Annotated in this window: 109 protein-coding genes, 3 tRNA genes, 1 pseudogene and 1 other annotated feature (1 of these 114 running past the window's edge); of the genes and pseudogenes, 29 read left to right on the plus strand and 84 right to left on the minus strand. The window is 50.5% G+C overall.

Annotated elements, in window-relative coordinates; genetic code table 11:
• Nucleotides 1-73 (minus strand) — tRNA-Asn (locus tag BEB42_RS13375).
• A 160-nt stretch (nt 74-233) separates the two neighbouring features.
• On the opposite strand from BEB42_RS13375, the gene yeeO reads away from it, so the two are divergent.
• Nucleotides 234-1,721: a toxic metabolite efflux MATE transporter YeeO gene (gene yeeO, locus BEB42_RS13380; protein WP_077627094.1), complete on the plus strand. Its 1,488-nt coding sequence runs from the start codon at nt 234-236 to the stop codon at nt 1,719-1,721.
• Nucleotides 1,722-1,821: 100 nt separating this feature from the next.
• Nucleotides 1,822-1,897, plus strand: a tRNA-Asn gene (locus BEB42_RS13385).
• 37 nt (nt 1,898-1,934) lie between these two features.
• Here BEB42_RS13385 and cbl read toward each other — a convergent pair.
• The gene (cbl, locus tag BEB42_RS13390; protein WP_001011014.1) at nt 1,935-2,885 is read right to left on the minus strand and encodes an HTH-type transcriptional regulator Cbl; all 951 of its coding nucleotides are present in this window, start codon (nt 2,883-2,885) and stop codon (nt 1,935-1,937) included.
• A 101-nt stretch (nt 2,886-2,986) separates the two neighbouring features.
• On the minus strand, nt 2,987-3,904 hold the full coding sequence (nac, locus tag BEB42_RS13395) for a nitrogen assimilation transcriptional regulator NAC (RefSeq protein ID WP_001011467.1): 918 nt from the start codon (nt 3,902-3,904) through the stop codon (nt 2,987-2,989).
• A gap of 326 nt (nt 3,905-4,230) precedes the next feature.
• Between nac and BEB42_RS13400 the strand changes: the two genes are divergently transcribed.
• Nucleotides 4,231-4,306 (plus strand) — tRNA-Asn (locus BEB42_RS13400).
• 55 nt (nt 4,307-4,361) lie between these two features.
• On the opposite strand, the gene ldtA is transcribed toward BEB42_RS13400, so the two are convergent.
• From ldtA to BEB42_RS13425, 5 genes are all read right to left on the minus strand, one after another.
• Nucleotides 4,362-5,297, minus strand: coding sequence for a L,D-transpeptidase (ldtA, locus tag BEB42_RS13405; RefSeq protein ID WP_123058309.1), 936 nt, complete (start codon nt 5,295-5,297; stop codon nt 4,362-4,364).
• A gap of 61 nt (nt 5,298-5,358) precedes the next feature.
• Nucleotides 5,359-6,438 (minus strand): nicotinate-nucleotide--dimethylbenzimidazole phosphoribosyltransferase, encoded by a 1,080-nt coding sequence (cobT, locus tag BEB42_RS13410; protein ID WP_001193832.1) that lies wholly within the window; start codon nt 6,436-6,438, stop codon nt 5,359-5,361.
• Between the two features lie 11 nt (nt 6,439-6,449).
• Nucleotides 6,450-7,193, minus strand: a complete 744-nt coding sequence (cobS, locus tag BEB42_RS13415) for an adenosylcobinamide-GDP ribazoletransferase (protein WP_001297350.1) — start codon at nt 7,191-7,193, stop codon at nt 6,450-6,452.
• Nucleotides 7,190-7,735 (minus strand): bifunctional adenosylcobinamide kinase/adenosylcobinamide-phosphate guanylyltransferase, encoded by a 546-nt coding sequence (gene cobU / locus BEB42_RS13420; protein ID WP_000973165.1) that lies wholly within the window; start codon nt 7,733-7,735, stop codon nt 7,190-7,192. Before cobU ends, cobS begins: the two co-directional genes overlap by 4 nt.
• Nucleotides 7,736-7,868: 133 nt before the next feature.
• A complete protein-coding gene (locus tag BEB42_RS13425; RefSeq protein WP_000543512.1) occupies nt 7,869-8,228 on the minus strand; it encodes a hypothetical protein in 360 nt (119 codons plus the stop codon).
• On the opposite strand from BEB42_RS13425, the pseudogene BEB42_RS13430 reads away from it, so the two are divergent.
• A pseudogene (locus BEB42_RS13430) lies at nt 8,207-8,503 on the plus strand (EutP/PduV family microcompartment system protein); the annotation flags it as partial. The gene BEB42_RS13425 and the pseudogene BEB42_RS13430 overlap by 22 nt on opposite strands.
• Nucleotides 8,504-8,603: 100 nt before the next feature.
• On the opposite strand, the gene BEB42_RS13435 reads toward BEB42_RS13430, so the two are convergent.
• The 4 genes from BEB42_RS13435 to dacD all read right to left on the minus strand — a co-directional run bounded on the left by BEB42_RS13435 (nt 8,604) and on the right by dacD (nt 12,119).
• Nucleotides 8,604-8,933, minus strand: coding sequence for a DUF496 family protein (locus tag BEB42_RS13435; RefSeq protein ID WP_000450409.1), 330 nt, complete (start codon nt 8,931-8,933; stop codon nt 8,604-8,606).
• Between the two features lie 171 nt (nt 8,934-9,104).
• Nucleotides 9,105-10,163, minus strand: coding sequence for an FUSC family protein (locus tag BEB42_RS13440; RefSeq protein WP_001200890.1), 1,059 nt, complete (start codon nt 10,161-10,163; stop codon nt 9,105-9,107).
• 197 nt (nt 10,164-10,360) lie between these two features.
• Nucleotides 10,361-10,834 (minus strand): DNA gyrase inhibitor SbmC, encoded by a 474-nt coding sequence (gene sbmC / locus BEB42_RS13445; protein WP_001105394.1) that lies wholly within the window; start codon nt 10,832-10,834, stop codon nt 10,361-10,363.
• A gap of 118 nt (nt 10,835-10,952) precedes the next feature.
• Entirely contained in the window at nt 10,953-12,119 is a 1,167-nt protein-coding gene (gene dacD, locus BEB42_RS13450; RefSeq protein ID WP_001353122.1) for a serine-type D-Ala-D-Ala carboxypeptidase DacD, read from the minus strand.
• A 208-nt stretch (nt 12,120-12,327) separates the two neighbouring features.
• Between dacD and sbcB the strand changes: the two genes are divergently transcribed.
• A complete protein-coding gene (sbcB, locus tag BEB42_RS13455; RefSeq protein ID WP_000980548.1) occupies nt 12,328-13,755 on the plus strand; it encodes an exodeoxyribonuclease I in 1,428 nt (475 codons plus the stop codon).
• 73 nt (nt 13,756-13,828) lie between these two features.
• On the opposite strand, the gene plaP is transcribed toward sbcB, so the two are convergent.
• The 4 genes from plaP to BEB42_RS13475 all read right to left on the minus strand — a co-directional run bounded on the left by plaP (nt 13,829) and on the right by BEB42_RS13475 (nt 17,253).
• A complete protein-coding gene (gene plaP / locus BEB42_RS13460; protein ID WP_000019197.1) occupies nt 13,829-15,187 on the minus strand; it encodes a putrescine/proton symporter PlaP in 1,359 nt (452 codons plus the stop codon).
• Entirely contained in the window at nt 15,177-15,239 is a 63-nt protein-coding gene (gene yoeI / locus BEB42_RS13465) for a membrane protein YoeI (protein ID WP_010723108.1), read from the minus strand. Before yoeI ends, plaP begins: the two co-directional genes overlap by 11 nt.
• A 214-nt stretch (nt 15,240-15,453) precedes the next feature.
• Nucleotides 15,454-16,383, minus strand: a complete 930-nt coding sequence (locus BEB42_RS13470; protein WP_000803365.1) for a LysR substrate-binding domain-containing protein — start codon at nt 16,381-16,383, stop codon at nt 15,454-15,456.
• Nucleotides 16,384-16,428: 45 nt separating this feature from the next.
• Nucleotides 16,429-17,253 carry an SDR family oxidoreductase gene (locus BEB42_RS13475; protein WP_000754726.1) on the minus strand — a complete coding sequence of 275 codons (825 nt, stop codon included), beginning with the start codon at nt 17,251-17,253 and terminating at the stop codon, nt 16,429-16,431.
• Between the two features lie 426 nt (nt 17,254-17,679).
• Here BEB42_RS13475 and hisL point away from each other — a divergent pair, with 426 nt between their 5' ends.
• The 9 genes from hisL to hisIE all read left to right on the plus strand — a co-directional run bounded on the left by hisL (nt 17,680) and on the right by hisIE (nt 24,909).
• Entirely contained in the window at nt 17,680-17,730 is a 51-nt protein-coding gene (gene hisL / locus BEB42_RS13480; protein WP_001364200.1) for a his operon leader peptide, read from the plus strand.
• Nucleotides 17,706-17,829, plus strand: a sequence feature (His leader region). Its footprint overlaps the gene before it by 25 nt.
• A 46-nt stretch (nt 17,830-17,875) precedes the next feature.
• Nucleotides 17,876-18,775, plus strand: coding sequence for an ATP phosphoribosyltransferase (gene hisG / locus BEB42_RS13490; protein ID WP_000131779.1), 900 nt, complete (start codon nt 17,876-17,878; stop codon nt 18,773-18,775).
• A 5-nt stretch (nt 18,776-18,780) separates the two neighbouring features.
• The gene (gene hisD, locus BEB42_RS13495; RefSeq protein WP_001353120.1) at nt 18,781-20,085 is read left to right on the plus strand and encodes a histidinol dehydrogenase; all 1,305 of its coding nucleotides are present in this window, start codon (nt 18,781-18,783) and stop codon (nt 20,083-20,085) included.
• Entirely contained in the window at nt 20,082-21,152 is a 1,071-nt protein-coding gene (gene hisC / locus BEB42_RS13500) for a histidinol-phosphate transaminase (RefSeq protein WP_105267415.1), read from the plus strand. The genes hisD and hisC overlap by 4 nt, the downstream gene beginning before the upstream one ends.
• Nucleotides 21,152-22,219, plus strand: coding sequence for a bifunctional histidinol-phosphatase/imidazoleglycerol-phosphate dehydratase HisB (gene hisB / locus BEB42_RS13505; protein WP_000080062.1), 1,068 nt, complete (start codon nt 21,152-21,154; stop codon nt 22,217-22,219). Before hisC ends, hisB begins: the two co-directional genes overlap by 1 nt.
• A complete protein-coding gene (hisH, locus tag BEB42_RS13510) occupies nt 22,219-22,809 on the plus strand; it encodes an imidazole glycerol phosphate synthase subunit HisH (RefSeq protein ID WP_001103560.1) in 591 nt (196 codons plus the stop codon). Before hisB ends, hisH begins: the two co-directional genes overlap by 1 nt.
• The gene (gene hisA, locus BEB42_RS13515; protein ID WP_000586491.1) at nt 22,809-23,546 is read left to right on the plus strand and encodes a 1-(5-phosphoribosyl)-5-[(5-phosphoribosylamino)methylideneamino]imidazole-4-carboxamide isomerase; all 738 of its coding nucleotides are present in this window, start codon (nt 22,809-22,811) and stop codon (nt 23,544-23,546) included. Before hisH ends, hisA begins: the two co-directional genes overlap by 1 nt.
• On the plus strand, nt 23,528-24,304 hold the full coding sequence (hisF, locus tag BEB42_RS13520) for an imidazole glycerol phosphate synthase subunit HisF (RefSeq protein ID WP_000880156.1): 777 nt from the start codon (nt 23,528-23,530) through the stop codon (nt 24,302-24,304). The genes hisA and hisF overlap by 19 nt, the downstream gene beginning before the upstream one ends.
• The gene (gene hisIE, locus BEB42_RS13525; protein WP_000954838.1) at nt 24,298-24,909 is read left to right on the plus strand and encodes a bifunctional phosphoribosyl-AMP cyclohydrolase/phosphoribosyl-ATP diphosphatase HisIE; all 612 of its coding nucleotides are present in this window, start codon (nt 24,298-24,300) and stop codon (nt 24,907-24,909) included. The genes hisF and hisIE overlap by 7 nt, the downstream gene beginning before the upstream one ends.
• Nucleotides 24,910-25,005: 96 nt before the next feature.
• On the opposite strand, the gene wzzB is transcribed toward hisIE, so the two are convergent.
• The 30 genes from wzzB to wza all read right to left on the minus strand — a co-directional run bounded on the left by wzzB (nt 25,006) and on the right by wza (nt 61,090).
• Nucleotides 25,006-25,983, minus strand: coding sequence for an LPS O-antigen chain length determinant protein WzzB (wzzB, locus tag BEB42_RS13535; protein WP_001300963.1), 978 nt, complete (start codon nt 25,981-25,983; stop codon nt 25,006-25,008).
• 145 nt (nt 25,984-26,128) lie between these two features.
• On the minus strand, nt 26,129-27,295 hold the full coding sequence (gene ugd / locus BEB42_RS13540; protein ID WP_000704857.1) for a UDP-glucose 6-dehydrogenase: 1,167 nt from the start codon (nt 27,293-27,295) through the stop codon (nt 26,129-26,131).
• A gap of 249 nt (nt 27,296-27,544) precedes the next feature.
• Complete coding sequence (gene gndA / locus BEB42_RS13545) at nt 27,545-28,951, minus strand: NADP-dependent phosphogluconate dehydrogenase (RefSeq protein ID WP_000043547.1); 1,407 nt, start codon at nt 28,949-28,951, stop codon at nt 27,545-27,547.
• Between the two features lie 152 nt (nt 28,952-29,103).
• A complete protein-coding gene (gene wzx / locus BEB42_RS13550; RefSeq protein ID WP_000588765.1) occupies nt 29,104-30,339 on the minus strand; it encodes an O17/O44/O73/O77/O106 family O-antigen flippase in 1,236 nt (411 codons plus the stop codon).
• 41 nt (nt 30,340-30,380) lie between these two features.
• A complete protein-coding gene (gene wzy / locus BEB42_RS13555; protein WP_000549529.1) occupies nt 30,381-31,712 on the minus strand; it encodes an O17/O44/O73/O77/O106 family O-antigen polymerase in 1,332 nt (443 codons plus the stop codon).
• Nucleotides 31,713-31,895: 183 nt separating this feature from the next.
• Complete coding sequence (locus tag BEB42_RS13560; RefSeq protein ID WP_001027883.1) at nt 31,896-33,317, minus strand: phosphomannomutase; 1,422 nt, start codon at nt 33,315-33,317, stop codon at nt 31,896-31,898.
• 4 nt (nt 33,318-33,321) lie between these two features.
• Nucleotides 33,322-34,737, minus strand: a complete 1,416-nt coding sequence (locus BEB42_RS13565; protein WP_000586530.1) for a mannose-1-phosphate guanylyltransferase/mannose-6-phosphate isomerase — start codon at nt 34,735-34,737, stop codon at nt 33,322-33,324.
• A gap of 1 nt (nt 34,738) precedes the next feature.
• The gene (locus tag BEB42_RS13570; RefSeq protein ID WP_000065082.1) at nt 34,739-35,941 is read right to left on the minus strand and encodes a glycosyltransferase family 4 protein; all 1,203 of its coding nucleotides are present in this window, start codon (nt 35,939-35,941) and stop codon (nt 34,739-34,741) included.
• Nucleotides 35,934-36,938, minus strand: a complete 1,005-nt coding sequence (locus BEB42_RS13575; RefSeq protein ID WP_000864847.1) for a glycosyltransferase — start codon at nt 36,936-36,938, stop codon at nt 35,934-35,936. The genes BEB42_RS13570 and BEB42_RS13575 overlap by 8 nt, the downstream gene beginning before the upstream one ends.
• A gap of 392 nt (nt 36,939-37,330) precedes the next feature.
• Nucleotides 37,331-38,224, minus strand: a complete 894-nt coding sequence (gene galF, locus BEB42_RS13580; RefSeq protein ID WP_000183065.1) for a UTP--glucose-1-phosphate uridylyltransferase GalF — start codon at nt 38,222-38,224, stop codon at nt 37,331-37,333.
• 174 nt (nt 38,225-38,398) lie between these two features.
• A complete protein-coding gene (wcaM, locus tag BEB42_RS13585; protein WP_001116064.1) occupies nt 38,399-39,793 on the minus strand; it encodes a colanic acid biosynthesis protein WcaM in 1,395 nt (464 codons plus the stop codon).
• Nucleotides 39,794-39,803: 10 nt separating this feature from the next.
• On the minus strand, nt 39,804-41,024 hold the full coding sequence (gene wcaL / locus BEB42_RS13590) for a colanic acid biosynthesis glycosyltransferase WcaL (RefSeq protein WP_000862699.1): 1,221 nt from the start codon (nt 41,022-41,024) through the stop codon (nt 39,804-39,806).
• On the minus strand, nt 41,021-42,301 hold the full coding sequence (gene wcaK / locus BEB42_RS13595) for a colanic acid biosynthesis pyruvyl transferase WcaK (protein WP_000770818.1): 1,281 nt from the start codon (nt 42,299-42,301) through the stop codon (nt 41,021-41,023). Before wcaK ends, wcaL begins: the two co-directional genes overlap by 4 nt.
• 72 nt (nt 42,302-42,373) lie before the next feature.
• On the minus strand, nt 42,374-43,852 hold the full coding sequence (gene wzxC / locus BEB42_RS13600; RefSeq protein ID WP_000058455.1) for a colanic acid undecaprenyl disphosphate flippase WzxC: 1,479 nt from the start codon (nt 43,850-43,852) through the stop codon (nt 42,374-42,376).
• Between the two features lies 1 nt (nt 43,853).
• The gene (gene wcaJ / locus BEB42_RS13605; RefSeq protein ID WP_000183148.1) at nt 43,854-45,248 is read right to left on the minus strand and encodes an undecaprenyl-phosphate glucose phosphotransferase; all 1,395 of its coding nucleotides are present in this window, start codon (nt 45,246-45,248) and stop codon (nt 43,854-43,856) included.
• Nucleotides 45,249-45,302: 54 nt separating this feature from the next.
• The gene (cpsG, locus tag BEB42_RS13610; RefSeq protein ID WP_074496868.1) at nt 45,303-46,673 is read right to left on the minus strand and encodes a colanic acid biosynthesis phosphomannomutase CpsG; all 1,371 of its coding nucleotides are present in this window, start codon (nt 46,671-46,673) and stop codon (nt 45,303-45,305) included.
• Between the two features lie 101 nt (nt 46,674-46,774).
• A complete protein-coding gene (gene cpsB / locus BEB42_RS13615; RefSeq protein WP_000083412.1) occupies nt 46,775-48,211 on the minus strand; it encodes a mannose-1-phosphate guanyltransferase in 1,437 nt (478 codons plus the stop codon).
• 2 nt (nt 48,212-48,213) lie between these two features.
• Nucleotides 48,214-49,437 carry a colanic acid biosynthesis fucosyltransferase WcaI gene (gene wcaI / locus BEB42_RS13620; RefSeq protein WP_000699667.1) on the minus strand — a complete coding sequence of 408 codons (1,224 nt, stop codon included), beginning with the start codon at nt 49,435-49,437 and terminating at the stop codon, nt 48,214-48,216.
• Nucleotides 49,434-49,913, minus strand: a complete 480-nt coding sequence (gene gmm, locus BEB42_RS13625) for a GDP-mannose mannosyl hydrolase (RefSeq protein ID WP_000479832.1) — start codon at nt 49,911-49,913, stop codon at nt 49,434-49,436. Before gmm ends, wcaI begins: the two co-directional genes overlap by 4 nt.
• A 2-nt stretch (nt 49,914-49,915) precedes the next feature.
• Nucleotides 49,916-50,881: a GDP-L-fucose synthase gene (gene fcl / locus BEB42_RS13630; RefSeq protein ID WP_000043585.1), complete on the minus strand. Its 966-nt coding sequence runs from the start codon at nt 50,879-50,881 to the stop codon at nt 49,916-49,918.
• 2 nt (nt 50,882-50,883) lie between these two features.
• Complete coding sequence (gene gmd, locus BEB42_RS13635; RefSeq protein ID WP_000048190.1) at nt 50,884-52,005, minus strand: GDP-mannose 4,6-dehydratase; 1,122 nt, start codon at nt 52,003-52,005, stop codon at nt 50,884-50,886.
• 26 nt (nt 52,006-52,031) lie between these two features.
• Nucleotides 52,032-52,580 carry a colanic acid biosynthesis acetyltransferase WcaF gene (wcaF, locus tag BEB42_RS13640; protein WP_001153564.1) on the minus strand — a complete coding sequence of 183 codons (549 nt, stop codon included), beginning with the start codon at nt 52,578-52,580 and terminating at the stop codon, nt 52,032-52,034.
• 15 nt (nt 52,581-52,595) lie between these two features.
• The gene (wcaE, locus tag BEB42_RS13645) at nt 52,596-53,342 is read right to left on the minus strand and encodes a colanic acid biosynthesis glycosyltransferase WcaE (protein ID WP_000927033.1); all 747 of its coding nucleotides are present in this window, start codon (nt 53,340-53,342) and stop codon (nt 52,596-52,598) included.
• Between the two features lie 126 nt (nt 53,343-53,468).
• The gene (gene wcaD, locus BEB42_RS13650; protein ID WP_000107805.1) at nt 53,469-54,689 is read right to left on the minus strand and encodes a colanic acid polymerase WcaD; all 1,221 of its coding nucleotides are present in this window, start codon (nt 54,687-54,689) and stop codon (nt 53,469-53,471) included.
• Nucleotides 54,664-55,881, minus strand: a complete 1,218-nt coding sequence (gene wcaC / locus BEB42_RS13655; protein WP_001023889.1) for a colanic acid biosynthesis glycosyltransferase WcaC — start codon at nt 55,879-55,881, stop codon at nt 54,664-54,666. Before wcaC ends, wcaD begins: the two co-directional genes overlap by 26 nt.
• The gene (gene wcaB, locus BEB42_RS13660) at nt 55,878-56,366 is read right to left on the minus strand and encodes a colanic acid biosynthesis acetyltransferase WcaB (RefSeq protein WP_000888735.1); all 489 of its coding nucleotides are present in this window, start codon (nt 56,364-56,366) and stop codon (nt 55,878-55,880) included. The genes wcaC and wcaB overlap by 4 nt, the downstream gene beginning before the upstream one ends.
• A gap of 2 nt (nt 56,367-56,368) precedes the next feature.
• Complete coding sequence (wcaA, locus tag BEB42_RS13665) at nt 56,369-57,208, minus strand: colanic acid biosynthesis glycosyltransferase WcaA (RefSeq protein ID WP_000654512.1); 840 nt, start codon at nt 57,206-57,208, stop codon at nt 56,369-56,371.
• A 128-nt stretch (nt 57,209-57,336) separates the two neighbouring features.
• Nucleotides 57,337-59,499 carry a tyrosine-protein kinase Wzc gene (wzc, locus tag BEB42_RS13670; RefSeq protein ID WP_000137096.1) on the minus strand — a complete coding sequence of 721 codons (2,163 nt, stop codon included), beginning with the start codon at nt 59,497-59,499 and terminating at the stop codon, nt 57,337-57,339.
• 2 nt (nt 59,500-59,501) lie between these two features.
• A complete protein-coding gene (wzb, locus tag BEB42_RS13675; protein WP_000482918.1) occupies nt 59,502-59,945 on the minus strand; it encodes a low molecular weight protein-tyrosine-phosphatase Wzb in 444 nt (147 codons plus the stop codon).
• Between the two features lie 5 nt (nt 59,946-59,950).
• Nucleotides 59,951-61,090 (minus strand): polysaccharide export protein Wza, encoded by a 1,140-nt coding sequence (wza, locus tag BEB42_RS13680; RefSeq protein ID WP_000978094.1) that lies wholly within the window; start codon nt 61,088-61,090, stop codon nt 59,951-59,953.
• A gap of 658 nt (nt 61,091-61,748) precedes the next feature.
• On the opposite strand from wza, the gene BEB42_RS13685 reads away from it, so the two are divergent.
• On the plus strand, nt 61,749-63,332 hold the full coding sequence (locus BEB42_RS13685) for a TerC family protein (protein ID WP_000454701.1): 1,584 nt from the start codon (nt 61,749-61,751) through the stop codon (nt 63,330-63,332).
• Nucleotides 63,333-63,790: 458 nt separating this feature from the next.
• Here BEB42_RS13685 and asmA read toward each other — a convergent pair whose 3' ends face one another.
• The 3 genes from asmA to udk form a co-directional block, all read right to left on the minus strand.
• Complete coding sequence (asmA, locus tag BEB42_RS13690; protein ID WP_001252315.1) at nt 63,791-65,644, minus strand: outer membrane assembly protein AsmA; 1,854 nt, start codon at nt 65,642-65,644, stop codon at nt 63,791-63,793.
• 21 nt (nt 65,645-65,665) lie between these two features.
• Entirely contained in the window at nt 65,666-66,247 is a 582-nt protein-coding gene (dcd, locus tag BEB42_RS13695; protein ID WP_001234767.1) for a dCTP deaminase, read from the minus strand.
• 91 nt (nt 66,248-66,338) lie between these two features.
• Entirely contained in the window at nt 66,339-66,980 is a 642-nt protein-coding gene (gene udk, locus BEB42_RS13700) for a uridine kinase (protein WP_001295424.1), read from the minus strand.
• Nucleotides 66,981-67,296: 316 nt separating this feature from the next.
• On the opposite strand from udk, the gene BEB42_RS13705 reads away from it, so the two are divergent.
• The gene (locus BEB42_RS13705) at nt 67,297-70,614 is read left to right on the plus strand and encodes a diguanylate cyclase (protein ID WP_000043668.1); all 3,318 of its coding nucleotides are present in this window, start codon (nt 67,297-67,299) and stop codon (nt 70,612-70,614) included.
• 109 nt (nt 70,615-70,723) lie between these two features.
• Here the strand turns inward: BEB42_RS13705 and alkA are convergent, their stop codons facing one another.
• Entirely contained in the window at nt 70,724-71,572 is an 849-nt protein-coding gene (gene alkA / locus BEB42_RS13710; RefSeq protein WP_000288368.1) for a DNA-3-methyladenine glycosylase 2, read from the minus strand.
• 133 nt (nt 71,573-71,705) lie between these two features.
• On the opposite strand from alkA, the gene yegD reads away from it, so the two are divergent.
• Entirely contained in the window at nt 71,706-73,058 is a 1,353-nt protein-coding gene (gene yegD, locus BEB42_RS13720; RefSeq protein ID WP_000469726.1) for a molecular chaperone, read from the plus strand.
• 12 nt (nt 73,059-73,070) lie between these two features.
• On the opposite strand, the gene yegI is transcribed toward yegD, so the two are convergent.
• Nucleotides 73,071-75,017 carry a protein kinase YegI gene (gene yegI / locus BEB42_RS13725; RefSeq protein ID WP_000856093.1) on the minus strand — a complete coding sequence of 649 codons (1,947 nt, stop codon included), beginning with the start codon at nt 75,015-75,017 and terminating at the stop codon, nt 73,071-73,073.
• A 200-nt stretch (nt 75,018-75,217) separates the two neighbouring features.
• Here yegI and BEB42_RS13730 point away from each other — a divergent pair, with 200 nt between their 5' ends.
• Nucleotides 75,218-75,679, plus strand: a complete 462-nt coding sequence (locus BEB42_RS13730) for a YegJ family protein (protein WP_000722341.1) — start codon at nt 75,218-75,220, stop codon at nt 75,677-75,679.
• A 64-nt stretch (nt 75,680-75,743) separates the two neighbouring features.
• On the opposite strand, the gene BEB42_RS13735 is transcribed toward BEB42_RS13730, so the two are convergent.
• From BEB42_RS13735 to BEB42_RS13750, 5 genes are all read right to left on the minus strand, one after another.
• On the minus strand, nt 75,744-76,505 hold the full coding sequence (locus BEB42_RS13735) for a PP2C family serine/threonine-protein phosphatase (protein WP_000119083.1): 762 nt from the start codon (nt 76,503-76,505) through the stop codon (nt 75,744-75,746).
• A complete protein-coding gene (locus tag BEB42_RS13740) occupies nt 76,502-77,161 on the minus strand; it encodes a vWA domain-containing protein (RefSeq protein ID WP_000003195.1) in 660 nt (219 codons plus the stop codon). The genes BEB42_RS13735 and BEB42_RS13740 overlap by 4 nt, the downstream gene beginning before the upstream one ends.
• 217 nt (nt 77,162-77,378) lie before the next feature.
• Nucleotides 77,379-77,435: a type I toxin-antitoxin system Ibs family toxin gene (locus BEB42_RS13745; RefSeq protein WP_100249772.1), complete on the minus strand. Its 57-nt coding sequence runs from the start codon at nt 77,433-77,435 to the stop codon at nt 77,379-77,381.
• Between the two features lie 271 nt (nt 77,436-77,706).
• Complete coding sequence (locus BEB42_RS26255) at nt 77,707-77,763, minus strand: type I toxin-antitoxin system Ibs family toxin (RefSeq protein ID WP_106907789.1); 57 nt, start codon at nt 77,761-77,763, stop codon at nt 77,707-77,709.
• Between the two features lie 271 nt (nt 77,764-78,034).
• Nucleotides 78,035-78,091: a type I toxin-antitoxin system Ibs family toxin gene (locus BEB42_RS13750; protein ID WP_100249771.1), complete on the minus strand. Its 57-nt coding sequence runs from the start codon at nt 78,089-78,091 to the stop codon at nt 78,035-78,037.
• Nucleotides 78,092-78,369: 278 nt separating this feature from the next.
• Here BEB42_RS13750 and mdtA point away from each other — a divergent pair, with 278 nt between their 5' ends.
• The 9 genes from mdtA to trhP all read left to right on the plus strand — a co-directional run bounded on the left by mdtA (nt 78,370) and on the right by trhP (nt 92,952).
• The gene (mdtA, locus tag BEB42_RS13755; protein ID WP_000679022.1) at nt 78,370-79,617 is read left to right on the plus strand and encodes a multidrug efflux RND transporter subunit MdtA; all 1,248 of its coding nucleotides are present in this window, start codon (nt 78,370-78,372) and stop codon (nt 79,615-79,617) included.
• Entirely contained in the window at nt 79,617-82,739 is a 3,123-nt protein-coding gene (gene mdtB / locus BEB42_RS13760; RefSeq protein ID WP_001197843.1) for a multidrug efflux RND transporter permease subunit MdtB, read from the plus strand. Before mdtA ends, mdtB begins: the two co-directional genes overlap by 1 nt.
• Complete coding sequence (gene mdtC, locus BEB42_RS13765; RefSeq protein WP_105267416.1) at nt 82,740-85,817, plus strand: multidrug efflux RND transporter permease subunit MdtC; 3,078 nt, start codon at nt 82,740-82,742, stop codon at nt 85,815-85,817.
• A complete protein-coding gene (locus BEB42_RS13770) occupies nt 85,818-87,233 on the plus strand; it encodes an MFS transporter (RefSeq protein WP_105267417.1) in 1,416 nt (471 codons plus the stop codon).
• A complete protein-coding gene (gene baeS, locus BEB42_RS13775; protein WP_000675171.1) occupies nt 87,230-88,633 on the plus strand; it encodes a two-component system sensor histidine kinase BaeS in 1,404 nt (467 codons plus the stop codon). Before BEB42_RS13770 ends, baeS begins: the two co-directional genes overlap by 4 nt.
• Nucleotides 88,630-89,352, plus strand: a complete 723-nt coding sequence (gene baeR, locus BEB42_RS13780) for a two-component system response regulator BaeR (RefSeq protein ID WP_039021729.1) — start codon at nt 88,630-88,632, stop codon at nt 89,350-89,352. Before baeS ends, baeR begins: the two co-directional genes overlap by 4 nt.
• Nucleotides 89,353-89,531: 179 nt before the next feature.
• The gene (locus BEB42_RS13785) at nt 89,532-89,864 is read left to right on the plus strand and encodes a YegP family protein (RefSeq protein ID WP_001364219.1); all 333 of its coding nucleotides are present in this window, start codon (nt 89,532-89,534) and stop codon (nt 89,862-89,864) included.
• Between the two features lie 122 nt (nt 89,865-89,986).
• The gene (locus BEB42_RS13790; protein ID WP_105267418.1) at nt 89,987-91,387 is read left to right on the plus strand and encodes a HEAT repeat domain-containing protein; all 1,401 of its coding nucleotides are present in this window, start codon (nt 89,987-89,989) and stop codon (nt 91,385-91,387) included.
• Between the two features lie 203 nt (nt 91,388-91,590).
• Complete coding sequence (trhP, locus tag BEB42_RS13795; RefSeq protein ID WP_000476037.1) at nt 91,591-92,952, plus strand: prephenate-dependent tRNA uridine(34) hydroxylase TrhP; 1,362 nt, start codon at nt 91,591-91,593, stop codon at nt 92,950-92,952.
• Nucleotides 92,953-93,224: 272 nt separating this feature from the next.
• Here the strand turns inward: trhP and ogrK are convergent, their stop codons facing one another.
• From ogrK to BEB42_RS13835, 8 genes are all read right to left on the minus strand, one after another.
• The gene (gene ogrK, locus BEB42_RS13800; RefSeq protein ID WP_000468308.1) at nt 93,225-93,443 is read right to left on the minus strand and encodes a prophage transcriptional regulator OgrK; all 219 of its coding nucleotides are present in this window, start codon (nt 93,441-93,443) and stop codon (nt 93,225-93,227) included.
• A gap of 81 nt (nt 93,444-93,524) precedes the next feature.
• Nucleotides 93,525-94,688: a phage late control D family protein gene (locus BEB42_RS13805; RefSeq protein ID WP_000882921.1), complete on the minus strand. Its 1,164-nt coding sequence runs from the start codon at nt 94,686-94,688 to the stop codon at nt 93,525-93,527.
• Entirely contained in the window at nt 94,688-95,167 is a 480-nt protein-coding gene (locus tag BEB42_RS13810; RefSeq protein WP_000978873.1) for a phage tail protein, read from the minus strand. The genes BEB42_RS13805 and BEB42_RS13810 overlap by 1 nt, the downstream gene beginning before the upstream one ends.
• A 14-nt stretch (nt 95,168-95,181) precedes the next feature.
• Nucleotides 95,182-97,629 (minus strand): phage tail tape measure protein, encoded by a 2,448-nt coding sequence (locus BEB42_RS13815; protein WP_000069909.1) that lies wholly within the window; start codon nt 97,627-97,629, stop codon nt 95,182-95,184.
• Nucleotides 97,622-97,777, minus strand: a complete 156-nt coding sequence (locus BEB42_RS13820) for a GpE family phage tail protein (RefSeq protein WP_000174594.1) — start codon at nt 97,775-97,777, stop codon at nt 97,622-97,624. Before BEB42_RS13820 ends, BEB42_RS13815 begins: the two co-directional genes overlap by 8 nt.
• Nucleotides 97,774-98,049 (minus strand): phage tail assembly protein, encoded by a 276-nt coding sequence (locus BEB42_RS13825; RefSeq protein ID WP_001031303.1) that lies wholly within the window; start codon nt 98,047-98,049, stop codon nt 97,774-97,776. Before BEB42_RS13825 ends, BEB42_RS13820 begins: the two co-directional genes overlap by 4 nt.
• A gap of 56 nt (nt 98,050-98,105) precedes the next feature.
• The gene (locus BEB42_RS13830; RefSeq protein ID WP_001251412.1) at nt 98,106-98,624 is read right to left on the minus strand and encodes a phage major tail tube protein; all 519 of its coding nucleotides are present in this window, start codon (nt 98,622-98,624) and stop codon (nt 98,106-98,108) included.
• A 12-nt stretch (nt 98,625-98,636) separates the two neighbouring features.
• A complete protein-coding gene (locus tag BEB42_RS13835; protein WP_001286716.1) occupies nt 98,637-99,827 on the minus strand; it encodes a phage tail sheath protein in 1,191 nt (396 codons plus the stop codon).
• Nucleotides 99,828-100,157: 330 nt separating this feature from the next.
• Here BEB42_RS13835 and BEB42_RS13840 point away from each other — a divergent pair, with 330 nt between their 5' ends.
• Nucleotides 100,158-100,535, plus strand: coding sequence for a hypothetical protein (locus BEB42_RS13840; RefSeq protein WP_000836023.1), 378 nt, complete (start codon nt 100,158-100,160; stop codon nt 100,533-100,535).
• A 22-nt stretch (nt 100,536-100,557) separates the two neighbouring features.
• Here BEB42_RS13840 and BEB42_RS13845 read toward each other — a convergent pair whose 3' ends face one another.
• From BEB42_RS13845 to BEB42_RS13940, 20 genes are all read right to left on the minus strand, one after another.
• On the minus strand, nt 100,558-101,142 hold the full coding sequence (locus BEB42_RS13845) for a tyrosine-type recombinase/integrase (RefSeq protein ID WP_001447266.1): 585 nt from the start codon (nt 101,140-101,142) through the stop codon (nt 100,558-100,560).
• Nucleotides 101,143-101,248: 106 nt separating this feature from the next.
• Nucleotides 101,249-102,091 (minus strand): DUF5677 domain-containing protein, encoded by an 843-nt coding sequence (locus tag BEB42_RS13850; protein ID WP_000711880.1) that lies wholly within the window; start codon nt 102,089-102,091, stop codon nt 101,249-101,251.
• 421 nt (nt 102,092-102,512) lie between these two features.
• Nucleotides 102,513-103,040, minus strand: a complete 528-nt coding sequence (locus tag BEB42_RS13855; protein WP_001164151.1) for a tail fiber assembly protein — start codon at nt 103,038-103,040, stop codon at nt 102,513-102,515.
• Nucleotides 103,041-103,043: 3 nt separating this feature from the next.
• Complete coding sequence (locus BEB42_RS13860) at nt 103,044-105,773, minus strand: phage tail-collar fiber domain-containing protein (protein ID WP_105267419.1); 2,730 nt, start codon at nt 105,771-105,773, stop codon at nt 103,044-103,046.
• A 10-nt stretch (nt 105,774-105,783) separates the two neighbouring features.
• A complete protein-coding gene (locus tag BEB42_RS13865; RefSeq protein WP_001285322.1) occupies nt 105,784-106,314 on the minus strand; it encodes a phage tail protein I in 531 nt (176 codons plus the stop codon).
• Nucleotides 106,307-107,215 (minus strand): baseplate assembly protein, encoded by a 909-nt coding sequence (locus tag BEB42_RS13870; RefSeq protein ID WP_001121478.1) that lies wholly within the window; start codon nt 107,213-107,215, stop codon nt 106,307-106,309. Before BEB42_RS13870 ends, BEB42_RS13865 begins: the two co-directional genes overlap by 8 nt.
• Before the next feature lie 4 nt (nt 107,216-107,219).
• Nucleotides 107,220-107,567, minus strand: a complete 348-nt coding sequence (locus tag BEB42_RS13875; RefSeq protein WP_033552407.1) for a GPW/gp25 family protein — start codon at nt 107,565-107,567, stop codon at nt 107,220-107,222.
• A complete protein-coding gene (locus BEB42_RS13880; protein ID WP_001093748.1) occupies nt 107,564-108,199 on the minus strand; it encodes a phage baseplate assembly protein V in 636 nt (211 codons plus the stop codon). The genes BEB42_RS13875 and BEB42_RS13880 overlap by 4 nt, the downstream gene beginning before the upstream one ends.
• Nucleotides 108,200-108,265: 66 nt before the next feature.
• Nucleotides 108,266-108,718 carry a phage virion morphogenesis protein gene (locus BEB42_RS13885; protein ID WP_001001807.1) on the minus strand — a complete coding sequence of 151 codons (453 nt, stop codon included), beginning with the start codon at nt 108,716-108,718 and terminating at the stop codon, nt 108,266-108,268.
• Nucleotides 108,711-109,178 carry a phage tail protein gene (locus BEB42_RS13890; protein ID WP_021540615.1) on the minus strand — a complete coding sequence of 156 codons (468 nt, stop codon included), beginning with the start codon at nt 109,176-109,178 and terminating at the stop codon, nt 108,711-108,713. Before BEB42_RS13890 ends, BEB42_RS13885 begins: the two co-directional genes overlap by 8 nt.
• A complete protein-coding gene (gene lysC / locus BEB42_RS26695; protein ID WP_232379196.1) occupies nt 109,141-109,386 on the minus strand; it encodes an Rz1-like lysis system protein LysC in 246 nt (81 codons plus the stop codon). Before lysC ends, BEB42_RS13890 begins: the two co-directional genes overlap by 38 nt.
• Nucleotides 109,286-109,711 (minus strand): Rz-like lysis system protein LysB, encoded by a 426-nt coding sequence (gene lysB, locus BEB42_RS13900; protein WP_105267420.1) that lies wholly within the window; start codon nt 109,709-109,711, stop codon nt 109,286-109,288. The genes lysC and lysB overlap by 101 nt, the downstream gene beginning before the upstream one ends.
• A complete protein-coding gene (locus BEB42_RS13905) occupies nt 109,699-110,124 on the minus strand; it encodes a DNZ54_00345 family protein (RefSeq protein ID WP_097725538.1) in 426 nt (141 codons plus the stop codon). The genes lysB and BEB42_RS13905 overlap by 13 nt, the downstream gene beginning before the upstream one ends.
• Nucleotides 110,125-110,138: 14 nt before the next feature.
• Nucleotides 110,139-110,636 carry a glycoside hydrolase family 24 protein gene (locus BEB42_RS13910; protein ID WP_001144101.1) on the minus strand — a complete coding sequence of 166 codons (498 nt, stop codon included), beginning with the start codon at nt 110,634-110,636 and terminating at the stop codon, nt 110,139-110,141.
• Nucleotides 110,636-110,917 (minus strand): phage holin family protein, encoded by a 282-nt coding sequence (locus tag BEB42_RS13915; protein WP_000123123.1) that lies wholly within the window; start codon nt 110,915-110,917, stop codon nt 110,636-110,638. The genes BEB42_RS13910 and BEB42_RS13915 overlap by 1 nt, the downstream gene beginning before the upstream one ends.
• Before the next feature lie 3 nt (nt 110,918-110,920).
• The gene (locus BEB42_RS13920) at nt 110,921-111,124 is read right to left on the minus strand and encodes a tail protein X (protein WP_000846399.1); all 204 of its coding nucleotides are present in this window, start codon (nt 111,122-111,124) and stop codon (nt 110,921-110,923) included.
• Complete coding sequence (locus BEB42_RS13925) at nt 111,124-111,633, minus strand: head completion/stabilization protein (protein ID WP_000988633.1); 510 nt, start codon at nt 111,631-111,633, stop codon at nt 111,124-111,126. The genes BEB42_RS13920 and BEB42_RS13925 overlap by 1 nt, the downstream gene beginning before the upstream one ends.
• A 99-nt stretch (nt 111,634-111,732) precedes the next feature.
• Nucleotides 111,733-112,476, minus strand: coding sequence for a phage terminase small subunit (locus tag BEB42_RS13930; protein ID WP_000203454.1), 744 nt, complete (start codon nt 112,474-112,476; stop codon nt 111,733-111,735).
• Between the two features lie 3 nt (nt 112,477-112,479).
• Nucleotides 112,480-113,553, minus strand: coding sequence for a phage major capsid protein, P2 family (locus tag BEB42_RS13935; RefSeq protein ID WP_001248549.1), 1,074 nt, complete (start codon nt 113,551-113,553; stop codon nt 112,480-112,482).
• A gap of 58 nt (nt 113,554-113,611) precedes the next feature.
• Entirely contained in the window at nt 113,612-114,466 is an 855-nt protein-coding gene (locus BEB42_RS13940) for a GPO family capsid scaffolding protein (RefSeq protein WP_001085959.1), read from the minus strand.
• Between the two features lie 173 nt (nt 114,467-114,639).
• On the opposite strand from BEB42_RS13940, the gene BEB42_RS13945 reads away from it, so the two are divergent.
• On the plus strand, nt 114,640-115,343 hold the start of the coding sequence (locus BEB42_RS13945) for a terminase ATPase subunit family protein (RefSeq protein ID WP_105267421.1). The gene runs 1,069 nt beyond the window's last position; 704 of the gene's 1,773 nt are visible here — the first part of the coding sequence; it begins with the start codon at nt 114,640-114,642; the stop codon falls past the right edge of the window.

Here is a 115,343-nt window from a genome sequence, read left to right on the forward strand (position 1 = left end):
CTCCTCTGACTGGACTCGAACCAGTGACATACGGATTAACAGTCCGCCGTTCTACCGACTGAACTACAGAGGAATCGCTGTTGAGGCACATCTTAACGGCGAAAAATTTTTTGTCAAACCCGATTTTTAAATTCCTCAACTGTTTGCCGTTTCTATCAACAGTTTGTTGCATTTGCAGACAATTTGTCGGCAAAAATCTTTGCAGCTTTGCTGATTCTCCCTCATCATTTGAAATGTGGTTTCACTTTTTGCAATTAAGGTCGGCTTTGAATATCTCCTCTGCTTTACGCCAGGTTGTTCACGGCACTCGCTGGCACGCCAAACGCAAGAGTTACAAAGTGTTGTTCTGGCGCGAGATAACCCCGCTTGCTGTTCCTATCTTCATGGAGAACGCCTGTGTCCTGTTGATGGGTGTCCTGAGCACTTTTCTGGTCAGCTGGCTGGGAAAAGATGCGATGGCCGGCGTGGGATTGGCGGACAGCTTCAATATGGTCATTATGGCTTTTTTTGCAGCTATCGATCTTGGTACTACTGTCGTTGTGGCATTTAGTCTCGGTAAGCGGGATCGACGACGAGCGAGGGTGGCGACGCGACAGTCATTGGTGATCATGACGTTGTTTGCCGTACTGTTGGCAACGCTTATTCATCATTTTGGCGAACAAATTATTGATTTCGTCGCGGGTGATGCCACGACAGAAGTTAAAGCACTGGCGTTGACTTATCTGGAGCTGACGGTACTCAGTTATCCAGCAGCTGCCATCACTTTGATTGGTAGCGGGGCACTTCGTGGTGCAGGGAATACGAAAATACCGCTACTGATTAACGGTAGCCTGAATATTCTTAATATTATTATTAGCGGCATATTGATTTACGGCCTTTTCTCCTGGCCGGGACTGGGATTTGTCGGGGCTGGGTTGGGGTTAACCATTTCTCGTTATATTGGCGCAGTGGCAATTTTGTGGGTGCTGGCGATTGGTTTTAATCCTGCGCTAAGGATTTCGTTAAAGAGCTATTTTAAACCGCTGAATTTTAGCATTATCTGGGAAGTCATGGGGATTGGTATTCCAGCGAGTGTCGAATCAGTGTTATTTACCAGTGGTCGGTTATTAACCCAAATGTTCGTTGCCGGGATGGGGACCAGTGTTATTGCCGGGAATTTTATCGCGTTTTCAATTGCGGCTCTTATCAACTTACCCGGAAGTGCGCTCGGCTCTGCTTCTACGATCATTACAGGCCGAAGGTTGGGGGTAGGGCAGATAGCGCAAGCAGAGATTCAGTTGCGGCATGTGTTCTGGCTGTCCACTCTTGGATTAACGGCCATCGCCTGGCTAACGGCTCCCTTTGCTGGGGTTATGGCATCGTTTTACACCCAGGATCCACAGGTTAAACATGTCGTTGTGATTCTGATTTGGCTAAATGCTTTATTTATGCCTATTTGGTCTGCCTCATGGGTGCTACCCGCTGGATTTAAGGGTGCTCGCGATGCCCGTTACGCCATGTGGGTTTCTATGTTGAGCATGTGGGGTTGCCGGGTTGTAGTCGGTTATGTGCTGGGAATCATGCTTGGCTGGGGTGTGGTTGGTGTCTGGATGGGAATGTTTGCCGACTGGGCTGTGCGGGCCGTGCTGTTTTACTGGCGCATGGTTACTGGACGTTGGCTGTGGAAATACCCTAGATCTGAGCCGCAAAAGTGTGAAAAAAAGCCAGTTGTGTTGAAATAAACGACAAAGTGCAGATTATTTCAGCAAACGATTTCAAATTTAAAAAACAGGCTTTGACATTGTGGATGGGCGTCGCTAATATTCGCCTCGTTCTCACGATTCCTCTGTAGTTCAGTCGGTAGAACGGCGGACTGTTAATCCGTATGTCACTGGTTCGAGTCCAGTCAGAGGAGCCAAATTTCTGAAAAGCCCGCTTTTATAGCGGGCTTTTTGCTATATCTGATAATCAATTTCCTCTTCACTGTTCTCCATCACCTGGCGCTTGATATCCTCAACTGACAGTCCTGCATTACAAAGTTCCAGAAAGCGCCAGACATAGTTACGCTGAAGTTGTCCTCGCTTGAGTCCCAACCAGACAGTATTAGCATCGAAAAGATGCCGCGTATCCAGACGGATTAAATTCTTTTCCTCTTGTTCACCGCTGGATTGTTCGGCAACTAATCCAATCCCCAGCCCGAGTGCAACATAGGTTTTAATGACATCAGAATCCTGCGCACTTAATACAATATCTGCCAGCAAACCTTTGCGGACAAATGCGTCATCAATACGTGAGCGCCCCGTAATCCCCTGTCGGTAAGTGATTAACGGCCACTTCGCTATTGATTCCAGCGTCAACGGTATAATTTGCGTCAAGGGATGATCGAGTGGAACAAGCAAACTATGGTGCCAACGAAACCACGGGAAGGCGACGAGCTGCGGGTCATTACTTAAACGCTCGCTGGCGATACCAATATCAGCTTCGCCATTTTGCAACAAAGTTGCAATTTCCTGTGGCGTCCCCTGGATTAGCTCCAGCCGAACCTCCGGGAAAAGTTCGCGAAAAGCTTTAATGACCTCAGGCAAGCTATAACGTGCCTGAGTATGCGTCGTTGCAATAGTGAGAACGCCAGACGTATCGTTGGTAAACAGGTCTGCAAGCCGACGAACATTACTGGCTTCATTCAGAATACGTTCTGCAATGACCAGTAATGCTTTGCCCGGTTCAGTCATGCCCAGCAGTCGCTTACCTCGTCGAACAAATATTTCGATGCCAAGTTCATCCTCCAGTTCCCGAATGTGACGGCTGACGCCTGACTGTGAGGTAAAAAGCATATTCGCAACCTCTGTCAGGTTGTAATCCTGACGTGCAGCCTCGCGGATTATCTTTAGTTGTTGGAAATTCACGGTAAACTCCGGGCAGTTCAGATATCACGTTATTGTTAAAGTTTAATGCCCGGCATAACAAATAATAAAAACCCGCATCTTATTCCATCCCGATATAACGCTTAGCTCACCAATTGCCACTGCCTTTTTTCCATCACTGGAGAACTCATCACTGACATTAACAACTCTTTCACTGCTTGCGCCTGTGGTGATAAGTTCGCTCTGGCGGGTAAATTTAATGACAAAGAGAGACTCATTGAAGGTGTGGTAATGCGTGACATCCATCCGTTTACTGCGCCACATAACGAACGCGCGGCCGATTCGGGTAAGACTGCAACGCCCATGCCGCTGGCAATTGCTGCGGTAAGCGTGGCAATAGACTCAATTTCCCCAATAACTTTTGCTGTAAGCCGCCGTAGGGAAAAAGCCTCATCAACACGAAGTCTAACGGCACTGTAATCGCTGGGGAGAAAGAGGTTCATTTGTGCTATAGCATTAACATCAACGCTTTGCCCCGGACAATCTTGCGTTCCTACCAGGAAAAGATCTTCTTTCAGCAAAGCCTGACTGGAAACACCAGCCACAGGAGAATGCTCATAAATCACTGCCATATCGAGTTGGTGGCTTATCAGTTTTTCGTTGAGCACAGCACCGCTATTTTCATGGAGATAAATAACAATTTCCGGGAATTCAGCGCGAACCGCCTGCAATAAAGGCATGGTGATGGATGACGCAGCGGTTCCTGGCGCAAAGCCAATCGAGACTTGCCCCGATAATGCCTGACCAACGTTATGCACCGCCAGTTGGGCCTGCTCACACTGACGTAAAATGGCCCGCGCATGGGTATAGAGAATTTTTCCGGCGTCAGTTGGCGTAACGCCCCGTTTTGTGCGAATCAAAAGTTGTTGATTTAACTCACCTTCCAGTGTGGCAACCTGCTGACTGAGCGCTGGTTGTGCGATATGCAATACTTCAGCAGCCTGGGTCAGGCTACCAATATCTACAATTTTTACGAAGTATTTCAAGCGTCTGAAGTTCATGTTGCCTCCGGTGTTTAAGAATCGGCCCAAGTGCCGCCATTACTTACAACCAGAGTGCAAGATGCTTGCCAGTTTTATTTTGGCGTTGATGTACAAGCTAAGCAACTGTCAAATAAGAGATTATGATAGATTCGTCATTGGCTCCTTTAATCAGCTGTCGCGTTCCCCTGCCCTATAAAAGGAGGGTATGCACCACGATGGTTCATTACCCAATAAGATTGAAAGCTCACCACTTTGTTGAAATTGACAGCAAACAAACAAAAAAATGCATTTCACCCTTTGACATCACCATGCACTGCCATTAATATGCGCCCCGTTCACACGATTCCTCTGTAGTTCAGTCGGTAGAACGGCGGACTGTTAATCCGTATGTCACTGGTTCGAGTCCAGTCAGAGGAGCCAAATTCAAAAAAGCCTGCTTTCGAGCAGGCTTTTTGCTTTCTAATTAACAACGCTCTTAAAACATCTGTCTTGAACCAGAACTAATTTGCACAGGCATTCCTGATCGGCGCTGCAATGCAGCATTTGCGCGATTCACATCAACTTCTTGCCCGTTGATAAACGCCCGCAAAGATGGCGTTACTGGCAAAGGCACTTTTCGGTCTGACTCATATTCCGCACGGTTGCGCGACAGCGGCTCATGAACTTCCAGCCACTTTGATCCATCCGGTTCCGTTGTGTATTTCACTGGCTGATCAATAATTTGTACACGAGTACCTACAGGAACATTATCAAACAGATATTTGATATCGTCATTGCGCAGACGAATACAGCCCTGACTTACCCGGAGCCCAATACCAAAATTGGCATTGGTACCGTGGATGGCATATAGCCTGCCAATATAAATCGCGTACAGCCCCATGGGATTATCAGGCCCCGCAGGAACAAATGCGGGCAAACTCTCCCCTCGTTTCGCATATTCGCGCCGGGTGTTCGGCGTTGGCGTCCAGGTTGGTGCTTCTTGTTTACGTTTAACGGTAGTCACCCAGTTACGCGGGGTTTCTCGCCCAGCCTGGCCGATACCAATAGGAAAGACTTCCACAGTATTACTGTCTGGAGGGTAGTAATAAAGACGCATCTCAGCGACGTTAATCACAATCCCTTTACGAGCAGTGGCGGGCAAAATTAGTTGCTGCGGAATGGTGAGTTGCGAGCCTGACCTCGGCAAGAAAACATCAGCGCCCGGATTCGCTTCCAGCATGTTACTTAACCCTTGCCCGTATTGTGCGGCAAAAGTCTCCAGCGGGTGGGTATTGTGATCAGGAACAGTTACAGTAAGCGACTGTCCCACTAAACGGCTACCCTCTGGAGGTAATGGATAAGTTACCGCCAGGCTATTATGGCTGGCAAAAAGTAGAGCAAATGAGCAAAAAATATTTACACGACGCATCATGTCCCTTTCCTAAGTCGCGAATACTATCCGATAAGTATAGCTTTTATCAGACTTTTCGTTTTTAACTGTTCAAATCAGAAGTCGTATTCCCCGGTAGAACAATATTACTGGCAGCAAGTTCGCCCATGCTGTTGTATATCGCACAGGCAGCTTCGATGATGGGCATCGCCAGAGCTGCGCCACTTCCCTCACCTAAACGCATATCCATATTGAGATAAGGCTCCAGCCCCAAATGCGACAACGCTATACGCGCCCCTTTTTCTGCCGACAGGTGAGAAGGAATGAGATACGGTTTGATTGCAGGAGACATCTGGCAGGCTGCGAGCGCGGCAGCATAAGAAAGAAATCCATCCAGCAACACCGGTAAACCGCAGGACGCAGCGCCTAACATCACGGCAGCCATTCCGACCAAATCAAATCCACCCACTTTTGCCAGGACATCAACGCCATCCTGCGGATTTGGTTGATTCAACGTAATCGCCCGTCGCACAACATCAATTTTATTAGCCAGTTTATCTGTCGGCAGGTTTGCGCCAATCCCAACCACTTCTTCAGGATCCCGGCCAGTGATTGTGCTCACTATCGCCGCTGCCGGTGTCGTGTTTGCCATCCCCAGTTCACCTACACCAAACAGCGTGACACCGTTTTTTGCCAGCTCCCGCGTATAGCATATGACGTCCAAAAGCAACGTTTCAGCCTGACGGCGACTCATTGCCGGAGCTGAAGCAATATTGCCGCTACCTCGTGCGACACGCATGTTGATAAGCCCGGGGATAGGCTCAGCAGTATCAATACCAACATCAATTACGTGGACGTAAGCGCCCGCTTGTGCTGCCAGCACACACACGCCGGTTGTTCCGCGGGTCATATTTTCAGCCTGAATGGCTGTCACTTCTTTTGGGGAAATAGCGACCCCTTCCTCCCAGACGCCGTGATCGGCACACATAACCAGTACCGCTTTTTTGCCCACATGCGGTATGCCATTCAACCCCGGCATTCCCGCCAGTTGTACGCCAAGCGCCTCCAGCCTTCCCAGGCTACCAACAGGTTTGAGTAACCCGTCAATATGCCGTTGTGCACGCGACATAGCGGCAGGATCGATGGCAGGGATCGTATTCAGTAAATTGGCAAGTGTTTGCATGTCACGTCTCTTTATAGCAGTGCCAGCAGGAAGACCAGTTCACCAAGCTCTATGGCTGCTCCCAGCGTATCGCCGGTTTGCCCGCCCAGCGTACGTTTGAGAAGCTGACCGAGGATGAAAATCGCCACCATCGTCACCACCATAGCAGCCACACCATGCATACCTGGCAATAATACGGCAGCAAAAATAGCGGCTAAACCGAGTGTGACGCAGGTTTGTCGCCCATCAATTTTGCCAATGAACACATTGCCAAGCCCTTCTTCTCGGGCATAACGATGACGATACATCAATAATGCGGCAGTCCCACGGCTGACCGCACATGCTGCCGCCAGCGATGCAAGGATCGGTTCGCCACGCAAAGCCAGCTCGCTTAACACCAGAATCTTTGCCAGTACAACAAAAATCAATGCCAGACCGCCGTGGGTGCCTAAACGGCTATCACGCATGATTTCCAACATGCGATCGCGGCTACGTGCAGAAAATACGCCATCACAGGTATCAGCGAGGCCGTCCAGGTGGAATCCCCCGGTCATCAGCGCCAGCACAAGTACGCTAAACAATGCCGCCAGTGGTACGCCACACCATGCCTGCAGCACCATGAAGACCAGCCCGCTAATCGCGCCAAGCAATAATCCAATTAAAGGAAAAGTAATAATACCGCGAGAATAATGCTCGAAATCCAGTCCCTGGGACCAGCGACGCGGTACAGGCAGACGCGTAATAAATGAGAGCATCGCCCAAAATAATTTACTCATTTGATTTTTACTCCAATACCCGAAACCACCAGCCATACTTCATTTGCCGCAGCGGCCAGCTGCTGATTTACCCGCCCGGCAATATCACGAAAATGTCGTGCCAGACGACTCTCCGGCACAATCCCCATTCCCACTTCATTAGTCACTAATACAACCTTTGCGGGGCAACGTTGGCAGGCAGCAATCAACGACTGAATCTCAGCATTAATCGCCTGTTCCATCGCCTGATAATCCCATTCATCAGGGTCTTTATCGCCGCCATAATCAAACAACAGATTAGTCACCATTGTGGTAACGCATTCCAGCAACACAGCCTCATTCGGGTTAATGTCTGCATGAATTAATTCATCAAGATGTTGCCAGCGCTCCACTGTGCGCCAGTGAGCCGGGCGGCCTTGCCGATGATGTTCTATCCGTGCAGCCATCTCATCATCAAGGATTTGCGAGGTGGCGATATACAGAACCTGTGAAGAGTCCCCAATAAGCGCCTCTGCGTGGCGACTCTTCCCGCTCCGTGCGCCCCCCGTCACCAAAATCATCATACCGACTCCTGATTCAATTGTATGATGGTATTCATTGAACAGAACAATGGATCCCCCACCGTTGCTGACCGCAAAACATTTACGCGATTAATACTGCGCGTAATATAATTAAAAATCCAGCATTCTCAATCCATTACGAAAGAAGATGGCATTGCGGAATAGCCAGACTTCCTCGTGTTAACGTCCGACAAAATGCGTCATTGACAGCGGTTTCTCTGGCATGACAGATTTCATTCAAATAATGGATTAATGCTACAGCCCCACCAGCCGGACCATTCAGCAAACGGGCATTGTGTTCTGCAATCAAAATTACCGTCGTTCCCTCAGAATGAGGGAACCATTCTGGAACGGATATCTCGCTTTCAGCTGCTATCAATAGCAGCACTGAATAATCGCTATACGCATCTGATAACGATTGCACAGGCCCACCGTTAAGAGGCTGGAAATCTTGCTGCCAGTCCTCACCAATAAAATCGCCGCCTTTACAGTGCATTGTTGGTCAGTGCCTGCGAAGCAGACATTATCGCGCTGGTACTTAATGCGGACGCACCGTGGTCACCTTTTTCGCCAGGCTTTACCTCGTCAATGAATCGCCCGGTCATCGGAGTAGTAACCAAAGCAGATTTAGCCAGTATGGAACAAATATCTTTGGTGAAATGTTGGTTACGGGAAGCTGGAGCGCACAACGTGTTAGTAACCAGTGCGGTTAATAACAATGGAGTTACAGAACTTTTTGCCTTGCTGCATACAGAAGAAGGCTGTCGCTAATTTCAATAGGTTATCAGATGGGAGTGATGACGGTGATACACAGAAAAGAAACAATGAGCAATGAGGGTTACCGGGCAACCCTCATTGAATAAAACAGGAATTACTTCGCTTCGCCGTTTTTCATTTCGCCCATAGCTTTCAGCTTTTTGGAGATATCGCGGCGTTCTTTGGAGAGCTCGGCATTTTTGATGATGTAATCGTCAACGCGATCTTCATAGTCACCTTTCATGCTGGCGATGATGCCCTGGATTGCTTCAACGCTCATCCCCGGCTTGATGTAATCACTCAGGTTGTCCAGCAGCAGGACGCGCTTCTGGTTGTCACGGATCTTTTTCTCAACGTCCTGAATTTCACGTTGCAGTTTGTTCTTACGACGGAACAGACGAACAAATTCCAGTACATCCTGGAATGAAGGCTTGGTAGTTTCCATTTTTATACCCCTGATAATGTGAGAGTCGGATTCGTTTAAGCAACCGCTATTCGTTAGGGCCAACATTACTCATAGCTGCCGCAGATGACAATGCTTTTATCCCTTTTCACTATCATACCCTTTATCCTTGCTGAATCGAAGCAGCAGCAAGATGATTCTGAAGTTCAGGAATTATTTGCGCAAGGCCCGGCAAATCAGATTCGATAGCAATTCAAGCTGATGCGCTGTTTCCATGTTCAGCCACACATAACCATAGATTGGTGTTTCCACGACTTTCAGGTCATGGTGGTTATCGAGCAACTGACGCAGCTCTTCCACAGCATCGTTCAATTTTTCCGTATTGGCAAAAACCGGCTGCGGATTACCTTCGTACAGCGCATGAACAAGGCTCAGCAGTATTTGCTGCATCATGTGCTGGGTATCACGAAGTTTTTGCGCGTTCAATAACACGAAATGGCTGGGGCGCGTGGCCCAGTATGCATTGATTTGCAACTCCAGCATACAAACCAGATTGCGATTAATGGTCTGGATACCTTCATATATCGATTTGGGAATACGGGTTTCTTTGCTGGCGGGCGCAATCAGCCCACGCATTTTCACGGCATCGGTCAGGAGTTTTTGTAGATGGCTTTCCAGACGTGGGCGTTCGAGTAAGTTCGGTGAGAATGCAGATTGATAGACCCGATTATACTCGGTCAGACTTTTCGCCAGTTGAATGCGCCAGTGGATGAACGCCCTTTGTGGCCAGATACCGGTAAACAACATTGCCAGTAAAGAGCCGAGGATCACATCGCCGCTTCGCCATAACGCCGTATCAATTTCACCTGTCGGGGAACCAACAACAATTGCCAGCGTCACCCCAATCAATAAACCTTGATACGGTTTCTTGCCCAGCGCCAGCCAACCACAAAGGAACATGGCCGCCGCGCACCAGACCAACATCAGAGGTAACGAGATTAACTCCAGTTGCAGAGCGATAAGACCTAAAATCGACCCCAACACCGTACCGCCAATACGTTCAAAGGCGCGAGGGACAACGTTACCCCAGAACGAGATTGGCCCCATAATCACCACCATGGTGACCAGCGGCCAGGTGCTTTCCGGGATAGTAAACAGGCGGATAATGAGAAAAGTGAGCAGGAATGCCAGCGCGACCCGAGTACCATGCACAATGCGGTAATGGCGGTATACCCGGATTTCAAACGGGCTTAATGACTTATCGGCACGCACGCAGAAACTCCGTTAATGAAGATTAAAAGCGCTCATAACACATCTGTCGGCCAGAAGGCGCGCCTCTGAATTATCCGACGGACATACCGGGAACAGTGTAATTTCCCGGCAGGAGCGAAAAATTTGAAAGGCGCATCTTACTCTTTTCGCTTTCAAAAAAAGAGTGGTCATCGCGTTACACACCGCCCTGAGATGAATTAGTGATGTTTTGGCTGCACCGCAACATACATTTCGATATCCCAGTACCCCTCTTCCGCGCCATTGTTCAAATAAACCTCAAAGCAGGGCTTTGGTAACATTTCATAAGCACTGTCCTGCAAGAGGCTATTAATGAACTGATACCAGGGTTTAGCAAAATCATCACCGACTACACGCGCCACCGCCACCGCATACTGACCACCTGAAATTTCTGTCAGAATGACGCCCTCACTGTTTTCGGGGAGCGTAAAGTTATTCGGTACCGTCACGACGGTGTCGCAGCGTAATTTTTCGGCGGGTGTTTCATCTGGATTGTCGTAATAGACAGCAACCCACTCCTTCGGCACGATATTTTTGCTATCTACCCACATCATCAACTGCTCAAAACCTTTCTTTACCGTCTGCTCCCACGGGCCAACAAGATGGAAACCTGCAACGGTACGTTTATCTTCCTGCTTAATCTCGTAGTTCATGACACCTCCACCAATACTGTTTTTATATACAGTATAGTTGCAATATTAAAACCACAAGGAATGAGTGTTGATTATGCGAGCAGACTCGCACTCCTGCCAGTCTGCTGCAAAAGAAAGGTCAGGCCTTATGGTGGAAATAATCACTCAGGCGGGAAAACATGCTGCCTTCCCCGACAGATTCCAGGGTAACCAGCGGCCAGTGCGCCACCTGTTTATCACGGTCGTAAAGTTCAATTTCCCCTACCCGCTGATGGGCGCTAATTGGCGCGGTGAGTTCTTTACCATCAAGGGTATATTTGGCTTTGATATGTGGAATTTCGGCTTTAGGTAGCACCATCCAGAACTCTTGTTCCGTTCCCAGGGCGATATTTTCTTTATCGCCATACCAGATACGTTCCGTCCCGACCTTTTTCCCACGGTGCAAAATTTGCACCGTAGTAAAGTTTTGTTGCCCCCAACGCAGTAATTTTCTTGCCTCGTCCTCACGACCTTTTGCGCTGTCAGCACCCATTACCACTGCAATGAGGCGACGCTGCCCGTCTACAGCCGAAGCAATGAGATTAAACCCGGCACCAGAAGTATGACCCGTTTTCAGGCCGTCAACATTCATGGTTTTATCCCACAATAACCCGTTACGGTTTTGCTGGGTGATACCGTTCCAGGTGAGGCTTTTCTCACTGTACATATGATAAAACTCGGGCTCGCCGTGGATGATAGCGCGAGAAAGCACAGCTAAATCATAAGCCGAGCTATGCTGGCCAGGTGCATCCAGACCATGCACTGTTTCAAAATGCGTATCCTTGAGATGCAGCTTCTCGGCATAGTTGTTCATCATTTCAACAAACTGCCGTTGCCCACCGGCAATATAGTCAGCCAGTGCAACACAAGCGTCATTTCCGGAATCCACAATTAAACCACGGCTTAAATCACGTACCGATACGCGATCGCCCTCTTTCAAAAACATCAGTGAAGAACCGACAAACACCGGATTATCTTTCGCCCACGCATCACGCCCCACGGTGACAATATCGTCTGGCGTAATGCGATGACTATCGATAGCGCGATCCACAACATAGCCCGTCATCAGCTTTGTCAGGCTGGCGGGATTGCGCTGTTGATGCTCATTACCCGCGGTGAGAATCTGACCGGTGGTGTAATCCATCAATACCCAGGACCCGGCATGAATCTCTGGAGGCTGAGGTGAAAAAGGAATGTTTTCCGCCGCAAAACCAGACGATAAATTAAAAACGAACAAAGAAGCAGCAATAATAAGACGGCGTTTCAACAGCAAACCCTCAGGTGTTTCAAATAGCTGTTCTTTTTACGGAAATACTTATGAACTGGCTGGAATAAAGTGCAAGAAAATGTGACTACTATCTCATTTTTATCTGACATGATCTGTTGCCACTCGCTGCCAAATTGTCGCGCTAAAGCTGATTAGCACGGTGATATTTGATACTCTGGCAGACAGCAGAAATAACGGATTTAACCTAATGATGAATGACGGTAAGCAACAATCTACCTTTTTGTTTCACGATTACGAAACCTTTGGAACGCACCCCGCGTTAGATCGCCCTGCACAGTTCGCAGCCATTCGCACTGATAACGAATTCAATGTCATCGGCGAACCCGAAGTCTTTTACTGCAAGCCCGCGGATGACTATTTACCCCAGCCTGAAGCAGTATTAATTACCGGTATTACCCCGCAGGAGGCACGGGCGAAAGGAGAAAACGAAGCCGCGTTTGCCGCCCGTATTCACTCGCTTTTTACCGTACCGAAGACCTGTATTCTGGGCTACAACAATGTGCGTTTCGACGACGAAGTCACACGCAACGTTTTTTATCGTAATTTCTACGATCCTTACGCCTGGAGCTGGCAGCATGATAACTCGCGCTGGGATTTACTGGATGTTATGCGTGCCTGTTATGCCCTGCGCCCGGAAGGAATAAACTGGCCTGAAAATGATGACGGTCTACCGAGCTTTCGCCTTGAGCATTTAACCAAAGCGAATGGTATTGAACATAGCAACGCCCACGATGCGATGGCTGATGTGTACGCCACTATTGCGATGGCGAAACTGGTAAAAACGCGTCAGCCACGCCTGTTTGATTATCTCTTTACCCATCGTAATAAACACAAACTGATGGCGTTGATTGATGTTCCGCAGATGAAACCCCTGGTTCACGTTTCCGGAATGTTTGGGGCATGGCGTGGCAATACCAGCTGGGTGGCACCGCTGGCGTGGCATCCTGAAAATCGCAATGCCGTAATTATGGTGGATTTGGCAGGAGACATTTCGCCATTACTGGAGCTGGATAGCGACACATTGCGCGAGCGTTTATATACCGCAAAAGCCGATCTTGGCGATAACGCCGCCGTTCCGGTTAAACTGGTGCATATCAATAAATGTCCGGTGCTGGCCCAGGCGAATACGCTACGCCCGGAAGATGCCGACCGACTGGGAATTAATCGTCAGCATTGCCTCGATAACCTGAAAATTCTGCGTGAAAATCCGCAAGTGCGTGAAAAAGTGGTGGCGATATTCGCCGAAGCCGAACCGTTTACGCCTTCAGATAACGTGGATGCACAGCTTTATAATGGTTTTTTCAGTGACGCCGATCGTGCAGCAATGAAAATTGTGCTGGAAACCGAGCCGCGTAATTTACCGGCACTGGATATCACTTTTGTTGATAAACGGATTGAAAAGCTGTTGTTCAATTATCGGGCGCGCAACTTCCCGGGGACGCTGGATTATGCCGAGCAGCAACGCTGGCTGGAGCACCGCCGCCAGGTTTTCACGCCAGAGTTTTTGCAGGGCTATGCTGATGAATTGCAGATGCTGGCACAACAATATGCCGATGACAAAGAGAAAGTGGCGCTGTTAAAAGCGCTTTGGCAGTACGCGGAAGAGATCGTCTGAAACAAAAAAGCCGGAGCGACAAACTCCGGCTTTTTGAGATTTACCGGATGATTATGTCATCCGGCTTGTAAGATTATGCAACGTCTTCGTACTGCGGAACCGGGTTACGGAAGCTCTTGGTGACACAAGCCAAGTAAATCAGACCGATTGCCGCCCAGATCAAACCCAGAACCATTGAGCTTTCTTCCAGGTTAACCCACAGCGCACCAACGGTCAGCGCACCACACATCGGCAGGAACAGATACTGGAAGTGATCTTTCAACGTCTTGTTACGCTTCTCACGGATCCAGAACTGCGAGATAACCGACAGGTTAACGAAGGTGAACGCCACCAGCGCACCAAAGTTAATCAGCGCCGTAGCCATTACCAGGTCAAAGTTGATTGCCAGCAGGGCAATCGCGCCAACCAGGATGATGTTCATTGCCGGAGTACGCCATTTCGGGTGCACATAACCGAAGAAGCTTTTCGGGAACACGCCGTCACGACCCATTACGTACATCAGACGCGCTACGCCTGCGTGCGCCGCCATACCGGACGCCAGTACGGTAATGGTGGAGAAGATCAGCGCGCCGACCTGGAACGCTTTACCCGCAACATACAGCATGATTTCAGGCTGTGACGCATCCGGATCTTTAAAGCGAGAGATATCCGGGAAGTACAGTTGCAGGAAGTAAGTTGCAAAGATGAAGATCATGCCACCGATAAGCGCGGTCAGGAAAATTGCACGCGGGATCACGCGCTCTGCATCTTTGGTTTCTTCCGACAAGTTGCTGATGCCGTCAAAGCCGGTAAAGGAGAAGCACAGAATCGTCGCACCAGTGATCATCGGAATGACATGTGCATCACCAGACCAGAACGGACGAGTGCTCGCCAGCGTACCAGCGCCTTCACCTTCAAATACGCCGTAAACTACCATGCCCAGAATTACCGCGATCAGCACTACCTGCAACACCACGATGACGGTGTTGAAGTTCGCTACGGATTTCAGACTACGCAGGTTAAAGGCGGTCATAAAGGCCACCAGCGCCACCACAAACATCCACGATGGAATGGAAGGCACCAGAGCTTCAAAATAGATTTTCGCCAGCAGAATGTTGATCATCGGCGCGAACAGATAGTCGAGCAGAGAAGACCAACCCACCATAAAGCCGACGGTCGGGCTAATGGATTTCTGGGCGTAAGTGTATGCAGAGCCAGCAGAAGGATAGCGGCGAACCAGCTTCCCGTAGCTCAGAGCCGTAAACAGGATCGCAATCAATGCGAACGCATAGGCTGTCGGCACATGACCATCCGTGAGGCCTGAAACGATACCAAATGTATCAAACAGCGTCATCGGCTGCATATAGGCAAGACCCATCATTACAACCGGAACTAACGTAAGCGTTTTACGCAATTCCACGCGAGAGGTGTTTGGAGTAACGTTATGCGACATGGTCATTCTCCTTTACGGTAATAACCGTCGCGTAAGCAAAAAATTGCCCCATTTTTTTGGATTCCTCAGCGACAACAACTGTCGATTTTTAGTAAATATCTATCCGGTACGAAGCCCGGCCTCTTGGTATGAATGATTGGTTTGAAGCAAAAAATAACCGACGCTAATTAAACGTCGGTTTTTAGTCATTTTTTGACAGCGGCGCATTGTGCCTAAATGGGGGGGAAATGACAAGAGAATGAGAGGCTTGTCATAATAATTTTTCTTTAAATGGCTGATTTTCCGTCATCAGATTTTGTATAAACACCGGCGATCGCACTATTTGCTAAAATCTCGTCTCGCCACCAGGCGCTGGCAAGTCCTGCGGTCTGTTCGTTCCAGCCAATCCAGACAGGTTCAAAGAGAGTTTGGGCGACCACTTTCTTCTCGATTAACGCGCCACTATCGAGAAAACGTTGCGCCAGATAACGGGGTAAATAGCCGCAGCCAAGGCCGCTAATTTGCAGCTCCAGCTTGGTTTTAAAATCGAAAACGGTAATGGCTTCTTGTTCGTCGAGAAGTTGCGAGGCCGTAGAAGCGCCTGCCTGCGCAGTATCCCCTACCACAATCGCCCGATATCGCTTAATGATACGACGGTTTAACGGTTCTTCTTCCTGGGCTAACGGATGATGGGGCGCGACCGCAAAGACTTGTTCAAGATCGCCCAACCGTGAAAAACCAAACTCACTGGAAGATGGTGGCTCATGCATCGCACCAACAATAATATCCGCTCGTCCCTGAGTCAGGGCATCCCAGGAACCACCGAGCACGCCATTGATAAACTTCAGGCGCGTCACGCTATGATGTTGATAAAAAGCTTCAATGAGTGGCGCGAGAAGAGAAAAAGGGAAGGTGTCGTCCACGCCAATCACCAGCTCGTTTTCCCAGCCTTCATGCAGTTTTATCGCCTGCTTTTCCAGTTCTCGCACGGTATGCAGAACTTCCCGCCCCTTCTCTAATAACATTTTTCCGGTGCGGGTGAATTTTGCGCGGTGACCGCTACGATCAAGCAATTGAATGTTAAGGTCGCTTTCCAGCTTGTGAACGGTGTAACTCAGTGCGGACGGCGTCTTATAGAGTTTGGCCGACGCCGCCGCAAAACTGCCTTCTTTTTCTAAGGCATCGAGGATCATCAATACATCCAGCAGTGGTTTCATACACGCCCCCTTGCAGTGCATGCGGCGTCCTGCTGGCGTGATCGTTTACTCCAGCGGCATTACCAGCGGATCGGGATACTGGTATTCAAATCCCAGTTCATTACAAATCCGGCTGCCATCAATAATCTTACCTTTGCCGCTGTCCAGACTATTTCTGAACTGCGGAGGTTCAAGCCCCAGTAAACGGGCCATTTGCGGATAGAAAACATTACGCGCAGGGTGAGCTGGCGCACATATATTATAGATGTGTCCGCCTTTAGGTGCCTGTAACAACAGGGTGATAGCGCCAATAACATCTTCTAAATGGACTAAATTGACACCATGTTCACCATCAGGTGCGGTTTTTCCGGCAAAAAAGCGACCAGGATGACGTTCCGGCCCGACCAGGCCCGCAAGACGCAGAATATCGACTGAAGTACCGGGTAAATTGTGCAGCCAGTCTTCAAGTTCTTTTAATACTCGTCCACTGTTGGTCACCGGATTACGCGGGGTGGTTTCTTTAACGGTGCCTTGTGCGTCGCCATAGACAGACGTTGAGCTGGTAAAAATAATGCGGGGAATATGATGAGCCAGCGCACTATCCACTAACTCTTGTACCGCTTGTAAATAGAACTCATCGCCGGGGCCGCTACGACGTGCCGGAAGCGTGATGACCAGCGCATCAGCATCCATCAGGGCATCCAGATCGTCAGAATCGCAAACTAACTCAGGTTCCATACGAAGCAGATAACTATCAATGCCACTCATTCGGGCCGCTTCGACGCCATCTTGTGTGGTTTTACTCCCGGTGACTTGCCAGCCTCGCGCTGAAAGTGACATCGCCAGCGGCATGCCTAACCACCCTAACCCGACAATTGCGACCTTTTTCATCCGTTATCTCCTGATACACCTTAGATCTATAAGGCTACGCTAGCGTATCAAAACTGACAATTCATTCTATGAATGAAATCGAAACTGTTAGCAAATATACAATTGCCTGATGCGCTCCGCTTATCAGTCCTACAAAAACATCAATATATTGAATTTAGGCAACATTTGTAGACCAGATAAGGCATTCACGCCGCATCCGGCAGGAACCAAGCCCACTTTAGTTACAGAACACAATGTTCTTGAGGGTTTTAAAGACATATTTTCACGATTACTTTTTTAACGTAGCCACTCCTGGCCCTCTCCTTTCCCCGCTCATTCATTAAACAAATCCATCGCCATAAAATATATAAAAAAGCCCTTGCTTTCTAACGTGAAAGTGGTTTAGGTTAAAAGACATCAGTTGAATAAACATTCACAGAGACTTTTATGACACGCGTTCAATTTAAACACCACCATCATCACCATCATCCTGACTAGTCTTTCAGGCGATGTGTGCTGGAAGACATTCAGATCTTCCAGTGGTGCATGAACGCATGAGAAAGCCCCCGGAAGATCACCTTCCGGGGGCTTTTTTATTGCGCGGTTGTTAACGGTTCAGACAGGTTTAAAGAGGAATAAGAAAATGACAGACAACACTCGTTTACGCATAGCTATGCAGAAATCCGGCCGTTTAAGTGATGACTCACGCGAATTACTGGCGCGCTGCGGCATTAAAATTAATCTTCACACCCAGCGCCTGATCGCGATGGCAGAAAACATGCCGATTGATATTCTGCGCGTACGTGACGACGACATTCCCGGTCTGGTAATGGACGGCGTGGTTGACCTTGGGATTATCGGCGAAAACGTGCTGGAAGAAGAGCTGCTTAACCGCCGCGCCCAGGGTGAAGATCCGCGCTACTTTACCCTGCGTCGTCTGGATTTCGGAGGCTGCCGCCTTTCGCTGGCAACGCCGGTTGATGAAGCCTGGGACGGCCCGCTCTCCTTAAACGGTAAACGTATCGCCACCTCTTATCCTCACCTGCTCAAGCGTTATCTCGATCAGAAAGGCATCTCTTTTAAATCCTGCTTACTGAACGGTTCTGTCGAAGTTGCGCCGCGCGCCGGCCTGGCGGATGCGATTTGCGATCTGGTTTCCACCGGTGCCACGCTGGAAGCTAACGGCCTGCGCGAAGTCGAAGTTATCTACCGCTCGAAAGCCTGCCTGATCCAACGCGATGGCGAAATGGAAGAATCCAAACAGCAACTGATCGACAAACTGCTGACGCGTATTCAGGGCGTGATCCAGGCGCGCGAATCAAAATACATCATGATGCACGCACCAACCGACCGACTGGATGAAGTCATCGCTCTGCTGCCAGGTGCCGAACGCCCAACCATTCTACCGCTGGCGGGTGATCAACAGCGCGTAGCGATGCACATGGTCAGTAGCGAAACCCTGTTCTGGGAAACGATGGAAAAACTGAAAGCGCTGGGTGCCAGTTCGATTCTGGTCCTGCCGATTGAGAAGATGATGGAGTGATCGCCATGAGCTTTAACACAATCATTGACTGGAATAGCTGTACTGCGGAGCAACAACGTCAGCTGTTAATGCGCCCGGCGATCTCCGCCTCTGAAAGTATTACCCGCACTGTTAACGATATTCTCGATAACGTGAAAACGCGTGGCGATGAGGCCTTGCGGGAATACAGCGCGAAGTTTGATAAAACCACGGTTACCGCGCTGAAGGTATCTGCGGATGAGATCGCCGCCGCCAGCGAACGCCTGAGCGACGAGCTAAAACAGGCGATAGCGGTGGCAGTAAAGAATATTGAAACCTTCCACACTGCGCAAAAACTGCCGCCGGTAGATGTCGAAACGCAGCCAGGCGTGCGTTGCCAGCAGGTCACGCGCCCGGTCGCTTCAGTGGGTTTGTATATTCCTGGCGGCTCCGCCCCGCTCTTCTCAACAGTATTAATGCTGGCAACTCCGGCGCGTATAGCAGGCTGTAAAAAAGTAGTGTTGTGCTCACCGCCGCCGATTGCCGATGAAATTCTTTACGCGGCGCAGCTGTGCGGCGTGCGGGACGTGTTTAACGTCGGTGGCGCACAGGCCATTGCCGCGCTGGCGTTTGGTACAGAATCCGTGCCGAAAGTGGACAAAATCTTCGGGCCTGGCAACGCCTTTGTCACCGAGGCAAAACGTCAGGTGAGCCAGCGTCTGGACGGTGCGGCGATCGATATGCCCGCAGGCCCATCGGAAGTGCTGGTGATTGCTGACAGCGGCGCTACGCCGGATTTCGTGGCTTCTGATTTGCTTTCTCAGGCTGAACACGGCCCGGATTCACAGGTGATTTTGCTGACTCCTGATGCTGATATGGCGCGTCGCGTTGCCGAAGCTGTCGAACGCCAGCTGGCAGAACTGCCGCGAGCCGAAACCGCCCGTCAGGCACTGAGCGCCAGCCGCCTGATCGTAACCAACGATTTAGCGCAGTGCGTGGAGATCTCCAACCAGTACGGCCCGGAGCATCTGATCATTCAGACCCGCAACGCCCGCGATCTGGTCGATGGCATCACCAGCGCCGGTTCGGTATTTCTCGGTGACTGGTCACCGGAATCGGCAGGTGATTACGCCTCCGGCACCAACCACGTGCTGCCGACTTACGGTTATACCGCCACCTGTTCCAGCCTCGGGCTGGCAGATTTCCAGAAACGCATGACCGTACAGGAACTGTCGAAAGAAGGCTTTTCCACGCTGGCTTCGACCATTGAAACACTGGCCGCCGCCGAGCGCCTGACTGCCCACAAAAATGCCGTTACTTTGCGTGTTAACGCCCTTAAGGAGCAAGCATGAGCACCGTGACTATTACCGATTTAGCGCGTGAAAACGTCCGCAACCTGACGCCGTATCAGTCGGCGCGTCGTCTGGGCGGTAACGGCGACGTCTGGCTGAACGCCAACGAATATCCCACAGCCGTGAAGTTTCAGCTTACTCAGCAAACGCTCAATCGCTACCCGGAATGCCAGCCAAAAGCGGTGATTGACAATTACGCGCAATATGCAGGCGTAAAACCGGAACAGGTGCTGGTCAGCCGTGGCGCGGACGAAGGTATTGAACTGCTGATCCGCGCTTTTTGCGAACCGGGTAAAGACGCCATCCTCTACTGTCCGCCAACGTATGGCATGTACAGCGTTAGCGCCGAAACCATTGGTGTCGAATGCCGCACAGTGCCGACCCTGGAAAACTGGCAACTGGACTTACAGGGCATTTCCGACAAACTGGACGGGGTAAAAGTGGTCTATGTTTGCAGCCCCAACAACCCCACCGGGCAACTGATCAACCCGCAGGATTTTCGCACCCTGCTGGAGTTAACCCGCGGTAAGGCGATTGTGGTTGCCGATGAAGCCTATATCGAGTTTTGCCCGCAGGCATCGCTGGCTGGCTGGCTGGCGGAATATCCGCACCTGGCTATTTTGCGCACACTGTCGAAAGCTTTTGCTCTGGCGGGGCTTCGTTGCGGATTTACGCTGGCAAACAAAGACGTCATCAACCTGCTGATGAAAGTGATCGCCCCCTACCCGCTCTCGACACCGGTTGCCGATATTGCGGCCCAGGCATTAAGCCCGCAGGGAATCGTCGCCATGCGCGAACGAGTGGCGCAAATTATAGCAGAACGTGAATACCTGATTGCCGCACTGAAAGAGATCCCCTGCGTAGAGCAGGTTTTTGACTCTGAAACCAACTACATTCTGGCACGCTTTAAAGCCTCCAGCGCAGTGTTTAAATCTTTGTGGGATCAGGGCATTATCTTACGTGATCAGAATAAACAACCCTCTTTAAGCGGCTGCCTGCGAATTACCGTCGGAACCCGTGAAGAAAGCCAGCGCGTCATTGACGCCTTACGTGCGGAGCAAGTTTGATGAGTCAGAAGTATCTTTTTATCGATCGCGATGGAACCCTGATTAGCGAACCGCCGAGTGATTTTCAGGTGGACCGTTTTGACAAACTCGCCTTTGAACCGGGCGTGATCCCGGAACTGCTGAAGCTGCAAAAAGCGGGCTACAAGCTGGTGATGATCACTAATCAGGATGGTCTTGGAACACAAAGTTTCCCGCAGGCGGATTTTGATGGCCCGCACAACCTGATGTTGCAGATCTTCACCTCGCAAGGCGTGCAGTTTGATGAAGTGCTGATTTGTCCACACCTGCCCGCCGATGAGTGCGACTGCCGTAAGCCGAAAGTCAAACTGGTGGAGCGTTATCTGGCTGAGCAAGCGATGGATCGTGCCAACAGTTATGTTATTGGCGATCGCGCGACCGATATTCAACTGGCCGAAAACATGGGCATTAATGGTTTACGTTACGACCGCGATACTCTGAACTGGCCGATGATTGGCGAACAGCTCACTAAACGCGATCGTTATGCCCATGTAGTGCGCAACACCAAAGAGACGCAGATTGACGTTCAGGTGTGGCTGGATCGCGAGGGTGGCAGCAAGATTAACACCGGCGTTGGCTTCTTTGATCACATGCTGGATCAGATTGCTACCCACGGCGGCTTCCGTATGGAAATCAACGTTAAAGGCGACCTCTATATCGACGATCACCACACTGTCGAAGATACCGGTCTGGCGCTGGGCGAAGCGTTAAAAATAGCTCTTGGCGACAAACGCGGTATTTGCCGCTTCGGTTTTGTGCTGCCGATGGACGAATGCCTTGCCCGCTGCGCGCTGGATATCTCTGGTCGCCCGCACCTGGAATATAAAGCCGAGTTTACCTACCAGCGCGTGGGCGATCTCAGCACCGAGATGATCGAGCACTTCTTCCGTTCGCTTTCATACACCATGGGCGTGACCCTGCACCTGAAAACCAAAGGTAAAAACGATCACCACCGTGTAGAGAGCCTGTTCAAAGCTTTTGGTCGCACCCTGCGCCAAGCTATCCGCGTGGAAGGCGACACCCTGCCCTCGTCTAAAGGAGTGCTGTAATGAACGTGGTGATCCTTGATACCGGCTGCGCCAATTTGAACTCGGTGAAGTCTGCCATTGCGCGTCACGGTTATGAACCCAAAGTTAGCCGTGACCCGGACGTCGTGTTGCTGGCCGATAAACTGTTTTTACCCGGCGTTGGCACCGCGCAAGCGGCGATGGACCAGGTGCGTGAGCGCGAGTTGTTTGATCTCATCAAAGCCTGTACCCAACCGGTGCTGGGCATCTGCTTAGGGATGCAACTGCTGGGGCGGCGCAGCGAAGAGAGCAACGGTGTCGATTTGCTGGGCATCATCGACGAAGACGTGCCGAAAATGACCGACTTTGGTTTGCCGCTGCCGCATATGGGCTGGAATCGTGTTTACCCGCAGGCAGGCAACCGCCTGTTTCAGGGGATTGAAGACGGTGCGTACTTTTACTTTGTTCACAGCTACGCAATGCCAGTCAATCCGTGGACCATCGCCCAGTGTAACTACGGCGAACCGTTCACCGCGGCGGTACAAAAAGATAACTTCTACGGCGTGCAGTTCCACCCGGAGCGTTCTGGTGCCGCTGGCGCTAAGTTGCTGAAAAATTTCCTGGAGATGTGATGATTATTCCGGCATTAGATTTAATCGACGGCACCGTGGTGCGTCTCCATCAGGGCGATTACGGCAAACAGCGCGATTACGGTAACGACCCGCTGCCGCGCTTACAGAATTACGCCGCACAAGGTGCCGAAGTACTGCACCTGGTGGATCTGACCGGGGCAAAAGATCCGGCTAAACGTCAAATCCCGCTGATTAAAACCCTGGTCGCGGGTGTTAACGTCCCGGTGCAGGTTGGCGGCGGCGTGCGTAGCGAAGAAGACGTGGCGGCGTTACTGGAAGCAGGCGTTGCGCGTGTGGTGGTTGGCTCCACCGCGGTGAAATCACCAGAAATGGTGAAAGGCTGGTTTGAACGCTTCGGTGCCGATGCCTTAGTGCTGGCGCTGGATGTCCGTATTGACGAGCAAGGCAACAAGCAGGTGGCAGTCAGCGGTTGGCAAGAAAACTCGGGCGTTTCGCTGGAACAACTGGTGGAAACCTATCTGCCCGTCGGACTGAAACATGTGCTGTGTACCGATATCTCGCGCGACGGCACGCTGGCAGGTTCTAACGTCTCTTTATATGAAGAAGTTTGCGCCAGATATCCGCAGGTGGCATTTCAGTCCTCTGGCGGAATTGGTGACATTGATGATGTAGCGGCCCTGCGTGGTACTGGCGTGCGCGGCGTAATAGTTGGTCGTGCATTACTGGAGGGTAAATTCACCGTGAAGGAGGCCATCACATGCTGGCAAAACGCATAATTCCGTGTCTCGACGTTCGTGATGGTCAGGTGGTGAAAGGCGTACAGTTTCGCAACCATGAAATCATTGGCGATATTGTACCGCTGGCAAAACGCTACGCCGAAGAAGGCGCTGATGAACTGGTGTTCTACGATATCACCGCTTCCAGCGATGGACGCGTGGTAGATAAAAGCTGGGTATCGCGCGTTGCGGAAGTGATCGACATCCCGTTCTGTGTGGCGGGTGGGATTAAGTCTCTGGATGATGCCGCCAAAATTCTTTCTTTTGGCGCGGATAAAATTTCCATTAACTCCCCTGCGCTGGCGGACCCGACGTTAATCACTCGCCTGGCCGATCGCTTTGGCGTGCAGTGTATTGTGGTCGGTATTGATACCTGGTACGACGCCGAAACCGGTAAATATCATGTGAATCAATATACCGGCGATGAAAGTCGCACCCGCGTCACTCAGTGGGAAACACTCGACTGGGTACAGGAAGTGCAAAAACGTGGAGCCGGAGAAATCGTCCTCAACATGATGAATCAGGATGGCGTGCGTAACGGTTACGACCTCGAACAACTGAAAAAAGTGCGTGAAGTTTGCCACGTCCCGCTGATTGCCTCCGGTGGCGCAGGCACAATGGAACACTTCCTCGAAGCCTTCCGCGATGCCGACGTTGACGGCGCGCTGGCAGCTTCTGTATTCCACAAACAAATAATCAATATTGGTGAATTAAAAGCGTACCTGGCAACACAGGGCGTGGAGATCAGGATATGTTAACAGAACAACAACGTCGCGAACTGGACTGGGAAAAAACCGACGGACTGCTGCCGGTGATTGTGCAACACGCGGTATCCGGCGAAGTGTTAATGCTGGGCTATATGAACCCGGAAGCCTTAGACAAAACCATCGAAAGTGGCAAAGTCACCTTCTTCTCGCGCACTAAACAGCGACTGTGGACCAAAGGCGAAACGTCGGGCAATTTCCTCAACGTAGTAAATATTACGCCGGACTGCGACAACGACACGTTACTGTTGCTGGCGAATCCCATCGGCCCGACCTGCCACAAAGGCACCAGCAGCTGCTTCGGCGACACCGCTCACCAGTGGCTGTTCCTTTATCAACTGGAACAACTGCTCGCCGAACGCAAATCTGCCGACCCGGAAACCTCTTACACTGCCAAACTGTATGCCAGCGGCACCAAACGCATTGCGCAGAAAGTGGGCGAAGAAGGCGTGGAAACCGCACTGGCCGCGACAGTACATGATCGCTTTGAGCTAACCAACGAGGCGTCTGATTTGATGTATCACCTGCTGGTGTTGTTGCAGGATCAGGATCTGGATTTAACAACGGTGATTGAGAACCTGCGTAAACGGCATCAGTGAGTTGCGTGCTGACCGGATGCGATGTTGTTGTCGCATCCGGCAAAAAAAACGGGCAAGGTGTCACCACCCTGCCCTTTTTCTTTAAAACCGAAAAGATTACTTCGCGTTGTAATTACGCAGAGCGTTACGCCCCAACACAATCCCCGCGCCAACCATGCCGCCCAGCAGCACCGCCAGAATCAAGGTAATTGCCTTTTTCGGGCTATCGCGACGAATAGGTAACGTCGGTTTCATCACATAACGGTAAGCATGAATATCAAGATCATCAACCTTTAAGTTTTCGATATCCAGCAGGTTTTGACGAGTCTGATAGTAGTTTGGCGAGAACACCAACGGACGGGTCGCCTCGTGCTTAATCATCGACTCCAGCGCTTCGCTACCCAAAAGGAATAACGTATCTTGCGTCACATCTTCAGTCTGCTGAACCTGTGGCTTTGTCACCTGCGCCTGATTCGCATACTGCAACGCTTCCTGAATTTGACGGATACGCAGATCTTTCTGTTCCTGCGCAACCACTTCCTGTGTTCTTAAAGAGTCCTGCAAGTTTTTCCGTCCCAGAGCAATGTTGTCCTTGAGATCCTTTTCTAGCTCTTGATTCACTTTATCGTCAACTTGCTGAATGTATTGGGCCAACTTCATTTGTGCGCCCTCTGCAGTTTGCCCAACATAAGAAACAGTCAATGGTAATTGCTGGTTCTTAACAGAAGGTTCGATGGTAAGTTTTTCTGGTTCTTCCTGATTATCCAGCGTTTCTGCTAATGCAGAGAAGGCAGAACTGAAGCGACCAATTAACGTCTCCTGCAAATCCGATACTTTCGGTGCAGCCTGACCATAGATAACATTCATGGCATTGTTATAGCCAGCAATTTGCCCCACATCGGGCTGAGTGATAATTGCTGTTGACGTCCATTTCTCCTTCGCTACTGCCAAATATCCAATAGCCAGGGCAATAGCCACAATGACGGAAATGATGATAGTCATCTTGCCACGCCATAGTTGGACCAGTAAATCAATCAAATCAATCTGTTCCGGGTCATGGTTTTGCCCAGAAACATTATTATTTTCTACTCTCATCATTACCCTAACTGACGGAAATTTCCAAGTCCGCATAGTTTAGCGATAATCCTCGTGAATGCTATAGGATAAATGATAAAAATAATGAATTATTGTGTAAGTAACAAAAGACAATCAGGGCGTAAATAGCCCTGATAACAAGATGTTAGTCGCTGCCAAAGAGATCGCGGGTGTATACCTTATCTGCCACATCCTTAAGCTCTTCTGCCATTCGGTTAGAGATAATGACGTCGGCTTGTTGTTTGAAGGTGGCGAGATCACGTTCCAGGCGAGAGTTGAAGAATGAGTCTTCTTTCATCACTGGCTCGTAGATGATCACTTCAACACCTTTCGCCTTGATACGTTTCATAATCCCCTGAATAGAAGACGCACGGAAGTTATCTGAACCGCTCTTCATAATCAGACGATAAATACCCACCACTTGCGGCTTGCGTGACAAAATGGCATCGGCAATAAAATCTTTACGCGTGCGGTTAGCATCGACAATTGCCGAGATCAGGTTATTCGGCACAGACTGGTAGTTCGCCAGTAACTGCTTGGTATCTTTCGGCAGACAATAACCACCATAACCAAACGACGGATTGTTGTAATGGTTGCCAATACGTGGGTCGAGACAAACGCCTTCGATTATTTGACGGGAATTCAGACCTAAACTTTCTGCATAGCTATCCAGTTCGTTAAAGTACGCCACGCGCATCGCCAGGTAGGTGTTTGCAAAAAGTTTAATCGCTTCTGCTTCAGTGGAGTCGGTAAACAGCATCGGGATATTTTGCTTAATCGCGCCTTCCTGTAACAGAGCAGCGAAACGTTCTGCGCGTTCTGAACGCTCACCGATGACAATACGTGAAGGATGGAGATTATCGTAAAGGGCTTTACCCTCACGGAGAAATTCCGGGGAGAATATAATATTTTCAGTGCGATATTTCTTATGCATCGCTGCGGTAAAACCAACGGGAACCGTTGATTTGATGACCATAACCGCATAAGGATTTATCTCAACTACGTCTTTAATTACTGATTCTACACTGGATGTATTGAAATAATTAGTTTTAGGATCATAGTCGGTTGGAGTGGCGATGATGACATAATCAGCATCCCGGTAGGCTTCATTTTTATCTAATGTGGCATTAAAGTGTATTTTATCTGATTGCAAAAACTGCTGAATTTCCTTATCAACAATAGGAGATATCCGATCATTCAGCATAGCAACGCGTGACGGTAAAATATCTAATGCCACAACCTCATGATTTTGTGCGATTAGAAGCCCGTTTGACAAGCCTACATAGCCAGTACCGGAAATGGTAATTTTCATTTCATGCTCTCAGAATTAACTTAACTGTGAATCATGATGTTTTTAGCATCCTGATAAGAGTTAAAAGTTTTAACGCTACGTTGTCAGATGGTCAACGCAACGAAAAACAATTCAGATTTTCTTTATAAGAATAGCTGATATTTATTAAGTTAATATTAAGCAGTGAAATTTAGTCTATAAGATATTTGGCAAAAAAAAAGCCCGGTGCAATATACGCCGGGCCTCAATTTTATTGTTGGTTAAATCAGATTAATCCAGCCATTCAGTATGGAACACACCTTCTTTATCAATGCGCTTATAAGTATGCGCACCGAAATAGTCACGCTGTGCCTGGATCAGGTTTGCAGGCAGAACAGCGGCACGGTAGCTGTCATAATAGGCAACCGCAGCGGCGAAGGTCGGAACCGGGATACCGTTCTGTATAGCATAAGCAACGACATCACGCAGCGCCTGCTGGTAGTCATCGGCAATTTGCTTGAAGTACGGAGCCAGCAGCAGGTTAGCGATCTGCGGATTTTCGGCGTATGCATCGGTGATTTTCTGCAGGAACTGCGCACGGATGATGCAGCCAGCACGGAAAATCTTCGCGATTTCGCCGTAGTTCAGATCCCAGTTGTACTCTTCAGACGCGGCGCGTAGCTGAGAGAAGCCCTGAGCGTAAGAAACGATTTTGCCCAGATACAGCGCACGACGAACTTTCTCGATAAACTCAGCCTTATCGCCTGCTGGCTGCGCTTTCGGGCCAGTGAGAACTTTAGACGCGGCAACGCGCTGATCTTTCAGAGAAGAGATATAACGGGCAAACACAGACTCGGTAATCAGTGACAGCGGTTCGCCGAGATCCAGCGCGCTCTGGCTGGTCCATTTACCAGTACCTTTGTTAGCCGCTTCATCCAGGATCACATCAACCAGGTAGTTACCGTCTTCATCTTTTTTAGTGAAGATGTCTTTGGTGATGTCGATCAGGTAGCTGCTTAGTTCACCGTTATTCCACTCGGTAAAGGTCTGTGCCAGTTCTTCGTTAGAGAGATTCAGGCCGCCTTTCAGGAGAGAATAGGCTTCAGCAATCAGTTGCATATCACCGTATTCAATACCGTTGTGAACCATCTTCACATAATGGCCTGCGCCATCAGCACCGATATAGGTAACGCACGGTTCGCCATCTTCAGCAACGGCGGCGATTTTGGTCAGGATCGGCGCAACCAGTTCATAGGCTTCTTTCTGCCCACCAGGCATAATGGAAGGTCCTTTCAGCGCACCTTCTTCACCGCCGGAAACACCGGTACCGATGAAGTTAAAGCCTTCTGCAGAAAGCTCACGGTTACGACGAATGGTGTCCTGGAAGAAGGTATTACCACCATCAATGATGATGTCACCTTTATCGAGGTATGGCTTGAGGGAATCAATAGCAGCATCCGTGCCTGCACCTGCTTTCACCATTAACAGGATGCGACGTGGGGTTTCAAGAGACTCGACAAACTCTTTCACCGTGTAATAAGGAACCAGTTTCTTACCCGGGTTCTCGGCAACAACTTCTTCAGTTTTTTCGCGGGAGCGGTTGAAGACGGAGACGGTATAACCACGGCTTTCGATGTTGAGCGCCAGGTTGCGCCCCATCACTGCCATACCGACGACGCCGATCTGTTGCTTGGACATTACATACTCCTGTCAGGTGTGGTCACCGCGACATACGCGGTTATGCTTGTAAAGCAGATAGTATCAAACAATTAGTAATCTATGTTAGAACTTACTCAAGCTAAGTGTTCATAAATAGAACAAACTAATTCTATTCAAAGAGGACTCATTGATTACATTTCGAATGTTTTTTTAGGACGCATCTTTTTTATCATAAAAAAGCTGCAGAGAAGTAATATGAAACTAATACACTCTACAAGCAGAATCGTCATAGCAGCACCTTTAACACCGTACTTCATTATTAAGAAATACATAGTTGGTATCGATGTCAAAATGCAAACATACGAAACATACAAACCCACTTTATAAAACCCCTGTGACTGAATTATTGCAGTTGTACCACCATTGATACATTTCACACATGCAACAATCAAGAACATCATTATCAAGAAATCATTATTAACATTAGAAATCAACACAAAATGACCCAGGTATTTTATTATAAAGAAATAAACTAATGAACTCAGCACGCCATATGCCACAATACATAACAGGAACTGAAACACCTTAGTAAAAGCATTTTTTTCTTGTAAGTTAATTCGGCAAAATCTTGCATAGGCAACTGTAGAAAATACAGAAGAAACCATAACCAGTGGATCAACCATCCTAAATATCTGGCCATATGCTGCAAGATCCCCTGGGGCAAATGTCTTGAGATAAAAATTATCTACACGGCTATAAATAATTACAACAACAGCTGTAAGACCTATACTTAATGTATATTTATATAAAGAAAGAATTGACATTAGCACATCAAAAGCTGACGTTCTAATAAACCTAAACTTGACACTAACGAATAGTTTTAGTGTAACCAGCGATACGAATAATAGTTCAACACACAGGTAATCCCATGCGTTAAATTTAACGTTTAAAAAATACTGAATAGCGAAGATCGTACACGTTGCAATAGATGCAATTGCGATCGGAAACGTGAGGGATTTATTGGAATTGAGAGATTGAAAATAGCTATTTGAGAAATTAAAAAATAAAGCAACAGGTAAGGCTAACACAATAGGAATATAGACATTATATTGATAACCATGAACAAAAGAATACAAACAAAACAGTAGTGAAACAATTACTCCAGAAAGAATTTTTTGTGCAAACGTTACATTTAATAGTTTTATTTTATCTGTAGAATCATTATATTTTTTTATAACAAACAGATCCACACCAAAATCAGTAACCACCCGAAGGACTTCGAGAAAACCAACTAAAAAAATGAACTCTCCGCCTACATCTTCTCCTAAGGAACGAGTAATCAGAATTATTGCAAGTGTTTTAAAACCGAAGTAACATATTTTATTAAATAGCGAAAAAATGCCATCGGAGAAAATTTCTTTGATCATGTCATGCCTACTGGTGAGATCCTGGTCGAAAAATAAACCACTTACTGACCATGATAAATTTTATTTTTAACAAGTAATGGAGATATAAGAACAATCGGCAATGATTTTAGAAGAAAAGCCAATGGCAAAATCAGTTCACCACGAACAGCATAAAAAAATCCAGATATCATGGAGATGGCAACAAAGTTTATTATTATCCGTTGATTATTTAGTCCCCATTTAATAAATAGCATCACCCCTGATAAATACAGTAAATAAATAATCACTCCCAAATTTAGACTCAGCAACGATGACTCTAACAATCCTGAAGATGACAACGCAATACCAGAGGATACATCACCTAAAACAATTATTGAAAAATCTTTTGCGATTTGTTGATCATCAAGAAAACCAAGACCGCTTAGCGGTAATACTTGTGTGAATACCACAGCGGGATGAAGTTGATCCCATCCTGATGATTGCATATCAAACAAATTCTGCATCCCCCCAAGAGTAGAGGATAGCGAATCTAAAACAATGCCAATATAATTCATAAAATCGATTTGGTACCCTTCACGGAAATACGATACCATCGAGAAGCATAAAAAACCCGCGATGAGAAATATTGGTTTTGAGAGCTGCTTAAATAAATTCCTTACTCTATACTCATTAGAGTACATATATAGTATAAAAATACAAATCACTGAAAAGAAAAACTTATTACGTATTCCAATAGCTAAATCAGATGCAAGTAAAACAAATGCAATAACTTTAATGTAGGTCGGTGTTTTAAAATAAAAAGTGGACAATGACATTACAACTGCAAAACCACTAATAGCACGAATAAAAAATGGAACTTGGGATAGCAATTCTTCGCTTTCAGTATAAATTGCTAAATGCCCTTCTCCTGAATTCAATATAAACATAAGATAAATTAATATTTTGCATAATTGACACAGTGCAACAATAGAAAACAAAATATAAAATAAACTAGTTAAATATCTTTTTTCTTCTTTTATGACAGTCTCTGTTGTTTGCAAGTAAAGGATGGAATTGATCAACATCCCCCAGATACAAATTATTTCAAACCCATGATTTGCGTTTTTAAAATAGTAAAGATAAATCGATGGCAAACCAATAATCAAAGAAAAAACGAATGCAAAAAGTAAGGTTAGTGATAAATAGCGAACTCTATTAATATAATAATAGAACATCAAAATAACTAATAGAGCTGTAGATATAGTGGCTAAAATATCAATATACACTTGCGATACAAATGTATCCGCCCCTCCCCACAAGAAACATGAGGATAGTGAAAGAAATACAGAAAAATATATAGCCAGATGTTTAAACTGTATTTTATTGCACAATAATGAATAATATTGCTTATGCATAGTAATTAGCTTTGCTAGTGAAGTAACTCATTTGAAAAATAAGAAACAGTTAATTTTACAATCTCTTATTCGGGATGAACGCAAATAAAAACACCAATGCTAAATATAAACAAGTTAAAAATAATCTATTACTGAGCGGTTCAATGACAAACCGCTCAAGAGTAGAAAAAAGTTTATATTTTTTTACAAAAGAGTAACTTTATGCAAAATTTCTAACACTAATTTCTCAGCTTTTATTATGTTATCTGCTTCTGCATAGCATCGCAATTCAGGTGCGTTGCCTGACGGTCGCAAATGGATTATTGAACCATCACTTAGTGTCAATCTTAACCCGTCAATTGTATCCACCGATTGTACATGAAGGTCGACAAAGCCTATTCTTTCGATAAATTCTTGAGGATTTTCTTGAGCTGACGCGATAATGCTTTTGCTTTTGCTTGTTGCAAAATTTTGAACTCTATTTGAATAGGTAAATCGTGGTGGCAACTCCGCCAAAAGTTTTGAAATAGTCACATTATTTTTTATAGCCAGTGCCAGTACCATTAAAGCAGGCAAAACAGCATCTCTTGTTGGAAGCGCTTTAATCATACCGCTGTTATAATTTACATCGCTACCTAAAAGATACCCACCGTTAGCCTCAAACCCTGCAACACTATCAAAACTATTATTCAGAGAATCAAACGCTGAAATGACGTATGGTGAACCAATTTTAGTCAGCGTTACATGATTAAACCACCCGCAGGTCTGAATAACCGTATTACAACTTACAGGTACAGCTACCGCTTCAATATTCATTGCCTTTGAGCAAAATAGTCCTAATATATCACCCCGTAACCAAACGCCATTTTCGTCAGCAACCAAAGGACGATCGCCATCACCATCGGTAGAAAAAATCATATCGAGGTCATACTCAGATGACCAGTGTAAAGCTTTTTCTTCATCTTCTTTTGATACTGCTTCAGTATCAATAGGCACAAACTCATCACTTCTACCAATACTTACAACTTCAGCACCAAGCTTACTGAATATTTCTGGATAAAGATCCCGTCCCGCACTTGAATGTTCATAAATCCCGATACGTTTACCTTTAAATATATTTGAAAAAATTGAAGTGTTTCTCTCGATATAAGTATCAGCGGCACGCTTTGAACATTGTAATTCTGGCAATACAGTTACATCAGGATATTCTTTTTCAGCATGTATAATGCTGTTCTCATTTTCTTTTGAAATTTCCCCGTCTGGACGATAGAATTTCAAACCATTTCTATCAAATGGAATATGACTTCCAGTAACCATTATTGCAGGAATCCCATCGGCAATCGCTTGATTTGCCAAAGCTGGAGTTGGAATTACACCGTAGTAAATAGGTTTAATACTACATTCCAACAATGCTGCTGCGCAAGCTTGTGCCATAGCATAGCTGCTTGGGCGATTATCTATTGCGAGCGCAACCTCTTTAAAAGAAAAATCCTTCATCATTACATCGATAAAAGCATAAGTGAATGCAGCACACACGTTGGGTGTAAAATCTTTCACTAATCCACGAGCACCACTTGTACCAAATGCAATTCCGCTATTTTTAATTACATCATTGGTAATATTCATATAATTATTTATCCTCAACACGACCATATTTATCACTTAGGCGCACAATATCATCATCACCTAGATATACACCCGACTGAATCTCAATTACTTCTAATGGTATCTTTCCTGGATTTTCCAAGGTATGAACTGTGCCAATTGGTATGAAAGTTGACTCATTTTCAGTGACGAAATAAGTGCGTTCGCCGCAAGTCACCTTTGCAGTACCAGCGACAACCACCCAATGCTCAGCTCGATGATGATGCATTTGTGTTGAGAGACATTCACCAGGCTTAACGGTAATACGTTTTACCTGATAACGGTCGCCACGTTCTACAGAATCATAACGTCCCCAAGGACGATAGACTTCGCGATGGGATATATGTTCGCTACGTTTTTGTTTTTTAAGAATTTCGACAATTTTCTTTATGTCTTGTACGTTGTCTTGCTGTGCTACCAGGAGCGCATCTTTAGTTTGAACTATAATAAGGTTATTAACTCCAACAGTGCTGATCAGTGAACCTTCAGAGTAAATGTAGTTGTTCCTGCTGTTATAGTTAATTACATCACCATGCGATACGTTTTCATGTTCATCTTTCTCTGATATTTCCCAAAGTGATGTCCATGATCCGATGTCACTCCAGTCAGCATCAAGTGGAATAACTACACAATCCTGAGTTTTTTCCATTACCGCATAATCAATTGACTCATCGGGACATTCTGCAAAGACATCAGAATTTAATCTGATAAAATCTAGATCAGTACTAGCACTGGAAAGCGACTCTTTACACGCTGCTAAAATATCAGGGCGAAATTTTTTCAATTCATCTAAATATACGCTCGCCTTGAACATGAACATACCACTATTCCACAAATAGCATTTTTGTTCGAGATAATTTTTAGCCGTTTCTAAATCAGGTTTTTCGACGAAAGAATTTACTTTAAATACGGAGTTTTTAACTTGTTCGCCCTTTTTAATATAGCCATACCCAGTTTCAGGTTTGGTCGGGACGATGCCAAAAGTCACTAACTTATTGTCAACGGACTCTTGTTCTGCAGCTAAAACAGCTGCATGGAAGGCTTCAATATCCTGAATAGCATGGTCAGCAGCAAGAACCAGCATATGATGATCGCCATGGAGTTCCAGAGCCTTTAGAGCAGCCAGCGCAACGGCGGGCGCAGTATTTCTACCTACAGGTTCTAGAATAATCTGGAAGTCATCCACACCGAACTGTCGCAATTGTTCAGCAACAATAAATCTATGCTCATTATTGCTAACAATGACAGGAGGCAAACAATTTAATCCATCAAGTCGCTTCAACGTTTCCTGGAGCAAACTATTTTCATTAGTCAATGATAAAAATTGTTTCGGGTATAACGAACGCGAAAGAGGCCATAAGCGAGTCCCAGAACCACCGGCCATAATAATTGGGATAATCATTTTATTTAACAGACTCCTTAATTTTCTGGATATATGGGCTCAATTTAGCTTCCCATGAAAAATTCTCATCGATAAACTTTTTCGCAACTAATGCTGTTTCGGTATATTTATCCAGATTTGTTATAAAATAATTTAATACACGTAAATATTCTTCTTTTGTATTGGCAACATAAATCTCCTTACCCTCCTCTGCTCCCAAGCCTTCAAAGCCTACAGTAGAAGATATACAAGGTAATCCCAACGCCATATATTCAAGTACCTTATTTTGGATACCTGCCCCTAATCTAATAGGACACACACCAATATGCCCATCAGCTGCTGCATAAGTTATGCTATCAACTTCACCTGTGACAACAACGCCAGGCTGGCTTTCTAACCAACTCTTATCTTTATCTGTAATACGTCCGATGACCTTAAATTCAAAATTACCATGCTTGTTCAGAAATGGTAAAACTTCCTTGGTGAACCATCTCACACCATCCATATTTTGCAAAGAATATAAATTACCTATAAATACAAGGGTTATCTTTTTATCTTTAGCTATTTTTCGTTCTGAAAAAGGTAAGCTAACGGCATCAACACCATTTCCACAAACTAATACATTATTCGGACGCTCTGGATATAAATAATCGGAGTCAACCTGTGATACCAAAGTAGTCAAGCTGAACTTGTTATTTATAGTTCGCTCATATCGTTCGAGTCTTTTTTGTTCAAAAGAATATACAAATGTTTTTAAACTCAATAAAGATGCTTTTTCCTTTACTCGTTTATAATTAAGTGAAATGGCATCGGTCATCTCTAAAAAATTTATATCTTTATTCTCTTTCACATAATCACCAACCCTTATCAAATGTGAAAGAGTTGCAGAATGTTCAGGTAATAACTGCTTAAGTTTATCTTCAAATTCTTTAGATTTATAATACCCAATCTGTAGGGGTGTATTTGAAAACAAAGAGAATATGACATTTAAAACAGATTTTTTCTTTGAAAGATATACTCTGTGAACACTACTAAAAACTTCACGATCATATTCATAGTTGAGCTCTTCGCGTTTATCACACAGACTCAGCAACGTAAGATCATAATGCTTAGACAGTTCTTTACAGATCTTATAGATACGTAATCGATCCCCACCAATGACAGGAAATGGGAACCGTGGAGTCAAAACTAATATCTGTTTCTTATTTATATCAATATTACTCATAAATCTTTCTCAATTCATTTTCAAATAAAATATGTTCATGCAGAGCTTTCCTTTCGACACTGGGTGAATTATCTACCAAGTATGAATAGACTTCATAATACTCAGAATAGTAAGTATAAAAGAAAATATTCGAATCCTTTTGTTCGCGGAAAGCAGAGATCCGTGTGCATATAACATTTTTGCATGTGAGTTTTGCTTCAGCTAAAGTCCTGCCATACCCCTCGGCAAGCGAATGAGCCCAAACAATTTTAGAATTACAATATAGTTTGACGACTTCCTCTAAAGAAACAAAACCAATAATTTCAATTTCTTTATCTGTATCCCGCCCATCAATTAAGTCGTTAACCTTGCTAATACCATTCCCACAACCTAATATTTTTAATGGTATTCTTTCTTCCCTTGGGATTGAAAAATAATAGTCCAGAGCTGTGCCTAGATCCTTATTATCCCCTAAACCTGAAACTAGAAGTAAATATCCAAGATCTTTTATTTCGGTAACATTAGCAATTTTCTCAAATGAGAAAAATGGATTTGGGAGCAGGATAGATTCTATACGCTTAAATAGCGATATTCTCTTAGATACTCGCTGAGTGCTTTGAGAAATAAATATTACTTTCTTTGCTAAAAAAGATGAAAAATAAATACAGACTTTCACATAAATGGCAGCAAGGTTTCGTTTATTTTTCTTAAGACTAATGAAGTCATGAATTATAACAATTGCCTTACCTAATAACAAGTCAATGATGGAACTACTATTATAGGGATATATATTATACTTAGTTCTATAAAATATACCCATAATTGGTATTAAAAGCTGCTCTACTATTATAAAAAGAACATTCAGAAACCATGAAGGCAGCTTATGGAATGCTTTTGGACATGCAACATAAATAACCTGAACATTATTGTCTCTTAACTTTTGCACAAGTTCAGAAGTATAGATCGGTATTCCTCTTTTCAAAATACCATCAAAAAAATTATTTACAATTACTTTCATGTTTGCTCTTAAGTTTATTTCAGATATTATCAATAGTATAAAGATAGTCAGGATTATTATTTCTTATTTTGAGAACGCATCATATAAACACAATCTTACCACGCTACCGCCCCTGGCTTAACAGCTACCAGTGCACTAGCAAAATGCCAAAGATGTACTCCGCCCCGCTAGCTATCGCAAAGCTATCTTAAATTCAAACGCCAATTGTCTTACCAAATGCTGTCAGAAACAAGGATAAATCCAACAAAAAATAGATTAAACTTAGTAGGTTAACTCGTTGTTATTCTTTGTTTTAAAAAGAAAAACGACAGTAACATTCCTTTGTTTAAAGCATAGACGCCGGGATGTTAGCTGCCGCTATTTATCTAAATTATTGTTACATTGGCTTGGATCTATTCCCCGAGCAACTTCTCAATGCTCTTACGGAACTTTGGCCCTTCTTTCAGGTTGCGTAGTCCATACTTCACAAATGCCTGCATATAACCCATTTTTTTACCGCAGTCGTAGCTGTCACCAGTCATCAGCATGGCATCAACGGACTGTTTTTTCGCCAGTTCAGCAATGGCATCAGTCAGTTGAATACGTCCCCATGCGCCAGGTTGAGTTCGTTCAAGTTCCGGCCAAATATCGGCAGAAAGCACATAGCGACCTACGGCCATGATGTCTGAGTCCAGCGTCTGTGGCTGATCCGGTTTTTCGATAAATTCAACAATGCGGCTGACTTTACCTTCGCGGTCCAGCGGCTCTTTGGTCTGGATGACGGAGTATTCAGAGAGGTCACCCGGCATACGTTTTGCCAGCACCTGGCTGCGGCCCGTTTCGTTGAAGCGCGCAATCATGGCAGCAAGGTTGTAGCGCAGCGGGTCGGCACTGGCGTCGTCGATCACAACGTCCGGCAATACCACAACAAATGGGTTGTCACCAATGGCGGGTCGTGCACACAAAATGGAGTGGCCTAAACCTAAAGGTTCGCCCTGACGCACGTTCATAATGGTCACGCCCGGCGGACAGATAGACTGCACTTCCGCCAGCAGTTGACGCTTCACGCGCTGTTCAAGGAGAGATTCTAATTCATAAGAGGTGTCGAAGTGGTTTTCGACCGCGTTCTTGGACGCGTGAGTTACCAGGAGGATTTCTTTGATCCCTGCAGCCACAATCTCGTCAACAATGTACTGAATCATTGGCTTGTCGACGATCGGTAGCATCTCTTTGGGAATCGCCTTAGTGGCAGGCAACATATGCATCCCAAGACCCGCTACAGGAATAACTGCTTTTAAATTCGTCATTATTTCATCCACCTGTAAAATGGTTGCTGAATTATAGCTTGTTCGATTTTTTTCGCCAGCATCAATTACCCTGAATTGATTACTGAATTACTTGTGATGTTACGCCGCTTCGTTGTGGATTGCAGTAGCATTGTTCCTAAGTATGGCTCCATTTTTCCAGGAATGGTCGCAAATCTACTCCCTCCGTTCCGGCAATCTAAAGTTAATCTTTTCCACATTAACAATATGGTGATTAATCCTGTCGATATCGACGGAGCTTTGCCCTCTTTCATTCACCGCATGAACATTTGCAAGAGACAGCAGTGTTTCTTTTTTCGCCATAAACACGCCACGAACGTCTTTGCGCATGTCGAAGTTCATGCTCAATGCAGGTCCAACAGAGGATTCCTGCATCACCTTGATATTGCGCATAAAAAGGTGTTGCGGTTTATTGTGAAGCTCCAGCGAGGCACGCTTCATCTCAATGTTAGTCAGTGCCACAAAGGAGACGGCATTCCCGGCGGAGATTTGGATGCCGCGCAATTTGTAAGCAAGGTGGGTATTATCCAGTTGAATATTATTCACTCGGAAATTCTGCGGTATCGAGAGATATTTGCCTTTAATTACCCCATAACCGATTAACATCCCGGCGCTATTAATCATTTCAATATTATCAATCACGAAATTGTCACAACCGTAAATAGCAACTGTCGCGTTATCAATGCCTGCTTTCTTACTGAAATCCGGCGTGATATTGCGGGCTTTGATATTACGAATAACAAAATGTTTACCATTTTCAACATGGATCAGTTGCCGACAATCTGATCCCGTGATATTCGCAACGACAAAGTTTTTCACTGCCTGGTTTTCCGGATAATTATTATCGTAGGTACTTCCCGCAAGGCCTATGCCGATGCCCCAGTTGATTTTGCCGTTGGTACAGTTAATGCGCTCAATGAGATGGTCGGATATCAAAATATCACTGTCGTTAATCGCCACGTTCCATTCAATAGCGTCGCCCTGTAAGTCGCTGAACTTACAGTTGGTGATGTTGGCACCAATAATCTGATTATGAAATCCCTGCCGTAAGATAGCGTAGTTAGCATGGCTAACGGTGAGGTTATCGATGGTCAGGTTGCGCATGACGCGTTTGTTTTTGCCGCCAATATAAATCTGCGTTACCGGGCCAAAGCCGCTCATGGCCAGCCCTTTAATGGTGCAGTCAGAGCCGCGCACATCCAGGGTGATGTTATGCATACTGCCGCCCTTCTCCCCTGTCACCTGGCTGCCGTCCTGTAAGACAAATCGCCCTCTGCCGTTGCCGCGCAGGCTTCCCAGGATGTGTAACGTTTTGCCAGGGGGGATGAAGATGCCGGTGTTGATATTGTCGCAAACCAATCCGCCAGGCACGACGACCGTTTGCCCTTCGCTGAAGGCTTGTTTAAATGAAGCGATCCAGTCATGTGGATTGTAGTCGTTAATGTTAACGCTTTGTTGAGCGGGAATTGCACGGGCGAAAGGGGTATGGAGGAAGGCAAGCACCGAGCTTGCCGTCAGGAAGGTGCGTCGGGAGAGTTTTTTAAATGGCATGCGTTCTCCTCTATAAAGCCTGCAACAAGCTGGCGAGTTCTCGGTTAATCACCTGCTGGTTAAAATCGTGTTCGACTTTTTCGCGCGCACGTTTGACAACCGTAGTAAGTTCGTCGGTGTCCAGTTGGCTAAACGCCGCCAGTCGTTGCGCCAGTGCGCGAGCATCGTTCTCAGGCACCAGCCAGCCGGATTTATCGGCCTCCACCAGTTCCGGTATTCCGCTATGCAGAGTAGAAACCACCGGAATGCCGACCGCCATCGCTTCCATCAGCGCCACCGGAATGCCTTCCATATCGCCGTCAGCACCCGTTACCGATGGCAACAGAAAGACATCCGCGTCGTCGAGCATCGCCTTCACTTCGTGGCTCGGTTTAAAGCCCGGCATCTCTACCACATCTTCCAGTTGATATTGTTCGATGAGGGTGCGCAGGCGTCGTTCCCACGGGCCAATGCCGAGGATGCGATAGCGAAATGCCACGCCCTGCTCTTTCAACTGACGGCAGGCTTCGATCGCCACATGCAGGCCTTTTTTCTCGGTTAAGCGTGCGACGGAAATGATTTCCAGCGGTGTTGCGGGCGCTTTCACCGGACGCGGGCTAAAGCGCGTCATGTCTACACCCATGCGCGATACGGCAATTTTTTCCCTCGGGCAGCCCATTTTTTGCAGCCTTCCGGCCCACAGATCGCTAATCGGTAACATCAGGTCGCCACGGCGAAACAGTTGTTGATATTCGGGAGTGTAATGGTTGAGCACTTCCCGACTGGAGATATCAATACCGTGGAAGATAGTGGCGATTTTGCCGCGAATGACACCCAGTTCCCGTAGTTTTGCTGCGGTTACCCCCGCTGGGCCAAAATGTGCGATAAACACATCAGCATGAAACGGTGTTGCGACCTGGCCGCAAATGGCAGACAAAATCAGGTTCCGCGACTCAGCACCATAGCGTTTGAGGTTGAGCGCCTGCCAGGTATTTTTACGATGAATGCCGCGTAAGGTCTGGCTGGCGCGGTGGCGCAGTTTCGCCACTTTGCCTTGTGGTTCGTCCTGTAACCAGCGAGTTCTGGCGGCAAGGGTATATTTCGTCCATGCCGCGTGGGTGTTTTGCGTATCGCCTTTTTGCAGCGCGACAATCTCCACCTCAAAGCCCATATCAATAAACGCAGTGATTTGGTTGAGAACGAAGGTTTCCGACGACAGCGGAAATTTCAGTAAAAAGAAGCCGACCTTCATTTCGCCTCCCCGATGCGCTCAAGCACAGATTGCACCATCTGCATTCCTGCCTGGCGCTCGCGACTGACGGCTTCGTTAAGTCGTGTATTCAGCTCCGGAAGCTGGCCTAAGGTATCCGCAACCATCGCTTGCAGGCTGCCGTCCAGTAAATGGCGAATATCAATCGCCATCTCTTGCAGCCCCAGCTGCTGCATAATCCCGGCGGATTTATGTTCGTAGTTGATGGCAATTGCCGGAGTGGAGAAATTCATCGAGATAATGGCAGAGTGCAGGCGCGTACCGACGGTGAGTTCACAGGTACCGAGGATTTTGCCCATTTCCAGATCGTTGAGTTCATCCATCACCACGTGATAACGGGCAGGATCGCTGATGTGCTGACGCAGGTTGAGCGCCACCATGCGGTCGTCTTTGTTATAGCTGTCGATGCCCGTACAGGTGGAGAGCGCAATCACCTGATACCCTTCATCGAGAATGCGATTGACCACCCCGGCAAAGGCTTTTTCATACGCTTGTTGAGTGGTACCGAGACGTTTGTCGAACGGTGCCAGTTCGCGCAGGGTAATGGCCACCGTTTTCTGCTGTGCGGCTACGTCCAGCCAGTGTTGAACAGCATAGCTGGCGGTGAAGTCTTCGGTGTGGTGATCGACCAGCCACGCGGTATCGACGCCATGTTCAACTTTTGCGGTAGTGATATTGCTGCGTTTCATTAGATCCAGGCTGACCGATTCGCGCAGGATCAGCGCGTCGCAGTGCCCGAATACGTAGTTTGCCAGTTGGTTAAATTGCTCATCCTGGAACGGGCCGACGCTGTGACCAATCATAAACAGCGGCTTTTTCGCCATGAAAGTGCAAAGCGCGTGTTCAAACTGCGGCACGCCGTAGAGATCAACAAAAAACGAACCGCCGACCTGGATAATGGCATCGTAACCTGACAGCAGGCGCACAAAGTCGGTGAATCCCTGGGCGATGGCGATATTACGCAGCTTGCCAGTATCGGTAACGCGTGAGAGCAGTACCTGGTGTTGATAGCGGCGACGGAGGACTTTTTTTACGCGCCCGACAACACCCGCCGCGCTGTTGTGTTGTTTCATTTGCAGGAACAGCGGATCGCCCATTACCGGACGGTTGAGCAGCCAGGAAGAACTGACCGGATACCGGCTCATTACGTCCACTTCGGCGTGTGGATTGAGGATATTGATGGCATCAAGTAAGCCGCGCAAGATGGCACTGTCGCCGCGATTGCCGCAAGTGTGGTTGCCCAGAATCAGTAATTTCATTTTTTCCTCATAAATTTGATGCCAGGTGAGGCTGTGTTTGTTGTGTTCGTTGCCGGAACCGAAAACAACTATTCACCCCGCCCGTAAAAGCATTTTCATTTTTTCGCTGCGACAAAACTGACGCTTCACTTCCACCACCAGCGGATGGCGCGACAACACGATCATCACCACAAACGCCAGCACGCCTGCGATAATTTGCACCGCCAGCAGCATCCCCAGCACCAGTTGCCCTTTCAGCACAATGCCCAGCGCATAACTAACCACCAGCGTCGGCAGCGAGAGATAAAACGGCAGCCATAAACTCAGGATGTACTGGCGATAACTGGAACCGAGCACCGGTTTAATCATCACGAAATAACTCAGAATGGTGTTGATAATCTGCACCAGCAGGAAACCAAGCGTGACGCCGATTGCACCCGCCATCTGCCCGCCAATAACAATCGCCGGAATAAACAGAAAGGTTTTGAATACATTGAATTTAAAGCTGATATCCACCCGCGCTTTCGCCATCAGCAGCGAACCAATCGGGTTACCCACCGAACGCAGCAGACCCACCACACACAGCAATTGCAGCACCGGAATAATGCTGTTCCACTTCTCACCAAAGACCAGCGGTACAAAGTTATTCGACACCACCATCAGCCCCAGCAGCGCCGGAAAATTGATAATCCCCACCACCGACAGCAGCTTGTAGAAGTTAACGCGCAGCTTTTCGGTGTCGTCCTGAATTTTGGCAAACGCCGGAAACAACACGCGGGTGATGATCGGGTTCAGTTTCATCGGCGGCACAACGGCCACGTTGTACGCCAGGTTGTACCCCCCTGCTACGCCCGCACCGAGAATACGCGCCAGCACCAGCGTTGAAAGGTTGGAGTTGAGATAGTTGATGATGCTGTCCGCCGTCAGCCAGGCACCAAAGCGTAAGTTCGGTGCCACCGACGCCAGCGAGAAATGTAGACCGGGGCGATAAATTTTGCGGCCAAAGTAGCCAAACAGCAGCGTTCTCACCGCACTATTGACCAGATAACCGAGGATCGCGGTCATCGCCAGCGGCCAGAAATGGGCGCTAACCACCGTAAAAGTAAAGCCCGCCAGCACCGCGCTGGTTTCGATCATGCCGATTTTGTTGAACTCCAGCTCCTTTTGCATCAACGCGCGGAACTGTTGCCCGTGGGGGATCACCACAAACGCCAGCGACAATGTTTTAATCAACGGTGCCAGGTCCGGGTTATTCAGCACGTCGCCAATGGCATCACTCAACAAAAACACCGCCACACACACCACAAGCCCCAGCCCGACGTTCAGCCAGTACAGCGTGGTGAGTTCAAGATGGCTGATTTCTTTTCGCTGAATAATCGAGTTAGCGATACCGAAGTCAGAAAGCGTATCTGCCAGCGCGATAATCACCAGCGAAACGGTAAGCAAACCGAACTGGTGGTTGTCGATAATCCGCGCCAGCACGGTCATCTGCACCAGCCCGAGGCCGATGATGATTACTGTGGCAATCGCCGACCACTTCGCGCCGCTGATGGTTTTTTCACGTAAGCTCATATCAATATGCCGCTTTGTTAACGAAGCCTTTGAATACCGTCAGGAAAACGATTTTGATATCGAACCAGACGCTCCATTCGCGGATGTACTCAAGGTCGAACTCGACGCGTTTTTCCATTTTCTCGAGCGTGTCGGTTTCGCCGCGCCAGCCGTTAATCTGCGCCCAACCGGTAATGCCCGGTTTCACTTTGTGGCGCAGCATGTAGCCTTCAATGAGCTGGCGATATTGTTCGTTATGCGCCACCGCGTGCGGACGTGGCCCCACAATCGACATCCCCCCGGTCAGCACATTGATAAACTGCGGCAATTCATCCAGCGAGGTGCGGCGCAGAAAGTTCCCCACTTTGGTGACGCGCGGATCGTTCTGCGTCGCCTGGGTCACTACTTTGTCGTTCTCCATCACTTTCATGGAACGGAACTTCCACACTTTGATCGGCTTGCCATCCATGCCGTAGCGAGTCTGGCGGAAAATAACCGGCCCTGGTGAACTGAATTTCACCGCCAGCGCAATACAGCACAGCACCGGGGAGATCAGCAGCAAGATCAGCGTTGCCAGCACAATGTCTTCCGCACGTTTTATCAGGCGGTTAACCCCGGAAAGTGGCGTGTCGTACAGCGGCACCACCGGAACGCCGTTCATCTCTTCGAGGCGTGAATGGAGAATGTTGAAGGTAAAGACGTCGGGGATCAGCAGCACCGAACAGGTGGTGTCCGCCAGTTGATGGACCAGTTTTTTCACTCGTGCGCCGTCGCACATTTGCATCGCGATATAGACGTTGTGAATCTTGCCCGCTTTTGCATCCTCGACCAGCTGTTGCAGATTGCCCGCCCAGTCGTTAGAAACGCCGCCCGGTTTTGGGTCGTGGTAAACGCCCACCACTTCAAACCCTAACCACGGCTGATTACGGAAGCTCTCCATCAGCATTTGCCCGGCAGCTAAATCCCCCGCCACGGCAACCATACGCTTGTTATAGCCATGATTACGCAACCAGCCCGCACCAATGCGAATACACGAACGACACGCCACCAACCCGATGCTGGTCAGCCCATACCACGCCAGCCAGATTTTCAGTTGCGTGTCGAAATCATTGTTGAACGCCACCAGTCCGGCGCTAAAAATCACGCTTAAGGTCCAGTTTTGCAGCAGCAGGGCAAATTCTGTCGTTGCCCGAACACCTCGCCATGAGCGATAAAAATCGGTGATGCCGCCCAACATCTGGAACACCACCAGCGTAATCAGCGCCACCAACAGGTGCATGTAGAGGAATGACAGTCCGCTGACTTCGCAAACCAGCCATAGCCCGGCAAACATGATGGTGATATCTGAAAAGCGTTGCACCATAGAGATTAACGATGCATTGGTTTTCGCTCGCTCGCGCTTTTTTAGATTTGTCATCGTTGTTCCTGTTATTAGCCCCTTACCCGCAATGGGGTAAGGGAAGATCCGACATTACTCGTTCAGCAACGTCAGCAGAGTTCGCGTTCGCGCTTCCATCAGCGGCACATCACCGCGCGATTCCACATTCAGGCGTACCACCGGTTCGGTGTTGGAGGAGCGCAGGTTAAAGCGCCAGTCGGCAAAGGTCATGCTGATACCATCGGTGCGATCCACCGCCAGCGCCTCGCGGCTAAAATGCTGTTCGACGCGATTAATCGCCTCACCGGGGTGCGCCAGTTTGCTGTTGATCTCACCGCTTGCCGGGAATGCCGCCATGCGGTCGCGCACCAGTTCGCCCAGCGTTTTCCCTTTCATGCACACCAGTTCGGCGACCAGCAGCCACGGGATCATGCCGCTGTCGCAGTAAGCGAAATCACGGAAGTAATGGTGGGCGCTCATTTCGCCACCATAGATGGCGTCTTCCTTGCGCATACGTTCTTTAATAAAGGCGTGTCCGGTTTTTGACATCACCGGGGTGCCGCCTGCGGCAGTCACTACATCAACGGTGTTCCAGGAAAGACGTGGATCGTGGATGATCTTCGCGCCGGGATTTTTTTCGAGGAACGCTTCTGCCAGCAGGCCGACAATGTAGTAGCCCTCGATAAACTGTCCTTTTTCGTCAAACAGGAAACAGCGGTCAAAATCGCCATCAAAGGCAATACCCATATCCGCGCCGTGTTTAATGACCGCATTGCGGGTATCGTCGCGGCATTCCGGCAGCAATGGATTAGGAATACCGTTGGGGAAATTGCCGTCCGGCGTGTTGTGTACTTTGATCAATTCCACGGGTGCGCCGAGGGCTTTAAAGCGGGCTTCGATGGCGTCCACCACCGGACCCGCCGCACCGTTCCCGGAGTTGATCACCAGCTTGAGCGGCGTAAGGTTTTTGACGTTGATATAACCGAACAGATGATCAACGTAAGCGTCGCGCAGGTTGATTTGCTGATAGCGACCGCGTTTGGTTTCATCGACGGGAGGAAAATCGTTGGCTTCTGCCAGACGCTGGACGTCGCGCAGTCCGGTATCACCGCTGATCGGGCGAGCCCCTTCGCGCACCAGTTTCATGCCGTTGTAATCCATCGGATTATGGCTGGCGGTAACTTCGATGCCGCCATCCACGCCGAGATGGAACGTGGCGAAATAGATCTCTTCGGTGCCGGACATGCCGATATCCAGCACGTCAACGCCCGCATCCTGTAACCCTTTTGCCAGCGCCAGTTTTAAGGTTTCGCTGGTGAGACGGACGTCACCGCCTAACACAATGGTTTTCGGTTTGAGAAATTCGCCATAAGCACGCCCAATACGCCAGGCGATATCTTCATTCAGTTCTTCGCCTAATTTTCCGCGAATATCATAGGCTTTAAAGCAGGTTAATTTTTTCATATCGTTACCCTTTTTCAGGCAATAATTGGCCCTGACCGAAACGGCCAATTTTGTTTTTGTCGTTATTTACCGGAGATTTATTCCGGTTGATTATTCAACTACTACACCCGTCCGTAGCGATCCGCGAAGCGCACCACATCATCCTCTTCGAGATAAGAGCCGGAGCGCACTTCAATTAAATCGAGGGGAATTTTCCCGGGGTTTTCCAGGCAGTGTTTTGCCCCCAGCGGAATATAAATGGACTCGTTTTCACCAAGCAGTTTGATATCACCGTCAATGGTGACTTTTGCCGTTCCCGCGACCACTACCCAATGTTCCGCGCGGTGATGGTGCATCTGTACCGACAAGCCCTCGCCCGGTTTCACGGTGATGCGTTTCACCTGGTAGCGGTCGCCCGCGTCGATAGAGTCATATTTGCCCCACGGGCGATACACTTCGCGATGCACCCGATGCTCATGGCGACCATCGGCTTTGATCTGCTCGACCACTTTTTTCACATCCTGCACCGCGTTACGGTCGGCAATCAGCACCGCGTCTTTGGTCTGCACCACTACCAGATCTTTTACCCCGACGGTGGTGACCAGGCCAGATTCGGCATACACGTAGCTGTTTTCGGTTTTGTGATTAATCACATCGCCGTGGCAAACGTTGCCTTCCGCGGTGTGGGCGCTGATCTCCCATAAAGAGGACCAGGAACCGACATCGCTCCAGCCCGCATCCATCGGCACCACAACGGCATCTGCCGTACGTTCCATGACCGCGTAATCCACCGACTCTTCCGGGCAGGCGAGAAACGCTTCTTCATCCACGCGAATAAAATCGAGATCCGGATCGACGGCGCTCATCGCTTTTTCGCAGGCGTCGAGAATATCCGGGCGATATTTTTTCAGTTCTTCGAGATAACGTCCGGCGCGGAACAGGAACATGCCGCTGTTCCAGTAATATTCGCCGCTTGCCACATAGGCCTGAGCGGTTTCCAGATTCGGTTTTTCGACAAACTGCGCCACTTCAAAGGCCACCGTATCCTGCTCACCCGCCGACACTTCACCGCGACGAATATAGCCATATCCGGTTTCAGGTAGATCCGGCACAATGCCGAAGGTCACCAGCTTGCCCGCTTCGGCATACGGCATGGCATTACGCACGGCGGCGCGGAACGCGTCTTCGTCGGCAATCACATGATCTGCCGCCAGGACCAACATTAACGGATCGCTGTCCGGGCTATGACGTTCTGCCGCCAGCGCCGCCAACGCAATGGCAGGTGCAGTGTTACGCCCTGCCGGTTCGAGAATAATGTTCTCGGTGAGTTTGTTCAGTTGACGCAGCTGTTCCGCGACAATAAAGCGGTGCTGCTCATTGCAAATCACCACCGGGCTTTCGCACTCCACGCCGTTCAGGCGGCAGATGGTGGTTTGCAGCATGGTAAGATCGCCTTTCAGGCATAAAAACTGCTTGGGATAAAGTACGCGGGAAAGCGGCCATAAGCGGCTACCGGAGCCACCTGCCATCACAACTGGATAGAGTTTCGACTGCGACATAATTATCCCCGAATATCATGTATAAATTGACGTAACACGTTCTCTTTATCGAGCGTGCGTTCGGCATATTCACGTGCCACCGTGTTGTGTTTGGGCAGCAGGAGCGCCTGACGAATCCCCTCCACCAGCGCCTCGACCGATTCCGGTTCTACGCAAACCGCAATGCCCGGAAAGGTTTCGCAAAGCTGCCACAGTTCTGTGTGGGCTTCTGCGGTAATCACCGCGTTACCGCCTACCGCCAGAATATTGGTCAGTTTCGACGGCAATACGGCATCTGCCGCACCGCGTTTTTGCACCACCAGATGGCAATCGCCCATCTTCAGCAGTGCGGGTAAAGCGTCATACGATTGCAGCGGGAAAAATTGCATATTGCGCAGTCCGCGCTGCTGCGCCATTTTTTCCAGCCGCGCTTTGCCGCCGCCCTGCCCGACAATGGCAAAAATCAGCGGTTCATCGCGCAGGCGATCGGCAGCTTCAATAACGTTTTCCAGCCCCTGCTTTTCACCAATATTGCCGGAGTAAAGAATGATTTTTTTGTTATCCGGCAGGCCAAGTTGGTTACGAAGGGCAGCAACATCGGCGTCTGCGACATGCTGAAAACGAGCAATTTCCGACCAGTTGGGGAAGAAGATGACGTTTTCCGCCGCCACACCTTTTTCGACAGCTTTATTCATCATCGAACGCGAAATCGTGGAGACGTTATCGACGTTATGCAGTCCGCTACGTTCGAAGGCTGTCGCCAGCTGTGCCACTTTGCCGGCTTTACCTTTTCCGGCAAGGCCCAGCCCCAGCATGGCATCCACTTCGTAATCCTGAATATGCAGCACAGTACGCGCACCAGAGAGTTTCGCCAGCAGGCGCATTCCCGGCGTGCAAAACAGCGTTGGTACTACGCCGATAATGCGATCCGGCTTCCAGCGACGTTGCGCCATCAACGGGAAAAAACTGCTGACGGCAAAACTGCCGAGATGCAACAGGCGTTTCAGGGTGCTCGGCTGTTTTGGCACATACAGCGGGCAGCGCCACACCGTAGCGGCCCCCTCTTCTCGTTTGTACCGCCAGGCGGAATATTTCTCGCCCACCTGCCACTGCGGGTAGTAAGGCGGTGCGGTAATTACCCGCACCTCATGACCTTGTGCTGCCAGCCATTCCACCATCTCGCCGGTATATTTGCCGATGCCGGTTAACTCCGGCGAGTAGTTAATGCCGTAGACCAGTATTTTCATAATCCGGGTACTCCGGCACGCTTCTCAGCGAGAAAATAGGCGCGGCTGTTAGCGTGAACATTGTCACTGGCGAGCAACGCGTCCGGCGTCAGCCAGCGGTAATCGTCATGTTGCTCATCCGGCAGTAACAGCTCTTCTTCCGCTACTCTGATGCGAAAACCGAGCACCACATAGTGCGTGGTAAAATCCGAGCCGGAGAAGTTATCGTCATAAAAGTGCTGCCAGACACCGTAAAACTGACCCGCTGTTATCGGCAGACGCAGCCCCAGTTCCGCCATCGTCAGCCGCTCAAATGCGGCTTCCAGCGTTTCGTCCTTCTGCACGCGCCCTCCCGGCACAAACCAGTAACCCTGCGCCGGGCGGTTGGTTCTTTTGCCAAGCAGAAACTCGCCGCGACTGTTCTCGACAATAAAGTCGAGAGAGACAAGCGGTGTGGAGCGCACTACCGTGGCAAAGTCTTCCTGACGTAAAAACATCATTACCCCCGAAAGCGGTCTTGATTCTCAAGGAACCACTGGTAAGTGCTGGCAAGCCCCGCTTCCAGTGAGATTTCGTGATACCAGCCAAGCTGATGCAGGCGCGTCACATCCAGCAGTTTGCGCGGTGTGCCATCCGGTTTACTGGCATCAAAAACCACCCGGCCTTTGTAACCCACCACTTTGGCGATGGTTTGCGCCAGCTCGCGGATAGTGCAGTCAACGCCCGTGCCGACGTTAATGTGCGACAGCATCGGCTGGGTGTTTTCCAGCCAGACTTCGTGCGCCAGCTCCATGACATGAATGCTTGCCGCCGCCATATCATCGACGTGCAGAAATTCGCGCATCGGCGTACCGCTGCCCCACACCACCACGTCCGGTGCATTCTGTGCCGTCGCCTCGTGGAAGCGGCGCAGCAATGCGGGGATCACATGCGAATTACTTGGATGGAAGTTGTCGTGCGGCCCGTACAGGTTGGTCGGCATGACAGAGCGGTAATCGCGTCCATACTGGCGGTTGTAAGATTCGCACAGTTTGATCCCGGCGATTTTGGCAATGGCGTATGGCTCGTTGGTCGGCTCCAGCGTGCCCTGTAACAGCTCGCCTTCTGCCATCGGCTGTTTTGCCAGTTTTGGGTAGATGCAGGACGATCCGAGAAACAGCAGTTTGTTCACGTCGTTCTGATGCGCAGCGTGAATGATGTTGCTCTCAATCATCATATTCTGGTAGATGAAATCCGCCGGATACGTGTTGTTGGCGACAATCCCGCCCACTTTCGCCGCCGCCAGATAGACCTGGTCAATGCGCTCGCTGGCAAAGAAATCATGCACCGCGCGGCTGTCCAGCAGGTTCAGTTCGTCGCGGGTGCGTAATACCAGTTCCACATCACCGCGCTGTTCGAGCTGTCGCTTGATGGCAGAACCGACCATCCCGCGATGGCCAGCGATAAAAATACGTTGTTTACTCATGCTTATGACTCCAGCGCGATCGCCACGTCGTAGCCGTGAGATTTCAGCAGAGAGTGTTTTTTCGCCGCTTCGAGGTCATTAGCCACCATTTCAGATACCATCTCTCTGAGGGTGATTTCCGGTTTCCAGCCCAGTTTTTCGTGCGCTTTGGTCGGGTCGCCGAGCAGCGTTTCTACTTCAGCAGGACGGAAGTAACGCGGGTCAACGGCGATAATCACATCGCCCGGTTTAACGCCCGGCGCGTCATGCCCGGTGACGGAAACCACAATGCCCTTCTCTTCAACGCCCGTGCCTTCAAAGCGCAGTTTGATGCCCAGCTGTGCTGCCGCCATTTCCACGAACTGACGCACGGAGTACTGAACGCCGGTGGCAATAACGAAATCTTCTGGCTGTTCCTGTTGCAGCATCATCCACTGCATTTTTACGTAGTCTTTGGCATGGCCCCAGTCACGCAGGGAGTCCATATTGCCGAGGTACAGGCACGACTCCAGCCCCTGGGCGATGTTGGCGATTGCGCGGGTAATTTTGCGGGTCACGAAGGTTTCGCCGCGGCGCGGGGATTCATGGTTGAAGAGAATGCCGTTACAGGCGTACATGCCGTAGGATTCGCGGTAGTTAACGGTGATCCAGTAGGCATACAGCTTGGCGACCGCATATGGAGATCGCGGATAGAACGGCGTGGTTTCTTTCTGCGGAATTTCCTGCACCAGACCGTACAGTTCAGAAGTGGAAGCCTGATAGAAACGGGTTTTCTTTTCCAGACCAAGGAAGCGGATCGCCTCCAGCAGACGCAGTGTGCCCATCGCATCAACGTCTGCGGTATATTCCGGTGACTCAAAAGAAACCGCAACGTGGCTCATTGCCCCCAGGTTGTACACTTCATCCGGCTGCACTTCACGCAAAATGCGCGTCAGGTTGGAGGTATCACTCAGGTCGCCATAATGCAGATGGAATTTCGGGTTACAGGTATGCGGATCCTGATAAATGTGATCCACGCGCTCGGTGTTGAATGACGATGCACGACGCTTAATACCATGCACCTCGTAACCTTTTTCCAGCAGAAACTCTGCCAGGTAAGAACCGTCTTGTCCGGTTACACCGGTGATGAGAGCGACTTTTGACATGTCTTATTCCTCTGTATTTTTTGAATTTATTCAGTTTCAACGCGTTCGCGTATCACCACTGCGGGATTCCCCCGGCAAACTCTATTTGCCGGAAGCGATTTAAAAACACTGCTTCGCGCACCCACGACGGTGCCGTCGCCGATCGTGACGCCAGGAGCAACAAAAACATCGGTTGCCAGCCAGCATTTCTCGCCAATCACAATGGGCGTGGCGTTTATGGTGAAATGTCGACTTGCATGGTCGTGGCTCCCGGTGCATAAATAACTTTTTTGCGATATCACCGAATGTGCGCCAATGGTTATTTCACCGAGGGTATATAAATTGACCTCATCGCCGACCCACGCGTAATCACCTAAGGTTAATTTCCACGGATAGGTAATTTTTACTGACGGACGAATAACTACGTTTTTTCCTATTTTTGCGCCGAATAAACGTAATAAAAATGCCCGCCAGCGATACAATACTTGTGGCGACCAGGCAAATATTGTTGCCTGTACTGCCCACCACAATTGCACTTTAATAGCGTTGCCGCCCCGGAACCCTTTCGGCACCGAGAAACCGCTTAAATCTTGCATTGGTATTCCTTATATTCAGACTTTGTTATATAAGGCTTTAGTCTTACCCGTCGTGCGCTGGCGTAAATGCCAGGATAATTCAGCCCAGAAGCCAGGCACATGTAATATTTGCCGTTGGACTTTTTTCGCGTCCGCGCACAATTCCATATTATTGGTGGTAGATACCCCACCCATAGAAAATTCAGACACCAGGCCATTGAGTTTTTTAAATGCATAACCTGCTTTATACATTTTGGCCGCCAGCGCGTAATCGGAAGAAACTTTATATTCCAGATCATAACGCCATTTTTTCAAGCCGGATACCGGGAAAAATATCGCCTGATGGCTGGCGGGCAGGCTGTGATAAATATACCAGCCAGGTTTAGCGCGACGTTTAATTTTATGCCCGTCGCCAAAATCCAGCAGCGCATCGCCGGTGATCATCACGTTATCTTTTTGCATTTTTAACTTACGGACAAAATTTGCGGCATCCTGATGAAAAATATCGCCCGAGTTGAGAAACAGCGCAAACTTGCCTTGTGCCATCGCAATGCCTTTGTTCATGGCGTCGTAGATGCCCTTATCTGGTTCACTGACAAAGCGTAGGTTATAGATACCATTGAGATTTTCCAGATACTCACGGGTGCCGTCATTGGAACCGCCATCGACAACTATCCATTCGAAGCTGATATCGTCAGCCTGCGCCAGATGCGCCAGCGAGGCGTGTGTTTTGACTATCCCTTCGAGGTTACGAAACGCAACGGTGATTATGCTAAGCAACATGTTCTTACCTCGTAATACCCGTCATACTTCAAGCTGCATGTGCGTTGGTTTTCCTCGCTCACCCCAGTCACGTACTCGTGCACGCTCCTGGGGATTCGCTGCGTCACCAACTTCCTGCAACTCGAATTATTTAGGGTGTATATTTAACGCTTTTCGCAAAATAAATGGACAGACGATTAAAAATGCATATTCCGGGCTAAATATCGAACCGGTAAAAAACAGCGACACCGGAGTAAAAAGATAGAGCTGCACACGAAAATTGCGATTATCACCAAAAGCGTTGATCATCATTTTTATCACTTTCCCCATGTACCACAGTGATAAAAGCACTGCGAACCAGGAAAAATAAATAATCAGCAGATACAAACCATTGTCTATGGTTTTTCCGACATCCGCACCGTTAAATATTCCGAATGATGCGACATATTCATAAAGTGAGCCAAATCTGACTACACCGTCAATATGGCTCAAAGAATAACCGACCATCACCAGTGGACCGACAATGCGATAATACGATGACGATCCTTCCGTACCTAAATCGCCCAAGCGGGTGGAAATATAAGGAAACGCGATTACCACACCAACCAGGAATACAGCCAGAGAAATCAATGCTAACGGTAACTTTTTCTTAATCGCCTCTTTGTTCAGATATTGAAACGCCCACTCCAACAAATAAAACAGGATAAAGGTCATAACCCCTGAAAACGATCCGGATAATATTATCCCTGCGAGAATCATAGCATCGGTTTTAGGCGTTTTGATACCAAACTGTTTAATGCTGAGCCAAATTGAGATTAATGCCAGAGCGAAAAATGCCGGTTCGAAATAAAGTGCTGTCGTGCGCTTGCCGCCGAATTTAATGAAATTCAGCACATAACTGTTGCTGTAAATCAGATATTTCGAAATCGACTCCATAATACTGCTGCCGCCAGTGAGGATAATTTGCGCCATCTCCACCGCCGCCAGCGCCACCACCAGCCCCACCACCAGATAAAAGAAACGTAATATCTTGCGATGGTTGTGTGGCGAAATCGTTTTAAAGCGAATACTCCACACCATGCCAATAATGATCACAATATAGACAAACAGCATGGTTGAAGTGACGTATTTACTGGCATCCAACGACTGACCAAACAAGTAGTTAAACGCCGTGAGTCCCGCACCAATCCCTAAGGCAATCATCAATTTTTTAACGCTGATGCGCTCTAAAAACAGCAGTAACAAGACAGGTAAAAAAGTGACGATGGTGATGGGGAAACTTTCGCCAAGCTGGGCGATTTTGACGTTAACCAGCAGGTAAATCAGCGGCAGCAGCAGGTAGCTACAGATTCTGATAGAAGTTGACATACTCCTCCAGCATCTGTTGTCCACTGTAGGCGGCGCGGCTGCGCTGGCTGAACTCAGCCAGCGTGGTACCAAATATCGCCTGCGCGATTTCCGGTTTGCTTAACTGCACCAGTTGCAGCACCTCTTCTTCGCTGACGGTTTTACCGCCGGATTTTTGCAGCACTTCCCGCGCCGCATCGCTATGGGTGGCAATCACCGGCACACCAATTGATAACGCCTCACACAAAATCAGCGGGTAGTTATCGACGCGAGAACTGAACACCAGCGCATCCATCTGATTAAGCGCGCTCATCAACTTGCGCTTGTCAGTTTCAAAGCCGTGATTAACCACGTTACCAGCGGTGAACGGCGAGAACTTACCAAAGGTATGCAGTTCTATTTTGTCACCCAGCGCCATCATCTCGCGCACCAGTTGCTGGTTAGTTTTGCCGTCGTAACGCAGGTCATGCGCCACCACCGCGATTTTCGGCTTGCCCTGGGTTTCACGCACCGGAGGCAGGTCCGCCAGAATCGCTTCGGTTGCCATATCAATACCGTTATTGATAATCCGACAACGCCCTGGACCGTACAGGCTATTGAAAGCATCAGCTACATGCTGGCTGGGGGAAATAAACTGACAGCCCAGCGCCAGCATCTCGCGAAATAACTGCCGTTTGCCCGCCACCAGCTGATGCGCGCGATCAATCTTCACCGGCGGATAGTTATTTAAGGTCGGGCATTTTTGACAGCCCGTTTTCCAGCCTTCGCATCCGTCGGTAAAGGCGCAGCGTCCGGTAACGCTCCAGTGATCGTGCAGCGTCCAGACCAAAGTGATATCCGGTTTGTGGTTTTTCACCTTTTCGCAAAAGCGCACCACGCTCTTAAGATTCAACCAGTAGCTGTGCAGCACATGAAAATGCAGGACTACCGGTCCCGGTGTGCGAGTAATGGTGCGATATAACTCATTGAAATTGCCGAACAGATCGCGATTAAACAGACGAAACAGGGCAATGTTCGCCATCGCGGTCATCCGCGGCGTATGTTTGATGACCTGCGGATAGTTCTGATGGCTGACGCTCTCTTTGCCGCCTTTGCCGTAGCCGTAGACAAAATGTGACGCCAGCCCCTGTTGCAGCGCGCGCTGGTGGAGATCTAACGCCACACCTGCCGCCCCGCCTTCCGCCAGTCGCACATTAAATTGCAGAATATTCATTTAATTACCTTCACTCGCGCTTTTTCTCCCACCACCAGCGCGTTGTCCGGGATTGCGTCGAGCACCACGCTGCCCGCCCCCACGGTGACGTTGTTACCAATCGTGATATCGCCAAGGATAATGACGTTGGCACCAAGTTCGACGCCGTTGCCAATGTGTGGACATGCCATGTTATCGGCACCACGATTGCCGATAGTGACGCCGTGGCGAATGGTGAAATCATCCCCCGCGACCACGTTTTTATTGATCACTACGGCATAGCCGTGATGGATAGTAAAGCGTCGGCCAATGGTCGCGGCGGCCTGGATTTCATAACCGAAAAAGCATTCGGTGATAATGCGATACAGCACCAACAGCGGGGCCGCCCACAGATTGTTGAGGACGTTTTTTTTGCGCCACACTGAACAAAAATGAGCAACGCGATAGGCAAGAACCATGCAGCACGGGCGTAAACTCCAGCTGTTGGCGCGCAGATCTTCCAGCATCTTTAGCGCCCCCGAATTCCATCAGCCAGACGTTTGCCGTTACGCACCGACAGCAACGTCAACAAAGTGCGCCATGTCATGCGTTTATTGCGGATCTGGTAGAGGGTAAACAACTGATATTTTTTGCTGGCGCGGTCGAATTTGTCTTTGTGCTTACGATAAAAGTGGAAGTACCCGGAGAATTTTTTCGGTGACGAGGTGATCTGCATTTCGCCGTGATTGATATGCAGGATCTGCGTCGCCTCTTCCACTTTCCACGGTTCGCCGTACTCCACCACCATTCGCAGGAAGATGTCGTAATCCTGTGCCGCTTTCAGTTCGGTATCGAACAAGCACTCTTTGAAACGCCACGCCCAGCTAAATACCTGATTACCAATGATATTGCGTTTGTAGAACAGGCGGCGTGAATACGGCGATTTGGGATACAGCGGCAAGCTTGCCGGTTGGGAATAGACTTCCCCCTGGCAAACGTAGTCGTTGGCGTACAAGAACGCATGTGTGACCAGTTGCTGTTTATGGGCGAGGAAGACGCTCAGGCGGTTGGGTGTCCATTCATCATCGTCATCGATCCCGGTGATGTATTCCCCTTGTGCCAGCATAATCGCCTGGTTACGTACCGCACACGCCCCGCTGTTAATGTCGTTGTGAATGTACGTAATACGCGAGTCGTTGAGGGCGGTGACGTACTGTTGCAGTTGTTCCCAGGAGGTGGAGCAATCATCCACGATGATCATCTCCCAGTTGCTGTAGTCCTGGCGCAGGACCGATTTTATCGCCCGAATCGCCAGTTGTTGGCGGTTCCAGGTCGGCATATAGATTGAGATCAGCGGATTGTCTTTCATAGGTTGTTCTCCCGGAGTATCGAGATGTTCTGCCGGTTTATAAGCTGGTTTACAGGTTCTGTTGCCGGATGCGGCGTGAACGTAGGTCGGATAAGATGCGTCAGCATCGCATCCGACAGCGGATCTCGTTATTTCGCATCCGACTTATATTCGTATTCGTAATAGCCATAATCCTGATACGCGCTGGCGCGGCGGAAGATGGAGTTAAGAATCACCCCTTTCACCGGAATTCCGTTTTGCTCAAAGCGGCTCAGACTGGTTTCCACTTCTTTCAAGGTGTTGACCGCATAACGCGCCACCATTAATGTGGTTCCGACATGACGACCAACAATTGCCGCATCGGTCACTGCCAGAATCGGCGGCGTATCAATCAACACCAGGTCGTAGTTTTTACTCGCCCAGTTCACCAGTTCGGCAAAGCGTTCGCTCATCAACAGTTCAGAAGGATTTGGCGGTACCTGACCGCGCGGGATCAGGTCAAATTTGGCAATAGAGGTCGGTTTAGCAGCGGTAGTAATGTCGCCCTGACCAATCAGAATTTCCGACAGGCCATTGACATTATTGGTGCCCAACAGCTCGTGGGTGTAGCCTTTGCGCATATCACAGTCGATCAACAACACCCGTTTATTGGTCTGGCTAATGACCGCCGCCAGGTTGGCGCAGACAAAGGTTTTACCGATTGACGGGCTAACCCCCGTCATCATCAACACATTGTTCTGTGCCTGCATCATCGCGAAGTGCAAACTGGTACGCAGACTACGGATGGCTTCAATCGCCAGATCGGTTGGATTCCCCACCGCCAGTAGCTGGCTCTGTTTATAGCGTTTAACCCCTTTGATGGTTTTGACGCTATCGCGCGCTTTTTGCCATTCCGACAGCGGGATGCTGGCATAGACGCTGATGCCGTGTTCTTCCAGCACCTGCGGGCTTTCAATGCCGCGATTGAACAACGAGCGCAGCAGCACACCCACAATAGAAAGCATCAGGCCGAGGATGATTGCGCCGAGAATAATCAGCCCTTTCTTCGGTTTCAGCACGCCAGGCTGGGTGATTGCCGAGTCAACAATACGCACATCGCCGACGGTGCTGGCTTCGGTGATTTTCAGCTCCTGCTCTTTATTCAGCAGTTGCATATAGACCTGTTGACCAGACTCGACATCGCGGGTCAGACGGACAATTTCCTGCTGGGTTTTCGGCATCGCCGTTACGCGACCATTAAGTTTGGCTTTCTCTTCTTCCAGCGCCTGACGTTTCTCCAGCAGCGTGCGGTACGCCGGGTGAACTTTGGTGTACAGCTTGGAGATTTCCGCCTCTTTAAAGGTCAGTTCGTTCAACTGCGCGTCGATGTTCACCATCGAATCGAGCACCGCTTTCGCTTCCAGCGGCAGATCAACAGAATCTTTATCCTGACGGAAGGCATTCAGTTTGTTTTCAGCAACATCAAGGCGGCTGCGTACTTCTGGTAACTGTTGCGCGAGGAAGGCGAGGCTTTTCGACGCTTCCGCCGATTTGCGCTCAATATTTTGTTCCTGATAGTTACGGGCGATACTGTTAAGAATGTCGCGGATCTGTTCGCGATCTTCACCGGTATAAGTCAGGCTCAGTACGCCAGCGTCTTTGCCATTCTCTGTTACCGTCAGGCTGTTTTGCAGTTGATTGATCATCCCCAGCGTGGAGTATTTAGTGACGGTAAACTCACTGCCCGGGCTGGCGTGAATGGCTTCAACCATCAGCGTGACGCCTTCTTTTTTCAGCATCTGGCCCGCTTGCCCACGGGCGCTAAAGCCGCCATCACTGCTCAGGGTGTAGTTTTTGTCATCAAGCACATTAAGCGTAAACACCTGATCCACCATCTCTTTTGGACGGTTAAAGGTGGTCACTTTTACTGTCTCGTTCTGACGTCCCATCAGGCGATCCCAGCCCGCACCGAAAATCGGGAACGTGTTTTTGCTCACCGCAATATCGAGGTCAAGATCGTCCACCGTTTTACCGAGCACCAGACGCGAGCGAATCAACTGGATCTCAGCGTCCGATGCTGGCGGCTTGTTGGCTAACGCAGAGCCGATATCCTGCACTAACGAATTGCCGCTGCTTTGCTCAATTTGTACCAGTGCGTCGGCGCTGTATATCGGCGTAGCGAAGAAGGTGTAAATCACGGCACAGAGGGCGAATACGGCGGTGATGCCAATTACCCACCAGCGCGCTTCAATGACGGTGCCGACCAGGCGACCAATATCGATTTCATCACTGCCCGTTACCGGAGCGGCATGTTGTTTTACTTTTTCTGTCATTGTTATACCTGCTCTGCGTTCAATGCCTGCGCCCACTGGCGGGCAGACCGTTCAAGTAATGTGTACACCGCTGCAAACGTTTCCCGGCTTTTGCGATACGGATCGGGGATTTCACATTCGTTATCCCAGTGACCAAACAGCATCACTTTGCCGCGCATCTCAGGTGCCATCTCGCATAAGCGTTCGATATGGCGCTTTTCCATGGTCAAAATCAGGTCGTAGTTGCGACACAGGCTGCGGCTGATTTGACGGGCACAGTGACCTTCCAGAGACAGTTGATGTTCTGCGGCGACGCTGATAGCGGTAGGATCAGCGCCCTTACCAACCAGCGCGCCGAGTCCAGCGGACTCCACTTTCAGCTCCGGGTGATAACGTTGCAGTAAGCGTTCCGCCGTCGGGGAACGGCAAATATTGCCGACACAGACAACTAAGATGTTGTTAAACATGACGATTACCAGTTATGAATGTCGCTGGCTGTATCCGTCATGTAACGGACACCGCTAATAGTTGGCAGCAACTGATTGATCAGACGGTTCCAGCGGGAAACCGGGGCGGTGGTGACATACACCACGTCATAAGGCTGCAGGCGGAATTCTGTCGCCATCACCAGCGACGTGGCATCGGACATATCCAGTTGGTAGATATTGGCGATCTTGCCGTTACGCCCACCCTCGCCTTTCAGCGGACGAATGACAAAGATGCCGCTGGCGTTGGAGGTGGTCATGTCGATGCCTTCAGCATTGCCCAGGGCTTCAGTCAGGGTCATACCGCTAAAGTCCATTTTCAGGGTGCTCTGTTTTTTCACTTCACCCATCACAAATACTTTCAGATCATCATTACGCGGCACGTAGAGAATATCGCCAGGATAAAGCAGTCGGTTCTGATTGAGGTCGCCGTTTTGCATCAGCGCCTGCAAAGAAATGCGTTCTTCACGACCATTGTGTGTTAGCACCACGTTGCGCCAGTCAGCGGTATCGGTCAGGCCACCTGCGGCGTTAATGGCGTCGAGAATGGTCAATGGTACGTTGGTGATCGCCTGTTGACCGGATTTATTCACCTGACCTGAGATATACGCTTTTTGCGAGCGGAAGGCGGCGATATTAACGTCCACCTGCGGGTCAGCGATGTACGTCGCTAAGCGCCCGGTAATATCACTGCGGATTTCAGCGAGCGTTTTCCCCACTACGTGAACCTTGCCGATATACGGGTAGAACATGGTGCCGTCAGGCTGTACCCAGTTGCCGGTGTCGCTGGAGCTGCGGTACTGACCAGCTGGCGTGGTGAGTTCCGGGTGATCCCAGACGGTGACATTAAGAACGTCGCCCGGCCCGACACGATATTGATAATTGGCAATCTCGCTTTCCAGCGTCATATTGGGGCGCGCGACGTTCGGGCGTGGGCGTAATTGATCAATCAGGCGCGGGGTCAGCGGATAAACATTCACCATTTTGTCGAGATCGAAATCAGCATCCTGCTGTTTGATGACGTCTTTACCCATCGTCGACATATTGCTGCCCGGAAGTACTGTGCAACCGCTTATCAAGGTTACTGACACCAATAATGGCATCAATTTCATTTTGGATTTCATCATTGTTTATTTATCACTTTGGCAGAGTAATTATCCTGTGCACTATTAATAGCAATGTCGCCATGCACATTTACCTTGCAGTTAATTGAATAAAAATTTAACTGGCATCAGTCCTAAAAAAATTGATTTCATCCGCAGGCTATTGACAGAATAATTCAGACTGGTCTTTCAGGCATCCAGACACGCTACCGCCCCTGGCTTTTTAGCTACCAATACACTGATTTAGTTTAGATTTTCTAACTCTTTCATCATGCAGTCGATTATGAAAAAGCGTTATTCCGTGAATTAATTTTCCAGATATAAGGTGGCATTATGGTAATTGAATATTGGCTTCCAATAATGCAGGAGGAAGTGTTACAGCTAACGGAATAGCAGGCAAGGTAACAATTCGGCAATTGGCTATTTTTAAGAATTATATTAAGTGTCAATCAATATGTTTTTTAGGACTTTCTTTAGGTTGACAATAATTAATATAGTGTCTCCATATGCGATATTTCTTAAATAATGTTTTATTATTGCCACTTTTAATTCAGGGATAATGTGAGGTTATAACCCTCAAATTATATGAGATAAATAGTGCTGCAACATTGCATTTTTGCCCCGATTTATCCATGATCGAATTGTGACATTTGTCATACAACGAATAGGTTTTGTACTTACTATGGAATGGATTGCCGATCCGTCTATCTGGGCCGGGTTAATCACGCTGATTGTGATCGAACTGGTCCTCGGCATTGATAACCTGGTCTTTATTGCCATCCTCGCCGAAAAACTACCGCCGAAGCAGCGCGACCGCGCACGGGTTACCGGGCTGCTGCTGGCGATGTTAATGCGCCTGTTACTGCTGGCGTCAATCTCCTGGCTGGTCACCCTGACTCAACCGCTGTTCAGCTTCCGCTCGTTTACCTTTAGTGCCCGCGACTTAATCATGCTGTTTGGTGGTTTCTTCCTGCTGTTCAAAGCCACGATGGAGTTGAACGAACGGCTGGAGGGGAAAGACAGCAATAACCCCACACAACGCAAAGGTGCGAAGTTCTGGGGCGTGGTGACGCAAATTGTGGTGCTGGACGCCATCTTCTCACTTGACTCGGTGATTACCGCCGTCGGGATGGTCGACCATTTACTGGTCATGATGGCCGCCGTGGTTATCGCGATCAGCCTGATGCTGATGGCAAGCAAGCCGTTAACCCAGTTCGTTAATAGCCACCCGACCATCGTTATTCTCTGCCTAAGCTTCCTGTTGATGATTGGCTTTAGCCTGGTGGCGGAAGGTTTCGGCTTCGTCATTCCGAAAGGCTACCTGTACGCTGCCATTGGTTTCTCGGTGATGATCGAGGCGCTCAATCAACTGGCTATCTTTAACCGGCGACGTTTTCTTTCCGCTAACCAGACGCTGCGCCAGCGGACTACCGAAGCGGTAATGCGCTTGTTAAGCGGGCAAAAAGAAGATGCGGAACTGGATGCCGAAACCGCGTCCATGCTGGTGGATCATGGTAACCAGCAGATCTTTAATCCGCAGGAACGGCGGATGATTGAGCGGGTACTTAATCTTAACCAGCGTACTGTCAGCAGCATTATGACGTCGCGCCACGATATTGAGCATATCGATCTCAACGCGCCGGAAGAGGAGATCCGCCAGCTGCTGGAGCGAAATCAGCACACGCGTCTGGTCGTTACCGACGGCGATGATGCAGAAGATTTGCTCGGTGTTGTTCACGTTATCGACCTGTTACAACAGTCACTGCGCGGCGAACCGCTCAACCTGCGGGTGTTGATTCGCCAGCCGCTGGTGTTCCCGGAAACTTTACCGTTGTTACCTGCCCTGGAGCAGTTCCGTAATGCCCGCACACACTTTGCTTTTGTGGTGGATGAGTTTGGCTCGGTGGAAGGGATTGTGACATTAAGTGACGTCACTGAAACCATTGCAGGTAACTTGCCAAACGAAGTGGAAGAGATCGATGCCCGTCATGATATTCAGAAAAATGCCGACGGTTCATGGACAGCGAATGGTCATATGCCGCTGGAAGATCTGGTGCAATATGTGCCGCTGCCGCTGGATGAAAAACGTGAATATCACACCATTGCCGGGCTGTTGATGGAATATTTGCAGCGTATTCCAAAACCTGGCGAAGAAGTTCAGGTGGGGGATTATTTGCTTAAAACGTTGCAGGTGGAAAGCCATCGCGTGCAGAAGGTGCAGATTATTCCGCTGCGTAAGGATGGCGAGATGGAGTACGAGGTGTGATGGCATGTAGGCCTGATAAGACGCGTAAGCGTCGCATCAGGCGTTTCATTCAACCGGGAGAGTATGTGACATTAGAGGCTGTTCCGTTCACTTTATGTTCCTCGCTACTTTGGAACGCTCAAGCCGGTGAACGTGCCAGGGTGGCTCAATCGCCACCACCCTGGCAACCCGGGCTCCCGGCGGTAAATCGCCGCTAGCGCGGTCCCCTCATCTTATTCCTTTCGGCTATCGGGTACGGGCGCGAGGTAACATCCCTGTAAAACGCGCCCTCAGCCCACATCCATGTGGGCTGCCCCGGCCTACAGGAAACGATTCGGCGATTTACAGCCGGACCAACACCCTCGCTGAAGTATCTTACTTATACAGATGATTCATATTTGCTGAAAGTAATCTACGTGATTGCCTGATGCGACGCTTACGCGTCTTATCAGGCCTACAGCATATGTCATCTGGATGACTTACATCTTCTCCAGCAACTTCTTCACATCTTTGCCATTGCGGGAATCTTTATTCCGCTCTGCCCAGTCATTCAGGCGACGTTTCGCTTCGTCCTGGAGATGTTTGCGTAGCAGCTGGTCCACTTGCAGGCTGTAATTAAGTTGCTGCCAGTTGCCATAAACCCGCAGCGGTACTGGCGTTTCTTTGAGGAAATCAATCAGTTTGCTTTCCCCGTTCCAGCCACCCACGACCCGAATATCAAACTGGGTGTCGCAGGTTTGATCTGCCAAATTCAACATGCCTTCCCCTGTCAGCGCCAGCACAGGCGATTGACCTTGCATATCGTTTAACGTCACGACGCCATCCTTCAACGTCAAATCGGTGGTAAAGCGGTCAAGACGCGTCACGTTATCGAAGTTTTCAGCGGCCTTCACATCACCACCATTACGCTCTACCGCTTGCTGAATCATCTGCTGGAAGTTCATCCCTTCCATACGTGTGTCCGTCATTTCGACATGCGCCTGTCCTTGCCAGTTGTGGCGGAATGCGTCGGCATCTATGTCAGCACCGGAGAAATCACCCGCAAGTGACATCTTTCCGGTCAACGAAATCGGATAGTTAAACGCCTTCAGAATGGTGCCAATCTCAACGTTTTCCAACCGTGGCTGGAAGATTATCCGCGGATTTATTGATGTCGCGTCCAGCGTGCCCGGCAGCGAAACCTGTCCACCGTTAAGCTTGCCCTGCAGTTGAGTAATTTCCAGCAAACCCGACTTGTTGGTCATTTGCGTGGCAACATCTGTAAAATTCATTCCGCGCCAGCGCACGTTACTGGCCTGCAACAAAATATCTGCCGCAAAGCCTTTCAGCCCCTGATACGCGGGTTCATCAATACGCGAAGAAATGACCGGGCGCGGCAATGTTGATTGGCTCTGCCCCTGCTGCGCGGCACCGTTTTCACCGTTCGCTGTTTCTTTAAGCGGGATGAGGTTGTCAAGATTCAGTTGCGGGAATTGCAGTCTCAGCTGCCATTCCGGTTTCTCTGTCAGCGTGACCTGTGCTTGCCCGCTCAGCGTACTGTCATTGGCGGTCAAACTAATTTGGTTAAATGAAAGGCGTTTATGTGACTCCTGCCACTGGGCCTGGAAACTCCCCTGCCCCTGAATACCTTGTTTTGGTAAATCGGCACCCTGCAACTGCCAGTTAATTTGTTCAATAGCCGCCGTTAAATCATGCGGATAATCAGAAGCATCTACCGTACCGTTAAGGGATATCGTGAGATCGCGCTGATCGCGATTAACCCGCCCGGAGAACTCAAATGAACCACGATGTTGGGGATCTTGTTCCATTTGCAGGCGGATATTACGGATTGTCACCTGCTCGTCATCTTCATGCTGGAACACCAGCACGCTGTCCGCCACCTTAAGACTGGATATATCAAACGACCATCCGCGATCGTCTGACAGATCCGGCAAGGTATTGTCGCGCGGTGCAACCGGGGCATCTTCGCTGCGTACCGCTTCCGTCTGCGGCGTCAGTTGGATCACTGCCCCTTTTAGCATCACCTGCTTAACGCTCAGTTGATGACTCAGCAGTGGTAAAAGCGCCACGTCCAGACGCATGTTGTCTGCGCGAACCAGTGGCTGGCTCGCGCCCTGGGCAGTGAGAGACATTCGCCCGGAGAGGATACTAAGTTGCGGCCAGACGTGCCAACGCAGTGGCCCGTCGAGCTGCAATTGATAACCGCTACGTGCAGCAACTTGCTTGACCATATAGTCGCGGAAATCATTCGGATTCACCAGCAACACTAACGCAGATAACCCGGCCACCAGCACGACCAGGAGTATCATCAGCGTCGTCAGAAATCGTCTCATGGTATCCTCAATGGGCCTGAATTAGTCTTTATCGATTCGGCTGGCTACCGCGCCCTGCTGGTTGCGATATTTCGCATCTTCACGGCGGTTGTAAGGTCGCGCCGCCGGGCCGGAAAGCGGCTCAAAGCTCAGCGCACCAATTAACATGCCCGGACGCAGCGCCAGCGGCAGCTTACCGGAGTTGTAGAACTCCAGCACAATGCAGCCAGACCAGCCCGGATCGATACGGTGCGCGGTGACGTGCACCATAAGCCCCAGACGCGCCAGTGAGGAACGACCGTCCAGCCATCCCACCAGATCGGCTGGCAGCGTCACCGACTCCAGCGTCACCGCCAGCGCCAGCTCTCCCGGATGGAGATAAAACGCCTCGCCCTCGTCGAGCACGATTTCATCGCTCATCACTCGATCGAGCGCGGCGCTCACTTCATCTTTGGGACCGCTCAGATCGATAAACGCTGCCGTGTGACCACGGAAGGTACGAAATTTATTGCCCAGGCGCACATCCACCGTCGCGCCATTAATACGCTCCACTGGCGGACGTGGGTTGATCGACAAACGGCCTTCATCAAGCCAGGCTTCAATATCTCGGTCACACAGACGCATGGCATTTTCTCCTTTCGCGCATCACTCCCTTAACGCCAATTACGTCAAGGGCATACCAGGTTATCACTGAACGGTACACAATTTATCAAGCTTATTCAAAGAACTGACTTATTTTCGCTTTCAATATATCGATGGCGATGCGGTTTTTCCCGCCGCGCGGCACGATAATGTCCGCATATTGTTTAGATGGCTCAATGAATTGCAGGAACATCGGGCGCACAGTTTTTTGATATTGCGCCATCACTGAATCCATTGAACGCCCACGCTCGTTAACATCACGCTTGATGCGGCGCATCAAGCAGATATCCAGCGGGGTATCAACGAAAATTGAGAAGTTAAGTTCGTCACGCAAACGCGCATCCGTCAGCAGCAAAATGCCTTCGAGAATGATGACTTTCTTCGGCTCAACCGTCACCGTTTCTTTCATTCGCGTATGTTCAACATAGCTGTAAACCGGCAGGTCAATTGCCGAGCCGCGTTTCAATGCTTGTAAATGCTCAAGCAGCAGGCTGTGATCCATCGCGCTGGGATGGTCGTAGTTGGTCTTAACGCGTTCTTCCATCGACAGATGGCTTTGATCTTTGTAATAGCAGTCTTCGGGAATTACGCCGATGTGTTCATCACCGACTTGCTCACGTAATTCACGATAAAGGGTACTGGCAATAAGACTCTTGCCGGAAGCCGATGCGCCAGCGATACCGATAATGACGCACTGATGAGACTGATCAGTCATATATTTAGCGACCTGATTAACCTGGATGTTAGGAAGGGGGCGACGAAGCGCCAAACGCGGCAATTATAGGGATTTCATCCGCCTGATACCAGTCGAATAGCGTTGCCGCGCGCTCAGAGTAATTGTTGACGAAGAATTCCCGGTGGCAAATTACGTTGTTCAGTTTTATGTAAGGTAAAAAATGTTATACGCAGTTGCGCAAATTATCCGCCTTTACGTCACTTTATGAGCAATTCGCATATAAAATGTAAAACTTTTGTACTAGCATAAACACAGAAACGAATACTGGCGACCTGGTCTTGCGGATAAAGCGGTAATGAGCAAACAATCACAGCATGTATTAATTGCCCTGCCCCACCCGCTGTTTCACCTGGTCAGTTTAGGTTTAGTCTCGTTTATCTTTACCCTTTTCTCGCTTGAGCTTTCGCAGTTTGGCACCCAACTCGCCCCATTGTGGTTCCCGACGTCCATCATGATGGTGGCGTTTTATCGCCATGCCGGGCGCATGTGGCCGGGGATTGCGCTGAGCTGCTCGCTGGGAAATATCGCCGCATCCATCCTGCTTTTTTCCACCAGCTCGCTGAACATGACCTGGACGACCATCAATATTGTTGAAGCCGTGGTCGGGGCAGTGCTACTGCGTAAATTGCTGCCGTGGTATAACCCCTTGCAAAATCTGGCTGACTGGCTGCGTCTGGCACTCGGCAGCGCCATTGTTCCACCTCTGTTAGGGGGTGTTCTGGTTATCCTGCTGACGCCCGGAGACGATCCTCTCAGGGCATTTTTGATATGGGTACTGTCAGAATCCATCGGCGCCCTGGCACTGGTGCCGCTGGGATTGTTATTTAAACCACACTATCTGCTGCGCCATCGCAACCCAAGGTTGCTTTTTGAGTCGCTGCTCACGTTAGCCATCACACTGACGTTAAGCTGGCTTTCGATGCTGTATCTGCCGTGGCCTTTTACTTTCATTATTGTGCTGTTGATGTGGAGCGCCGTGCGCCTGCCACGAATGGAAGCCTTTTTGATCTTCCTTACCACGGTGATGATGGTGTCACTGATGATGGCCGCTGATCCCTCCCTGCTTGCTACGCCGCGTACATACCTGATGAGCCATATGCCGTGGCTACCGTTTTTGCTGATCCTGCTGCCCGCCAACATCATGACGATGGTGATGTATGCCTTTCGTGCGGAACGCAAACACATTTCCGAAAGCGAAACCCGCTTTCGGAACGCGATGGAATATTCCGCCATCGGCATGGCATTAGTGGGCACCGAGGGGCAATGGCTGCAATCCAACAAAGCGCTCTGCCAGTTTCTCGGTTACAGTCAGGAAGAACTGCGCGGACTTACCTTTCAGCAACTGACCTGGCCGGAGGATCTCAATAAAGATCTCCAACAGGTTGAAAAGCTGATCAGCGGTGAAATAAACACCTATTCAATGGAAAAACGCTACTACAACCGCAATGGCGATGTTGTCTGGGCGTTGCTTGCCGTCTCACTGGTGCGCCACACCGATGGTACGCCGCTCTATTTTATCGCTCAGATTGAAGACATTAACGAGCTAAAACGCACCGAACAGGTGAACCAGCAACTGATGGAGCGCATCACGCTGGCTAACGAAGCTGGCGGGATTGGCATCTGGGAGTGGGAGCTGAAGCCGAATATTTTTAGTTGGGATAAGCGGATGTTTGAGTTGTATGAAATTCCTCCGCATATCAAACCGAACTGGCAGGTGTGGTACGAGTGTGTATTGCCGGAAGATCGCGCACACGCCGAAAAAGTGATTCGCGATTCGTTGCAATCACGCTCGCCCTTTAAACTGGAATTTCGCATTACCGTGAAAGACGGTATTCGCCATATCCGCGCCCTCGCCAACCGGGTACTGAATAAAGAAGGCGAAGTCGAACGCCTGCTCGGCATTAATATGGATATGACCGAAGTGAAACAGCTTAACGAGGCATTGTTTCAGGAAAAAGAGCGCCTGCACATTACGCTGGATTCCATCGGCGAAGCCGTGGTCTGTATTGATATGGCAATGAAAATTACCTTTATGAATCCGGTGGCGGAGAAGATGAGCGGCTGGACGCAGGAAGAAGCGTTAGGTGTTCCGCTCCTGACGGTGTTGCATATTACTTTTGGCGACAACGGGCCATTAATGGAGAACATTTACAGTGCCGACACCTCACGTTCTGCGATTGAACAAGATGTGGTGTTGCACTGCCGGAGCGGCGGCAGCTACGACGTGCATTACAGTATTACACCGCTAAGTACTCTGGATGGCAGCAATATTGGTTCGGTTCTGGTGATTCAGGACGTCACCGAATCACGCAAAATGTTACGGCAGCTGAGCTACAGCGCCTCCCATGATGCACTGACGCATCTCGCCAATCGCGCCAGTTTTGAGAAGCAACTACGCATCCTGCTGCAAACGGTAAACAGTACACATCAGCGACATGCCCTGGTGTTTATCGATCTTGATCGCTTTAAAGCGGTGAATGACAGCGCCGGACACGCCGCTGGCGACGCTTTGTTGCGCGAACTGGCGTCATTGATGCTGAGTATGCTGCGCTCCAGCGACGTGCTGGCGCGACTCGGTGGCGATGAATTTGGTCTGCTGCTGCCAGATTGTAATGTCGAAAGTGCGCGTTTTATCGCTACACGCATTATCAGCGCCGTGAATGACTATCACTTTATATGGGAAGGACGTGTACATCGGGTAGGTGCCAGTGCCGGGATTACCTTGATTGATGACAACAATCATCAGGCGGTTGAAGTGATGTCGCAGGCTGACATCGCCTGTTATGCCTCCAAAAATGGTGGCCGCGGCCGGGTGACAGTTTACGAACCGCAGCAAGCTGACGCACATATCGAACGGGCGGCGATGTCGATTGATGAACAGTGGCGGATGATTAAAGAGAATCAGTTGATGATGATCGCCCACGGCGTCGCTTCGCCACGGATCCCAGAAGCGCGTAATTTGTGGTTGATATCACTAAAACTCTGGGGTTGCGAAGGCGAGATTGTTGATGAACAAACATTTCGTCGTAGCTTCGGTGATCCGGCGCTTAACCATGCTCTTGACCGCCGGGTACTCCATGAATTTTTCCAGCAGACCGCAAAAGCGATTGCCAGTAAAGGCTTAAGCATCGCCCTCCCCCTTTCTGTTGCCGGTTTGAGTAGCGCCTCGCTGGTGAATGAACTGCTTGAGCAACTGGAAAATAACCCTCTACCACCACGGTTATTACATCTGATTATTCCGGCAGAAGCGGTTTTCGATCACGCAGAAAGCGTGCAAAAACTGCGGCTGGCGGGATGTCGGATAGTGCTCAGCCAGGTGGGTCGCGATCTGCAAATTTTCAACACGCTGAAAGCGAATATGGCAGATTACCTGCTACTTGACGGTGAGCTATGCGCCAGCGTGCAGGGTAATTTGATGGATGAGATGCTGATTACGATTATTCAGGGGCACGCTCAGCGACTCGGGGTGAAGACTATCGCCGGGCCAGTTGTTTTACCCTTAGTGATGGATACGCTTTCTGGCATCGGCGTTGATCTGATTTATGGTGATGTGATTGCCGATGCCCAACCGTTGGATTTGCTGGTGAATAACAGTTATTTCGCGATTAACTGAGGGAGCGTTTGCCCATTGCCTGATGCGACGCTAACGCGTCTTATCATGCCTACAAATCGCTCATTCCCCAGGCCGGATAAGGCGCTCGCACCACATCCGGCGACCAACGTCATGCTTCGTCTGGTTGCCAGCCTTCCGTATACCAGATATGCAACAGCGCATAAGAACGCCAGGGCTTCCAGCGTTCGGCATAACGGCGGATTTGTGCCGGTGTCATTCCCGGAAATCGCTGTTTAATCAGATAATCATCCGGCAGGAAAACATCTTTCGCCTGCCAACCACGTAAGGCGAAATAATTCGCCGTCCAGCGCCCGATACCCGGAAAAGTTTGCAGCGTTTTCATCGCTTGTTCTACGTCGCCCGGTATTGTCATTGGTAAGGTGCCCTCCAGCGCCGCATTTGCCAGATGAATCAGTGCCTCTGCCCGTTTCAACGGCATACCTAACGCTTTTAATGACTGCGGGTCGGCTGCAGCCAGCCGCTGAGGCGTGGGGAAGCAGACATAATCCGGAAAATCATCCAGCCGTTCGCCATAAAGCTGTGCCACTCTGGCGGTCAATTTTGCTGCCATCGCCACGCTCACCAGTTGGCCTAAAATCGCCCGCACGCCCTGCTCAAAAGCATCAACACAACCAGGTAAACGCAATCCGGGCCGCGCCGCGCCTAACTTGCCCAACGCACCGTTAACAATCTGCGGGTGACATTGCAGATCAAACAGGCGGCTCATTTTCGCCAGACACTCAGCGGCAACAGGTTCTAAACCTGCACTTAAATTTATGTGCAGAGTATGGCTGGCTATATCCGGAATAGCAGTCACCACGCCACGATGTTCACCCACCGCCAGACTACGGGCATAATAATCGTCCGCAACCGTTTCAACACCGCTCACCGCACGGGCGGCGAGAAATCCCAACATCCACGACCAGTCATATGGCGGCTGCCAGTTCAGGGTATACATCGCATCTCCTTGTTAATCCGCTTTCAGCATAAACGTTATTCAGACGCTGCGCTTTGCTTTCATATTCCGGTTGTCGCGACGGCAACATTTCGCTAAAGTCACGCCCCTTCTTCACCGGCATGGGGATTATTTCGTGTTTATTGGTTTTGATTACGGTACAGCAAACTGTTCAGTCGCGGTCATGCGTGACGGTAAACCGCAATTACTGAAAATGGAAAACGACAGCACGCTGCTGCCTTCAATGCTTTGCGCGCCAACGCGTGAAGCCGTAAGCGAATGGCTGTACCGCCATCATGATGTTCCGGCAGACGACGATGAAACGCAGGCGCTGCTGCGTCGGGCGATTCGTTATAACCGCGAAGAAGATATTGATGTTACGGCGAAAAGCGTGCAGTTCGGTCTTTCCTCATTGGCACAGTACATTGATGATCCAGAAGAAGTGTGGTTTGTGAAATCACCAAAATCGTTCCTCGGTGCCAGCGGCTTAAAACCGCAGCAGGTAGCACTGTTTGAGGATCTGGTCTGCGCAATGATGTTGCACATTCGCAAGCAGGCCCAGACACAGCTGCCAGAAGCGATTACCCAGGCGGTGATTGGTCGCCCGATCAACTTCCAGGGGCTGGGCGGCGATGAGGCAAACGCCCAGGCACAAGGGATTCTGGAGCGCGCAGCGAAGCGTGCCGGGTTTAAGGACGTGGTATTCCAGTACGAGCCGGTGGCGGCTGGGCTGGATTACGAAGCCACCTTGCAGGAAGAAAAACGCGTACTGGTGGTGGATATCGGCGGTGGTACGACTGACTGTTCTTTACTGCTAATGGGGCCACAGTGGCGTTCGCGCCTCGATCGTGAAGCCAGCCTGCTGGGTCACAGTGGTTGCCGTATTGGCGGTAACGATCTGGATATCGCACTGGCGTTTAAAAATCTGATGCCATTACTGGGCATGGGTGGCGAAACTGAAAAAGGCATCGCCCTGCCGATCCTGCCGTGGTGGAATGCGGTTGCCATCAACGATGTACCAGCGCAGAGTGATTTCTACAGTAGTGCTAACGGTCGTCTGCTTAACGACCTGGTACGCGACGCCCGCGAACCGGAGAAAGTGGCCCTGTTACAGAAAGTCTGGCGTCAGCGTTTAAGTTATCGGCTGGTACGCAGCGCGGAAGAGAGCAAAATCGCCCTTTCCAGCGCAGCAGAAACTCGTGCATCGCTGCCGTTTATCAGCGATGAACTGGCAACACTGATTAGCCAACAAGGACTGGAAAACGCCCTCAGTCAGCCGCTGGCGCGAATTCTGGAACAGGTGCAACTGGCGCTGGATAACGCCCAGGAAAAACCGGATGTCATCTATCTGACTGGTGGTAGCGCCCGATCGCCGCTGATTAAAAAAGCGCTGGCAGAACAGTTGCCGGGCATTCCGATTGCAGGCGGCGATGACTTTGGCTCCGTCACCGCCGGGCTGGCACGTTGGGCAGAAGTGGTGTTTCGTTAATTGAAAAATGGCTCAGCAGCGGCTTAAATCAGCCTGCGCCTGAGCCAGTTTCTCCGCTGCCTGACGTAATGGTTCCATCAACGGCATGGTCCGTGCAGGAGCATGAAGGCGGAATCGCTGCAACTCTGTCGCGCCGACAATCAGTGCCGATTCCAGCCGATGTCGTTTGGCGGTCATTTTCGCCATTACCGCTTGTCTGTCTGCTGGCGTTACCGCTTCATTCGGCCTGAACACAAAACGGCGTTCGCAACTCGCTTTCCAGTCGATAACCGCCTGGGTCAGATGATCACCAAACCCTTTCACTTGCTTAACACCACGACGGGTAACATCTGCTGCTGTTTCAATACCAAAAGACCGTAACGCCGCTTTACGCGCAGGGCCAACGCCGGGAATAGAGGCAGCATCAATAAAAAATCCCTCCAGAAACTTCTGCTTCTGCCGTTCCCTTGCGTTGTCCTGAAGTGCTGCCAGATCGCGCTTTTCTTCTTCCGGTAACCCAAGAATTTCGTCCTTCATTTTTTCAAGCATCGTCCGTTTGGCGATAAAACCTTCCAACCCGCCCAACTGTTGGATCTGGCTGACTAAATGGTCATAGTCCATTTTCGCACGATTAAATACCTCACGACGGTGCTGGACTTCTGCTTTGTAAGCTTTGCTTGTCAGACTGCCAATAATCCAGATAGCCGCCAGCACAGGCACCAAAATAATATAACGCGGTTCTGCCTGAAGACCGCAAAGCAACAGCGATAACGCTGACAGTGTGATCTCAATCAGAATAATGTATTCACGCCGTAACAGGCCTAAAGGAAGCGGCCTGCCAGCTGGTTGGAAATGATCGGGTAATGGTAACTGTAATGCTGGTGGTGCTACTGACGCCATCACCATCGCCCAGACTTTCGCCAGCACAAAATCACCGACGGTGGTAATCACCTCTTCGCCGAGATCAATAAAATAGATAACGCCTTGATTATCCAGCGCACACCACGGGCAGTCGGTTAAATGACAAGGGTAAACATGCATTGCTGAAACGGTACATTTCTTTAATTGTTGGCGTAGTAAATCAAGTGCCGCAACCCACGCTTTTGCCGTCGGACGCCCGGTTGCCACGCCACTTTCCGTGAATGCCTGCTGAAACATGGCTGCAACATCACCCGGTAACATCGATAGCGGAATCGATCGTGGCGGCGGTTTTAAGCCACGTCTCTGATTGTCTGACGCGTAGGCATAACGAAAATGGGCAATATCCGTCTCCAGCGCATTACCCGCATCAGAGATAAGCGGCACACCAGAATAAGGATGCCGCCCACCAAACAAGACGTGAAATATCAGCAACGCAAGGCCAAAATTATCGTGATTTTCTGTGCGTTCAAAGCCAACAAATGACGACAAGGTTTGCAGCTCTGGCGGCGTAAAATGCGACACGCCGACTTCGCATAAATGCAGTGTGCCATTGGCGTTAATCTGAAAGGAGTCGCTATCAATCAACGCCACTTTGCTGTCACGGCCTACCATAAAGCTGTTCTGGTTTACGTCACCCACGACATGCCCGTGCTCATGAACCGTAGCAAAAGATGAAGCAATATTGCGCGCAACATAGAGGAGAAAATCCCACGCACAATGAGGGTAACTCTGGCGACGATGTGCCGGGCTATAGATCATATGAATCGGTTCTTTACCAGAAACTTTTGGCATCATAAAACCGATAACCTTCCCACCTCGTCCACTATGAAGCGTTGCTTGCGGCCAGGCGACATAATTCAGCAACTGCGCGTCAGCTGTCGCAGCCATAAAGGCAAGTTTGTCCTGTTTTAAGGCGGGTGGCGGCGTGTGATAAATCTTGGCAACGCTATCGACAAACTCCTCGATATCATAAACCGCGCCTTCGCCGCCTTTGCCCAGTTCACGCCCGAGAGTGGTCAATTCACCTGTCGATGTAAATACTTTTATATTTGTCTTCATAATGTTTCAAGGGCAGTCATATTATATTTCAATGAATAATAACACTGCCCATTATAATTATTTCTATATTGGAAGAGTCCCACTCAAGAATAAAAATGATAATGCAATTTCATCAGGATACAATTCAATTCCAACCTGATAATGATTCACTTCCACAGGTTTTTTGCTAACTTTTACTACACAGGGATTCTGGAGAAAAAATGAAAAAGATATTACTTATGTTGTGTCTGCTATTTTTTACTACCGCAAGCTATTGTGAGATTTCGGATACGTTAGTGACAGGAGGTTATGATAAAAAGGCGATGTCTGACGCCATTCAACATGCGCGGAAAGAAACCGATCAATTCATCGAAGTTATGAATAAAAAAGATGCTGATACTTTCGCAGTCAAAGCCCCGATAACCGATCGCGGAGAAACCGAGCATTTCTGGCTCACGGATGTCACTTATTCTAACGGCATGTTTATTGGTATAATAAGCAATGACCCTGGTATTGTTACAAACGTAGAATATGGCCAGGAGTGGAAAATCAAGAAAGAAGATATTTCAGACTGGATGTATACGCGCGGGGATAAAATTTACGGTGGTTATACCATTGATCCTTTATTGGTCACCTATCCAAAAGAAGAAGCCGACGAGCTAAGAGCAAAATTAGTTCGCTAGCCAGCCATTATATTGATTGCTTAAACTGGCGGTTGAACCGTTGTCTTCAACCGCCATGCGATGTTTATTCTGTCCACATAGCCAGTGCTAACGTTTTATCATCATCGGTACGCTCGTTTACCGCTGGGCTGGACAAAAACTGCTTTAACAATTCAGGTAATAAATCGAGTTGTTCCTGCGTTGCTGACGCCAGTCCATTGAAAAACGGGGTAAAGAAAGGCACATGCGGAGAATTATCCAGCATATTTAACGCCAGTCTCTGAATACCATCCGTAAATGCTGCAACTCTATGCGCACGCTCAGTGCTGGTGAAAATTTCCAGTCTGGAAACGGCATCTTCATCGGTAATGAAATGCGTCATGTTGGCATATTCACCCACCATCGGCGTGAGCGGCAATTGCAAACCGTGCCCCAAATCTACGACCACGCCACCATCGCCAATCTGCATAATCAATGTGCCGTTAGGCGATGAAATCAGTCCCAGAAATGTGCAGGCAAAATCGCGAACCGCTAATTCTTTGGCCTCTGCCTCGGCAAAAAGTCGCTGACGAATAGTCAGTACAATATCCGTGGCGAGGACATCATTAAGCTCCAATTCCCCACCCTGCACTTTTTGCGATATATAAGCCATCGCTTCATTGACGGCAAGCTTCGCACCTTCGCCTCCCTGCGAGACGCTGCCTGCGCCATCAGCGACAAATACCGACAATAATGGCTGCTGGTCTTCTAGCCAGGCAACCTGCATCTGGCAGGCATCCTGGCAAGACAAGTCAGCGCTGATGTGCGACGTTCCAACGGCTGATGCATAGACCAGACGCCAGCTCACACTGACGTCCAGCCTTTTGGCGCTTCCAGTACAACTTCCGTTCCCGGCGTGGAGCGGGAAACCGAACGCAGCGAACTGGATAACCAGCTAAACAGTTCGCGGAATTGTAATCCTTGAAGAGGCAAAGGCTGACGAACGCTGATTTGGGCCAGCGTCTTCATATCCGCCCCCTGAACACCGATGGAAAAGAAGGCAAACTTCTTATCTTCTTCCCCCTGAAACACCTTGTTGGCAGCAGCCTGCCACTCATCGGTTGGTGCACCATCAGTGATCATGAAAATCCACGGACGATAATAGGAAATACCATTGGCGCGATACTCACGTTTGCGCTCCTCAACCATATTCAGGGCTTTGGTAATGGCGGCCCCCATTGGTGTATCTCCCTGGGCAAACAGGATGGGCGGGAAAAAATTAGCGGCGCTGGTAAATGGTTGTTCCACATGCACCGGGCCGAACGTCACAATACCGAGTTCCACTCTTTTTAAGGCCAGCGAATCGGCAAGCAGCTCATCGCGAAAGGTAACCAATCCGGCGTTAAGTTCATTAATAGGTCTACCACTCATCGAACCAGAAACATCCAACAGCAAAATGCAGGGGCAACGTGGTTCCGGGTTACTGGCAAAATCGCTGGTGGCAAACGTGATTTGTTCGCTCATAAGAAATCCTTTCTTAGAGAATTATTGAGGTCCGGTATCATACCGACTGCAATAATGAAATAAGAGCAGGCAAAGCAACTTTCAGAATTCGGCCCATAAGCGCAGAGGGTTTTGCTATTCGCCCCGCAAGAACGTGGACTTACAGATTGACAATAAGGGTGGAGTAACATAACTTCAGGAGTGAGGGTAGAGCGGGGTTTCCCCCGCCCTGGTAGTCTTAGTAAGCTGGCCAGCTAATAACTAAGAGCACCACGATGATGAGTAGCTTCATCATGACCCTTTCCTTATTTAAGGCCCCTTCCTCGGAAGGGGCTTTCCCGTTTCAGCGTCCCGCTGAAATCGGCGGCCTACCTCCTTTCGCCATGCAAGCAGTCTATCGCTAACTTGCAGATAAAATAGTTTCACATGTGATTATTGCGTAACGTCTCGCAAAGAATATTTGCTGGCAGGATCGCAGACTACAAAGCCTGCGGATTGACAATCTGATTGTGAAGGCATACTTTCAGGAGTGAGGGTTGAGCGGGGTTTCCCCCGCCCTGGTAGTCTTAGTAAGCCGGTAAGCTAATGACTAAGAGCACCACGATGATGATCCACTTCATCATGACCCTTTCCTTATTTAAGGCCCCTTCCTCGGGAGGGGCTTTCCCGTTTCAGCGTCCCGCTGAAATCATCGGCTTACCTCCTTTCGCCCTGAATGCAGTCTATCGCTAACGCGTAGATAAAATAGTTTCATCTGTGATTATTGCGTAACGACTCGCAAAGAATATTTGCTGGCAGGATCGCAGACTGCAAAGCCTGCGGATTGACATTCTGACCGTGAAGGCATATTTTCAGGAGTGAGGGTAGAGCGGGGTTTTCCCCGCCCTGGTAGTCTTAGTAAGCTGGGTAGCTAACGACTAAGAGCACCACGATGATGAGTATCTTCATCATGACCCTTTCCTTATTTAAGGCCCCTTCCTCGGGAGGGGCTTTCCCGTTTCAGCGTCCCGCTGAAATCGTCGGCCTACCTCCTTTTGCCCTGAATGCAGTCTATCGCTAACGCGTAGATAAAATAGTTTCCTGTGTTATTACTGGATGCGTGCTCGCAAAAGTGCCCGTCATTCAGACGATTCCCGACAGTGTTTCATAATTCCTCCATTTTTCTCCCTTATTGGCTGGCTACACTAGTATCATTCCGCGAAACGTTTCAGGAAGAGAAACTCTTAACGATGAAAGGCAGTTATAAATCCCGTTGGGTAATCGTAATCGTGGTGGTTATCGCCGCCATCGCCGCTTTCTGGTTCTGGCAAGGCCGCAATGAATCCCAGAGCGCAGCGCCAGGTGCGACGAAGCAAGCACAGCAGTCGCCAGCCGGTGGCCGCCGTGGTATGCGTTCCGGCCCATTGGCCCCGGTTCAGGCAGCAACTGCCGTGGAACAGGCGGTTCCGCGTTACCTCACCGGGCTTGGTACGATTACCGCTGCTAACACCGTTACGGTGCGCAGTCGCGTAGATGGTCAACTGATGGCATTACATTTCCAGGAGGGTCAGCAGGTCAAAGCAGGCGATTTACTGGCAGAAATTGACCCCAGCCAGTTCAAAGTTGCATTAGCACAAGCTCAGGGGCAACTGGCAAAAGATAAAGCCACACTAGCCAACGCCCGCCGTGATTTAGCGCGTTATCAGCAACTGGCAAAAACCAATCTCGTCTCCCGTCAGGAATTGGATGCCCAACAGGCGCTGGTCAGTGAAACCGAAGGTACCATTAAGGCTGATGAAGCGAGCGTCGCCAGCGCACAGCTGCAACTCGACTGGAGCCGCATCACCGCACCAGTCGATGGTCGCGTTGGTCTCAAGCAGGTTGATGTTGGTAACCAAATCTCCAGTGGTGATACCACCGGGATTGTGGTGATCACCCAGACGCATCCTATCGATTTGCTCTTTACCCTGCCGGAAAGCGATATCGCTACCGTAGTACAGGCGCAAAAAGCCGGAAAACCGCTGGTTGTTGAAGCCTGGGATCGCACCAACTCGAAGAAATTAAGTGAAGGCACGCTGTTAAGTCTCGATAACCAAATCGATGCCACTACCGGTACGATTAAAGTGAAAGCACGCTTTAATAATCAGGATGATGCGCTGTTTCCCAATCAGTTTGTTAACGCGCGCATGTTAGTCGACACCGAACAAAACGCCGTGGTGATCCCCACCGCCGCCCTGCAAATGGGCAACGAAGGCCATTTTGTCTGGGTGCTGAATAGCGAAAACAAGGTCAGCAAACATCTGGTGACGCCGGGCATTCAGGACAGTCAGAAAGTGGTGATCCGCGCAGGTATTTCTGCAGGCGACCGCGTAGTGACGGATGGCATTGATCGTCTGACCGAAGGGGCGAAAGTGGAAGTGGTTGAAGCTCAAAGCGCCACCACTTCGGAAGAGAAAGCCACCAGCCGCGAATACGCGAAAAAAGGAGCACGCTCCTGATGCAGGTGTTACCCCCGAGCAGCACAGGCGGCCCGTCGCGCCTGTTTATTATGCGTCCTGTCGCCACTACGCTGCTGATGGTGGCGATCTTACTCGCCGGGATTATCGGTTATCGTGCCCTGCCCGTTTCGGCGCTGCCGGAAGTGGACTATCCAACCATTCAGGTGGTCACCCTCTACCCAGGTGCCAGCCCGGATGTCATGACCTCTGCCGTTACCGCACCGCTCGAACGCCAGTTCGGGCAGATGTCCGGCCTGAAACAGATGTCGTCGCAAAGTTCCGGCGGCGCGTCAGTTATCACTTTGCAGTTCCAGCTAACATTACCGCTGGATGTCGCCGAGCAGGAAGTGCAGGCCGCGATTAACGCTGCGACCAACTTGTTGCCGAGCGATCTGCCTAACCCGCCGGTTTACAGCAAAGTGAACCCGGCAGATCCGCCAATCATGACGCTTGCCGTCACCTCAACCGCCATGCCGATGACCCAAGTGGAAGATATGGTGGAAACCCGCGTCGCGCAGAAGATCTCGCAGATTTCCGGCGTCGGGCTGGTGACGCTTTCCGGCGGTCAGCGTCCGGCTGTTCGCGTCAAACTTAACGCCCAGGCGATTGCCGCCCTCGGCCTGACCAGCGAAACCGTGCGCACCGCCATTACCGGCGCTAACGTTAACTCGGCTAAAGGTAGCCTCGACGGCCCTTCCCGCGCGGTCACGCTTTCCGCGAACGACCAGATGCAATCTGCGGATGAATATCGCCAGTTGATTATCGCCTACCAGAACGGCGCGCCGATTCGTCTTGGTGATGTCGCAACCGTTGAACAAGGCGCAGAAAACAATTGGCTTGGCGCATGGGCGAACAAAGAACAGGCCATTGTGATGAATGTTCAGCGCCAGCCCGGTGCTAACATTATCTCTACCGCCGACAGCATTCGGCAGATGCTGCCACAGCTTACCGAGAGTCTGCCGAAATCGGTAAAAGTGACGGTACTTTCCGATCGCACTACCAATATCCGCGCATCAGTCGACGATACCCAGTTTGAACTGATGATGGCTATCGCGCTGGTAGTCATGATTATCTACCTGTTTCTGCGCAATATTCCGGCGACCATCATTCCTGGCGTCGCCGTGCCGCTGTCGTTAATCGGCACCTTCGCGGTCATGGTGTTTCTCGATTTTTCGATCAATAACCTGACGCTGATGGCGTTAACCATCGCCACCGGATTCGTTGTCGACGACGCCATCGTGGTGATCGAAAACATTTCCCGCTATATCGAAAAAGGCGAAAAACCACTGGCAGCGGCGCTCAAGGGCGCAGGTGAAATCGGTTTTACCATTATCTCACTGACTTTCTCTCTGATTGCAGTGCTGATCCCGCTGCTGTTTATGGGCGATATCGTCGGGCGACTGTTCCGCGAATTTGCCATTACCCTGGCGGTAGCGATTTTGATCTCAGCCGTGGTGTCGCTGACCCTGACACCGATGATGTGCGCGCGGATGCTCAGCCAGGAGTCGCTGCGTAAACAGAACCGCTTCTCCCGGGCCTCGGAAAAAATGTTCGACAGGATAATTGCCGCCTATGGTCGTGGACTGGCGAAAGTGCTGAATCATCCGTGGCTGACTTTAAGCGTAGCGCTCAGCACGCTGCTGCTTAGCGTTCTCTTATGGGTGTTCATTCCGAAAGGTTTCTTCCCGGTACAGGACAACGGCATTATTCAGGGCACCTTGCAGGCACCGCAATCCAGCTCCTTTGCCAATATGGCCCAGCGGCAACGTCAGGTCGCTGATGTGATTTTGCAGGACCCGGCGGTGCAAAGCCTGACCTCATTTGTTGGCGTTGATGGTACTAACCCGTCGCTGAACAGTGCGCGTTTACAGATCAACCTCAAACCGTTGGATGAACGTGATGATCGGGTGCAAAAAGTCATCGCCCGTTTGCAAACGGCAGTAGATAAAGTGCCGGGTGTCGATCTCTTCCTTCAACCAACGCAGGATCTGACTATCGATACTCAGGTCAGCCGCACCCAGTACCAGTTTACCTTGCAGGCCACATCGCTGGATGCGCTCAGCACCTGGGTGCCGCAACTCGTGGAAAAACTCCAGCAGCTGCCACAGCTTTCTGATGTCTCCAGCGACTGGCAGGACCAAGGGCTGGTGGCGTATGTCAACGTTGATCGCGACAGCGCCAGCCGTCTGGGGATCAGCATGGCGGACGTCGATAACGCCCTGTACAACGCGTTTGGTCAGCGACTGATTTCCACCATTTATACTCAGGCTAACCAGTATCGCGTGGTGCTGGAGCACAATACCGAAAATACCCCAGGCCTCGCGGCGCTGGATACTATCCGCCTGACCAGCAGCGACGGTGGCGTGGTGCCGCTAAGCTCAATTGCCAAAATTGAGCAGCGTTTTGCGCCGCTCTCCATCAACCATCTGGATCAGTTCCCGGTAACGACCATCTCCTTTAACGTGCCGGATAACTATTCTCTCGGTGATGCGGTGCAGGCGATTATGGACACCGAAAAGACGCTGAATCTGCCGGTGGATATCACCACACAATTCCAGGGCAGCACCCTCGCCTTCCAGTCGGCATTGGGCAGCACTGTCTGGCTGATTGTCGCAGCGGTGGTGGCGATGTATATCGTGCTCGGCATTCTGTACGAGAGCTTTATCCACCCGATCACCATTCTCTCGACGTTGCCAACGGCAGGTGTTGGCGCACTGCTGGCGCTAATGATTGCCGGAAGTGAGCTGGATGTGATCGCCATCATCGGCATTATTTTGCTGATCGGTATTGTGAAGAAAAACGCCATCATGATGATCGACTTCGCGCTGGCTGCCGAGCGCGAGCAAGGCATGTCGCCGCGCGATGCAATTTACCAGGCCTGTCTGTTGCGTTTTCGTCCGATCCTGATGACCACTCTGGCGGCTCTGCTTGGCGCGTTGCCGCTGATGTTAAGTACCGGGGTCGGCGCGGAACTGCGTCGTCCGTTAGGTATCGGCATGGTCGGCGGTCTGATAGTCAGCCAGGTGCTGACGCTGTTTACCACGCCGGTGATTTATTTGCTGTTCGACCGCCTGGCATTGTGGACCAAAAGCCGCTTTGCTCGTCATGAAGAGGAGGCGTAAGTGAAGTTTTTTGCCCTCTTCATTTACCGCCCGGTGGCGACGATTTTACTGTCGGTTGCCATTACCCTGTGCGGCATACTGGGCTTCCGTATGCTGCCGGTCGCCCCGCTGCCGCAGGTCGATTTTCCGGTGATCATGGTCAGCGCCTCGCTGCCCGGTGCATCGCCGGAGACAATGGCGTCTTCCGTCGCCACGCCGCTGGAGCGCTCACTTGGGCGCATCGCCGGGGTCAGTGAAATGACCTCCAGCAGTTCGCTTGGCAGCACGCGTATTATTTTGCAGTTTGATTTTGACCGGGATATCAACGGCGCGGCGCGCGATGTGCAGGCGGCGATCAACGCCGCGCAAAGTTTGCTGCCCAGCGGAATGCCAAGCCGTCCGACCTATCGCAAAGCGAATCCTTCGGATGCGCCAATTATGATCCTGACGCTGACATCCGATACTTATTCGCAGGGTGAACTGTACGATTTCGCCTCGACGCAACTGGCTCCGACAATTTCGCAAATCGACGGTGTCGGTGATGTCGATGTCGGCGGCAGCTCGTTGCCCGCTGTGCGCGTTGGGCTGAACCCGCAGGCGCTATTTAATCAGGGCGTGTCGCTGGACGACGTACGCACTGCCATCAGCAATGCCAACGTGCGTAAACCGCAGGGGGCGCTGGAAGATGGCACTCACCGCTGGCAGATCCAGACTAACGATGAACTGAAAACCGCCGCTGAATATCAGCCGCTGATTATTCATTACAACAACGGCGGCGCGGTTCGTCTGGGCGATGTAGCGACGGTGACCGACTCAGTGCAGGATGTGCGCAACGCCGGGATGACCAACGCCAAACCGGCTATTTTGCTGATGATCCGCAAGCTGCCGGAAGCCAATATTATCCAGACGGTTGACAGCATCCGGGCAAAATTACCGGAGTTGCAGGAGACCATTCCGGCGGCGATTGATCTGCAAATTGCCCAGGATCGCTCCCCCACCATTCGCGCCTCGCTGGAAGAAGTCGAGCAAACGCTGATTATCTCGGTGGCACTGGTGATTCTGGTGGTCTTTTTATTCCTGCGCTCGGGTCGCGCCACAATTATTCCCGCCGTTGCGGTGCCGGTTTCGCTGATTGGTACGTTTGCGGCGATGTACCTGTGCGGTTTCAGTCTCAATAATCTTTCGTTAATGGCGCTCACCATCGCTACTGGTTTCGTGGTGGATGACGCCATCGTAGTGCTGGAAAACATTGCCCGTCATCTGGAAGCGGGGATGAAACCGCTACAGGCCGCGCTGCAAGGTACTCGCGAAGTCGGCTTTACGGTACTGTCGATGAGTCTGTCACTGGTGGCGGTGTTCCTGCCGCTGCTGTTGATGGGCGGATTGCCGGGCCGACTGTTACGCGAATTTGCCGTGACGCTTTCTGTCGCCATTGGTATTTCGTTGCTGGTTTCCCTGACGTTAACGCCGATGATGTGCGGCTGGATGCTAAAAGCCAGCAAGCCGCGCGAGCAAAAGCGTCTGCGTGGTTTTGGTCGCATGTTGGTAGCCCTGCAACAAAGCTACGGCAAGTCACTGAAATGGGTGCTTAATCATACCCGTCTGGTGGGCGTGGTGCTGCTTGGCACCATTGCTTTGAATATCTGGCTGTATATCTCGATCCCGAAAACCTTCTTCCCGGAGCAGGACACCGGCGTGTTGATGGGCGGGATACAGGCGGATCAGAGTATTTCGTTTCAGGCGATGCGTGGTAAGTTGCAGGATTTTATGAAAATTATCCGTGACGATCCGGCAGTGGATAATGTCACCGGCTTTACCGGTGGCTCGCGGGTGAACAGTGGGATGATGTTTATCACTCTCAAACCGCGCGACGAGCGCAGCGAAACGGCGCAGCAAATTATCGACCGTCTGCGGGTGAAGCTGGCGAAAGAACCGGGGGCGAATCTGTTCCTGATGGCGGTACAGGATATTCGCGTTGGCGGACGTCAGTCGAACGCCAGTTACCAGTATACGTTGCTCTCCGACGACCTGGCGGCGCTGCGCGAATGGGAGCCGAAAATCCGCAAAAAACTGGCGACATTGCCGGAACTGGCGGACGTGAATTCCGACCAGCAGGATAACGGCGCGGAGATGAATCTGGTTTACGACCGCGATACCATGGCACGGCTGGGAATCGACGTGCAGGCCGCCAACAGCCTGTTGAATAACGCCTTCGGTCAGCGGCAAATCTCGACCATTTACCAGCCCATGAACCAGTATAAAGTGGTGATGGAAGTGGATCCGCGCTATACCCAGGACATCAGTGCACTGGAAAAAATGTTTGTCATTAATAACGAAGGAAAAGCGATCCCTCTGTCATATTTCGCTAAATGGCAACCGGCGAATGCCCCGCTGTCGGTGAATCATCAGGGATTATCGGCGGCCTCGACCATCTCGTTCAACTTGCCGACCGGAAAATCGCTCTCGGACGCCAGTGCGGCGATTGACCGCGCAATGACCCAGCTAGGTGTGCCTTCGACGGTGCGCGGCAGTTTTGCCGGAACAGCGCAGGTATTCCAGGAGACGATGAACTCGCAGGTGATCCTGATTATCGCAGCCATCGCCACGGTGTATATCGTGCTGGGTATCCTTTACGAGAGTTACGTGCATCCACTGACGATTCTCTCCACCCTGCCCTCGGCGGGCGTTGGAGCGCTGTTGGCGCTGGAGCTGTTCAATGCCCCGTTCAGCCTAATCGCCCTGATAGGGATCATGCTATTAATCGGCATCGTGAAGAAAAACGCCATTATGATGGTCGATTTTGCGCTCGAAGCCCAACGGCACGGTAACCTGACGCCGCAGGAAGCTATTTTCCAGGCCTGTCTGCTGCGTTTTCGCCCGATTATGATGACTACCCTGGCGGCGCTGTTTGGTGCGCTGCCGTTGGTATTGTCGGGCGGTGACGGCTCGGAGCTGCGCCAACCCCTGGGGATCACCATTGTCGGAGGTCTGGTAATGAGCCAGCTTCTGACGCTGTATACCACGCCAGTGGTGTATCTCTTTTTTGACCGTCTGCGGCTGCGTTTTTCGCGTAAACCTAAACAAACGGTAACCGAGTAAATGACAGATCTTCCCGACAGCACCCGCTGGCAATTGTGGATTGTGGCTTTCGGCTTCTTTATGCAGTCGCTGGACACCACCATCGTAAACACCGCCCTTCCCTCAATGGCGCAAAGCCTTGGGGAAAGTCCGTTGCATATGCACATGGTCATCGTATCTTATGTGCTGACCGTGGCGGTGATGCTGCCCGCCAGCGGCTGGCTGGCGGACAAAGTCGGCGTACGCAATATCTTCTTTACCGCCATCGTGCTGTTTACCCTCGGTTCGCTGTTTTGCGCGCTTTCTGCCACGCTAAACGAACTGTTGCTGGCACGCGCGTTACAGGGCGTTGGCGGCGCGATGATGGTGCCGGTCGGCAGGCTTACGGTGATGAAAATTGTACCGCGCGAGCAATATATGGCGGCGATGACCTTTGTTACGCTACCCGGTCAGGTCGGCCCACTATTGGGTCCGGCGCTCGGCGGCCTGCTGGTGGAATACGCGTCCTGGCACTGGATCTTTTTGATCAACATTCCGGCAGGGATTATCGGTGCGATCGCCACGCTGATGTTAATGCCAAACTACACCATGCAGACGCGGCGTTTCGATCTCTCCGGTTTTTTATTGCTGGCGGTCGGCATGGCGGTATTAACGCTGGCGCTGGATGGCAGTAAAGGCACGGGACTTTCACCGCTGGCGATTGCCGGACTGGCAGCGATTGGCGTGGTGGCACTGGTGCTTTATCTGCTGCACGCCAGAAACAACAACCGCGCCCTGTTCAGTCTGAAACTGTTCCGCACCCGTACCTTTTCGCTGGGCCTGGCGGGGAGCTTTGCCGGACGTATCGGCAGTGGCATGTTGCCCTTTATGACACCGGTTTTCTTACAGATTGGCCTCGGTTTCTCGCCGTTCCATGCCGGACTGATGATGATCCCGATGGTGCTCGGCAGCATGGGAATGAAGCGAATTGTAGTGCAAGTGGTGAATCGCTTTGGCTACCGTCGGGTACTGGTGGCGACCACGCTGGGCCTGTCGCTGGTCACCCTGCTGTTTATGACTACCGCTCTGCTGGGCTGGTACTACGTTTTGCCGTTCGTCCTGTTTTTACAAGGAATGGTCAACTCGACACGTTTCTCCTCCATGAACACCCTGACGCTGAAAGATCTACCAGACAATCTGGCGAGCAGCGGCAACAGCCTGCTGTCGATGATTATGCAATTGTCGATGAGTATCGGCGTCACCATCGCCGGGCTGTTGCTGGGGCTTTTTGGTTCACAGCATGTCAGTGTAGACAGCAGCACCACACAAACCGTCTTTATGTACACCTGGCTTAGCATGGCGTTTATCATCGCCCTTCCGGCGTTTGTCTTTGCCAGAGTGCCGAACGATACGCATCAAAATGTCGCTATTTCGCGGCGAAAAAGGAGCGCGCAATGAAATTCTGGCGACCCGGTATTACCGGCAAACTGTTTCTGGCGATTTTCGCCACCTGCATTGTCTTATTGATCACGATGCACTGGGCGGTACGTATCAGTTTTGAGCGCGGCTTTATCGATTACATCAAGCATGGAAATGAACAACGGCTGCAAATGCTCGGCGATGCGCTTGGTGAGCAGTACGCCCAGCACGGGAACTGGCGCTTCCTGCGTAATAACGATCGCTTTGTATTTCAGATCCTACGTTCGCTGGAGCATGATAACAACGAAGATAAGCCCGGCCCCGGTATGCCGCCACACGGTTGGCGCACGCAATTCTGGGTGGTTGATCAAAACAACAAAGTGCTGGTTGGCCCGCGAGCACCGATTCCACCAGACGGCACACGGCGGCCCATTATGGTCAATGGGGCGGAAGTGGGTGCGGTGATCGCCTCCCCTGTTGAACGACTGACCCGCAATACCGACATCAATTTTGACAGACAACAGAGGCAAACCAGTTGGCTGATTGTCGCTTTATCTACCTTGTTAGCGGCGCTGGCGACATTCCCACTGGCGCGCGGTTTGCTGGCTCCGGTCAAACGACTGGTGGACGGTACACACAAACTGGCAGCGGGCGATTTCACTACTCGCGTGACGCCCACCAGTGAAGATGAATTGGGCAAACTGGCGCAAGACTTCAACCAGCTCGCCAGCACGCTGGAGAAAAACCAACAGATGCGCCGCGATTTTATGGCCGATATCTCCCACGAGCTGCGCACGCCTTTAGCGGTACTGCGCGGCGAACTGGAAGCTATTCAGGATGGCGTGCGTAAATTCACGCCGGAGACGGTGGCTTCTTTACAGGCAGAGGTCGGTACACTGACCAAACTGGTGGATGATCTTCATCAATTGTCGATGTCTGATGAAGGCGCTCTCGCCTACCAGAAATCGTCGGTGGATCTGATCCCGCTACTGGAAGTCGCGGGTGGCGCATTTCGTGAGCGTTTCGCCAGCCGCGGGCTGAAACTGAAATTTTCCCTGCCAGACAGCATTACCGTATTTGGCGATCGCGATCGTTTAATGCAGTTGTTCAATAACTTACTGGAAAACAGCCTGCGCTATACCGACAGCGGCGGCAGCCTGCATATCTCTGCCGAGCAACATGACAAAACGGTGCGCCTGACCTTTGCCGACAGTGCACCGGGCGTTAGTGACGATCAACTGCAAAAATTGTTTGAGCGTTTTTATCGCACCGAAGGTTCCCGCAACCGTGCCAGCGGCGGTTCCGGCCTGGGGCTGGCGATTTGTCTTAACATTGTTGAAGCACATAATGGTCGCATTGTTGCCGCTCATTCGCCTTTTGGCGGGGTAAGCATTACAGTAGAGTTACCGCTGGAACGGGATTTACAGAGAGAAGTATGACCGAGTTACCAATCGACGAAAACACGCCACGTATTTTGATCGTGGAAGATGAACCGAAGCTGGGGCAGTTGCTTATTGATTATCTGCTTGCTGCGAGCTATGCGCCGACGCTTATCAGCCACGGCGATCAGGTACTGCCATATGTGCGCCAGACACCACCGGATCTGATCCTGTTGGATCTGATGCTCCCTGGCACCGATGGCCTGACGTTGTGTCGGGAAATTCGTCGTTTTTCTGACATTCCGATCGTGATGGTGACAGCAAAAATCGAAGAGATCGACCGCCTGCTCGGGCTGGAGATTGGCGCAGATGATTATATCTGTAAGCCGTACAGTCCACGGGAAGTGGTAGCGCGCGTCAAAACCATTTTGCGCCGTTGCAAACCGCAGCGCGAGTTGCAGCAACAGGATGCTGAAAGCCCGTTGATTATCGACGAAGGTCGTTTTCAGGCTTCATGGCGCGGTAAAATGCTTGACCTGACGCCTGCGGAATTTCGTCTGCTGAAAACACTCTCTCATGAACCAGGAAAAGTGTTCTCCCGCGAGCAGTTGTTGAACCACCTTTATGACGACTACCGCGTAGTAACTGACCGCACCATCGACAGCCACATTAAAAACCTGCGTCGCAAGCTGGAAGCTCTGGACGAAGAGCAGTCTTTTATCCGCGCCGTCTACGGTGTCGGTTATCGCTGGGAAGCCGACGCCTGCCGCATCGTTTAACATTTTTACCTGCCGGAGAAGGCATTCACGCCACATCCGGCAGCATTATCCCGCGCATTGTCGGCTATCTGACATTATCTCTCCGCCCTGGCAAGCACCTGAAAATCGCTCATACTTTAATCGGCAAACAGTCCTTTTAGATGCTGTTTTCGATACGCAATTTCAATCAAGGAGTCATTATGGCTGGTTGGTTTGAACTCAGTAGGAGCAGTGATAATCAATTCCGGTTTGTGCTAAAAGCGGGCAATGGTGAGACTATCCTCACCAGCGAGCTGTATACCTCAAAAGCCTCTGCGGAAAAGGGCATCGCGTCAGTGCGTAGCAACAGCCCACAAGAAGAACGCTATGAGAAAAAAACAGCAAGCAACGGCAAATTCTATTTCAATCTGAAAGCCGCCAATCATCAAATTATCGGCTCCAGCCAGATGTACGCCACCGCGCAATCTCGTGAAACCGGAATTGCCTCCGTTAAAGCCAATGGCACAAGCCAGACGGTGAAAGACAATACGTAATGACGATGCCGGGCGTGGGTTGTTGGCGTCCGGCTTTATTTTCTCTCATCACAGAGTTACTATCCCTCAGGAAATTATTAATCATGAAATGAGTTTTCTCCTCATAACTGATAAGGAAAATTATGCTCAAAGGATTGCGTACATTATTTACACGCAGGGTTTTGTTTAACGTCGAAATGAATAATTCTGTTGACTGTGAATTATTTCTTATCCAGCAACAACTCCAGTCGATGATAGCCGATCCAGGCAATTATATAGCGCATGATTGTGATCTCAACGATACTCTGGTTCTTTGCCAGCTTACCCATCACCACAATGGATATATACGAGAAAAGGCCGTGCAATGTCTGGGACAAAAAGAGGATGTTGCAGCTATAGAAGAATTATTACTTGCAGCTAATGACTGGGTAAAAGAGGTTCGCCTTGCTGCAACCATAGCGTTACGTCATTTAAAGAAGGATAAGAATGCAGCGGCATTTGCCGTTAATCTTCCCATGATACGTAACCTTCTCCAATGCCAGCGTTACGATCATGCTGCATTTGTAGACGAGATACTTAGATTTTTATTGACAGAAAATAGCCGTCCACAATTAACGTGTTGGCTTACTTGCCCTGATAAAAAACTCTCCCGCGCAGTATTACAAACGCTGATTGAATATGGCTACTTTAATGATGAATCTTCGCTGCTTTTAATACTCAAGCAGCCCGACGAAGGTTTACGAATGCTGGCGGTCACCCACTGGCTGCGTCAACAATTACCGTTAAGCGAAGCGGTATTAACTCGTCTGTTAAAAGACCGCTGGCCGCGTATTCGACAAGCAACGTTGTTTAGCCTTACTGACCGAGCTATAGAAATTCCTCCGGCGTTGTACAGCGCATTACTGCTGGATAACAATATGTTGATCCGTCTACGCGCTAAAAACATGCTTAATGACGTCATGGATGTTGTGCAATTCTGGCGTCATGTTGTCACCTCGACTGAATATACTCCCTCACAGCGCCGGGCAGCTTTATACGGGCTGGACTCCATTCATGATGCCAATATTTTAAAACTGGCAGAATGGGGATTATCACAGGATGTATTCCCACTGCGATTAGCCGCTATGTATATTCTTGCGAAAGCCAATCCTGATGGTGGTGTCAAAGGGATTATTCTGACCACACTGGCTAACCCGGACGCCTCCGGGCTTCGATTTATGGTTAACATCTGTGTATGGTGTCGAGTTCCGCTCACGTTCGAGGAAATACGTCAGTTGCAGGAAAACGCACCGTCAGTTAAACATGCTTGCGCATATTGTCGGCTGTATCATAACTTGAACAAATGGGCCTGTTTAATTCTTCTTCTGCAATCGCAACACAAGCTAACTGAAGAATTTGCAGGTAAACAGCTCGCGATATGGCAACGCAATTTCAATCTTTCGGGCATTCAACCAAATGCTCCTCAGCGTCAGCAACTTCAGGCGCTTTTTACCTGCAATCCGGAACTTCACAACAAGTTATGGGGTTATATTCCCTTTCTTTAACACCAAATTAAGGTCAACTGATAACAATTGAACCTGACGACTATCGGAGTCAAAACGAAATAAATGCGCAGTCTTTCCCTTAACATTGTCACTGGAGTCAACCCCACCGATTGCGCTACAATGCCCGCCCTTAAAGTGGGGGCACTCCCCTAACCGCTTCATCAGGTGAAGCGGATCTGACCTGTCATCAGAACGAGAGAATTATGTTTAAACCGGAACTCCTTTCCCCGGCGGGAACGCTGAAAAATATGCGTTACGCTTTCGCTTATGGCGCAGATGCTGTTTATGCGGGCCAGCCGCGTTACTCCCTGCGTGTGCGCAACAACGAATTCAACCACGAAAATCTCCAGCTCGGCATTAATGAAGCCCATGCGCTGGGGAAAAAGTTTTATGTTGTGGTCAACATTGCACCGCACAACGCTAAGTTGAAAACCTTTATCCGTGACCTGAAACCGGTGGTGGAAATGGGGCCGGATGCGCTGATTATGTCCGATCCAGGGCTGATTATGCTGGTGCGTGAGCACTTCCCTGAAATGCCGATCCATCTCTCGGTACAGGCTAACGCCGTGAACTGGGCGACGGTGAAATTCTGGCAGCAAATGGGCCTGACCCGCGTGATCCTCTCTCGCGAGCTGTCGCTGGAAGAGATTGAAGAGATCCGCAATCAGGTGCCGGATATGGAGGTAGAGATCTTCGTTCACGGCGCGCTGTGCATGGCCTACTCCGGTCGCTGCCTGCTCTCTGGCTATATCAACAAGCGCGACCCGAACCAGGGCACCTGCACCAACGCCTGCCGCTGGGAGTACAACGTCCAGGAAGGGAAAGAAGATGACGTTGGCAACATCGTGCACAAGTACGAGCCGATTCCGGTGCAAAATGTTGAGCCGACGCTGGGTATCGGCGCGCCAACCGACAAAGTGTTTATGATCGAAGAAGCTCAGCGTCCGGGCGAGTATATGACCGCGTTTGAAGATGAGCACGGTACTTACATCATGAACTCGAAAGATCTGCGCGCTATCGCCCACGTTGAACGCCTGACCAAAATGGGCGTGCATTCGCTGAAAATCGAAGGTCGTACAAAATCTTTCTACTATTGCGCACGCACCGCGCAGGTTTACCGTAAAGCTATCGATGACGCAGCTGCGGGAAAACCATTCGATACCAGCCTGCTGGAAACTCTGGAAGGTCTGGCGCATCGTGGCTATACCGAAGGTTTCCTGCGTCGTCATACTCACGACGATTATCAGAACTACGAATACGGTTATTCAGTTTCTGACCGCCAGCAGTTTGTTGGTGAGTTTACCGGTGAGCGCAAGGGCGACCTCGCGGCGGTAGCGGTGAAAAATAAATTCTCCGTTGGCGACAGCCTTGAGCTGATGACGCCGCAAGGGAACATTAACTTTACCCTTGAGCATATGGAAAACGCCAAAGGCGAAGCAATGCCGGTCGCACCGGGCGATGGTTATACTGTGTGGATCCCGGTCCCGCAGGATCTTGAGCTAAATTACGCGCTGCTGATGCGTAATTTCTCCGGGGAAACCACGCGTAACCCCCACGGTAAGTGATTAATTTCGATTATTTTTCCCGGATGGAAAATTCTTAGAAACCGATCACATACAGCTGCATTTATTAAGGTTATCATCCGTTTCGCTGAAAAACATAACCCATAAAATGCTAGCTGTACCAGGAACCACCTCCTTAGCCTGTGTAATCTCCCTTACACGGGCTTATTTTTTACGCGTAACACAATGAAATAAAAGGATTTATTTCTGGTCACGTCCACACATTGACCACATCGACAAAAAAGCCCCTCGACTGAGGGGCTTCCTGTTTGTAATTACATCCACATAATTTGCTGCCCTGACGGCAACGGGTGCGGTCTTACGGCGTGGACTTCTCCCGGCTTCACGATGTATCGCTGTACCGACTCATAAGTGATGAATGTGGCGCTGCAATTCACGTTCTGACACTGGTGATAACGCTCTTTTGTCGTGTCAGTGATATAGCGGCTTGTACGCGCATGTGCGGCATGCTGGCATAAAGGACAATGAAACATCGCGAGCACCTCTTCCGGTTTTGTTGATGGTGCTATTTTAGTTAATTTATCCTTATAAAACAAATAGATAAAATAAAAACATCACTCATCATCTTCTGTTTCGTACTCCACATCAGAAAGCCTGACCTCAAGCTCCAAGGACGTCGTGAAGCCGCTATTATTCAGAAAATGTGTCACCTTAGTGATTGTCCAGTCCTGCTCGTCTATGACGCGCTTAAAGCCTGACACTTTAACCGGTGTTTCCGTGTAAATATCTGCCCGACCGGTAGCCAGGCTGATGGAGAACTCCGCAACGCCCCGTTGCAGCTTATCCCACTTCGCCTGAGCGGCGCGCATGGCCTGCGCTTTCGTGGCATATACCGCGGTCAGGGCAAAAACATTGTCAGCCTCACCTGCCATGTATTCACCTTCGCGCGCTTCCGGTACTTTTGGCGCTTTCTTCTGCGTGACTGGTTTCGCTTTCGGGTGCTCCAGTGCGCGCAGGTGTTTCTCTTTCTTTTTGCGTTTCAGTTTTACCTTCTGCTTTTGTGGCTTCGGGTCTTTGGTGTGTAACCACTTTGCCGTTACGCCGGTATAGGCTCCACGGTCAGCAATCGCAAAATGATGGCGGTCGCCGTCGCTGCGGGTGATGGTAATCTGCGGGATTTTTTTACCGCTGGCCGTCACCCCCTGCCCCGCCTTGAGAAACAACAGTTTTCCCATTTTTACCGACACCTCACCGCCGTTGCGTTCAGCAAGGCGGGTCAGGAATTTTGCATCAGACTCCTGCGACTGGTCGATGTGCGGGATTTTAATTCCGGCCAGTGACGGAGCGACACTGGCTTCCAGCCTGTTACGGGAGGCTATCGCTTCAACAATCGCACCGAGCGTGGTGTCATGCCAGGAGCCTTCACGGCGGGAATTGAGCGTCCCGCGAAAATCTGCACTCCGTGCGCGGATGGTGACCACATCCGGTGCGCCCCGGTGTTCAACCTCATCAACGGTAAATTTCCCTTTGCATACCAGGGCAAAACCTTTCCAGCCGATATACACCGTCAGGACAGCGCCACGAACCGGCAGCCCGACCTGCCCGTCGGCATCGTTCAGTTCAATATCAAGCTGGTCAGCCTCAAAGCCCCGGTTATCCGTCAGGGTCATGCTCATCAGACGGTCGCTGATATTGCCGGTAATATCCCTGTTGTCGAGCATCAGCATGTAATCCGGCGTCAGCGTACTGCCTGCATCAAATGTCAGTGCATCCAGCATTATCCCGCCCCCGTCATATCCGTGAATTTAGTCGCCATACTGCCAGCCTTACCGATGAGCGATTCTGCCTGTTTACCGATATCGCCATAAAGCGCGGCCAGTGATTCATCAACGCGGGTGAGCGACAGCGTAAAATCAATTTTCCGGGGTGTGCCGTCTGCAAAGAAAATACTCCCTGTTTCACTCACCCTGCTGATGACATACATGCCGTAAATCATGCCGGTGCCATCCAGCAACGGCCACGCCCGGCCTTCCTCAGCCATCAGCCTGAGCGTGGTCATCGTCAGCTTGCCGCCGGTCAGTTCGGGATAAAGCACACCGGCAAGCGTGATATTTTCCTCGCCAACACCGAGAAACTGAAAGGCATCCCGTTTGCCGATACGGGAATTTGACGCCCAGCGATAATCTGATTCACGCTGCATGGTCTGGTGTGGCAGCGTCTGGCGCATAAAAACAAACATACCTAACGCGAGCATCATTTTTCGTCACCTCCTTAACCGTCATGCATCATGCTGGCACGGGCGCGCGCACGTTTATCCCGCTCGTATTTTTCGAGCGCATCCTGTAACTGGCGGTCAAGCTGTGTCCCCGGCGCAGTACCACCCGTCAGGCTGATGTGATATTCGTTTTTACTCTGGTCCACATAAGAGCGGCCAGCCGGTGCCGTGACCGGCTGATAAGCCTGATAGCCTGCATAAGAGCTGGTCGCCGGAATATAACCACCGGTGCCATACGTGGCGGCATGAGTTCTGGCGGCGGTCTGGTCAAGTGTGTCTGACTCTTTGTTGATAACACCGAGTTTTTCCAGTACCCAGTCAATACCGCTGCGCAGTTTGTTGAACGCATTAAGCGGCAGCATCAGCGCGTCAGCCAGTGCCTGCCCGAACATGACGCCCGTGTCACGGCAACGGTTCAGGGTGTCCCGGGTGGCTTTAACCGGAGCAATCAGGTTTGTAAACCACTGCCACGCGGCCTGTAACTTTTCGCCCAGCCAGTCAAACACCGGCTTAAGTGGCGTGAACAGCTCCCCCACCGGCGCAAATGCCGCTTTCAGCCCTTCAACCACACCGCCAAAGAATGCGCTGACAGGCTCCCAGTATTTACGGATAAGCAACGCCCCGGCGACAATGGCAGCCACCACGGCCACAACCGGCCAGCTAATCGCCCCGATGGCCGTCATAACAGCACTGCCAACCGTCGTGAAGATTGCCCCCATTGCGCCTGCTGCCGCGATAATAGCATTGATGCCGGTGATAACCGGCCAGGCTACGAGGCCAATGGCACCAATGATGCCAGTCAGCGCCAGTGCACCACCGGCAATTAGGCCAATGGTTAACGCCAGTGATTTGTTTTTCTGGATCCAGCCGTCGAGTTTTAACACATACTTTGTGGCCGTCTGCGTGAGCTTACGCAGTGCGCCTTCCTGCTGGTCAAACAGGTCAGTCCCCACCGCCTCATAAGCGGACTGAAACTCCTTAAAGTCACCGCCGAGGTTGTCCTGCATGATATTTACCAGTTCTGCGGTCTTTCCGTCTGAGGCTTTAAACGCAGCGGTCAGTTTGTCCAGCTTTCCGGTTGAGGCGGCAGTCATCAGCACGGCGGCGGCTGAACTGGCCTCCTCCCCGAAAATGGTTTTCATGTATTCAGCCTGCTGGGCAGTACCGAGCCGGTTTTTCTCAAAACTGGCCTGCATTTCTTTCAGAATGGTAAATACTGGTCGGGTGTTTCCCTTACTGTCTGAGGTTTTCACACCAAGCTCTTTGAGTGCATCCCATGCTTTTCCCGTCGGTGCCTGCAGGCGGCTTAACACGGCACGGCTTCCCGTTCCCGCCATTGAACCGGTAATTTTTGCATCATGCAGCGCCCCGACCATTGCGGCTGTTTCTTCAATGCTGACACCGGCATTTTTTGCCACAGGTGCGGCATAGGTCAGCGCATCGCTCATACCGTCAAAATCGGCGGCGGTTTTGTTCATCGTCATGGAGAGAACATCCCCGATATGAGCGACCTTATCGTTTGAAAGCTGAAAGGCGGATTTCATCCCCATCAGCAGGGCGGCGTTTTCTTCCATCGTGCGGCGGTTCGCCAGCGCCATATTCAGCGTGACCGGCGTTGCCGCCTGAATGGCATCAACATCCCCACCGGCTTTCGCAATGATAATCTGCGCACCGGCAGCATCATCCGCCGAGGCGGCTGTGTTGTCGCCGAGCTGGCGCGCCTGTTTGCGTAGCGCGGCCATTTCGGCAGAATCTTTTGCCACACCGAGCACGGCCTGTAATTCTGAGTTTTTCTGCGCAAACTCATAACCGGGCATCAGCAGCTTAACACCGGCCATCGTTCCCGCCGCCGCAATCCCCACACCGGCAGCGCCCACTGAGGCCATATTTCCGGCCAGTTCCTTTCCGGCCTGATAACGCTGTTTGACTGCGTTAAGTTTTGCCTGTTGCGCACTGACACGCGCCAGCGCGTCACGCTGCCGGTTAAGCTGGGCGGTGGTTTCACTGATACGGTTTTTCAGTCCCTGCTCATCATGTGCAAGATTGCGGGTATTAATTCCCACAGCGGCCAGTTCCCGCTGCTGGCGTTTAACGGAATCTGTCAGGCGGTTATATTTCGCCTGTAAGTCCTCCGCCGCACGCTTTGCGGATTCCAGCACTTTCGCCTGAGCACGGGTCGGGCGTTCGGTGTTTTTAAACTGTGTGGCAAGGGCTTCGGCCTGCTGCCGTGCCTTTTCAAGTGCATGACCAGTCACGGCGAGCTGTGCACTGGTCTTGCGGAATCCCTCAATACGGGATGCGTGACCGTTCAGCTCGCGCAGTGATTTTTGTGTTTCCCGGATATCCCCCGACAGCAACTTACTCGCTGTGCGGATGGATTTAAACGGGCGGGACGCCTGGTCAACAGCCCTGAGCAATACCTGTAATTTTACATTGTTACTCATTCGTGTTTCCGCTTCGCCTGAGCGCCTTTTCGCGCCATGTGATGAGTTCGGTCAGGCTCATGGGATACAGTTCTGATGGCGGCCAGTGAAATATCACTGCCACATCCGCCATCAGGTCATCGACCGACAGATTTTTCGGAAGCGTCACTGCACCGAGTTCGGCGACAAAAAACCGACCACCTTACCGGCCAGCGCCACAAGGTCAGGCAGTTCCAGCGCGGCGACTTCCTGCTCGGTCAGCATCGGTGCCGTCATGCGCGGCAGCACCTTAATCAGTGCATCGACTTCGGAGTTCGCGACCGCAGCCAGACTGACACCGCGCAGCGTCCCGGCATTAGGTTTCATCAGCGTGACCTGTTCGATAACCTGCTCACCACGCTTGACCGGATTGTCCAGGGTAATCACATTTTCTTTGTTCATGGTTTTCTCACTTCTGAATCGGGGTTAACCGGTCAGCCAGGCTGACCGGATGAAAATCACAGGCCGATATTGCGGCGGTGTTGCTCCAGCCGGTCGACGCCGTTCACCTTCTCAATCATGTTGATGGTGTCGATTTCGACCAGCTCCTTACCGTCCATCGTCAGCCGGAAATAGGTGCAGACCACGGAGATTTTCGACTCGGTGTCTTCTCCCTGTTTGCCCTCGCCGGTGTCGATTTCTTTCTGACGTCCACGCATGACCACCTCGACGGCCACCGTTTCGCCGGTATCGTCGCGCTGGTAAGAGCCTGCAAAACGAATCGGTACGGAATCCACACCGGTTGCGGCGTAAAGCTCCCAGATAACCGAATCCGGGAAGCCACCGAGCGACCACTCCATTGACAGCGCATCGTCATCAAGGCCGAGGTCTACCGGTGCGCTGCCGTTCATCCCCGCACCGCGATAGTTTTCGAGCTTACGGGTCAGTTTTGGTAGCGTGACGGACTTCGCGACGCCCTGATAGCTGTAGCCGTTCAGAAAGACGTTCATTAACTTGAGTTTGCGCGGCATTGCCATCGGTCAGGCTCCTTAATTGCTGTTAACCGAGGTGACCAGATTTGCCAGGTATTTATCGGTAATACGCTGGCGCAGGGTCAGGTTTTCAAGAGGAGGCACCGGTGTATAGTCGTAGTCGATATACAGTTTTCCGGCCTTGAGGGTTTCCGCATCGTTGGATTCTTCGCTGAACCAGCAGGTCGCATCCACGATATAGCCGTTTGTTTTCAGCTCACGGAATTTGGCATTGATGCCGTCAACGATGTCGCGAATCAGCGTTGCGGTGATGGGCTTGTCCACCGCCCACATGTGCGCCTCAGCCATCGTGTCAGCCAGTACCTGCGCGGTGCGGGTGTAGTTTTCAAAGAGGAACAGCGGGTCATCAGAGCAGGTACGGTTACCCCAGAATCGGAAACCGTCGCGGCGAATCAGCGTAGTGACGCCTGACTCGTTAAGCAGGTCAGCATCGGTGCCGGACTCCTGCAAATCCCAGAATACAGATGCGCTGATGCCGGTAACACCGTTTACCCCGACGTTGGACAGCGTTTTATGCCAGCCCTGCTCCTGGTCGATTTTAGCGCGCAGACCCAGCGCACGGGCGGTGGCATACGCGGTGGCGGTGGTACTGGTGACCGTATCCCATGCGAGGAAATCCGGCCAGATGACCATCAGCTCACGCTGGCTGAAATTCTGGCGGTAGGCTTTCACCTCGGAAATGGTCTTACAGCCCCATGCGCTGATATATCCGAAAGCGCGCAGCTTCTGACAGACGGATGCCAGTGCAACAGCCACCTCTTTGGTATCCAGTCCCGGCACACCGAGAATACGCGGTTTAACACCGGTTACCGACTCCGCCGCCAGCAGGGCTTTTAGTCCGGTGTACTGACCGTTTTCGTCGGTGGTGCCGATGATATTGGAAACGGTCTGCGCGAGTTTCGTTTCCTCGTCATCACCGGTGCCGTCTTCCACGCGCACGACAACGGTGACCGGTTTTGACTGGTCAGCGATGGCCTGCAACGATGCCGCCAGCGTGCCTTTTTTACCGGCCTTTGCAATTGCGCTTTGCACATTGGTAATCAGCACCGGTTTATTGAGGGGGAAGGTTTCCGCATCCGCATCGCTGGCCGTGCAGACCATGCCGACAATGGCAGTGGATACGGTGGAAATGACGCGGGTGCCGTCGTTAATCTCCAGCACCTGCACGCCATGATGATAGTCACTCATCCGTTTAACTCCGTGGTTAATGGGTGCAACTATTTTCTGTTGTGCAGAGCATAAGACGCTATTTGACCTGGCTGGTCAGTGGATGAAACAACAGATAAAGAAAAGGCGGGCAATTCGCCCGCCTGTCCTGATTTGTACTCACTCATTTTCCGCCTGACAATTTACATAGCCCAAATGCTATCAAACCTGACAGTCTGCTTTGAGCGAAAAGTGGACATTAGAGTTACAAAAGCAAGTTTAAATCATCCAAAATATTACAATGTCCTTATCTATCTGATATCGTTATGATAAAAAGCTCCTGAATATAATCGATAGTAGGTGGTTATTTCCATGAAATCAATTTTAGAGGTCTTTACTCAAGGAAATACTAAAGAAAAACTGGCTGTTATCGCCGATCTCACAACCATTGCGGGAATATCGATTGCAACTATTATTGCTGGTTTGTTAACCCTAGTTGCAAAAACAGATAAACTAGATGTTGGAAATCTGTTTGGAGTTGTCATAATATCTCTGCTCGGATTGGCTGGTGTTTGCTGTTTTGTGGCCTTATTTATTTGGGTTATAACCCAAATGTCTAAACCATGGGGAACACCTCGGGGGGTTCAGCCCTTAGTTAAGTGTGCTATTTCCCTTATCTTTATCTGTATGTTTTTGCTGGCTGTCTTTACATTTTATGAGTTTATTTCTTCGATGAGCATACGCTATTGAATATAAAATCAGCCCCCATAACTTAAAAGAGACCTTCTATATCGACTTCAATGCCCAAATAACGGACTGTGCTTTCCAGTTTCTTATGGCCCAACAGAAGTTGGATCACCCGGAGACTCTTGGTTTTCTTGTAGATTAAGTAAGGTTTTGTTCTTCTCATGGAATGTGTGCTGTACAGCGAATCTTCGAGACCAAGCTTTTCTACCCACCCATGAAAAATTCGGTTGTATTGCCGGGTTGATATATGGTGGTTAGTTCCGACCCGAGAGCGGAACAGGAAGCCTTTACTATGCCAGTTGCCGAGCTTTATCAATGCAGTAACCGCTTCCCTTGTCCCTTTGGTTATCTCAAATTGGACAGGGCTGCCGGTTTTCTGTTGCAACACCGTTGCTCTGCTTGAGACAGAACTGCCATATGCAGCATCTGATACTTTGAGTTTGACCAAATCACAGCCCCGTAGCTTAGTGTCCAAAGCCATGTTGAACAGAGCTAGATCGCGTGTTTTACCTTCCAACTCAAGTCTAATCCGAATCCCCCAGATATGAAATATCTGAAGTGGCCTTTTTTGACCGATGGTACGGTCTTTATTCCACGGTGACGTTTTCATATTCAAATCTCCTGCAATGTGGGAGATTTGAGTATGGTTGTCTCTCAAGAGCGAAAATAAGTCAACTATCACTAGTTGTTGCGCATGTACGTATTCTGTCAATTAATTATTGACAATCATCAATTCTGGAATGATCAAAATCATCATATCGAATTATAGTCTGGTTGACTGTATCTATTGTTGGTGTCATTTCTGTTATAATATCCTGATAACCTAAAGAGTTAAATACATTTACTAAGGCCTCACACCGAAGGGCCGTAGCAATTACAAAATTATAAATTGCCAGCCGTTTATTTTCTTGTTTAACTGCAAGAATGAATTCGATAGCAGTATTTTCATCACTTTGGATTGCATTATATAGAGATACTATATTTACCATATCATCAGAGAATGTATGTATTGAATCACAAAGGGGAACGTAATGGGCATGATAGTGTGTTTCCCAGCCAATTAATTCAAAAAGTTTTCTGGTTCCTGGATATTCAGGTGTATTTGGCCACAATCTATTAAATAGATCAGTTAGTTCTTTTCCCATGCGAATCCTTTCATTTGCTGCTGGATTAGTCATTCCTTTGGATTTTAAACACTCCAGCCACCGTTTTCCATTACTATGAACTAATTTCTTACTAGCCTTGAGTAATGCTTGTGCATTTTCGCCATCATCTATTGCTATATAAAATTGATTGGCAGCCTGTTCTATTATAACCCTAGCTAATACTTCCGATGCTGAAAAGGCTCCTATATTCAAAGAAGAGATAGCCTGATTACTAAGTTCATTCAGTACATTAAAGTACTGTAAGACCATCAATTTTTGTTCCACACCCTTTAGGTTGTCTATTTTATTTTTATGCTCCTCAAATTTTGCATGGATATATTTATTTATCGCGGCTATTTTTTTTACATCTTCGTCAAGATCAAACGGGCAACGTCCAAACAATTCTTTTTTCATATATTTCTCCTGTTGTACAAGCTTCCATAAGTTGGCAGATTATACACTGAAGATTACCTATAAATAGCTGTGCGGGATAGCAGATCAGTGCAAGAAGTACAACCAAGTGAACTGTGCGTATTCAGATACCTGGCCTAACGTTCGCGATAGCCGTCCCCTGCACGAAGCCATATATTAGATGTATTAGCTCAGACCTTATCTGACAGGTTGAGTAGGTAGAATCTAATCAAAGCTGACAGTCTGGTTTGGACTGTGAGTTCAACCGATGGATGCAACACACAGCGATCTACGGACATTACTAGCATAGCTGTGTATTAATCATCGGGAAGCAGGTCAGTCCGCTCCTAGCACAGAGCAGACTGTCAGATTAGGCTTTACTCTGTGCTATAGATACGTTAGCTCACTCCAGAGATCATACAACTTATTGCGGCATTTCCGGCCATTCAGGATTTGCAGGATCCACACGGCTGACCAGAACACTGTAGCGTTCCCATGCTTCCAGTCGGCTACGCTCCTCATCTGTTGCCATATTCAGTCTGACAGAGCGTTCCAGTGGCTGAATGATAGTTTCAGCTTCGGAAAGCAAAGCTGACTTCTGTAATTCCGCCAGTTGCAGCTGTTCGTCTGCCGTATAAATCCGCTTAATCACGGCACCATCCTTAAACATCCATTTACCTGAGTCATCAGCACGTCGGTTGGCGGTAATATCAGGAACCTCGACAACGCTAAAACCTTCAGGGTTGAGCGTTGAAGCATCTCTGGTGATGCCGACAATTATATTATTCTCATCGTAAACAATCTTTATCGTGTCTTCCTGAAAATTACTTACTTCCTCATACCAGTTTTTTCCCTCTTCGGACCATAACCAGATAACATCAAAATTTTTTGTCAGTTGATATTGGGCAACAGTTTTTGGATTACCCGCAGTAATATTTTTTAAATGCTGCATAAATTACACCTGTGCGACGTTATACCATGTGCCATTGATGTATTTTTGTATTGGTCTGAATACTGCGGGGTCATCACCATCGACTTCACCGACAATACCAAGCCCGGTAATTACGTGCCCTGCTTTCTCATACATCACCCCTTTCTGCATGGTCTGGACAACACGTGTGCCAAGTCTGACATCTCTCACATAGCGGGAATCAAAGTTACCGTAATCCGAGGGATTAACACGCCCCGTAATATTTATGGTTTTATTACTTTGAACGCTTCCGGAGACAAAGCGCATAACATGGACGCTATTAGCATAAACATCCAGATTACCATCACCATTTTGTTTAAAGCCCGTGTCATTATCACCCAAAACAATCGAATTACCGCCAAGAGCACTGGATGTTCCTATACCCAGAGCACCATTCAATTGACCACCAGATAACGGCAGTGCACCGACATCTCCCGCTGTAGGTTTTCGCGTTGTGGTATAAAACTCAGACCAGTCAGCCTCGAATCCGTAACCGTCACGAGCAGAACGATAAAAAATACCACCGTTCTTATAATTAACGCGAAACTGGGCGGCGGGACAACTTCCTTCCCCGATATTAAAATGAAGAATTAACGTTGATGCCCCACCAATAGTTGCGTTATAGGCTCCGCTACTCCAGTTCCATCCAACGGCTTTATCATTCGCAACGGTGTCTCCTGTTTTTCCTGAAGCAAATGCACCAATATTTTTCGGCGTCAGGTTAATATCTGATGTTCCATCAAACGAAACGTTATTAATTTTACGGGCTGTTTTCAGCTTTGTTGCTGTCGCCGCATTGCCGGACAGTTCACCAGAAAGGCCAGCACTGAATGTCTGTTTCGCGCCCCATGTCTGGGCTTCGTCGATAATTGGCACACGTCTTGTCGTGATCGTGCGGCTTCCCGGATTTCCTGAAATACGCACCATAAAAAAGCGGTAGTTGGCTTTACTTACAGTGCTGCGCCATACATGCATTGAGCGTCCCGAACCAGAATCATCACTCGGACCGACTGAGATGTTTATCAGGTTGCCATCAATGACGCCCCAGTCCATACCGTCGGGAATATTGGTCATGTTATCCAGCCGAACGGTTATCAGACTGCCCGGCACAAAATCGTATGTCTGCCAGTCCAGGCTGGTGAGTTTTGCCACTGCGCCACCGATACCCAACTCTAACGGCAAAGAGTTTGAGTTATAAATCTGTCGCCACTCCCCCCACGCGTTAAATGAGCCACCAAGAAACACTCGCTCATATAAACGGTCTTTTGTAGCTGCGCTGGTTCCTGTGGTCGTGTAACGTTGCAAAACATAGACACCATCCTTGCGCCTGATGACTTCCAGAAAACCAGACTGCCCCTGGATTGGGGTGTGGGTCGCTTTGCCTGTCACACTGTAAATACCTGGAGACATCAAATCATCCAGGTCATCCTCATAGAAGGTACTACTGGTCTGATAACCAATTTGGATCCAGTCTTCCCACTGTGGATTTTCTGCATCCCATTTGGCTGTCAGGCCGCGAATATACATAGTCCCGTTACGGGTTGTATAACGCTGTGTGCGTCCATATAGCCCACCTTCGAAAATTTCCAGAATGCCCTGCGCGTCTCCTCCCTGCTCGGGGTAATGTCGTTCAAAAGAAGCTATTGCTGAACTGCTGTTTCTCCATAGACCTAAATGTTCTGCGCCACCGAGAGAGTTAAGGTCAATGGTCGAACTTAGAGCTCGCGTTACAGCCTGAACATGGCGCCATGCTCCCCATGGTCCATCATTACCATTCCATGTTCCAATGAGTTTGCGGATATACAAATTTCCGTCACGTGTGGTATAGCGTTGCGTGCCTGCAAAATTGCCGCCAGTAAAAACCTCAAGCACACCGACAGCATTATCTTCAGGGAAGTTTTTCTCCAGTGTTGCGTTGGTGGACGTTGCTTTAGACCAGATACCTGAATAAGCCTTAACAGAACCAAACGTATTCAGATCAGCATCAACCGGCATTTCGCCATTGTTTTTCATAAACGTCAGGCTGGTAACGCCAACATTGTCCAGAAAAGCTGATTTATCCTGGATATCTGCACCATTCTGATTTTTCGCCAGACGTGAATTTGCGTTGTCATTTGCTGCCTTGACCGCTTTTGGCGTTGCTGCCAATGACTCACTGGTGCTGTTTGTTGCACTGCTTAACTGAGTAAAACCTTTTTCTGTCAGCGTGGCGTCAGGATGGCGGCGGGACTGCTCATGCTCTGCGATTTTGTCATCGACGTAATCCTGCGTCGCCATCACTGTGCTGGCATCAATACTCAGCTCAACGGACGCCACGTTACTGACAATAATAACCATGCGGCAGGTCTGCGCACGCCCGGAGCCTTCAGCCAGTTCTGGCTTATAGCTTTCAGCCATGTTGGATACCGCAATCAGTGTTCCGGCATCGTCATACAGACCAAGCTCACGCATCCAGAAGCCGCCCACTTCGGGCGGTACAACCAGTTCAGCCACGATATAGTTTTTATTCTTGTTATCCACGCTGACTTTATTCAGAGCGTGACGCCAGACCTCATGCACCAGTTTCGTCTGACCGGCATCCGGCACCGGCAATTTGCCATTACCGTCACCCACGGCCATTGCAGACAGGGTTACTTTTTTCCCGCCGGGGACAGTGGCGGCTGCCAGCTTTGCGGCTCCGGCAGTAGTGATAACGGTTTTAAATTTCGTGCTCATTGTTTCTCACTTATCCGGGATAAACAGTAATAACATCACCATCACAGACCACACCGCCTGTATACAGACAGCCGGGAATGTCCTGGATAATGTTCAGACCGATAAGGTGGCGACTTGCGGGTTTGGCATCGGCAATAAGCCGTTCCATTTCCAGATACATCTCCTCCGTGATGCCGCTTTCCAGCACACCGATATCAAGGCGAAAGGTTCCGGGCGGGTCGTTTGTCTCCCACCATTCCTTTACGTTAATGAGATAGCCGAGCGGCTCCACCACACGCCGGATTGCGCCTATAGTGCCTTTATGACAGTGGATGAAATAGGCATCGCGGATAACGGCGCGTTTTGTCGCTTCCGGCCACTTTTCATCCCACCTGTCGACCGAAAACGCCCACGCCAGCCACGGCAGCAGATTTGCCGGACAGGTGTCCGGGTTCCACAGCTCACGAATACTGACCGGCGTTTTTTCAATTTCCGCACAGGCTTTTGCGGCGGCAACTTCAAGCGGTGATGAGCCGGTCGGCAGCAGGCGCGAATCACTCATCAGAGCCTCCGGTCACGACGCGGTATTCGGTACAGAAAGACGCCTGCGTACTGTTGAGCACGATGTCGGCCAGCGGTGCAGTCAGTTCGACACGCTGCACGCCTTCCACATGCAAAGCGGCATAAATGGCAGACAGACGGATGTCGCGCCCCAGCCGGTGCTGTGCCGTGATATACGCTTCCAGTTTTTTTACTGCGGCCGCGCGGATGGGTTCGCTTTCGGGACCAGGGTAAAGGTAAAGCGTGGCGTTTATCTGGTATTCAACGATGGCGGCAGACTGCACGGTCACGCGGTCGGCCACCGGCCTGACATCCTCGCCATTAAGGGCGTTACGTACCACCGCCAGCAGGTCTTCGGATGCCACACCGTTATTCTCACGTGACAGCACAGAGATGGTGACGCAGGCCGGAGACGGACTGGTGACAGAGATATCCGCGACACGCCCGTCGGCACTGCGGCCATGATACTGATAGGCACCCACCGACCCGGCGACGCTTAAGCCTTCAAACGCCTGCTGAATACGCAGCCGGTAATCGGTGTCAGACTCCATCACTGCCGGTGTCGGCGGGATAGTCGAATCATCTGCCGGGGTGATAATCAGGCGCGTGGTGTTGTAATTGGCACCAATCACATCAAGGTCATTACCGGCAGCACAGGCCAGCATCACCGCCCGTGCGGCCTCATTCACACGCTGACGCCAGATAAGTTCACGATAAGCATTTTCCTCCAGCAGTTTGACGAGAGGCTCGGATTCCAGCGTCAGGGTACGGGCGACCGCCTCCTGCTGGTCTTCCGGGTAAAGGGAAATCAGTGTCGCCTTGCGTTCGGCAAGAATGGTTTCAAAGTCCAGCTCCTCGACCACATCCGGTGCGGGTAGCTGGTTCAGGTCGATAATCGGCATGGTTTCAACTCACAGGGATGGTTAACGAAAGTGGCTGGCCGGTGTCGTTGTGCTGACCGGTTAACGTGACCGTCATTCGCCCGTCAAAACTGCGCTCAGTGGTGACGGATGACAGGGTGACGCGGGGTTCCCATTTCAGCACCGCCATGTAACAGGCGACCTTAATCTGCAACTCAAGTGCCGGGGTCTGCGGCTGGTCAATCATTGACGCCAGCAACGAGCCGTAATCACGACGCATCACCCGTGAGCCGACCGGTGTGCGCAGGATATCGCCGATACTCTGGCTGATATGCTCAAGGTCAGTGACAGTCTGGCCATCACTGCGATTCATTCCGAGATAACGCGCTGTCATAGAGGACTCCCGGTTGTGCCGCCGCTGTCGCCGGGGTGTTTATGGGTATGCAGTACCTTACCGTTTGATGAGAGTTCACCGCCGGTGTGTTCAATGTTGCCGCGCATCGTCCCGCCCTTCTGCACTTCCAGCGTGCCGGTGATCAGCCTGTTTGTGCAGACCACCTCCGGTGTGTCCAGGGTGACGCGGGTTGATGCTTTCACCATGACCACCGGCACCGTGGCAGTAACAGAATCAGAAGCCGTCACGCTGGCCGTTTTAATTCCGCTTACCGTGAGTGCACTGGTTTCGGGTTCATACTCAATCACCGCCCCGTCAGGGAAACGGATATGCAGGGCATCCGCCGACGCAGACGGCGCGGGGTTATCGCCGGAATAAATCCCCGGCAGAACAAACGCCGTGTCAAGTTCACCGCCCACGGCCAGAATCAGCACCTGCTCCCCCACGGAAGGTGCCCACCATGTGCGCGAACGCCCGGCACGACAGGTCAGCCACTGAAGCCAGTCGGTGCACATGCCGCCGGTCTGCACACGGCAGCGACCGGCTTTAAGGTTGGTTTCGACGACAAGGCCGGTGCGGATCATGTTGCGCAGTGCGCGCGCGAGTTCCTGGATATTTGCGAGAGTGTTCATAACGGGAAGGATGCCGCCGGGTCATACCGGCGGCAATGTAACGATGAGGTGTCGGGAATGGCACAACTAACGGTCGAGGTGAGCCAGGATAATCTCTTCAATCATCTGCACATCCTCACCGGTAAAGCCGAGCAGAGGACGCGCCGGATAATCAATTTTCTTACCGTCTTTCCGGGTTTCTTCCGACAGACCAAACTGATGCACGCTGGCGATTTTCGGTGACTTCCCGCCGTAAAATTCCATTGATGCCTGTTCCGGGCTGGCGCGGATATGCAAAAAACGACTGGTGATAAGTTTCGCAAACATTTTTCGCTTAACGCGACCGGTCTTTTTTCTGGCGCTCTGCTGCTGACGTGGCGCGTAGGGTGTGCCGTCCGGGGCTTTCTGAGCCATCACCCGACGCTGCTGACTCTGCCGCAGACGTTTCGCCAGTTCGGCACTCAGTCGCCGACGCCCTGACGGTGACAGCGATTCAGTCAGTCCGGTCAGCCGGTCTTCAAAACGCTTAAACTCATTCATCCCACTTGCTCACCAGTTCGCCATTGATATACAGCTCCATCGGGCGGGTGACCGGCTCCGGCGGCAGAGGTTCCGGGATATTCTTCACATGCAGCGCGCCGTCCACCTCACTGACCAGCGTGCGCTCGGTCAGCATCAGGCTGATGCTGATATCAAAGCTGCTGTCATTGTTGATGTCTGCATAAAACGTGAAGCCCTTTTTCTGACCTTCGTCAGTGGTCATGATGTCGGGCTGATTTTCCCGCAGCCACGCCAGCACCGGCACAATGAGCAGGTCAAAATCACCGGTAAAGTCGGTCACAATGACATTGAGCGTGTAACGCTTTTCGAATGACAACGACGTCGCCAGTGTGGAGGCAATACTCCCGTTATCCACGAATATCCGCAGCATCTCGGGACTGGTTTTCAGCACCGTGACGGCATCAGTCAGCGCCCTGCGCAGGCTGTCGGGTTTGAGCATCGTTTTCGTCCTGACAGTGTTTAATCATTTTTACCTGGCTGGCACAGCGTGCCAGCGCGTTCTCAAGCTGCCGGATATCGGCACTTAAATCGCCGTTCGTCTGCGGGTCACTGCCCGGCATCGGGCAAAGGCTCACTTTCGGGCAGGCGTTGTGGACAATCACTGGCGTCTGCGCAGGCTGTGCGCTGGTGCAACCGGCGCACAGCATCAGGCAGACCAGCACCGTACCAGCGGCGGAAATCTTCGTTTTCATTGAGTAATCTCGTGATGGTTTTCTCGCGCTGAGCTTCACGCTTCGCGGCGTTCTCCAGTTCCTGACGCAGTGCCACCTGCGCCAGCTCGTTTTTGTCTGCTCTGGTGAGCGCAACATGAAGCTGATTTTTCAGCATGGTGATGGTCGTCTGCTGCCCGCTGGCGACGTTGCTCGCCCTGTCCAGTGAGGTGCGCAGGCTGGCGTTTTCATGCTTCGCCAGAAACAGACCTACCACCGCCAGTGATAACAACACAACCAGCACAATCATCAGCTTTGACATGGTTCCCGCCCCTCAAGACGCTGACGGCAGGCCGTACGTATCAGCCGGAAGAACAGCGACGCCACGAGGTAAATCAGCGCGGTAAAAATCCACCCGGCAGCGACCAGCGAGATAAACGTCGCCACCATCACTACCAGAGCCGCCGCCCGTCTGCGCCACGGCACCGGCTGCAAAAACAGCGACGTGACAATCTTCACGGCCAGCGATTCCGGCGGCAGCTCCCGCCCGTAGCGTTCCAGTACATACTCTGTGGCATACACGCCGACACCACCGGCAACCACACAGATAACCGTCGCCAGAATCGCCCAGGCGGCGACAAAACTGACGGCCACGCTCTGCGGGTAAATCAGGGACAGTGCCAGCATCAGCGCCAGCGACACGTTCAGCATCAGTGAAAGGGATAATTTCTTCATGGTGTTTACTCCGTTTAAGCCGGTACGCCGCCAGCGGTACGCCAGACGGTGACCAGTTTTTCCAGTGAATGCTCACGCTGACCGTAACCGGCTCCCGGCAGGGACGCCCAGATATTGCGACAGCGTGAAATGGCGCGCTCAATGCGTCCCGCCCGGATGTCATCCAGTGCACCGCGTTCACGGATCAACTGAATGGCAAGTCTGTCCTGTGACAACGGACTGAAATCCGGCAGGGCAAGCTGTTTGCGGTAGTGCGGCCAGAACAGGTAAAGCTGCTGATAGCGACCGGAGGCCGTGGATTTTTCACCGCGACGGTTAAACACTTTCGCCGGTCGGCCATGTGCGAACGGGTGGTCACTGTAGTCGGTGAAAATTTCCGGCTTCCCGTCCAGTCCGGTGACTATCACGTCATAGCCCCGGTTTTTCGTCAGCGGATGATTCGCCGTCCCTTCGGACACGGCCAGCATGTCGAGAAAGGCGGCGATATTCTGATGCGTGTTAATTACCGGCATTACGGTTTCCCCCTGCCCTTAAAACGGCGCTGAATGGCAATCTCAATCACCTGATAACCGGCGATACCCAGCATGGAGCCGATGCCGCACACCGCAGGCAGTGACAGGTCAGGAAACTGCACCAGAACAACACCGGCAACCATCGAGACAAAACCACCGAGCAACATGCGCCCGATAAACAGACGCGGGGTGATGGGTTCACCACCGGCAAGCACCTTGCCGACAACAATCAGCACCCCAATCATGAAAAGCGACAGGACGCTTTTTTCTTCTGCTGTCATGCGTTACTCCCACAGATTGACAGTTTCAGCCACGGGCGCGGTCTGAACGTCGGGCAGTTCGACGGCGGTGCCGTGTGGCAGCACCGCGCCCAGTTCAGCCAGTCCCGGATTTGCGGCGAGCACGGCCTCGACCACGCCCTCAGTGCGCCCGTAATACCGGACACAGATGGCGTCGAGCGTGTCGCCCTGTAGCGCAAAGGTCTTCATCAGATTTGACTCACGATGCAGCGTGGCTTGTCCTGAATGCGCGCCACTGCCCAGCGCATATCCCGCCACAGCTCATCAATGGTGCTGTCAATGCTGTCGGCCTTCTTGTCGCCTTTCGCACTGGCATCCACGCCGCGATAACGCTCATAAAGCGACGCGGTCGCCATCGCACACACGGCGCGCTCGTAGTAAAAAACTTTGATACTTTCACCGTCGATATCGTCCGCCGGAACGTCCGCCAGACGCGTAAAACCGGCGGCAATTTTCTGTTCGCGGTACTCGTACAGCTCCGCATTTGTTTCCGCCATGCCTGACTTGATGGCCTCACGCAGACGGGCGGGGGCGACGGTCTGCTCAAGACGCATACGTTCCCGGACGCGCTTCGGGTCGATATCGGGAAAAAAGAACGTGTTTTTAATCACCGGCTCGTCGCCTGCCGGTTGCGGGATGACCACCGTACCCTCACCGGACACGGGAGCCTCCTTTCGCGGAATAATCAGCGTCATCATGACTACCTCTGAAAAGTCGGGCGGTGGACGCCGGTGCAGTGTCAGGTGATTCACCCTCACTGACCGGCGTGCCGCCCTGGCGCGGGGCGCATTCGGTTGTTAACTGGCTTTCTTTTTCGGGCGTCCACGTTTTGCCGGTGTCACGCTCCGGGTCTTACGCGGGGCACGGGTGGCCGCTTTGGGTTGCGGCTCCGGCTTAGGTTTCAGCTCCCGCTCCAGTCGCTCAATCTCTTTTTTGACGCCTGCCTGACAGTCGAGCTGTGTCGCACGTTGCAGGTGAGCCAGCGCACCGGCGGCATCACCACCGTCACGCAGAAACAGACCGGTGATTTTGTGCAGCTTTGCGCGCACTTCATCAGGCATGTCAGCAGCGGCAGTCAGTTCAAGGGTCTCCGTCAGCAGGCGGGTATCCACAGACTCACCGGCCGCGTGGGCGCGCATGGCCGCAAGCGCCACCTCCTCGGTGAACATATACGGCGGGGTGCGGCGGTGTTTACCCGGCATGGTCAGACCGTATTTCAGGGCATAACGGGCAATCTCCAGCGCACCGGCAATATCGCCGGTATCCAGACGCCACAGCATGACCGTCATCAGAATGTCATCCTGTGCGCCTTTGCCCTGCTCCAGCACGCCGTTCACCCACGGCAACCAGAACGGCAGCAGTTCGCGCTTTTTCGCGGCCTTCAGCTCTTTTGAATAAATCGCTTTCAGTGTGCGCTGGTCTGCGGCCAGCTTGACCAGCATCTGCTCATAGACAGTTGCATGTCGCAGCGGGGCGGCTTCCCGCTGCGCGGTCATCGCTGCCGAGACCCGCATCATGTGGCGCTGTGCGGGACTCGTCATCGGTTACGCTCCCGGCTCTGCGGTCGCCTTAGCCGGTGTGGAGAAATCACCGACCTTAATTTTTTCCACCAGACAACCGGCGGCGTAGTCTTCCACCACGTAATCAATGTTCATTGACTCGTAGTTCTCCACGCGGTCGAGTTTCGGGTTTTCCACAATCACGCGGCGATGGCTGTCATCCATGTAGTAGATGGACAGGTTTTCCAGCTTCGTGATGAGCATCGCATCCGCCGGGAAGTACGGGACGCGTACCGCCGGCAGGTTACCGATGCGTTTCTGGCTGATGATGACGTCAGCGGCCAGCATTTCGCTGTTGTCCTGCTCCTTGTTAACGATGGGGAAATACTTGTCCGCCAGTAGCTGACGCCCCACAATCACCACAAGGTCAGGGTCTTCCTGATACCACGGTTCAATCAGGTTGTTGGTCGCATCCATCACCAGTGCATCAAGGCTGGCATAATCACCGCCCTTACCCACGCGGATGACCTCAGAGGTCGTGTGACCTTCCTCGTCAGTGACCTTGCTCATCACACGCGCCGGGGCTTCATTGCGGTATTTCTGCAGCCAGCCGACCGCCACATCCTGCAACATCGGATTACTGTTGCGGTCAGAGGTTTCTGCACGCTTCACGCCGTTAAAACCGGCCATGATGAAATCAAGGGACTGGCGTTTGATAATGGCGTTACGGATACGGAGCTGGAAATCCTGATAACGCGCCCACAGGTCCAGCGTTTTGTAGCGGATATAAAAATCGAAGTTAATCTGGTCGCATTCGTACTTGTTAGACGCCAGCTTCGAGAAGTCCTTCGGCTGACGCTCGGTGCCACCGGCGGTGTCGGTGGTGCTGGCGATGGAGCCGGTGACACCGATACCAATTTTTTCCCCTTTCATTTCGCTGACCGGCACAATGTTGATGCGGGTCAGAAAGTCAGAGGACTCCTGCATGGTGTTCATCAGGGTCTGGGTGACCGACGGTTCAACGGTGAATTTTTTCGACACATCACCGGCGTCGATGCCGTTCAGCTCGGCAACACGGGACAGGTAGGCATTAAATTTAAAGCGGGTTTCCTGGCGCATAGTTTTTCCTGAAATTAAGGGTTAATCGTGAAGGTTTTCCCGGACTGACTGACGCCGGTCAGCAGTTCGTCATCAGGGCGTCACCGCCACCACCGGTGGCCTTGCTGCGGCGCTGCTGGGTCAGACTTTCGGTGTGGTCGAGACTGTTTTTCAGGCGGGTGAATGCCTGGCTGGTTTCATCCGCCCTGTCAGTCACCTCCTGCTTAAGTGCGGAAAAGGCGGTTTCCATCTCAGCGAGGCGCTGCTCAGTGGCGCTCAGTTTTTCCTGCACATGTTCAGCAACAGCGGTCACCGCTTCATGCACGTCATTCAGACGGGCATCATCGCTGGCCTGTTTGCGGCCAAAAATGGACTTCACCTTTTCGGTCAGGACGGTGAACACTGTTTCAGGCAGGTCTTCAAATTCCAGCTCAACAGGCGTTGCCACTGAAATCAGGTTTTCAGGGCTTAATTTGAAGCGGTTCAGGGGGTTGTGTTTTGCCGTGCGGCAGAATTCCAGGTATTCCGTGCCGAGGCTTGCCGGGTCATCGGTGACGGCCAGACCCACCAGATAACATTTGCCGGTGTTGGCAAAGTTCGGCTGAATTTCCATTGAGGTGTAGACCTTCTGCGCGGCCTTGTTCATCGCGATAAGGTCATCGGTCGGGGTGATTTTCGCAAACAGCGCCCATTTGCCTTTCAGCGCCGAATCATCGTCAATCTTTTCGGCCTTAAGTTCGGCCACATCGCCATAACGTTTAAAAATACCGTCAGGCAGGATGCCGCGCAGATGTTCCAGGTTAATGCGGCAACCGTAGACACGCGGGTCAAAGGTTTCAGCCATTTCCTGAATATCCTGCGCACTGATGACACGCCCGTCACAGGTGTCACCCTCAACGCCGATACGAAAGAATTTTGAGACTTTTTTTGCCATTGTCAGGAGTCCTGAATAGTGATTAGAGGAGTCACATGTCGGCATCAGTTTCCCGACGATGCGCATCCTCCGCCATCAGTCCCGGATGGCTTATCACTGACACAACAGCACCTTAGCGAATCGCAGGGCGCGACTCAGTAGCCTTGCCGTGTATTCATCACGGCGAGGTATTCATGACCATCACCACAGACACCACTCTTTTACACGACCCGCGTCGTCAGGCGGCGCTGCTGTACTGGCAGGGATTTTCCGTGCCGCAGATTGCCGCCATGTTGCAGATGAAACGCCCGACAGTGCAGAGCTGGAAACAGCGCGACGGCTGGGCCAACGTTGCCCCCATCAGCCGTGTCGAAATGAGCCTGGAAGCGCGGCTGACCCAGCTCATCATCAAACCGCAGAAAACCGGCGGTGACTTCAAGGAAATTGACCTGCTGGGACGCCAGATTGAACGACTGGCACGGGTAAATCGTTACAGCCAGACCGGCAACGAGGCAGACCTTAATCCGAACGTCGCTAACCGCAACAAAGGCGGGCGGCGCAAACCGAAAAAAAATTTTTTCAGTGACGAGGCCATCGAAAAGCTGGAGCAGATTTTCTTTGAGCAGTCTTTCGACTATCAGTTGCACTGGTATCGCGCCGGGCTTGAGCACCGCATCCGCGATATCCTGAAATCCCGCCAGATTGGCGCGACGTTTTATTTTTCCCGCGAGGCGCTGCTGCGCGCCCTGAAAACCGGCCATAACCAGATTTTTCTGTCGGCCAGTAAAACGCAGGCGTATGTGTTCCGCGAATACATCATCGCCTTTGCCCGGCTGGTTGACGTTGACCTGACCGGTGACCCGATTGTCCTGGGCAATAACGGCGCAAAACTGATTTT

This window comes from Escherichia sp. MOD1-EC5990 (genome assembly GCF_002965285.1).
GTDB classification, from domain to species: Bacteria; Pseudomonadota; Gammaproteobacteria; order Enterobacterales; family Enterobacteriaceae; genus Escherichia; species Escherichia coli_F.

Coding starts and splice junctions, on each gene's coding strand:
- yeeO (WP_077627094.1), top strand. CDS start 234: ATGTGGTTTCACTTTTTGCAATTAAGGTCGGCTTTGAATATCTCCTCT.
- nac (WP_001011467.1), bottom strand. CDS start 3,904: ATGAACTTCAGACGCTTGAAATACTTCGTAAAAATTGTAGATATTGGT.
- ldtA (WP_123058309.1), bottom strand. CDS start 5,297: ATGATGCGTCGTGTAAATATTTTTTGCTCATTTGCTCTACTTTTTGCC.
- cobT (WP_001193832.1), bottom strand. CDS start 6,438: ATGCAAACACTTGCCAATTTACTGAATACGATCCCTGCCATCGATCCT.
- cobS (WP_001297350.1), bottom strand. CDS start 7,193: ATGAGTAAATTATTTTGGGCGATGCTCTCATTTATTACGCGTCTGCCT.
- cobU (WP_000973165.1), bottom strand. CDS start 7,735: ATGATGATTTTGGTGACGGGGGGCGCACGGAGCGGGAAGAGTCGCCAC.
- BEB42_RS13425 (WP_000543512.1), bottom strand. CDS start 8,228: ATGCACTGTAAAGGCGGCGATTTTATTGGTGAGGACTGGCAGCAAGAT.
- BEB42_RS13435 (WP_000450409.1), bottom strand. CDS start 8,933: ATGGAAACTACCAAGCCTTCATTCCAGGATGTACTGGAATTTGTTCGT.
- sbmC (WP_001105394.1), bottom strand. CDS start 10,834: ATGAACTACGAGATTAAGCAGGAAGATAAACGTACCGTTGCAGGTTTC.
- sbcB (WP_000980548.1), top strand. CDS start 12,328: ATGATGAATGACGGTAAGCAACAATCTACCTTTTTGTTTCACGATTAC.
- plaP (WP_000019197.1), bottom strand. CDS start 15,187: ATGTCGCATAACGTTACTCCAAACACCTCTCGCGTGGAATTGCGTAAA.
- BEB42_RS13470 (WP_000803365.1), bottom strand. CDS start 16,383: ATGAAACCACTGCTGGATGTATTGATGATCCTCGATGCCTTAGAAAAA.
- BEB42_RS13475 (WP_000754726.1), bottom strand. CDS start 17,253: ATGAAAAAGGTCGCAATTGTCGGGTTAGGGTGGTTAGGCATGCCGCTG.
- hisG (WP_000131779.1), top strand. CDS start 17,876: ATGACAGACAACACTCGTTTACGCATAGCTATGCAGAAATCCGGCCGT.
- hisD (WP_001353120.1), top strand. CDS start 18,781: ATGAGCTTTAACACAATCATTGACTGGAATAGCTGTACTGCGGAGCAA.
- hisC (WP_105267415.1), top strand. CDS start 20,082: ATGAGCACCGTGACTATTACCGATTTAGCGCGTGAAAACGTCCGCAAC.
- hisB (WP_000080062.1), top strand. CDS start 21,152: ATGAGTCAGAAGTATCTTTTTATCGATCGCGATGGAACCCTGATTAGC.
- hisH (WP_001103560.1), top strand. CDS start 22,219: ATGAACGTGGTGATCCTTGATACCGGCTGCGCCAATTTGAACTCGGTG.
- hisA (WP_000586491.1), top strand. CDS start 22,809: ATGATTATTCCGGCATTAGATTTAATCGACGGCACCGTGGTGCGTCTC.
- hisF (WP_000880156.1), top strand. CDS start 23,528: ATGCTGGCAAAACGCATAATTCCGTGTCTCGACGTTCGTGATGGTCAG.
- hisIE (WP_000954838.1), top strand. CDS start 24,298: ATGTTAACAGAACAACAACGTCGCGAACTGGACTGGGAAAAAACCGAC.
- wzzB (WP_001300963.1), bottom strand. CDS start 25,983: ATGAGAGTAGAAAATAATAATGTTTCTGGGCAAAACCATGACCCGGAA.
- ugd (WP_000704857.1), bottom strand. CDS start 27,295: ATGAAAATTACCATTTCCGGTACTGGCTATGTAGGCTTGTCAAACGGG.
- gndA (WP_000043547.1), bottom strand. CDS start 28,951: ATGTCCAAGCAACAGATCGGCGTCGTCGGTATGGCAGTGATGGGGCGC.
- wzx (WP_000588765.1), bottom strand. CDS start 30,339: ATGATCAAAGAAATTTTCTCCGATGGCATTTTTTCGCTATTTAATAAA.
- wzy (WP_000549529.1), bottom strand. CDS start 31,712: ATGCATAAGCAATATTATTCATTATTGTGCAATAAAATACAGTTTAAA.
- BEB42_RS13560 (WP_001027883.1), bottom strand. CDS start 33,317: ATGAATATTACCAATGATGTAATTAAAAATAGCGGAATTGCATTTGGT.
- BEB42_RS13565 (WP_000586530.1), bottom strand. CDS start 34,737: ATGATTATCCCAATTATTATGGCCGGTGGTTCTGGGACTCGCTTATGG.
- BEB42_RS13570 (WP_000065082.1), bottom strand. CDS start 35,941: ATGAGTAATATTGATATAAATAAGAAACAGATATTAGTTTTGACTCCA.
- BEB42_RS13575 (WP_000864847.1), bottom strand. CDS start 36,938: ATGAAAGTAATTGTAAATAATTTTTTTGATGGTATTTTGAAAAGAGGA.
- galF (WP_000183065.1), bottom strand. CDS start 38,224: ATGACGAATTTAAAAGCAGTTATTCCTGTAGCGGGTCTTGGGATGCAT.
- wcaM (WP_001116064.1), bottom strand. CDS start 39,793: ATGCCATTTAAAAAACTCTCCCGACGCACCTTCCTGACGGCAAGCTCG.
- wcaL (WP_000862699.1), bottom strand. CDS start 41,024: ATGAAGGTCGGCTTCTTTTTACTGAAATTTCCGCTGTCGTCGGAAACC.
- wcaK (WP_000770818.1), bottom strand. CDS start 42,301: ATGAAATTACTGATTCTGGGCAACCACACTTGCGGCAATCGCGGCGAC.
- wzxC (WP_000058455.1), bottom strand. CDS start 43,852: ATGAGCTTACGTGAAAAAACCATCAGCGGCGCGAAGTGGTCGGCGATT.
- wcaJ (WP_000183148.1), bottom strand. CDS start 45,248: ATGACAAATCTAAAAAAGCGCGAGCGAGCGAAAACCAATGCATCGTTA.
- cpsG (WP_074496868.1), bottom strand. CDS start 46,673: ATGAAAAAATTAACCTGCTTTAAAGCCTATGATATTCGCGGAAAATTA.
- cpsB (WP_000083412.1), bottom strand. CDS start 48,211: ATGTCGCAGTCGAAACTCTATCCAGTTGTGATGGCAGGTGGCTCCGGT.
- wcaI (WP_000699667.1), bottom strand. CDS start 49,437: ATGAAAATACTGGTCTACGGCATTAACTACTCGCCGGAGTTAACCGGC.
- gmm (WP_000479832.1), bottom strand. CDS start 49,913: ATGTTTTTACGTCAGGAAGACTTTGCCACGGTAGTGCGCTCCACACCG.
- fcl (WP_000043585.1), bottom strand. CDS start 50,881: ATGAGTAAACAACGTATTTTTATCGCTGGCCATCGCGGGATGGTCGGT.
- gmd (WP_000048190.1), bottom strand. CDS start 52,005: ATGTCAAAAGTCGCTCTCATCACCGGTGTAACCGGACAAGACGGTTCT.
- wcaF (WP_001153564.1), bottom strand. CDS start 52,580: ATGCAAGATTTAAGCGGTTTCTCGGTGCCGAAAGGGTTCCGGGGCGGC.
- wcaE (WP_000927033.1), bottom strand. CDS start 53,342: ATGTTGCTTAGCATAATCACCGTTGCGTTTCGTAACCTCGAAGGGATA.
- wcaD (WP_000107805.1), bottom strand. CDS start 54,689: ATGTCAACTTCTATCAGAATCTGTAGCTACCTGCTGCTGCCGCTGATT.
- wcaC (WP_001023889.1), bottom strand. CDS start 55,881: ATGAATATTCTGCAATTTAATGTGCGACTGGCGGAAGGCGGGGCGGCA.
- wcaB (WP_000888735.1), bottom strand. CDS start 56,366: ATGCTGGAAGATCTGCGCGCCAACAGCTGGAGTTTACGCCCGTGCTGC.
- wcaA (WP_000654512.1), bottom strand. CDS start 57,208: ATGAAAGACAATCCGCTGATCTCAATCTATATGCCGACCTGGAACCGC.
- wzc (WP_000137096.1), bottom strand. CDS start 59,499: ATGACAGAAAAAGTAAAACAACATGCCGCTCCGGTAACGGGCAGTGAT.
- wzb (WP_000482918.1), bottom strand. CDS start 59,945: ATGTTTAACAACATCTTAGTTGTCTGTGTCGGCAATATTTGCCGTTCC.
- wza (WP_000978094.1), bottom strand. CDS start 61,090: ATGATGAAATCCAAAATGAAATTGATGCCATTATTGGTGTCAGTAACC.
- BEB42_RS13685 (WP_000454701.1), top strand. CDS start 61,749: ATGGAATGGATTGCCGATCCGTCTATCTGGGCCGGGTTAATCACGCTG.
- asmA (WP_001252315.1), bottom strand. CDS start 65,644: ATGAGACGATTTCTGACGACGCTGATGATACTCCTGGTCGTGCTGGTG.
- dcd (WP_001234767.1), bottom strand. CDS start 66,247: ATGCGTCTGTGTGACCGAGATATTGAAGCCTGGCTTGATGAAGGCCGT.
- udk (WP_001295424.1), bottom strand. CDS start 66,980: ATGACTGATCAGTCTCATCAGTGCGTCATTATCGGTATCGCTGGCGCA.
- BEB42_RS13705 (WP_000043668.1), top strand. CDS start 67,297: ATGAGCAAACAATCACAGCATGTATTAATTGCCCTGCCCCACCCGCTG.
- alkA (WP_000288368.1), bottom strand. CDS start 71,572: ATGTATACCCTGAACTGGCAGCCGCCATATGACTGGTCGTGGATGTTG.
- yegI (WP_000856093.1), bottom strand. CDS start 75,017: ATGAAGACAAATATAAAAGTATTTACATCGACAGGTGAATTGACCACT.
- BEB42_RS13730 (WP_000722341.1), top strand. CDS start 75,218: ATGAAAAAGATATTACTTATGTTGTGTCTGCTATTTTTTACTACCGCA.
- BEB42_RS13740 (WP_000003195.1), bottom strand. CDS start 77,161: ATGAGCGAACAAATCACGTTTGCCACCAGCGATTTTGCCAGTAACCCG.
- mdtA (WP_000679022.1), top strand. CDS start 78,370: ATGAAAGGCAGTTATAAATCCCGTTGGGTAATCGTAATCGTGGTGGTT.
- mdtB (WP_001197843.1), top strand. CDS start 79,617: ATGCAGGTGTTACCCCCGAGCAGCACAGGCGGCCCGTCGCGCCTGTTT.
- BEB42_RS13770 (WP_105267417.1), top strand. CDS start 85,818: ATGACAGATCTTCCCGACAGCACCCGCTGGCAATTGTGGATTGTGGCT.
- baeS (WP_000675171.1), top strand. CDS start 87,230: ATGAAATTCTGGCGACCCGGTATTACCGGCAAACTGTTTCTGGCGATT.
- baeR (WP_039021729.1), top strand. CDS start 88,630: ATGACCGAGTTACCAATCGACGAAAACACGCCACGTATTTTGATCGTG.
- BEB42_RS13785 (WP_001364219.1), top strand. CDS start 89,532: ATGGCTGGTTGGTTTGAACTCAGTAGGAGCAGTGATAATCAATTCCGG.
- BEB42_RS13790 (WP_105267418.1), top strand. CDS start 89,987: ATGCTCAAAGGATTGCGTACATTATTTACACGCAGGGTTTTGTTTAAC.
- trhP (WP_000476037.1), top strand. CDS start 91,591: ATGTTTAAACCGGAACTCCTTTCCCCGGCGGGAACGCTGAAAAATATG.
- ogrK (WP_000468308.1), bottom strand. CDS start 93,443: ATGTTTCATTGTCCTTTATGCCAGCATGCCGCACATGCGCGTACAAGC.
- BEB42_RS13805 (WP_000882921.1), bottom strand. CDS start 94,688: ATGCTGGATGCACTGACATTTGATGCAGGCAGTACGCTGACGCCGGAT.
- BEB42_RS13810 (WP_000978873.1), bottom strand. CDS start 95,167: ATGATGCTCGCGTTAGGTATGTTTGTTTTTATGCGCCAGACGCTGCCA.
- BEB42_RS13815 (WP_000069909.1), bottom strand. CDS start 97,629: ATGAGTAACAATGTAAAATTACAGGTATTGCTCAGGGCTGTTGACCAG.
- BEB42_RS13825 (WP_001031303.1), bottom strand. CDS start 98,049: ATGAACAAAGAAAATGTGATTACCCTGGACAATCCGGTCAAGCGTGGT.
- BEB42_RS13830 (WP_001251412.1), bottom strand. CDS start 98,624: ATGGCAATGCCGCGCAAACTCAAGTTAATGAACGTCTTTCTGAACGGC.
- BEB42_RS13835 (WP_001286716.1), bottom strand. CDS start 99,827: ATGAGTGACTATCATCATGGCGTGCAGGTGCTGGAGATTAACGACGGC.
- BEB42_RS13840 (WP_000836023.1), top strand. CDS start 100,158: ATGAAATCAATTTTAGAGGTCTTTACTCAAGGAAATACTAAAGAAAAA.
- BEB42_RS13845 (WP_001447266.1), bottom strand. CDS start 101,142: ATGAAAACGTCACCGTGGAATAAAGACCGTACCATCGGTCAAAAAAGG.
- BEB42_RS13850 (WP_000711880.1), bottom strand. CDS start 102,091: ATGAAAAAAGAATTGTTTGGACGTTGCCCGTTTGATCTTGACGAAGAT.
- BEB42_RS13855 (WP_001164151.1), bottom strand. CDS start 103,040: ATGCAGCATTTAAAAAATATTACTGCGGGTAATCCAAAAACTGTTGCC.
- BEB42_RS13860 (WP_105267419.1), bottom strand. CDS start 105,773: ATGAGCACGAAATTTAAAACCGTTATCACTACTGCCGGAGCCGCAAAG.
- BEB42_RS13865 (WP_001285322.1), bottom strand. CDS start 106,314: ATGAGTGATTCGCGCCTGCTGCCGACCGGCTCATCACCGCTTGAAGTT.
- BEB42_RS13870 (WP_001121478.1), bottom strand. CDS start 107,215: ATGCCGATTATCGACCTGAACCAGCTACCCGCACCGGATGTGGTCGAG.
- BEB42_RS13875 (WP_033552407.1), bottom strand. CDS start 107,567: ATGACAGCGCGTTATCTCGGAATGAATCGCAGTGATGGCCAGACTGTC.
- BEB42_RS13880 (WP_001093748.1), bottom strand. CDS start 108,199: ATGAACACTCTCGCAAATATCCAGGAACTCGCGCGCGCACTGCGCAAC.
- BEB42_RS13885 (WP_001001807.1), bottom strand. CDS start 108,718: ATGAATGAGTTTAAGCGTTTTGAAGACCGGCTGACCGGACTGACTGAA.
- BEB42_RS13890 (WP_021540615.1), bottom strand. CDS start 109,178: ATGCTCAAACCCGACAGCCTGCGCAGGGCGCTGACTGATGCCGTCACG.
- lysC (WP_232379196.1), bottom strand. CDS start 109,386: ATGCTGTGCGCCGGTTGCACCAGCGCACAGCCTGCGCAGACGCCAGTG.
- lysB (WP_105267420.1), bottom strand. CDS start 109,711: ATGTCAAAGCTGATGATTGTGCTGGTTGTGTTGTTATCACTGGCGGTG.
- BEB42_RS13905 (WP_097725538.1), bottom strand. CDS start 110,124: ATGAAGAAATTATCCCTTTCACTGATGCTGAACGTGTCGCTGGCGCTG.
- BEB42_RS13910 (WP_001144101.1), bottom strand. CDS start 110,636: ATGCCGGTAATTAACACGCATCAGAATATCGCCGCCTTTCTCGACATG.
- BEB42_RS13915 (WP_000123123.1), bottom strand. CDS start 110,917: ATGACAGCAGAAGAAAAAAGCGTCCTGTCGCTTTTCATGATTGGGGTG.
- BEB42_RS13920 (WP_000846399.1), bottom strand. CDS start 111,124: ATGAAGACCTTTGCGCTACAGGGCGACACGCTCGACGCCATCTGTGTC.
- BEB42_RS13925 (WP_000988633.1), bottom strand. CDS start 111,633: ATGATGACGCTGATTATTCCGCGAAAGGAGGCTCCCGTGTCCGGTGAG.
- BEB42_RS13930 (WP_000203454.1), bottom strand. CDS start 112,476: ATGACGAGTCCCGCACAGCGCCACATGATGCGGGTCTCGGCAGCGATG.
- BEB42_RS13935 (WP_001248549.1), bottom strand. CDS start 113,553: ATGCGCCAGGAAACCCGCTTTAAATTTAATGCCTACCTGTCCCGTGTT.
- BEB42_RS13940 (WP_001085959.1), bottom strand. CDS start 114,466: ATGGCAAAAAAAGTCTCAAAATTCTTTCGTATCGGCGTTGAGGGTGAC.